The sequence below is a fragment of the Bacillus sp. F9_6S_D1_P_5 genome (assembly GCF_054823925.1).
In genome coordinates this window covers 1-115,343 of sequence record NZ_JBTREW010000004.1, presented here as the reverse complement: position 1 = coordinate 115,343, position 115,343 = coordinate 1, and the positions used below count along the sequence as shown (strand labels likewise).

Genomic DNA, 115,343 nt, shown 5'->3' with positions numbered 1-115,343 from the left:
GAAAGCTTAGTTTTATTCGATGAATTAGGTGCTGGAACAGACCCACAAGAAGGTGCTGCACTTGCAATTTCAATTTTAGATGAAGTATGTAATCGCGGTGCTCGCGTTGTTGCTACGACGCATTACCCAGAATTAAAAGCATACGGATATAACCGTGAACAAGTTATTAATGCGAGCGTTGAGTTCGACGTGAACACGTTAAGCCCAACGTATAAATTATTAATCGGTGTACCAGGACGTAGTAATGCCTTCGAAATTTCGAAACGCCTTGGGCTATCTGATCGCGTGATTGATCAAGCTCGTAATCACATTAGTACAGATACAAACAAAATTGAAAATATGATTGCGAAGTTAGAAGAAAGTCAAAAGAACGCAGAGCGTGACTGGAACGAAGCAGAAGCACTTCGCAAGCAATCTGAAAAACTTCATCGCGATTTACAACGTCAAATCATTGAATTTAACGAAGATCGTGATGAACGATTATTAAAAGCGCAAAAAGAAGGGGAAGAAAAAGTCGAAGCTGCAAAGAAAGAAGCAGAAGGCATTATTCAAGAACTTCGTCAATTGCGTAAAGCACAACTTGCAAACGTGAAAGATCACGAGCTAATTGAAGCGAAGAGCCGTCTAGAAGGCGCAGCGCCAGAGCTTGTGAAGAAACAAAAAGTAAACGTGAAAAACACTGCGCCAAAACAACAGTTACGCGCAGGTGATGAAGTAAAAGTATTAACATTCGGTCAAAAAGGTCAACTACTTGAAAAAGTAAGTGATACAGAGTGGAGCGTACAAATCGGTATTCTGAAGATGAAAGTAAAAGAGTCTAACATGGAATACATTAACACGCCGAAGCAAACAGAGAAAAAAGCAGTTGCAACAGTAAAAGGTAGGGACTATCACGTTTCATTAGAACTTGACCTTCGTGGTGAACGATTTGAAAATGCAATGGCGCGCGTCGAGAAATACTTAGACGATGCTCAGCTTGCAAGCTATCCTCGCGTATCAATCATTCACGGTAAAGGAACAGGAGCACTTCGCCAAGGTGTTCAAGATTACTTGAAGAAGCATCGCGGTGTGAAAACCTTCCGTTACGGTGACATGGGCGAGGGAGGCCTAGGCGTAACAGTTGTCGAATTAAAATAGAAAACAACGAAACAAAGGGGAAACCATTATATGTTTATGGACAAACTTGCAAAAGTATTGTTAGCTTGTTGCGGAATATTTTTGGTGATTGGGGTTATTTATTTAGTTGTTTTTGCAAAGTAAACGAGCGTCAATCGTGGCATAATGATATTGCCATAGATTGACGCTTTTAATATATATGAAAAGGAATAAAATATGAAAATCAACCAATACATAAGTGAAGCAAAATCCTGCTCAAGACGTGAAACAGACCGCACCATTAAAGCAGGGCGCGTCTGTATTAACGGTGAAATGTGTACGCACGGTGCACTTGTGAGCGATGGTGATGTTGTAACGATTGATGGACAGGTTATTGCAAAAGAAGAGAAAGAAAAGGTGTATATTGCCTTTCATAAACCAGTTGGCATTACTTGTACAGCAGCCGATCATATTGAAGACAATATTATTGATTATATCAATTACCCAGAGCGTATCTTTCCTGTTGGAAGATTAGATAAAGCGTCAGAAGGACTTATATTATTAACGAATGACGGCGCCATTGCGAATCAAATTTTACATGGAGATCATGAGCACGAGAAAGAATATATCGTTACGGTCGATAAGCCGTTTACAGATTGGTTTATTAATGAAATGTCCAGCGGTGTAAAGATTAAAGATGGAATGACGAAGCCATGTAAAGTGACGAGAGTGGATCAGTCTACATTTCGCATCGTTTTAACGCAAGGAATGAACAGACAAATTCGTAGGATGAGCCGTGCTTTCGGGTTCACTGTAAAAAAGTTAAAGCGAGTTCGTATTATGAATATAGAGCTAAATGGACTGGAATCTGGAAAGTGGCGGGATATTACAGCTGAAGAATTAGAAATATTAATAGGACAGTTATAGGGAGGAAAAATTTTCTCCCTATATTTTTTTGTCAGAAAAAATAAAACTATTGATTTTTTAAAAAATAGCCCATATAATAAAAAACAACAAGTTTCGACAAGATATTTTATAAAAGTAATGATGAGGACATGAGTTGTTTTTTACGATTCTCAGAGAGGGAAGCCTAGGCTGTGAGCTTCCTAATACGGACAGACAAACTTACCACCTCTAAACTTCAAGAGTGAACTGCATGATGCATTGTAATTCTTGGCGGATAAAACCGTTATCAATTTACACGAGCTATAAAATGAGCTTATTTTGTTATAAATTCATTTTATTAGAATAAGGGTGGAACCACGATTTCAACACTCGTCCCTTTGTTAGGGACGGGTGTTTTTTGCGTTCTTTTACGGGGAAGTATGCTTGAAAGAGGACATATGACGGATTTTAATTCAGAATATTTTGTCAATAAATCATTTAGGAGGTTAGTAGAAATGAAATCATCTTTAAAGTTTTCTGAGATGTTTGCAATAAGTTTAATGTTATTTGCACTATTTTTCGGTGCAGGTAATATGATTTTTCCACCAGCGTTAGGGCAAGGTGCTGGAACAGACGTATGGATTGCGTTATTTGGCTTTATCGTAACAGGTGTTGGGTTACCTTTATTAGGAGTTATCGTTATCGCTCTAAAGGGAGATATTAATGAGCTAGCAGGGCGTGTACACCCTATATTCGCACTAGTTTTTATCACTGCAATTTATTTATGTTTAGGCGTATTCGTAAGTGTGCCACGTACAGGAACTGTTGCTTATGAAATGAGTGTTGCACCGTTTTTACCAAGTGAGATAGCTGGTCAATCGTATCCACTTGTTATCTTTACATTCATTTTCTTTGCCGTAACTTTCTATTTAGCTTTAAACCCATCGAAATTAGTGGGCCGCATCGGTAAAGTATTAACTCCGATTTTATTAGCTGTTATTGCAATTATTGTAGTGAAAGCACTTATTACACCAATTGGAGAATTTGGTGCACCGACAGAAGCATATAGTGCTCCGCTCTTTAAAGGTTTTATTGATGGATATTTAACTTTAGATGGACTTGCAGCACTAGTATTCGGGAATGTTGTTATTAATGCTTTAAAAGCAAAAGGTGTTACAAATAAGAACAGCATTGCGAAAGTAACAATCTTTGCAGGATTTATTGCAGCGCTCGGTTTACTACTTGTATATTTAGCGCTTGCTTACCTGGGAGCTTCTAGTGTATCTCTTGGAATGGGAGCAAATGGAGGAATTATTTTAACAAACGTTGTAAATCATTTATTTGGTAGCTACGGCACTCTATTACTAGGAATCGCAATTTCAGCAGCATGTTTAACAACTTCTGTAGGTATTGTGGCAGCTTGTGGAGAATATTTCTCTTCCTTATTACCAAAGCTTTCTTATCAAAAAGTCGTTTTCATTTTCTGTGTATTAGCATTTATGGTAGCGAATCTTGGATTAACTCAGTTAAATGCATTAGCATTACCGATTTTAATTGCAATTTACCCAATTGGTATCGTGCTGATTGTATTATCACTTGTTGAAAACTATATTCGTCTTCCTTTAGTAATGTATGTATGTGGTATTATAGGAGCATTCATGATCAGCTTCTTTGATGGATTGCACAATGCGAATCTTCAAATTGCAGCATTAGCACCTATTTTAAATAAAGTTCCGTTATATAGTGTAGGGATTGGTTGGTTAGTTCCTGCTCTAGTAGGTATTGTAATTGGATATGTCATTTCTTTGTTTCAAAAGCAAGAAGTTGCTGTAGAAAAATAGTGAAAAGAGGCTTTCTATGAAAGAAAGCCTCTTTTTTTGTAGAAAAAATTGCATATAGGGAAATTTAGATATTAAAAATTTCATACGTAATATAGTTGACAAAAAAATTAGCATTAGGCTAAGATTGACTTAGTTGTGGAAATATTGGAAGGAAAGTGAGGAGTGAAAAGTATAAGGTTTTCTATAACGATATCATTTTGTAGATAGAGGTGATAGAGTAGAAGAATGATGAGTGTTATTTTTTTTGAGCTTCATTGAGAATGATAATCAACAAAAGAGATAGGGACTTATGTGAAAATATGAATCGCTCTTTATAAGGAATAGAGAGGGATATTATTTTTAACATGTAGTGAGAATGATAATCAATAATATCTACATTACATAAAAAAGTTACAATTAAATAGTGATAGAGGATTATTATTTTTTTTCTTATAAAATGAGAATAATTATCATTTTCAAAAATTATGTATGAAGGATAAACAAGGAGGAAGTAAGCCAAATGAGAAAGATTTCTGTATTACCCGCTTTTATTATAACGTTCGTATGTATGCTAGCTTTTCTTGTCATGCCATATGGGAAAGTTTCAGCACAACTAGCTGACGGTACGTATGATATTAACTATGTCATTCAAAAAGCGGAAAATGATTCAGCTTCAATGGCAAATGATTATTTTGAAAAACCAGCTAAGTTAGTTGTAAAAAATGGTGAAATGAGAGTACAAATTCCGATGAATCATAGTGCTTGGATTACAGAATTTAAAGCACCTGAGAATGGAAATTTCGTTGATGCAAAAGTTGTTAGTAAAGATGAATCAGCAGATAAAAGAACTGTAGAGTTTAAAATAGACGACTTATCTAAACCAGCAGCTGCAAAAATTCACGTTGTTGTACCTAACGTAAATTATGACCATAACTACACAATTCGCTTTGCATTTGATGCAAATGTAAAAGCGGTAGGTGGAGAAAATAAAGCAACTACTGTAACAAAGAATAATGATCAAACAAAAACAGATACGAAAGTAAAAGAAGAAGTGAAGAAAGAAGAGAGTAAAGAAGCAAAGAAAGAGGCGAACAAAGGAACAAATGAAAGTGGTAAAGCTGAAAAAACAGATAACCCAAAAACAGGCGATGAAGCACGCATCGGATTATTTGCAGCGTTAATTCTTATTTCAGGTGTTTTCTTAATTCGTAAAGTACGTCAAAACTAAATAAAGGAGCGTTATTCCATTGAATAGATATCTTAAAATTGTTGTTGCGATGTGTTTAATGATATTTACATTCGTATCAACATTACAACCTCTTGCAGTTCAAGCAGCAAGTCAACTAGCTGACGGTGAATATTCAATCGGTTTCAAAGTTCTTAAGGATACATCAGATGAAGAATCTATGATGAATCAATACTCTGTAAGTCCAGGAACTTTAAAAGTGAAGGATGGGAAGAAGAAGGTATCCTTTACCTTAGAACATAGTTCATGGATTACAAAGTTTGAAACAGAAAAAAGTGGCCAGTTTGTTGCGACAAATGTAATTAGTGAAGATAAAGAAAAAGATACAAGAGTAGTAGAATTTGAAGTGGACGATGTAGAGAAAGTATTAAATGCGAAAGTAAAAGTAGACATAGATTTTTTAAATTATCATCATGACTATGATGTGCGTATTGCATTTGATCAAAATAGCATTACACCAATTCATGTAGAAAAACCAGATGAAAAAGAGGACCCAGCTAATAAGCCAGATCCTAATGAAACTACGGATCCAAGTCAGAAGCCCGACCAAAAGCCTGACCCAGATCAACAACCAAATTCTAACACAATTAAAGATGGAGAGTACAGTATTCCATTTAAAGTGTTAAAAAATCAAACAGATGAAGAATCTAAGATGAATACTTACATGGTAAATCCAGGAGTATTAAAAGTAGAAAACGGTAAGAAAAAAGCAATTGTAACACTAACAAGTAGTTCATTAATTAAAAATTTCCAAACGGAAAAAGATGGCGCATTTGCTGATGCAAAAGTAGTGAGTGAAGATAAAGAAAAAGATACAAGAATAGTAGAATTTGAAGTAGATGATTTATCTAAGAAGTTAAATACAAAAGTATTTATCGAAATGGCATCAAGAAACTATAAGCAAACACATGAGGTACAACTTCAATTTAATCAAGAAAAACTTGAGCCAATTAAAAATGAAGAGAAACAACCGGAAGTAGAAAAAACAGAAGTTGAAACAATTAAAGATGGAGAGTACAGCATTCCATTTAAAGTATTAAAAGATAAGACAGATGAAGAATCTAGAATGAAAGACAAGCTAATAAGTCCAGCAGTATTAAAAGTAGAAAACGGTAAGAAAAAGGCAACTGTAACATTAACAGATAACGCATCAATTAAAAATTTCCAAACAGAAAAAGATGGTTCATTTGTTGATGCGAAAGTAGTAAGTGAAAATAAAGAGAAAAATACAAGAGTAGTAGAATTTGAAGTAGACAGTTTATCTAAAAAGTTGAATGCAAAAGTATTTATTGAAGTGGCATCACAAAATTATAAACAAACGCATGAATTACAACTTCAATTTAATCAAGAAAAACTTGAGCCAATTAAAAACGATGAGAAACAACCGGTTGAAGATAAAAAGCCGGAAGTAGAAAAACCAGATGCTGACACAATTAAAGATGGTGAATACAGCATTAGTTTCAAAGCTTTAAAAGATCAAACAGAAGAAATTTCAATGATGAACACGTATACAAAGAGTCCAGGCGTGTTAAAAGTGAAAGATGGTAAAAAATATGTATCATTCACATTAACGAACAGTGCGTGGATTACAAAGTTTGAATTTGAGAAAAATGGTTCGTTCGTTGATGCAAGTGTATTAAGTGAAGATAAAAAAGCTGATACACGTGTAGTGGAAGTAGCAGTAGACGATTTATCTAAAAAGTTAAATGCAAAAGTAAAAGTAGATATCGATTCAATGAATTATCACCATTTCTATGACATTCAATTTGCATTTGATAAAGGTAGTATTAAACCGTTAGACAACCAAGATGGAAACGACAACCAAGGTGAAAACGACAACCAAGGCGGAAACAATAACCAAGGTGGAAACAATAACCAAGGTGAAAACGACAACCAAGGCGGAAACAATAACCAAGGCGGAAACAATAACCAAGGCGGAAACAATAACCAAGGCGGAAACAATAACCAAGGTGGAAACAATAACCAAGGCGGAAACAACAACCAAGGTGGAAACAATAACCAAGGCGGAAACAACAACCAAGGTGGAAACAATAATCAAGGTGAAAACAACAACCAAGGTGGAAACAACAACCAAGGTAATAACACAACCATTGATCCAAAAGCTCTTAAAGATGGTGAATACAGTATTGGCTTTAAAGTTTTAAAAGATCAAACAGAAGAAATTTCAATGATGAACACATATACAAAGAGTCCAGCTGTACTAAAAGTGAAAGATGGCAAGAAGTATGTATCGTTTACATTAACGAATAGTGCATGGATTACAAAATTTGAGTTTGAGAAGAATGGTTCTTTTGTTAACGCAAAAGTGTTAAGTGAGAATAAAGAGCAAAATACAAAAGTAGTAGAGTTAGAAGTAGATGATTTATTTGCAAAATTAAATGCAAAAGTAAAAGTAGATATTGATGCAATGAATTATCACCATTTCTACGATGTTCAATTTGTATTTGATGAAAATAGTATTAAAGCTTTAGGTAACCAAGGCGGAACTGATAACCAAGGCGGAACTGATAACCAAGGCGGAACTGATAACCAAGGCGGAACTGATAACCAAGGCGGAAACGACAACCAAGGCGGAAATAATACACCAAAAGTAATAGTTGATCCAAAAAATTTAGTAGATGGTCAATATGATATTCCATTTAAAGTGTTAAAAGATAAAACAAATGAGCTTTCAAAGATGCATGATTATACTGTACATCCAGCAAAATTAATTGTTAAAGATGGTAAAAAGTACATTGAGATGACGCTGAAAAATAGTGCGTGGATTACGAAATTCCAAACAGAAAAAGATGGTTTATTTGCTGATGCAAAACTAGTGAGTGAAGATAAGAATGCAAATACAAGAGTAGTGCAATTTGAAGTAAGTGATTTATTTGCAAAATTAAATGCAAAAGTAAAAGTAGATATCAACGAAATGAACTACCACCATTTCTACGATGTCCAAATTCAATTTGATACAAACAATATTGGTGCATTAGGAACGATTAAAGAGGATCCAAAAAAAGATCCGAAAAATGATCCGAACAATCCAGTGATTACACCGAAAGTAGATAATGTGAAAAAAGTAGATACGCCTGATTTTAACCGAAATGCAGATGATAAGAAGAAAAAAGAAGGCCAAAAAAATGATCCGAAAAAAGAGAAAAACTCAAAAACGGCAGATACAGCACAACTAGGTTTATACATGGTGCTACTGCTAGGGTCACTTGCTTTACTAGTTCGTAAATATAGAGCACGTAGATTGTAATTTTTGGAGTCTTGATGCGTGTTTGCATGCATCAAGACTTGTTTCATATTGTTTGGAAAGGAGTGGTGATTGAGAGTGAAGAAAATTGCTAGTGTACTAATGGCTATCATTTTATTAGTGAGTATAGCTGGATGCTCGACGCCCAAAAAAGAAGCAGCAAAACAGGTGAAGAGTGAGAGCAAAGAGAGAGTTGTTGCCACGACAGTCGCTATTACTGAAATTATGGATGCGTTAGAAGTAGATTTAGTTGGTGTTCCAACGAGTACGAAAGATTTACCAAAGAGATATAAAGGGTTACCTGAAGTCGGGAATCCGATGAGTCCTGATATGGAAAAGGTAAAATCATTAAAGCCGTCAGAAGTATTATCTGTGACAACACTTGAATATGAATTAAAGCCAGTTTTTGATGGTGTAGGTATGAAAGCAAACTTTGTAGACTTAACTAGCTTAAAAAATATGCAGAATTCCATTAGTAATTTAGGTAAGCAATATGGGCGTGAAAAACAAGCTGAAGCAGTTGTAACGAAGTTAGATAATAAGATTGCAGATATAAAAAAAGCAGTAAAAGGAAAGAAAGAACCGACAGTACTTATTTTATTAGGTGTGCCGGGGAGTTATTTAGTAGCGACAGAGCATTCTTACATTGGAGATTTAGTGAAGCAATTAGGTGGTAAAAACATTGTACAAGGTGAGCAAGTAGAGTATTTAGCCTCTAATACAGAGTATTTAAAAAAAGCAGATCCAGACATTATTTTACGAGCAGCACATGGTATGCCTGATGAAGTTGTAAAAATGTTTGATAAAGAATTTAAAACAAATGATATTTGGAAACACTTCGCTGCAGTTAAAAATAATCGTGTTTACGATTTAGAAGAGCGTTTATTTGGAACGACAGGAAATTTAGAAGCAATTGAAGCGTTAGATGAATTGAAGAAAATGATGTATCCGTGATGCATTTTTATATAAAGGAAGAGTGGAATGAATAAAAAAACTTGGAGTTTCTTCATTGTTACTGTATTACTTATTGTTATGACATCATTGTCAGCAATGAAAGGGAGTTTAGAAATAGGAATAGTGGACCTTGTGCAAGGGATATTTATAGGGACCAATGAAGATGTTGAAGTAATTAAAGATTTACGTTTCCCGCGTATTATTATTGCGCTGTTCACTGGGGCGGCTCTTGCTGTTTCAGGTGTGCTTTTTCAAGCTGTTATGAAAAATCCACTTGCTGATGCTGGCGTAATCGGTATATCTTCAGGGGCAAGTTTTATGACACTTATTATTATTACGTTATTCCCGCAATTCTTTTTCTGGACACCAGTATTCGCCTTTTTAGGTGGTGCGTTCGCATGTTATCTCGTTTATGCATTTTCGTGGAAGTCAGGGTTAAGTCCACTTCGCATTATTTTAGTTGGTATAGCTATTAATGCGATGTTCACTGGATTAAATGAATCGTTCATTACGATTTGCGGATATTTCATTAAGAGTATTAAGCAAACGACGACTTCTAACATAACGATGAAGACGTGGGGCGATGTAGAAATAATGGTTACGTATGGAACAATTGGCCTTATTCTTGCTCTGTTTGTAGGAGCTTGGTGTAATCTATTATCGTTACAAGATAAGACTGCGAAAAACTTAGGTTTGCACGTGACGAGAGTTCGTCTTATTATCTCTGCTATTGCAGTACTTTTAGCGGCAGTATCAACAGCGATTGCAGGTGTTATTGCTTTCGTAGGATTGCTCGTTCCGCACATTTCAAGACAACTAGTCGGTTCAGATCATAAAGTATTAATTCCATTTTCTGCTCTTGCAGGAGCGTTATTAATTTTGACTGCGGATACAATTGGAAGGTTAATTGTGCCACCTAACGAAATTCCAGCGGCGACGATTATGGCAGTTATTGGTGGCCCATTCTTAATATTCTTGCTTAGAAAGAGTGATAAAGTTCATGGAAATTAAAAATGTAACCTTTTCGTATGATAATGTAACAGATCGATTAAAGTCGGTTAGTAGTGAAATAGAAATTGGTAAAATTACAACAATTATTGGTCCAAACGGTTGCGGGAAATCGACATTACTTGGCGTGATGTCAAGAAATCACGATCCTCGTAGCGGAGAGGTAATACTGGATGGAAAGGCGATTAGCCAATATAAACCGAAAGAGTTTGCTAGAAAATTGGCTGTTGTCCATCAACAAAATGAAGCACCGGCAGATATGACGGTAGAGAAATTAACAAGTTTTGGTCGTATGCCTCATAAAAATATTTTTTCCTCGCAAACTGATGAAGATAGAGACGCGATCGAAAGGGCTTTAGCATGTACGAATTTGCTAAGTAAACGTGATAAAGAGATTCATGCTTTATCCGGTGGAGAAAGACAACGTGTTTGGATTGCTATGACGTTAGCTCAGAAAACACCAATGCTCTTTTTAGATGAACCGACAACCTATTTAGATATTTATTATCAACTTGAAATATTAGAGCTAGTAAAAGAGTTAAATGAAGTACATGGATTGACGATTGTTATGGTATTACACGATATTAATCAGGCGATTCGCTATAGTGATCATATCATCGTTATGAAAGATGGCGAGATTGTTACGAAAGGTAAGCCGAATGATGTTGTGACAGAAAGTATGATAAAGACGATATATGGTGTAGATGTCGTTGTAAAGCAAGATGAAGATACAGGGTTGTATATGGTCCCAATGGGTATTTAAATATGTGAACAATCCGTTTTGAGGTGATAATTTGAGTAGTAAAAAAGAACGGAAGAAGAATTCTTTTTTTCAACGAATACTTACAGTTGTTTTTTTAGGTACCTTTTTCTATTCAGTATATGAATTAGGTGATATTTTCATGGATTACTATGAAAATCGTAAAGTAATGGCCGAAGCACAAAATATTTATGAAGAAAGTCCGATGGAAGAGCAATCACAAGACGGGGAAGTGCGTAAACAGTTCAAAGCTCTGCAACAAATTAACGAAGAAATAGTTGGATGGATTACGATGGACGATACACAAATTAATTATCCAATCGTTCAAGCGAAAGACAATGATTACTATTTATTTCGTAATTATAAAGGTGAAGATATGAGAGCAGGAAGCATCTTTATGGACTATCGTAATGATGTGAAATCTCAAAATCGCAATACGATTTTATATGGTCACCGTATGAAAGATGGTTCTATGTTTGGAAGTTTAAAGAAAATGTTAGATGAAGATTTCTTCATGTCACATCGTAAATTATATTACGATACATTATTTGAAGGATATGATCTTGAAGTGTTCTCGGTGTATACAACAACAACTGAATTTTATTACATTGAAACGGATTTTAGCAGTGAAACGGAATACACATCATTTTTGGAGAAAATTCAAGGAAAATCGCTGTACAAAACAGATACAAAATTGACAGCAAGCGATCAAATCGTAACACTTTCGACGTGTGACTATGCGCTTGATCCGGAAGCAGGAAGGTTAGTTGTGCATGCGAAACTAGTAAAAAGACAGTAAAAAAAGTATAGAATATGAGAAGTGGTAACGCTTCTCATATTCTATACTTTAAAAAAGAGATATGTTTACTGTGCTGCAGCCATTGGCATACGTACAACTTTCACATCATAGTAAGAGATTTTATTATCAAGAATATAATCTGGCATTCCACCTTGATGTGAGTGAGCAGCTTTAAATGCTGGGCTCTTCGTCCAACCTTGGAAATCTTCTTTTGCATTCCAGCGTGTGCTAATTGTTACTTCATCATAATCAGCTGTATTTTGTGTTAGAAGCACTTCTAATCCTAAAAAGCCTGGCATTGTTTCGACTTGACCTACTTTATTAAAACGATCAATTAATTTATGTCCATTACCCTTTGTAATTTTAGCTGTATTTGTAACAATAATCATGTTTATTCCTCCTATTAAATGTAGCCTTTATTTTCGAGAACTCATATACATTAAATGATAATGAAAATCATTATCATTGTCAATGATTATCTTAAATTATGATAATATTTTTTTATTACGATTGGTGTAGGCTAATAAACCCCTACGGATTAAAGTTTCACTTTATGTAAGTGCAGTATCCCTCTGTTGAAGGTGTTGACTGTATATTTAACTTGGTTATATATTATGTAAATAGAATCAATTGGAAATATGTAGAAGCAAAGTATGGTTTATACTTTGCTGTCGCAATACTATGAACAAGGAGGGTATTATGGTCGAATCACTTTTACTTAGTATCGTTATTATTATTACGTTAGGTATTGCTTCGCAATGGACTGCATGGCGCTTCCAGCTTCCAGCTATTGTTGTAATGGCAGTTGCTGGATTATTAATTGGTCCAGTTTTCGGTATTATTAATCCGAAAGAGGTGCTTGGAGATGTTTTTAGTCCACTCGTATCACTTTCTGTTGCGATTATATTGTTTGAGGGTAGTTTAAGTTTGGATATACGTGAACTGAGGGGACTATCAAAACCAGTATTTCGTATCGTTACGTTTGGTGCGTTTATTGCTTGGATTGCTGGCTCGCTTGCAGCTCATTACGTTGCTGGATTAGATTGGGCAGTTGCATTTATTATTGGAGGTCTTTTTATTGTGACAGGTCCAACGGTAATTATTCCGTTGTTACGCCAAGCGCGATTAAAGCCAAGGACAGCTGCAATTTTAAAATGGGAAGGTATTATTGTTGATCCATTTGGAGCTTTGCTTGCTGTATTTGCATTTCAAATTGTAAATTTCTTAACGAAAGAAAGTGTACAATTACATACGTTGCTGTATTTCTTTGCAGGTTCGTTATTTGCAATGGTGCTTGGGTATGTGTTTAGTATTTTTATGAGTTATATGATTTTAAAGGGAAAAGTACCAGAATATTTAAAGGCACCGATTTTGCTTGTTACGGTACTATTATGTTTCGGTATTGCAGATGAAGTGATGCATGAAACAGGTATGTTAGCTGTAACAGTAATGGGGATTACGCTTGCGAGGATGAAGAAATATATTTCTTCTATCGGCGATATTCGTCATTTTAACGAAAATATTTCAGTGCTATTAACGTCAACAGTTTTTATTATACTAACAGCATCGCTTCCAAGGACAACTATTATGGAGATTTTTAGCTGGCCTATTATAAGCTTTGTACTTATGATGCTATTTGTTGTACGTCCTTTATCAATCTGGATATCGACAATCGGAACAGAATTAACAAAATCAGAACGAGCGTTAGTTGGCTGGATTGCGCCGCGAGGTATTGTTGCATTAACTGTTTCTAGTTATTTTGCGACGGAGTTATTACAAGAAGGTTATAAAGATGCTTCTATATTAACAGCACTTACATTTGCACTCGTTATTACGACCGTTTGTGCTCACGGATTTTCAATTGGATTTTTAGCGAAGAAATTAGGATTGGCCAATACGGAGCCACCGGGAATTTTAATTTCAGGTGCGAGTACATTCTCATCTGCTTTTGCATTGCATTGTAAAGAGATGGGTGTTCCGAGCTTAATTGTAGATGTATCTGAAGAACATTTACAATGTGCAAAGGTAAAAGGGCTTAATACATATAATGGCCAAGTACTCTCAGAACAGCTGCAATTTGAAGTGGATATGAACCAGTATGAATACTTGATCGCTGTAACAGATACGGATTCATATAACGTCTTGGTTGCAAATACGTATGTTCCGCAGTTTGGACATCATAATACATTTTTACTTCCAATCCATGATGTGGGGAAAATTGAGCAAGAGCGTATTTCTCTTTCGAAAAAAGCGCATTTACTGTTTGGTCAAAATGAAATTTATGAAGAGTTAAATAAAAAGATTGAAGAAGGTTATACTTTTAAAACGATACAAGTTGTGGAAGAACAAAAAATTAATAAAGAAGAGAGCGATTCTGAGGAAGTAATATTATTTGTTCGTCATAGTGACGGTAGTCTTACCTTTTCAACATTGTATAAATATATAGCTGTCATGCCAGGTGATGAGCTAGTTGTACTAGCAAAGCAATAATATGGTATAGTGAAACGAGGCTGTTTTTTCAGTCTCGTTTTTTAAATGCTTCCTAAAGAGAAAGCATGCAAATGGAAAGGAAGTTATTATATGCGATCAGAAGTAACTGTAAAAATAAAACCGAAATTTATAAAAGAAATTAAAAGTGGATATCCGCTTATTTTAAAAGATGCGATTCAAAATCTAAATGATGTTCAGGAAGAAGGAACAATCATTAAAGTAGTAGATGAGAAGAACCAATTCATCGGAAAAGGCTATTATGGAAAACAAAATAAAGGATACGGCTGGATTTTAACGAGAAAAGAGAGTGAACAAATTAATCAATCTTTCTTTGAAAGTAAAATAAAATCTGCCTTACATAAACGAAAGCAATTTTACAAATCAAGTGATACGACAGCATTCCGCGCCCTAAACGGTGAAGGTGATGGTCTTGGTGGCTTAATCATCGATTATTATGATGGCTATTACGTAGTAAGTTGGTATAGTGAAGGAATTTATACTTTCAGAGATGAGATTATAGCAGCTCTTCAAAAAGTAGCAAATTTTAAAGGGATTTATGAAAAAAAGCGTTTTGATACGAAAGGGAAATACATTGAAGGCGATGATTTCGTAGTAGGAGAGCGTGGTGAGTTCCCGCTTATCGTAAAAGAGAATGGTGTGAACTTTGCTGTTTATTTAAATGACGGAGCGATGGTTGGTGTATTTTTAGATCAGCGTAACGTTCGAAAACAAATTCGTGATAAGTATGCAAAGGGAAGAACCGTGTTAAATATGTTCTCTTATACAGGTGCTTTCTCCGTATTTGCAGCGCTTGGCGGAGCGAGCAAAACGACGAGTGTGGATCTTGCAAATCGTAGTTTAAGTAAAACGATTGAGCAGTTTAGTGTAAATGAAGTTGATTATGAAGCGCAAGATATTATTGTAGAAGATGTCTTTCTGTACTTCAAATATGCAGCGAAGAAAAAGATGAAATTTGATATGGTCGTACTTGATCCTCCAAGCTTTGCACGCTCAAAGAAATATACATTTAGTGCAGCGAAAGATTATAAAAACTTATTAAAAGAAACGATTGCCATTACAGAAAATAACGGGATTATCGTTGCTTCTACAAATTGTAGCGCATTCGATATGAAAAAGTTTAAAGGCTTTATCGATACCGCATTTAAAGAAATGAATGGCAAATATAAAATATTAGAAGAACATTCATTACCAGAAGATTTCCGTACCATTGATCAATTTAAAGAAGGAGACTATTTAAAAGTAGTTTTCATCGAGAAAATTAAAGGGTAATAAAGAAAAAGGAGCTCGCTTTTACTTGAGCTCCTTTTCTTATTGAACGATATTTTGTACTCTACCTACTTGCCCGTCCTGCAATCGCACTTTAATGCCATGCGGATGGGAAGGGGAGTTTGTTAAAATATCTTTTACAATTCCACGTGTTAGTTTGCCCGTGCGTTGATCTTGTTTTAATACAATATCAACTTCAAGGCCGGGTGCGATATTAGAACGTTTTTGTCCGTTCATTTATACACCTGTACGTCTACGTTGGTTGTTTGTTTTCTTTGTTTGTTGGTTTTGTAATTTTTTTGTTTCTTGGCTTTGGTTTTTGGCATTTTGACCATTACCGTTACCTTGCTTTTTCTTTGCAAGTTGTTCGCGCATTAAATCAGCTAAGCTTACTTTTTTGTTTTCTGACATGATAAGTCTCCTTTATATAAAGTTAATTATGAACAATCGTAGTGAATTTCATCATATCATTGTTAAGGAAGGAAGGGAAGTTGGTTTGAAAATTCATATAATTGTTTTCAGCATTCATTCGTTGCGATACAATTGATATGTTAATGTTTGCAAAAAAGGGGATAGACATATGTCACATCATATTTTATTAGTTGAAGATGACATCTCAATTCAAGAGATGGTGGAAAAGTATTTAATAAAAGAAGGCTTTCAAGTAACAATCGCGTCTGATGGAGAAGAGGGCGTGAACACATATTTAAAAGGTTCATTTGATTTAATTATTCTCGATATTATGATGCCAAAGCTAGATGGCTTAGAGGTTGTGCGAATCATTCGAGAAAAAAGTGCTGTCCCGATTTTAATGATGTCGGCAAAAGATACAGATGTTGATAAAGCTGTTGGATTAGGACTTGGAGCAGATGATTACATTTGTAAGCCATTTTCTATGATTGAATTAGCTGCACGTGTAAAAGCGAGCATTCGGAGATCTACGAAATATTCGGCTACAGAAACAACAGAAAAGATGATTCAAATTGGTGATTTAACGATTGATCTAACTAATTTTACTGTGGAAAAAAACGGGAATCCTCTCAAACTTACTTTAAAAGAATTTGAGATTCTAAAACTGTTTGTAAAGAATCAAAATCGTGTATTTACAAAAGCGCAAATATATACGCTAATTTGGAACGAAGAGTATTACGGTGACGATAACGTTATTAATGTTCATATGAGAAGATTGCGTGAGAAAATCGAAAGTGATCCATCTAATCCAGAATACATTAAAACGTTATGGGGCATCGGCTATAAGTTGGAAGTGATGTAATATGGTCAATTTGTTAATAGGTATTGTTTTTATATTGTTATGTGTCATTTACATACAATATAAAATGAGGAAAAACAGTAGCAAAAATTTAAGATACACATATGAAAAGTTAGAAAGTATTGTAAATGAACAAACAGGCGAGAAGTTACTCGTTATGACAGATGATCTAGAATTGCAAAAATTATTAGTGGCAATTAATCAATTATTAGATGCAAAACAGAAAACGAATGCAGATCATGCGAAAGTAGAAATTTCGATGAGAAAAATGCTTTCAAATATTTCACATGATTTAAAGACGCCACTAACAGTTATTCTTGGATATACAGAAATGTTAAATAAGGATAAAACGATGAACAAAGAAGAACAGCAAATATTACTTGAAAAGGTACATGTGAAAACGCTAGAAGTCATGGAACTGATTCATAAGTTTTTTGATTTAGCAAAACTAGAATCTGGTGACAAGGCAATTCAGATGACAAAAGTAAATATGAATGAAGTTTGTCGTGAGAAAATTTTATCTTTTTATGATTTAGTGACGACGAAAGGGTTTCAAGTTCATATTAATATACCAGAAAAAAATATATATGCACTTGGAAATGTAGAAGTATTAGGTAGAGTATTGAATAATTTAATATCAAATGCAATTACATATGGAGACGATGGAAAGACACTCGGTGTGACGTTAAGAGATGATGAAGCGAGTGTGTATATAGATGTATGGGATACAGGGAAAGGAATTGATGAATCTCATATTGATAAAGTATTTGAGCGTATGTACACACTTGAAGATTCCAGAAATAGATTGTACCAAGGAAGCGGTCTAGGGTTAACGATTACGAAAAGGCTTGTGGAAGCGATGGATGGAAAAATACATCTTTCTAGTAAGCCATATGAAAAAACGATTTTTACAGTTGTATTAAAAAAGATGCTGTTTTAGCTTGTAGAGAATTAGATTCTACAAGCTTTTTTTCAGCGTAAGGAATTTGTAAGGAATGGGTAAGAAAAAAGAGATTTCCATTGTCTATTATAGAAATATAAAGTAGTGCGAGAGGAGAAAACGACATGACATATATATTAAAAACGAATCAGTTAACGAAAGTGTTTAAAGGGAAAGAAGTTATTTCTAGCGTTAACATGCATGTGAAAAAAGGAGAGATATACGGTTTCTTAGGACCGAATGGTGCTGGTAAAACAACGATTATGAAAATGATTACAAATTTAATAAAACCGACGAGCGGTGAGATTGAAATTTTCGGTGAGAAGTTAACAGATACATCTTATGAAGTATTAAAGAGAATGGGGACGATTATTGAATATCCAATCTTTTATGATAAATTAACGGCGAAAGAAAACTTAGAATTACATTGTGAATATATGGGCTATTACGATAAAAACGCAATTGACCATGCTTTACATTTAGTGAAGCTGCAAGGTATAGATAATAAAAAAGTAAAAGATTTTTCATTAGGAATGAAACAACGACTCGGTATTGCAAGGGCAATCGTAACAAAGCCAGAATTACTCATTTTAGATGAACCCATTAACGGTTTAGATCCAATTGGTATTAAAGAATTAAGAGACTTATTTAAAATGCTCTGCAAAGAATATAGCATTACATTATTAGTTTCTAGTCATATTTTAGGTGAGATGGAACTAATGGCGGATACAATTGGTGTAATTCAAAATGGAAAACTAATAAAAGAAGTTTCAATGAAGAGTATTAACGGAAAACAAACAGAGTACATTGAAATTACCGTTCCTGATGTGAAGCGTGCAGCTTATATTTTAGAAGATAAACTTGGCATAAAAAATTATAAAATAATGAGCGGAAATATGATTCGTGTGTATGATACGGCAGTTTCTCAGCAAGCCATTTCAAAAGCACTTATTATGAACGATGTAGAAATTGAAAGTATTAATAAAAAACATAGTTCCTTAGAAGAATATTTCTTAAATGTAATGGATGGAGAGGGCATTCATGCTTAATGGATTGTTAGTGAATCTAGTAAGTGGATTGATCGTAATGTTCATAAGTGGGATTTTATATTATAGAAAACCTGAGCGGAAATGGTTATTAATTCTAATAGTAATAGGAATGTTAAGCTTCGTTACTGCTGGAATTAGAATGTTAGCAGCGTAGAGGCAGTTATATAAAGCGTGGAGGAGTGGTTTGTATGCTTAGATTAATGAAGCTCGAGTGGAAAAAACATCAATTATCTAGTTACTTTAAAAGTGTAGCAATTTGTATTATAGCAATTTTCGCTGTAGTAAGCCTTATGGCATTGGGAATGAAAGCTGAGGGAGACATGCTTTTCTCTGACTTCACACAGAACATGGCTTTAGCAAATATTTTTATTAGGATAACATTCATTATTTTTAGTTCGATCATTTTATCGCGTTTAGTAATTGATGAGTATAAGAACAAAACGATCCAACTATCATTTATGTATCCGCTGCAAAGGAAAATGCTAATGAGGGCGAAATTAACAATTGTTTTTTGTTTTTGTTTTGTGAGCACGATTGTCGCTACTTTCATTATTAGTTTGCTCGTATATTTTGTGAGTCCAATGATGGGGTTGATTGAAACACCTGCTACGATAGGCGAAATAATAGCTATCGTTCCAGCTACTATTATAAGTGCATTTATGATATCTGGTATAAGTTTAATTCCTTTATTTTTTGGAATGAGAAAGAAATCGACACCGACAACGATTACTTCAGCAGTAATAATTGGCATGCTGATTAGTGGTAACGTTGGGCCTGAAAGCAATCAAGTAAGTATGTTTGATTTTATAGCTATCCCAATTGTGCTCTGTTTATTAGGGATTTTCATTAGTTATCTATCGTTTCGTAAAATCGACAAGATCGATGTGGCGTGAAGCAAGCCTAAAACAAAAACGAACTGGGGTATGAATGGTGAAAAAAATAATAGTAATTGCAATATTATTTTTGACAATTGCTAGTGTGGTCTTTGGTTTTAAGGTATTTCAGGGGAAAGATTTTAAGAAAGAAAAGTCTTTTGAGATAAATCATATAAAAGAAATAGAAGTGGATAATGAAAACTGGGATATTGAGTTGAAAAGTACAGACGCTAACAAAATAGTAATTTCGGCTCAAGGCCAACAATTAGATAAAGAGATAGATCCCGTCGAAATAGAACATGAAGGAAATAAAGTTGTGATTAAGCAAAAGCAAAAAATGAACAGATTCTTTAATGGTTTTACGTTTAGAAAGAAAAACAGTATATCTATAGCTATTCCGAAGAAAGAAATAGATAGAATTGTATTAAATAATAAATCGGGTGATGTGAAAATAAGGGATATAGAAGTGAAAAATATCGTGACAAAAAGTAAGTCTGGAGATGAAATGATTGTAGGACTATCGGCAGATAAGGGTGAATTCACATCCGAAAGTGGAGATTTAATGTTAAAAGATAGTTCGTTACAAGAAGTAAATATAACTTCTACTACTGGCGATAATTATGTGAAAAATATAAAAAACGAAAATATGAACATCACTTCAACATCCGGTGAAGTATTACTGAAAGATATGAAAGAAGGAAAATCGTTATTTGTAGAAACAAAATCAGGAGATATTGGCGTAAGATATAAAGGTGTTCCAGCTTCATTGAAACTTACGGCTAAAAGTAATTCGTCTGACGTAATGATAGATTTAAAAGGACTTAAGAAAGATAAAAATACAGAAAAGATAAAAGAAGGAACTATTGGTGATGCAAAAAACAAAGTGGAGATTTTAAGTAAAACAGGGGTAATTTATATCGATTAAATTTTAAATGGAAGGAGGACGATCATGCATGCTACGTCTTATGAAGCTAGAAATGAAGAAGTTTAAGCTTGGATGGTATGTAAGGGGAGTGATTATTGCAAATATCGCTATACTGGCATTATTGATCTCTATGAGCATTATTTCTCAAATAGAAGGAGATCCAGAAATAAGAGATCCGCAGATGATTTTGTTAGCGGCTAGTACATTAGTAAGAGCAACATTTCTTATTTTTGGTAGTGTGTTAATCTCAAGATTAATAATTAGTGAATATAAAAATAAAACAATACTACTTATGTTTTCTTATCCAATTAACCGAAAGAAAATGATGATTAGTAAGTTGGCTATTACAGCAATATTAACATTTATAACGGTCATTTTATCTAATCTTTTAGTAGTAGGAGTGTTTTTGGGGATAGATAACTATTTCTCAATTCTTCCTAATCCACTTACAGTAGATCAATTGATGCAAGAAGGAATAAAATTGGTTCCTTTAGCTATTGCAACTGCGGGAATGAGTTTAATCCCATTATATTTCGGAATGCGTAAACGTTCAGTGCCAACTACAATTGTTTCATCCCTTATCGTTGTAGCAATTGCAATTAATAACACTCCTATGTTTTCTACAGCAACTTTTCTTCCCCTTCAACTAGCACTTGCAGCAATTGGAGGTGTGATTGCATATTACGGAATTAAAAATATAGAGAAGGAAGATGTATTATAAAGTTTCACATGAAACAAGTTACAGAAAAAGACAAGATGTGTAAACACCTTGTCTTTTTTTTGTAGTTACATTTTAGGAGCTTCCATTCCAGCCGCAGCCCATTCTTCTTTTGCAGGACCATATATGCCAGGGACTGTTAAGCCAGCTTGTCGCATTAAAACTGTCATTTGTCCACGATGGTGATTTTGATGATTAATAAGTGTCATTAAAAATATAGAATTCGGCATAGGACGACCAAAGAAGTCGTTAATAGTAGCTAAGTCTTTATCAGTCCATTTATTTTGAAGTGTTTCAACGAAAGCCGCGTTCACTTTACGGTATTCATCTGCAATTGTTTTTGCAGAAGTTGGAACAGGATAATCTTTTGTTTCTCCTTCAAACTTTAGCCCTGTGCCAGATAGTATAACAGGAATTGCCGTCACGATATGCCAAGCAACCCTGCCTAACGTCCAGTGCCCAGGTGCGATTTCTTGTGACAAAGATTCATCTGTTAATGCATCGAGCATCTTTTGAGTAGACTCAGCCTCGTATGTCCATGATTGCAAGAAGCCTTTAAGTGTTTGATACATTGTTATCCCCCCTAGTTATGTTCATAGGTTAAATTCGTGAAAAAAAGATAGTTTCCTTTAGGCTTATGAGAATGAATTAAAAAAGAGGCTTCTCACATAAGAAGCCTCTTTTTTAATTAACCTTCTTCCCGCTCTTCCTCATCAACCATAAGAAATAAGGTGCTCCAAGTACAGCAACGACGAGACCAGAAGGGATTTCTTTCGGGTATGCAATTGTTCGTCCGAGTAAATCAGCAATGGAAAGAAGGATTGCTCCAAATAGTGCGGAGCAAACGAATAATCTTTGATGATTCATACCAACGACGATTCGGGCTAAGTGAGGTGCAACAAGACCTAGAAAGGCAATCGTACCGACAGCTGCGATATTTACAGATGCAAGTAGTGTTGCTAACAGAATTAGAGCTAGGCGTGTTTTATTTACTTGTTGCCCGAGCCCCGTTGCTAAATCGTCTCCAAGTACGAGAACATCAAGTTGTTTTATTAAGAAAAAGATAATGAGTACGAGAATAAGTGATGGATATAGAATGATATTTTCTAAGTGATTCCATCCTCTTGCATACGTACTACCAGATAGCCATGTTAAGGCAGCTGCGACGTTCAAATTTGCTCTAACAATAAAGATTTGAATAATCGCTGAGCCGAGAGCTGAAATACCGATTCCTATTAAAGCAAGGGCTGTTGGGCTAAATCCTGATTTCCATGAGAAAAAGAGGACAATTCCAACTGCAAGTAATCCGCCGATAAATGCACCAATTGGTAGGAAGAAACCAGGAAGTGCGGGAAAGACATACATAATAGTTAAAGCACCAACACCAGCTCCCGATGAAATACCAATGATAGAAGGGTCGGCGAGTGGGTTTCGTAATATGCCTTGGAAAACAAGCCCGCTTATTGCAAGGCATGCGCCAGCAATAGCAGCAACGAGCATTCTTGGTAAACGAAGGTTCATCATCATGTTTTTGTCAAATTGTGTTAATTGACTGGATATAACATTTGTAATGCTTTCGATATAAGCGTTACTACCAATAGTAACACCAAGAGCAATCGTCACAATACAAAGTGTGATAGATATAATGATTACCTTTTTATAAGAGTAATAGCGGGAGCTAGCTCCCGCTGCATTCGCTCCGTTATCATTCATATATTGTTTCGATTTCATCATTCGATACACTAAATAAATAAGCCAAGGTGATCCAATCATTGCCGTGACTGCTCCAACAGGAAGTTCTGCACCGGTTGGATCTATTAATCTACCAGCAACATCTGCTCCAAGTAATAATACTGCTCCCCATAAGAAAGAAGAGAGAAGAAGAGTAAAGTGTTGACGGTAGCCAATAAGGCGCATTAAATGTGGTGCAACTAAGCCGACAAATCCAATTGGTCCAACGACAGTAACAATTACTGCTGTTAAAAAGATTGCGGCAATGAAGGCGATAAGACGTGTTACTGCTGTTTTTTCACCAAGAGAAACAGCAACATCATCACCAAGTAAGAGAATGTTGAGTTTACGAGATATAACTAGTAAAACTAGGAAAGAAATAATGATAAATGGAAAAGCGAATTGAACGCCATCCCAGTTATTTTGAATAAGAGATCCAGCTCCCCATAAAAATAAACCTGCAGTTTCATTTTCATAGAAAAGCTGCATCGTTCCAGTAAAGGCAGAAAGCATTAATGTAACGACCATACCAGCTAGTGCCATTCTAAGTGGGGTTCCCTTTTTTCCACCAGAAATACGGTACACAAATAAAGCAGTAATAGCACCACCGATAAATGTGAAAAGAAGTGAATGAATTTGCAGACCTTTCGGTAAGAAAATTGTAGCCGCTACTAGAAAGAAATATGCGCCAGAGTGAATACCCATTGTACTGGATTCAGCAAGTGGGTTTTTCGTTAACGTTTGTAAAATAACCCCAGATGCAGCAAGGGCACCTCCAGCTAAAATGGCAATTACTGCTCTAGGTAATCGAAGCATAATTAAAGTTTGGTGCTCTAGCGATTGATTCGGTGAGATAAGAGCATCAATAATCATACTATAGGAAATGTTTGCTTGACCTTGTCCGATGTGAATAAAGAAAAGGAGGAGCAAGAGAGATGCTCCTCCTCCGAATACAAGACTTGCTCGAAGTGTATGTTGTAAGCTATTCATCGTGTAATCACTTCTTCGCTGTCATTACATCTGCTACTTGTGTTGCTAAAGATTTTGCAGACTCAGGACCACCGAAAATCCAAGTGTCGCCTTTTAATTTATACATTTTGTCTTCTTTTTTGAAATTTAATCCTTCCCAAGCAGGGTTCCCTTTTAGTTGCGTGTCAAAAATGTTATCATCATCCGCTACAATGTAAATGAAGTTTGAATCTTGTACACTTTGTAATGATTCTACAGTTGTTTGTTTGAAACCATCTGGCTCAGATTTTCCAGCTTCAAATGTATTTGTTAAACCTAATTTTTTTGTAACTTGTAAAGCTGTAGAATTGTCAGTTAAGATACGGAATGTTGGTACGTTTTTAGCTGTAAATGCTTGTACCATTGCGATGTTTTTATCTTTTAAGTTTGCTTTTTCAATTTTTGCTTTTGCATCAGCGAATGCTTTATCCATATCAGCTAATACTTTTTTACCTTCTTCTTCTTTTCCAACTGCTTTTGCGATTTGTTTAAATGTTTCTGTCATCTCAGCAAAGTGATCGTTATTGCTTGTTGATGGATCAAACATAACTGTTGGTGCAATTTGCTCTAATTCATTTTTAATAGCTTTACTACGGAATGAAGCTGTGATAATTAAATCGGGTTTTAGACGGCTAATTTCTTCTAAGTTTGGTTGTTGACGTGTCCCTACATCTACAACATCTTTACCTGGTTTTGTTGCTGTATTTACCCATTTATTATAATTCTTAATGTCTGCCATCCCTACTGGCTGAACACCAAGCGCTAATAAGTCTTCTGAATATACCCACTCAAGTACAACAACTTTTTTCGCTGGTTTATCTAACTTTGTTTCCCCTTCAGCGTGTTTAATTGTTATAGCTTGTTTCTTATCGTCTGTCTTTGTTTCTTTTTTCTCCTCTTTTTGCTGTCCGCATCCAACAGCGAATAGAAGAACTACCATGAAAATACTGAGAATTTTCTTCATCTTCTGCCCCCAAATAAGTTTTTGTTTACAACTGAAAATCATTATCATTTGCAACACCAAAATCATACTATGAGGGTATTTTTAATGTCAATATTTTTTTAAAATTTTGACGAAAAATAGCATATTATGCGAATTTATATATATCGTAGTTGTTAATTATGGAGAATTTAAATGGGAGCTTGGTTGTGTAAGAAAGCGTAATATGTATGGTTAATAATCAGTGGAGATGGGGCGAAAGTACAAGCAAAAGGAGAGTAAATTGCATGTAATAATTATTAGAATGTACGGAGTAAAGTTGTTCTGTGTTATTTGATAGATGTTTTTTTATTTGTTGCCTATATTTAAAAGATTGAATTTGAAGGAAGGGATCAACATGTATTCATGGAGCAATAATTTAAATGGATATTGTGGGTGTAATAATCAAAATGGTGTACATGTTGATTCATGCTGTTTTAGCTGCGATGGGACAGTTCCTAAGGTTGGCCCAACAGGGGCGACGGGAGCAACAGGTGACACAGGCCCAACAGGTCCAACGGGAGTAACAGGTGACACAGGCCCAACAGGGGCGACGGGAGCAACAGGTGACACAGGTCCAACAGGAGCGACGGGAATAACAGGAGCAACAGGTCCAACCGGTGCAACGGGAATAACAGGAACAACAGGTTCAACCGGTGCAACGGGAATAACAGGAGCAACAGGTTCAACCGGTGCAACGGGAATAACAGGAGCAACAGGTCCAACCGGTGAAACAGGAGCAACTGGCACAAGTATAACGGCAACATACGCGTTTGCAAATAATACGTCGGGTTCAGCGATATCGGTACTTCTCGGTGGAACAAATGTCCCACTTCCAAACAATCAGAATATCGGTCCAGGAATTACTGTATCTGGGGGAAACACGGTATTTACGGTTGCAAATGCAGGGAATTACTATATTTCATATACAATTAATATAACGGCTTCGTTATTAGTCAGTTCGAGAATTACAATTAATGGTGCACCGCTTGCTGGAACGATTAATTCTCCCGCATTAGCAACTACATCATTTAGTGCAACAATTATTACGACCCTTGCGGCTGGAAGCGCCATTAGTTTGCAACTATTCGGTTTGTTAGCTGTTGCAACATTATCAACGACTACACCAGGAGCTGTGTTAACGATAATAAGGTTAAGTTAAATAATAACTCTCTTATTCTTTTAAGATTAGGAGAGTTTGTACATATAATAAGAAGTTAATGGAGTGAAGCATAGTTATATAAAAGTCAGAATATTATGATTGTAACGTTATGGAGACTATAATATAATGAACACAACCATCATGAATGAACATTCATTTATTTTTTATGTATTTGAAGGGGGAATGAAGGTGGAAAAACCATGGTTGAAAAGTTATCCAGAGGAAATTCCAAGTACGATTTCTTATGATATTCAGCCGCTTCATAGATATGTAGAACAGATGGCTTATCGCTATCCAGAAAAGAAAGCGCTTCACTTTTTGGGGAAGGATATTACATTTTCGGACTTCCATGATAAGGTGAAGAGGTTTGCAAATTATCTTCAAAAGCTCGGTGTGGAAAAAGGTGATCGAGTTGCTATTATGTTGCCGAATTGTCCGCAGGCTGTAATTGGTTATTACGGTACATTACTTGCGGGAGGTATCGTAGTACAAACAAATCCATTGTATACAGAAAGAGAATTAGAATACCAGCTGCATGATTCGGGAGCAAAAGTAATTCTTTGTCTCGATTTAGTATTTCCAAGAGTAACGAATGTTCAATCTGCTACAAAAATTGAGCATATTATCGTAACTCGTATTGCTGACTTTTTACCATTCCCTAAAAATCTATTGTATCCATTCGTGCAGAAAAAACAGTCGAATTTAGTTGTGAAAGTATCAGAGAGTGAAACGATTCACCTTTGGAATTCAGTAGAAAAAGAAGTGAATACGGATGTTGAAGTGCCGTGTGATCCAGAAAATGATTTAGCTCTTTTACAGTATACAGGAGGAACAACTGGATTTCCGAAAGGCGTTATGTTAACGCATAAAAACCTCGTATCCAACACGTTGATGGGGATTCATTGGTTATATAATTGTAAAGAAGGAGAAGAAGTCGTTCTTGGGGTTCTTCCATTTTTCCACGTGTACGGTATGACGGCTGTTATGAATTTGAGTGTTATGCAAGGATACAAAATGGTTCTTATTCCAAAGTTTGATATGAAAATGGTTTTTGAAGCGATTAAGAAGCATAAAGTGACATTGTTTCCAGGGGCACCAACTATTTATATCGCTCTTTTAAATAGCCCGCTTTTAAAAGGATACGATATTTCGTCTATTCGTGCTTGTATTAGTGGCTCAGCACCACTGCCAGTAGAAGTACAGGAAAATTTTGAAACAGTTACAGGTGGTAAATTAGTAGAGGGATATGGTTTAACAGAATCATCTCCGGTTACACATAGTAATTTTTTATGGGAAAAGCGAGTGCCAGGTAGCATTGGGGTTCCATGGCCAGATACAGAAGCAATGATTATGTCGCTTGAAACTGGAGAGGCATTACCACCAGGAGAAATTGGTGAAATTGTAGTAAAAGGTCCTCAAATTATGAAGGGGTATTGGAATAAGCCAGAAGAAACAGCCGCTGTATTACAAGATGGATGGCTCCATACAGGGGATGTTGGTTACATGGATGAAGATGGCTTCTTCTATGTGAAAGATCGTAAGAAAGATATGATTGTTGCGAGTGGATTTAATGTATATCCTCGTGAAGTAGAAGAGGTATTATATGAGCATGAAAAAGTGCAAGAAGTAGTGACGATTGGTGTTCCCGATCCGTACCGGGGAGAGACAGTTAAAGCATTTGTTGTGTTAAAAGAAGGTGCGGAGTGCTCTGAGGAAGAATTAAATCAGTTTGCGCGTAAATATTTAGCTGCCTATAAAGTGCCGAAAGTATATGAGTTTAGAGATGAACTGCCGAAAACGACAGTCGGGAAAATTTTACGTCGTGTCTTAATAGATGAAGAGAAAAGAAAGAGTGAGGATGAGCAAACGGGCTAAGGCCCTTTCTTTTTGAAAAAATAGGATTGACACTTTTCTAAATAGTCAGTATTATAAGAATATGAATGACTATTCATTCAGTCATCTTCTTGAAGGGGACAGTAAAGTGAAGAAAAATAGACCGAAATACAATCAAATTATTGATGCGGCAGTCATTGTGATTGCGGAGAATGGGTACCACCAAGCGCAAGTTTCTAAAATAGCAAAGCAAGCTGGGGTAGCTGATGGCACGATTTATTTATATTTTAAAAATAAAGAAGATATATTAATATCCTTATTCCAAGAGAAGATGGGAGAATTTGTCGAAACAATTCGTCAAAAAACAGCAGGAATTGAAAGCGCTGTATCGAAGTTATTCATGTTGGTAGAAACGCACTTCTTACTGTTGTCGCAAAATGATCCTCTTGCTATCGTTACGCAATTAGAGCTAAGACAGTCCAATCAAGACTTACGCCTGAAAATAAATGAAGTATTAAAAGGCTACTTACAAGTTATGGATGAGATTTTAGAGACAGGTATAAAGCAAGGTGAATTCCAAGCGGATTTAAATGTTCGCGTGGCAAGACAAATGATCTTTGGAACAGTAGATGAAGTTGTGACCAATTGGGTAATGAGCGATCATAAGTATGATCTGGTCGCACTTTCAAAAACGGTACACGGGCTACTTATTGCAGCTTGTGGTTATCGTCAATAATGGGAGGGATCATGTTGAAATTCCTATCTGTAAGAGTTGAAGATCATATCGCGGTGGCGACGTTAAATCATGCGCCAGCCAACGCGATGTCTTCACAAGTTATGCATGACGTTACTGAATTAATTGATCAAGTGGAGAAGGATGATAACATTCGTGTTGTCGTTATTCACGGTGAAGGGCGCTTCTTCTCGGCGGGAGCAGATATTAAAGAATTTACATCTGTTACTGAAGCGAAGCAAGCGACTGAATTAGCGCAGCTTGGACAAGTTACGTTTGAGCACGTTGAAAAATGTTCAAAACCAGTTATCGCGGCAATTCATGGAGCGGCACTTGGCGGCGGCCTTGAGTTTGCTATGTCTTGCCACATGCGCTTTGCAACTGAAAGTGCAAAACTTGGTTTACCTGAATTAACACTTGGATTAATTCCTGGATTTGCAGGTACACAGCGATTACCGCGTTATGTTGGGAAAGCGAAAGCTTGTGAAATGATGTTAACAAGTACACCGATTACTGGTGCAGAAGCATTAAAATGGGGACTAGTTAACGGAGTTTTTGCTGAAGAAACATTTTTAGATGATACGCTTAAAGTTGCAAAACAGATTGCTGGAAAAAGCCCAGCGACGACTCGTGCTGTACTAGAGTTATTGCAAACGACGAAATCGTCTCATTATTATGAAGGTGTACAACGCGAAGCTCAAATTTTTGGTGAAGTATTTACGAGTGAAGATGGAAGAGAAGGTGTAGCAGCGTTTTTAGAAAAACGTAAGCCTTCATTTAGCGGCAGGTAGTTCAATTATTTTTTTAATATAAATTAACAGAAAATTAAAATTGATAGAATCTTTCTGAAAAACAAGGGGGTAAATGGAATGAACATCTACGTACTCATGAAACGAACATTTGATACAGAAGAAAAAATCGTAATTAAAAACGGTGCAATTTACGATGGCGAAGCGGAATTCATCATCAACCCTTACGATGAATATGCAATTGAAGAAGCAATTCAAGTAAGAGACGCACAAGGTGGAGAAGTTACTGTCGTAACAGTTGGTGGCGAAGATAGTGAGAAAGAACTTCGTACGGCGTTAGCGATGGGCTGCGATAAAGCGGTATTAATTAATATTGAAGATGATGTAGAAAATGGTGACCAGTTCACGACAGCAAAAGTGCTTGCTGAATATTTAAAAGATAAAGATGTAGATTTAATTTTAGGCGGAAACGTTGCAATTGATGGTGCATCTGGACAAGTAGGTCCACGTGTAGCTGAAGCGTTAAATATTCCGTACGTAACGACAATTACAAAACTTGAAATTGACGGTACAAACGTGAAGATTGAACGTGATGTTGAAGGTGATACAGAAGTGATTGAAACTTCATTACCAGTTTTAGTAACAGCACAGCAAGGTTTGAATGAACCGCGCTACCCATCGCTTCCAGGTATTATGAAGGCGAAGAAAAAGCCACTAGAAGAATTAGAATTAGATGATTTAGATTTAGAAGAAGATGATGTGGAAGCAAAGACAAAAACAATTGAAATCTATTTGCCTCCTAAGAAAGATGCAGGAAAAGTGTTACAAGGCGAGCTGCAAGATCAAGTAAAAGAACTTGTATCGTTGCTCCATACAGAAGCGAAAGTAATCTAATAAAATACGAAATTATATATGCAGGAGGGAAAATCTATGGCTCGTAAAGTATTAGTAATGGGTGAAGTTCGTGATGGATCGCTACGTAACGTTTCGTTTGAAGCGGTAGCAGCAGCAAAAACAATTGCAGAAGGCGGTGAAGTAGTAGGTCTTCTAGTTGGAGACAGCGTTGCCTCTTTTGCAAATGAATTGATTCATTACGGTGCAGATCGCGTTGTGACAGTTGAAAATGATAAATTAAAATCATATACATCTGACGGTTATGCACAAGCGTTTTTAGCTGTATATGCTGAAGAAAATCCAGAAGGTATTGTATTTGGACATACAGCACTTGGTAAAGATTTATCTCCAAAATTAGCAGCGAAGCTTGAAGCTGGTCTAGTTTCTGACGTAACTGCTTTAGAAGTTGAAGGTGGAAATGTTATCTTCACTCGTCCAATTTACTCTGGTAAAGCGTTTGAGAAGAAGATTGTAACAGACGGCATCTTATTTGCGACAGTGCGTCCAAATAACATTGCAACGCTTGAAAAAGATGAGTCTCGCAGTGGTGATGTGTCTTCTATTACAGTAGATGTGAAAGATCTACGTACAATCATTCAAGATGTCGTCCGTAAGACAGCAGAAGGTGTTGACCTTTCTGAAGCGAAAGTTATTATCGCTGGCGGACGCGGTGTGAAGAGTGAAGAAGGATTCAAGCCATTAAAAGAGTTAGCTGACGTATTAGGCGGCGCTGTTGGAGCATCTCGTGGTGCTTGTGACGCTGAGTATTGCGATTACTCATTACAAATTGGTCAAACTGGTAAAGTTGTTACGCCAGACTTATACATTGCATGCGGTATTTCTGGTGCAATTCAGCATTTAGCTGGTATGTCTAACTCAAAAATAATCGTTGCGATTAATAAAGACCCAGAAGCAAGTATCTTCAAAGTAGCTGACTATGGTATTGTTGGCGATCTATTTGAAGTCGTACCTCTTTTAACAGAAGAGTTTAAAAAGTTAAAAGTACATTCATGATTTGAGTACCCTTGAGTTCCAAGTGAAGTACCCCTATATATAGAAAAAGGTGAGAGATCCCCTGTCTCTCATCTTTTTAGTATTTTATCCGTATTTTTATATAGTATAAAGGAACACTTTTTTGTTACAATACATAACGATACATATTATTCGCCACGTATATAAGTTAATGATATACTCTTGGTAGAATATACTTGAAGGAGGAAATAAAATGGCAATTGTAAACGCAAATGACCAAAGCTTCGCAGCTGAAACTAGCGAAGGTGTTGTATTATTAGATTTCTGGGCACCTTGGTGTGGACCTTGTAAAATGATCGCTCCTGTATTAGAGGAAATTGATGCAGAACTAGGCGAAAAAGTAAAAGTAGTAAAAGTAGACGTGGATGAAAACCAAGAAACTGCTCGTCAATTCGAAGTAATGAGCATTCCAGCTCTTTTCGTATTAAAAGACGGTAAAGTAGTTGATCAAGCGTTAGGTTACAAACCGAAAGAAGCGTTAGTAGAATTAGTTTCTAAACACTTCTAAAATAAAGGGCTACCATTTGGTAGCTTTTTTTATTTTCCTTTTTTACACCTTTCCGTTACAATAAAAGAACGTATGTTGGGTGTTTTGGCATAGTATGTTTTCAAGTGAAAATAAAAATGCTAAGCATGTAGAAATGGAGGGTAACGAGTGCACGAACATTTAAAGGAAAAATTGGCTATTTTACCAGATCAACCTGGTTGTTATTTAATGAAAGATAAGCAAGGAACGGTTATATATGTCGGAAAGGCAAAAGTACTTAAAAATCGTGTGCGCTCGTACTTTACTGGTTCACATGATGGAAAAACACTTCGGCTTGTAGGAGAAATTGTAGATTTTGAATATATTGTAACCTCCTCAAATCTAGAGGCTCTTATTTTAGAGTTAAACTTAATAAAAAAACATGATCCAAAATATAATATTCAATTAAAAGATGATAAAACATATCCTTTTATTAAAATTACGGCTGAGAAACAGCCGCGATTACTCATTACGCGAAACGTAAAAAAGGATAAGGGAAAATATTTTGGTCCTTATCCGAATGCACAATCAGCTCATGAAACGAAAAAACTGCTAGATCGTATGTATCCGCTTCGTAAGTGCTCAAATATGCCCGATAAAGTTTGTTTATATTATCATATGGGGCAATGTTTAGCACCTTGTGTGAAAGAAGTGACGGAAGAACAAAACAAAGAAATTGTAGATGAAATTATTAAGTTTTTAAATGGTGGACATAAAGAAGTTCGTTCAGAATTAGAAACAAAGATGTATGAAGCTTCAGAGAAACTAGAATTTGAACGTGCAAAAGAGTTGCGCGATCAAATTGCGCATATCGATGCGATTATGGAAAAACAAAAGATGATTATGAGTGATTTAGTGGATCGTGATGTATTTGGCTATGCAGTTGATAAAGGTTGGATGTGTGTTCAAGTTTTCTTCGTTCGAAAAGGAAAGTTAATTGAACGTGATGTTTCTATGTTTCCAATCTACGATGAACCAGAAGAGGGATTTTTAACGTTTATCGGTCAATTTTATGAAAACAGTAGTCATTTTAAACCGAAGGAAATTGTCGTTCCAGGAAGTATCGATTCAGAATTAGTAGAGCGCTTTTTAGAAGTGGAAGCGACGCAGCCGAAACGTGGTAAGAAAAAAGATCTTGTAGAATTGGCAAATAAAAATGCGAAGATTGCTCTTGAGGAAAAATTCTATTTAATTGAACGTGATGAAGAGCGAACGATTAAAGCGGTAGAGAATTTAGGGAAGCAGCTTGGGATTGAAACACCTTATCGTATTGAAGCGTTTGATAACTCAAATATTCAAGGGACAAATCCTGTTTCGGCAATGATTGCTTTTATTGATGGGAAACCGGCTAAGAAAGAATATAGGAAATATAAAATTAAAACGGTGCAAGGACCAGATGATTATGAGTCTATGAGAGAAGTTGTGAGACGTCGTTATACAAGGGCGCTGAAAGAGAGTTTACCTTTACCAGACTTAATCATTATTGATGGCGGAAAAGGCCATTTGGCAGCTGTAAGTGATGTTCTAGAAAATGAACTCGGTTTATACATTCCGATGGCAGGGCTTGTAAAAGATGACAAACATAAAACATCCCATTTAATTATTGGAGATCCACCTGAACCTGTGATGCTGGAGAGAAATAGCCAAGAATTTTATTTATTGCAGCGTATTCAAGATGAAGTGCATCGATTTGCAATTACATTCCATCGTCAATTACACGGAAAATCTGTCATTCAATCGGCACTCGATGATATTCCTGGAATTGGAGATAAACGAAAAAAGATATTGCTGAAACATTTTGGGTCGCTAAAAAAGATGAAAGAAGCTTCTGTAACAGAATTTGTCGAAGCAGGTATGCCGAAAAATGTCGCAGAGACGATTTATACTTATTTAGCGGATAAGAAGACGTTGTAGTTTACAACGTCTTCTATTTTCTGGTATAATTTCTGAATATTTAAAATAAAGATAACTGAATGAAAATACAAAAAAGTCAACTAAACTTATATGTCTAGTTGACTGTAGGTCATGCTACACTTCAATGAGATCTTTTATATCCCATTTCACAAGAAATGTAATAGAGTCTGAACGTTTTTTCTTTTCTTCATAGGACTCTGCAACGACGTTTCGTTGCTTTTGAATTTGTTCAGCGATGAATCCAGCTTCTAATTGATAAGAAGAATGTCTTTTTTGTTTTTGACGTTCAACAATGAGTGTGCCTTTAAGTTGGAACTGCATTTCACGACGCTTATGTTCAATAATGCTTAAAGTGCCCCAGCCAGCTTTTTCAAAGAACTGAATGACTTCTTCAATTGTTTCTAGTGGATATTTTCTTGCAAGATTTCTACCGGACCAGTACAAAATCCCATCTAAATCGTTACCGATTAAATCAGGTAGTAATTCTTCACGTAGCAATTCATAAGCGAAGGCGTTCAATGAAACATCTTCTAAAGATGTTGTATCGATTGTATTTTTACTCACAATATTCCCCTCTTTCTATAGGGATTATTATATAACATTTCTCATTTATAAAAACAGATTTTTCTTTAGGAAAATCTGAATATATAAGAAGAAAAAAAGAATTGGCAAATTATATGCAAATTATGTATACGTTTTCTTGACGCTTCGACAAAAATAGGAGTAAAATGAACTTGGTATCAAATTATGCTGAAATATTTCGAATAATTTTTTCAGTTTTTCTTATGCCAATAGTGAAAAAACATTATTGCCATAAACTAATCTGAAAACAGCAGTCAATCACTCAAGGGGGGTAATGGGGACATGAAAGGCCGCGAGTATACGTTTCGTAAGTGGCACTCATTAATGGGGGTCATCCCGGTTGGTGTCTTTTTGACGCAACATTTAATTGTAAACAACTTTGCAACACGAGGAGCAGAGGCTTTTAACAAAGCTGCAGGCTTTATGGAGCTCCTTCCATTCCGGTATGCGCTAGAAATTTTCATTATCTTTTTACCAATACTGTACCATGCTATATATGGCTTATATATTGCATTTACAGCTAAGAACAATGCGGTTTCTTACGGTTATTTCCGTAACTGGATGTTCGTCTTCCAAAGAATTTCAGGTATCGTTACGCTGATTTTCATTTCTTGGCATGTCTGGGAAACTCGTATTCAAGCAATGTTAGGTAAAGAGGTAAACTATGATATGATGGCAGATATTTTAAACAATCCAGCTATGTTTGCATTCTACTTAGTTGGTGTTGTTTCAACAATTTTCCACTTTGCAAATGGACTATGGACATTCTGCATCAGCTGGGGAATTACAGTATCTCCACGTTCACAAAGAATCTCTACTTATGTAACATTAGCTATTTTCTTAGGTCTATCTTATGTAGGTGTGAGTGCATTATTAGCGTTCATCGATCCACAGCTAGCAAACCAGTAAGGAGTGGGAGAGCATGAAAGGGAAACTTATAGTAGTCGGCGGTGGCTTGGCTGGCTTAATGGCAACGATTAAAGCGGCGGAAGCAGGAGTAAATGTTGAACTGTTCTCTTTAGTACCAGTAAAACGTTCGCATTCTGTATGTGCCCAAGGTGGAATTAACGGTGCCGTAAATACGAAAGGTGAAGGGGATTCTCCATGGATCCACTTTGACGATACAATTTATGGTGGGGACTTCTTAGCGAACCAACCACCAGTTAAAGCAATGTGTGAAGCAGCACCTGGTATCATTCATTTAATGGACCGTATGGGTGTTATGTTCAACCGTACGGAAGAAGGACTTCTTGATTTCCGTCGTTTTGGTGGAACACAACATCACCGTACAGCATTTGCTGGTGCAACAACTGGACAGCAATTACTATACGCATTAGATGAGCAAGTACGTCGTCATGAAGTAGCAGGACTTGTAACGAAATATGAAGGTTGGGATTTCTTACGAGCTGTTGTTGATGATGAAGGTGTGTGCCGAGGAATCGTTGCACAAGACTTACAAACTATGGAGATTAAAAGTTTCCAAGCTGATGCCGTGATTATGGCAACAGGGGGCCCTGGTATCATCTTTGGAAAATCAACTAACTCTATTATTAATACAGGTACAGCAGCTTCTGCTGTATATCAACAAGGCGCATATTATGCAAACGGTGAGTTCATTCAAATTCACCCAACGGCAATTCCTGGAGACGATAAATTACGTCTTATGAGTGAATCAGCACGTGGTGAAGGTGGACGTGTTTGGACATATAAAGATGGTAAACCATGGTACTTCTTAGAAGAAAAATATCCGGCTTACGGAAACCTTGTACCTCGTGATATTGCAACGCGTGAAATCTTTGATGTTTGCGTAGAGCAAAAACTAGGTATTAACGGTGAAAACATGGTGTACTTAGATCTTTCTCATAAAGATCCGAAAGAACTAGATATTAAACTTGGTGGAATTATTGAAATCTATGAGAAGTTTACAGGAGATGATCCTCGTAAACTACCAATGAAAATCTTCCCAGCTGTTCACTATTCTATGGGTGGACTATGGGTTGATTATAAGCAGATGACAAGCATTCCAGGTTTATTTGCAGCAGGTGAGTGTGATTATTCTATGCACGGTGGTAACCGCCTTGGTGCGAACTCACTATTATCAGCAATTTACGGTGGTATGGTAGCAGGACCAAATGCAATTGAATATATGAAAGGTCTTACTAAATCATCAGATGCTGTTTCATCTACTGTGTATGAACAAAATGAATTGATCGAAACAGAGAAATTTAACAATATTTTAACGCTCGATGGTAACGAAAATGCGTATGTTCTTCATAAAGAGCTTGGAGAATGGATGACAGATAACGTTACAGTAGTTCGTGAAAATAAAAAGTTATTAGAAACAGATGCAAAAATTGAAGAGTTAATGGCTCGTTACAAACGTATTAACATTAACGATACAGCAAGATGGAGTAACCAAGGTGCTTCATTTACACGCCAACTTGCAAATATGTTTGAGTTAGCACGTGTTATTACAATTGGAGCGTATAACCGTAATGAGAGCCGCGGGGCACATTACAAACCTGAATTCCCAAATCGTGATGATGCAAACTTCTTAAAAACTACGATGGCGAAATTTGAAGGGGAAGGAAATGCACCAGCATTCCATTACGAAGACGTGGATGTTTCATTAATTAAACCACGTAAACGTGACTATTCTTCAAAACATGATGTAGCTGCTAAGGGTGAAGAGAAGGGGGATAAACAACATGTCTGAGAAAACAATCCGCCTCATCATTACGAGACAAGACGGGCCAGACGCACAAGCGTTTGATCAGGAGTTTGAAATTCCGTATCGTCCAAATATGAATATTATTTCGGCGCTTATGGAAATTCGTCGTAATCCTGTTGATTCAAAAGGAAACGACACGACTCCGATTGCATGGGATATGAACTGTTTAGAGGAAGTATGTGGCGCATGTTCGATGGTGATTAACGGAAAACCACGTCAATCATGTACAGCGCTTATCGATCAATTAGAACAACCAATTCGCTTAAAGCCGATGAAGACATTCCCAGTTGTTCGTGACTTACAAGTTGACCGTAGTCGCATGTTTAATGCTCTAAAACGCGTTAAAGCTTGGATTCCAATTGATGGTACGTATGACCTAGGACCAGGACCAAGAATGCCAGAGAAGAAACGTCAATGGGCTTATGAACTTTCAAAATGTATGACATGTGGTGTTTGCTTAGAATCATGTCCAAACGTAAATAGTAAATCTGACTTTATTGGACCAGCACCGTTATCACAAGCACGTTTGTTCAACTCACATCCAACGGGTGAAATGCATAAAGCAGATCGCTTACGTGCAATTATGGGTGATGGAGGACTTGCAAACTGTGGTAACTCTCAAAACTGTGTGCAATCATGTCCGAAGGGTATTCCATTAACAACTTCAATTGCGGCATTAAACCGTGATACAACAATTCAATCGTTCAAAGATTTCTTTGGTAGCGACAATAACTATTAATAAATATTGCCTCTTCATGTTGAAGAGGCAATATTTATAACTTTATTTTTCTGTTTATTCTGTTTATTATAAGGGTAAAAAGGAGATGGATTAATGAAGAGGATTTCTTATATTGAAGAATTTGAGCAATGGGAAAGTGGTTTTTCATTTTACAATCCTGTAAAAGTTCGTTTTGGTGAAGTAGATATGTTTGGGCATGTAAATAATGTCGTTGCCTTTACCTACTTTGAAGAAGCGCGTATCGCATTATTTAAAGAACTTGGATTTATGCAAGAATGGACGCATGAATCTTCAGAAACGATGATTGTTGTTGCGGATTTACAGTGTAATTTTATTAAGCAAATATATTTTGATGAACAGTTGAAGGTGTATGTAAAAGCGGGATCGGTTGGGAATTCTTCTTTAGATTTGCATTATATGGTGAAGAATGCAGAAGGAGAAGTTTGTTTAGTTGGCCGTGGAATGATGGTGCAAGCATCGAAAAGAACGGGAAAAGGCGAACCGTGGCCTGAAGAGTGGAAGAAAAAATTACTACAATAATAGAGTGAAAGAAAAATAAGAGAGCAATTCGCTCTCTTATTTTTTGTCTTCCATTGCTTCTTCTAATGTTAAATGATGTTTATATATGTATGTAGCGTATGGATTTCCCACGTAGCGCAAATGCCACGGTTCATATGAATATTCTGTTGTTTCTGTTTTATCTTCTAAATAACGAATGACAAAGCCAAATTCATGGGCGTGTTTTGCAACCCATTTTCCTTCGGCTGTCTCTCCAAAAAGAGGCTCTAATTGGAATTTAGCAGATTTTGAACTAATATCCATTGCTAAACCAGTTTGATGTTCACTTGTACCAGGAATGGCGCTTACTGAATCAGCTTCAGCTTTTCCTTGACGTCTAACGTATGTATCATGTAATGATTTTTGGCGCTTGTATGAACGATAACCAGATACAGCTGTAAGTTCCAGTCCTTCTTTCTTTGCCGCTTCAAACATATTTTCAAGCGCATCTGCAGCATCTTTACGCAGCAATGTTTTTTCTTTATCTTTTGGACTAGTAAATGGTACGTTTGGTCTCGTTAAGTCTTCAGGTATGTATCCGTCTGGTAGTTTTCGATGTTTATTAACTAATACAAGATTAGACTCTGGATTTGTTACAACGGAAAAATCATTGTCTAGCTTCTTTGCATTATGATCAGCTTTTGGAAAAGCAGGAATCTCTTCTTTTTGGTGATTACTATGCTGTTGACTTTCGATAGCTTTCGCCTCATTTTGTAGTGGTGATTTAGAACTAAAGTAAGCGAAAGAAGTGATACCGATTACAATAGTAGTGGCAGAAATAATGATTATCTTTTTCATGATACCTTGTAATCACAGTCCTTTCTTAATAAAATATGTATCGTTTTTTATTATAAGTCTAGTTTACTGAAAAAGAAATATAAGAGTCGTAACGTAATAGAAATGCAAAGAAAATGTCAGAAAATGTGTGAAATTGTAGTATTTTTTCATATAATTCATTTCTTATCTTTCATGAAATTCATTTTTTATGTAATATATATACATAAGAAGATGTAGCGATTATCGAGAATGAAGAACTTCTTGTATAGACTAGGAGTGAATGGGAATGGATTTTGCAACAATTATTGGACTCATTTTAGGATTTGTAGCAGTGGTAGTAGGGATGGTCGTCAAGGGCGCTGACGTAACAGCCTTATTGAATCCTGCCGCAGCATTAATTATTTTTATCGGTACATTAGCTGCAGTATGTATAGCATTTCCGATGAATCAACTAAAAAGGGTTCCGAAATTATTTAAAGTTCTTTTTGGTTCAAATAAAAAGGATTTAAGTTATGAACAGTTGCTAGAATTGTTTGTTCATTGGACATCAGAAAGTAGAAAATACGGTATTTTGTCTTTAGAGCAACAATTAGACAAAATTCAAGATGAATTTCTTTTGCGTGGTATGAAATTTGTGATTGATGGCGTATCCGCAGAAGATTTAGAGCAGATTTTAGAAGCTGAATTAGAAGCAATTGAAGAAAGGCATGCAAAAGGAGCGGCAATTTTTTCACAAGCTGGTACATATGCACCGACATTAGGGGTTTTAGGTGCTGTTATCGGTCTTGTAGCTGCACTTGGTAATTTAACTGATATTGAAAAGTTAGGACATGCTATTTCAGGTGCATTTATTGCAACGATTTTTGGTATTTTTTCAGGTTATGTATTATGGCATCCATTTGCAAATAAGTTAAAACAAAAATCTGCAGCTGAAATCGAGAAAAAACGTTTAATTATTGATTGTTTATTAATGTTACAAGAGGGTACATATCCGTTTATTATGAAGAACCGCATTTTAGGTGCACTTTCTGCAACTGAGCGTAAAAAGCTTGAAAAAGGGGCAGAAAAAAATGCGGAGTAAAAAAAATAGAAGAAGTAAGAAGAAAAAGCATGATGAACATATCGATGAAACTTGGTTAATCCCTTATTCTGATATGTTAACGTTGTTATTTGCATTGTTCATCGTTTTATTTGCGATGAGTAGTATAGATGCTGCGAAGTTCAAACAGATGGCAGTAGCGTTTCGAAGTGAACTAGCAGGTGGAACAGGAAATAAAGAGTTTTTAAGTGATCAAAAGCCGAATGAAGAGAAAGAGTTATCAGCAAGTAGTTTAGAGTCTGAGAAGATTAAAAAGAGTGCGGAAGCTGAAGTAAAGCAACAAGAAATGAACGAATTAAAAGCGGTACAAAAAGGTATCGATAAGTATATTGAGGAAAATAGATTATCTTCTTCTTTTAAAACGGATTTAACAGAAAAAGGATTAAAGGTAACGATATTAGAAAATGTACTATTTGATTCTGGGAAAGCGGACGTGAAATTAGAGTCGCTAAGTATTGCGAAAGAAATGTCTAATTTACTTGTTTCAGCATCACCTCGGGAAATTACGGTATCTGGACATACAGATAATGTTCCTATTGCAAATGCGCAATTTGCATCGAATTGGGAATTAAGTACGCAGCGGGCAGTTAATTTTATGCAAGTATTACTGCAAAATAAAGAATTACAGCCAGGGAAATTTAGTGCAGTAGGTTACGGAGAATACCGTTCAATTGCCCCAAATGATACGCAAGAAGGAAAGGCGAAAAATAGACGTGTTGAAGTGTTTATTTTACCTTTAACGAGAAATATGCAATAAAGAGGATGGCACATGCCATCCTCTTTATTTTGCATCAAATGAATTTAAGTTGTCATGGCGGATTTTATCTTTTTCAGCATCTGATTTTTTGAAATCATAATCATATAAAGCGCCTTCCCAATCACCATACATTGGATTCGGGAAAATAATAAATTTCTCACCAAATTGTGCTTTTGAATCTGCTACTGTTTGATTGCGATCTTTTACAGATTTCCCATCAAAACCAGTGAAATCAGATAAGTTATCACCGAAGAATAAGACGATATCATGTGTTTGAGAAACGAGTTCACGGCGTTTTTCTTTTCCTTTTTCTTTCGGATCTTGTAGTAATATATGTTCTTTCGTTGCTTGAGGAGCACCTACACGCTCAAGATTTTTAATTGTTGCATCTAGTTGGTTCGTTTTACGATTTGAGATGTAGTAAATATCTACACCTTTAGACTCGGTATATTTTAAGAAATCAATTGCGCCTGGAAGGGCCTCAGCTTCAGCCTTATTAATCCAGTCATCCCATTTATACGGATAACCTTTTCCAGTTTTTACGCTCATCGCTTGATGAGGACTGTTATCTAAAACAGTTTCATCTAAATCAAGTACGATAGCAGGTTTTTTCTCTGTCCCTTTTGCAAGAATTGCATCGAGCTTTAATTGACCGATATTGTACCCTTGGTAATAAAGTGCTTTCATTTCGCCAGCTGTTTGATACCATAAATCAGCCATTAATTGCTGGTCTGTTAATTTTACTTTCTCTTCTTTCGCCACAGTTTTCTCTTGTGTTCCTGAACATGCTACAAGCGATGTAGATAGAACTGCTACAGATAATAAAGTGGTAATGCCCCTCTTCATCTTCATATGTATCCTCCTTGATGTTAGAAAATCAGTTAATATTATATATCGAAAAATAATAATTTTTGTATGAACATTTGCATATTGTCTTTTGTATATATAGTAGTATGTCCTATATTAGAAAGATGAGAAAAATGATGGGAATCATTTTGACAACTTTTATTGTCGTAATGACAAATATAATTGACAAATGAAGTGATATTATTTACAATTTTAACTAAATAGAACAAATGATGGATTAAGGAGATGTTACATACTAAGAGGGTGAAGCGTAGTGCTATATTTTATCTTGAATAAACATAGTCTTTGAAAGAGAGTATGAATGATATTAAAGGGGAGGCTTTATACTTTGAGTTTACAAATTCAAAACTTAACGAAACTATTTGGGGAATCAAAAGCAGTGAACGGTTTGCAAATTTCGTTACCAAAAGGTGAAGTACTAGGATTACTTGGACGAAATGGTGCAGGGAAAACAACGACAATCAAAATGCTTCTCGGATTATTAACGCCTAATGAAGGCTCTATTACATGGGATGGAAAATCATTTGGGACTAGTGGGGTAACGATTGGATATTTACCAGAAGAAAGAGGTTTATATACAAAAAGTAGAGTAGTAGACCAGCTGCGATATTTTGGTAGATTAGAAGGAATGACGAAAAAAGAGGTAGATCTTGCTATTGATCACTGGTTAGAGCGATTAGCAATACCAGAATATAAATTTAAAACGGCAGGAGAGCTTTCAAAAGGGAACCAGCAAAAAATCCAATTAATTGCTGCCCTTCTTCATAATCCTGAACTTCTCATTTTAGATGAACCATTTAGCGGACTGGATCCAGTTAATGCTGGGATGTTAGCTGGCATTATAGAAGAACAAGTACAGAGCGGAAAGACGATTATTTTATCCAGTCATCGTATGGAACAAGTAGAGGCTTTTTGCCAACATGTATGTATTTTGAAAAAAGGCGAAGCAGTCGTAAAAGGTCAGTTAAGTGATATTAAAAAAGAATATGGTTTCCGTAATTTAACGATTGAAGATACAGATGAGAATGAGAAGGGATTAGAAGCTATTCATGTATCATATGAAAAACAACAAGGCTTTCTTTATGTGCAAGTACAAGATGATGCAGAAGCTCTAAAGATTTTACAACAGTTGCAAGAACAAGGTGTTACTTTACGACAATTTAAAATGTTAGAGCCGACGTTAAACGAAATCTTTGTAGAGAGGGCGAAATAACGATGCGTAAATTTTCTCACGTATTTTCATTTTATTTTAGAGAAGCGTTTTTATCTAAAAAATCATTAATTACGAGTGCGATTTTATTTTTAGTTGTGTTTGGGATTTTTGCATTTAATCATTTTACTTCAGGTGATGATAAAAATAAGGATAAAGATAAAATTGCAGTTGTATTAGAGAGTGCCACATATAAAGTACAAAAAGAAGAGTTAAATAAGCTATTGCCATCAGCAAAAATAACAGTTGGTTCAAAGGATAATTTTGATAAATTGCATAAGCAAGTAGAAGAAGGCGATTTAGATGGTCTATTCCATGTGACGGAAAAGAATGGGGCTCCATCGATTACATATGTGTATAATGGATTTCCAAGCCAAGCAACTTCTACAATTATGGCAGGCTATTTAAAGCAACAATATACGATGGTGACGATTGCCCAAAATAATGTTTCACCAGAAATTGCACAGCAATTGCAAACCGAAATTTCTGTGAAACAAGAAGCGATAAAAGATCGTTCTGCTTCCGCAGGAATTGCATATTTCTTTACATTTGCTTTGTATATGTTTATTGTCATGTTCGGAAGTACAATTGCGATGAATATTGCTTCTGAAAAAGCTTCTCGCGTTATGGAAGTTATGATTCCGAAAGTAAAACCACTTACGATGATGTATGCAAAAATTTTAGCGGTTGTTTCAACGGCGTTATTACAACTTGCTATATTGGCATGTGGTTACTTGGTTCCTTGGTTACTAGGATGGGTAGATTTAGAAAATGGTTCATTATTTGGAGCGCCAATTGATTTTACAAAGATAGATGCACAAGTTATCGGTATGTTCCTTATTTATTTTGTTACAGGATATTTCCTTTATGCGATGATGTATGCGGCTGCTGGAGCGGTTGTTTCTAGGACTGAGGATTTACAAGGTGTTATATTGCCAGTATCGATTTTAATAATGGCAGCGTTCTTTATAAGTATTAAATCGCTAGGTGATCCAAACAGTACTGTTGTTGTAGTAAGTTCTTATGTTCCATTCTTCAGCCCGATGATTACATTCTCACGTTTTGTAGCTGGTGAAGCTGGTATGTTAGAAATTACGATAACAATGGTGATTCTTTTAGTGACAATCGGCATATTAAGTGCTATTACAAGCCGCATTTACGTAAACGGCGTAATGAATTACTCAGATAAAGTGAAATTTAAAGACTTAGCGAAATTTATAAAGCGTCAATAATGAGAGAAAAGTATGATTTCCTATTGAAATCATGCTTTTTCTTTATGTATAAATTAAAAATAGTATATAATAATAAGAGTCGTCTTTTAATAGAATGAATACAAAGGAGGGTGTGCAGATGGGGATTAGTAGTCGTTTTACAGTAGGTGTTCATATGTTGACGTTACTTGCGATAGATCGAAACTCTCGCTGTACCTCTGAATGGATTGCTGGTAGTGTGAATACAAATCCAGTCGTGATTCGTCGCATTACAGGAATGTTGAAGAGAGCAGGACTTGTTGATGTACAAGCTGGTAAAGGTGGTACGACACTTGCTCGTGATTTAGAAGAAATTACATTACTTGATGTATATAAAGCAGTGGAAGTTGTAGAAGAAGGACAGCTATTTTCCTTCCATGAAAATCCCAACATTGAATGTCCAGTAGGAGCTAATATTCAATCAGTATTAGAAATCATTTTAATGCAAGCGCAAGAAGCGATGGAAAACGTACTTGCAAATGTAACGGTAGATCAATTAGTTACAAATTTAAAGTCTAAAATGAAAGAGTAAAAAAGCGAGCATCCTCATAATGAGGGCTCGCCTTTTTATATTCAGAAATATTGAAAATTCTATTTTTCAGTATTTAAAATGAATTTACCTACGATAGCTGCTACGATACCACCAAGAATTGGTGCAACGATGAATACCCATAGTTGAGAAAGTGCTTCTCCGCCAGCGAATAAAGCTGGTGCGATACTACGAGCTGGGTTAACAGAAGTTCCAGTTAACGAAATACCTAATAAGTGAACTAAAACTAATGTGAAACCAATTACTAATCCTGCTAGAGAAGAACTTCCTTTTTTACCTGTTACAGCAACGATAACTAATACGAATACGAAAGTTAAAATAAATTCAACTAGAAATGCTCCAGATAAACCAAGAGTTCCAAAACCATTTTGTCCTAAATTATCTAAAGGTGTTTTAGCAGATTGTAAAATTGTCACCAATGTTGCAGTTCCTAATAAACCACCTAAAACTTGAGCTAATACATAATAACAAAGTTCCATAGCGTTCATTCTTTTGTTGATGAACATAGCTACTGATACTGCTGGGTTAATGTGACATCCAGAAATTGTTCCGATGCTATATGCCATAGCTACAATAGATAGACCGAAAGCCATAGCGATTCCTAATATTCCAATTCCTTCAATTCCGCCGCCAATGACAGCTACTCCAGTTCCGAATAATACAAGTACAAATGTACCAATAAATTCAGCGATTGCTTTTTTTAACATAATTTACCTCCTATTATTGCGCATGAAACGTATTATAACATAGGTTTTAGTATAAACAGCTAATGAAATACTATTCTGATAAGACGAAATAGGGGGACAATAAAAAAGAGTATGGTTCTTTGTTATAGAACCATACTCTTTTTTTATGCTGTTTTTTTCTGTTTAACGGCTGGAACAGATCGGTTTAATACGCTATTGGCAACCATTCCTAACATAATAATAATCATTCCAAATAGGGAAAGACCACCAGGGAATGAACCATTCAAGAAAACAATTTCGCCAAGCACGGTAAAGACCATCGTTCCAGCTTGCGTTGCTTCAACAGCTCCAAGTAGAGCGAAGTTATCTTTGGCTAAGTCAGTAGCGAAGAAAAATGTCATCGTTGCAATTACGCCGGAACATAATGCTAATAAAAATCCTTGTAGCATTTGGCTGGACGTTGGAATACCGGTAGTAGAAAATCCGTATATGCCAAGTAAAATAGTAATAGGGAGACTTCCAATTGCCATTCCTAATACGCGTTGGAACGTATCGAGACGTCCACCAACAAGCTCCATCATTTTTCGGTTGCCGAACGGATATAAGAAAGCAGCTAACACGACAGGTAAAAAACCTGAAATGAACTGAGTCATCGTAATGTGGCCTGCTTCAGTTGCCTGCATACAAATTACACCAAGTAAAATAAATAATGCAACGTATAAGCTGCGAAGTGGAATTTTTCCGCGTACAAGTTTTGTTCCTGATTTCGTCTCTATTTTAATGAAAAATAGTGGTGATAGTAGTAAACCTGCTAATATAGTAACTTGCCAAGTTCCAGCAACGAGCCACGCTGGAGAAAAGACAGCCGCGAAACTTAATAAAGAATAGAAGCCAATACCAGCAACAGAACCCCATCCGATCCATGCTAATGGATGCTTCTTTAATTCTTCCCATAAACCCCTTAAGTTTTTGCGAAATAAAACGATAAGGAATAAAATAGGGAGAGCAAATAAAAAGCGGAAGGAAGCTGTCCAAGCCCAGCTCGTTCCAGACACATTCATCGCTCTGTTAATAATAAAGGTTGCGGAAAAAAAGGCTGATGATAAAAGGCCTAATAAAATTGCGCGCATGAAGTATAGCACTCCTTTCGGGATTTGATGATTATGTATAGTATAATATACATAAAATTAATAAAAGTAAACTATTTTATACTTTAAGGTGGTTTTATAGATGAAAGAACATGAAGATATGCAAACGAAAGAAGTCATTCAGCAAGTAGGTCAGTTATTAAGACAAATTCGAAATGAACAAAAATTAAGTTTAGAAGAATTAGCTCAAAAAACAGGGGTTAGTAAATTAACATTAGGAAAGATTGAAAGAGGAGAAACGAATCCGACGTTAGCTGTCATTTGGAAAATAACGAAAGGGTTATCGATTCCTTTATCGAGATTGATGGTTGTTGGAGAACCGGTAGCTGTTGCGCGCTGCGGGGAAGGATTTGCAGTAGATGCAGGACAAGCATGGCATTTAGAAACGATGTTCCGTTATACGAAAGAAACAGGGATGGAGATGCACCGTGCTTGTTTAAGATCGAATAGTATATATGAACCAGAAGCCCATCATGAAGGTGCGATTGAGCTTGTAACGGTAATGAAAGGGAAAGTATCGATTCAAGTAGAAAGCGATGTATACGAATTAAATGAGTTTGACTCTATTCAATTTGAAGCGAACAAGAAACATAGTTATAAGAATGAAGAAGATGAAGTAACAGTATTACATTTAACGATGAAATATTCTTCATGAAAAAATCTCCTATAGATTTTCTATAGGAGATTTTTTGTGCGCTATGCTCAAATAAATGAAAGAATGTTATTAGTAAGAGCGTGGCATAAGTAATAAACAAATGAAATAAACTAAAAACCCCGTCCCAAAACATAAAATAGCAATGATCCAAAGTATGCGAATGAGAGTAGAGCTAATATCAAAATATTCTCCTAAACCACCGCATATACCAAATAGCATTTTATCAGTTTCGGATTTACATAATCTTTTTGACATCTTCCAATCCACTCCTTTTTATGACAAGCTATATACTTCTATTCTATATGGAAATTTATGAGAAGACTATGTGGTTGTATTACATTTTTTTTAAAGAGAACAGTCGTATTAATTGTCTTAATTTTCAGTGGATATTAAACTTATAGTAAGAGGTAACTTTTAATAAAGGGTGGGGGAATAGAGATGACAGCATATTGGTTGACTAATGTAGCGCTTGAATCAGGCTATACGTATGAAGAGGGAAGGATTTCCCAAACGGAAACAGAGTTATGTAGTTTACTCATTGAAGATGGAAAAATTAAAAAAATGATAGCAGGGGCTGTTCAAGAGGAAGGGGTACTAATTCTTGATGCTAATCGTTTATTGATTTTGCCTGCTTTCGAAGAGATGCATATTCACATTGATAAGACGTATTATAGTGGTCCTTGGAAAGCTTGTATGCCAGCAGAAAGTATTTTTACACGTTTTAATGAAGAAGAGGAAATTTTGCCGAAGCAATTAGCGACTGCTCAAGATAGGGCGGAAAATATGCTAACGTTATTGCTTCGAAATGGTGCAACGAATATAAGGACGCATTGTAATGTTGATCCAATTATTGGACTTGGTAATTTGGAGGCGACGTTAGCAGCGTTGGAAACATATAAAAATCAGGTTTCTGGTAGAATCGTTGCTTTTCCGCAACATGGATTATTGCGCAGTAATTCTGTGCAACTTGTGAAAGATGCGATGCGTATGGGAGCGCATCTAGTCGGTGGTGTGGATCCAGCTACAGTGGATAATGATATTGAAAGATCATTACATACTATTATGGATATTGCAGTAGAATTTAATGCAGATGTTGATATTCACCTGCATGATGCGAATAATCTTGGAACGTTTACAATGAAGAGATTGGCAAGTCTAACAGAAGAAGCGGGATGGCAAGGTCGCGTAACGATTAGTCATGCGCTTGGACTCGGTGGTGTTACGGATAAAGAAGCTGAAGAAGTGGCGGAAAGACTAGCTGCTTTAAACATTGATATTACTTCAACCGTTCCAATTGGGAAACAAATAATCCCAATTCCGTTATTAGATAAGAAAGGTGTGAAAGTCTCGTTAGGAAATGATAGTATTACTGATCATTGGTCACCGTTTGGAACGGGGGATATGCTGCAAAAGGCAAATCGATTAGCGGAACGTTTTGGATGGAGTGACGAAAGGTCTTTAGGAAAAGCTCTTCGCTTTATTACGGGAGGAAAAGAAACGTTAAACAATGAAGGGAAGCGAACATGGCCGAATGTAGGAGATGAAGCGAGTTTTGTTTTGACGAATGCAACATGCGCTGCGGAAGCGGTAGCGCGTCAAACAGAGAAGCGTTTAGTCGTGCATAAAGGAAATATTGTTGTTGGCAGTTTAAATGAGGTGGAATTAAATAATCTTGTGTAAAAGAATCGTTTAAATGTTTTGAGGAGGGTTCTAATTGTGAGTGTAGAACCTTTCTTTTTTATGCTTACAACATATTTTTTATAGGAAAGCTAGAAGGGATGAAAAGTTTGGACAATCAACATAACCAAAATCATATTATGGGAACTTTGCAATGGTTTATATTTTTATTAGCCAATTCAATCGCACTACCAATTGTCGTTGGCGGATTATTTCATCTTACGACGGAAGAAATATTTTATTTAATGCAGCGTACATTTTTTGTAGTTGGTATATCTTCTTTTTTACAAGGGTGGCTTGGACATAGACTACCAATTGCGGATGGGCCAGCTGGATCTTGGGTTGGAGTATTTACCGTACTTGCATACGCAACTGCCGGGCAAGATCAATTACATAGTACGTTGCAAATTTTAGGATTAGGAATGATAATTTCCGGTGTTATTTTAATAGGATTAGGAGTAACTGGTTTTATCGGACGTATTTTATTTTTATTTACGCCGCTTGTGACAGGGACGTTTTTACTTTTATTATGTTTACAATTAAGCGGTGTATTCCTAAAAGGAATGCTAGGGATTACTGCTACTGCTTCCCAAATCGATGGATTTACAGCGATAATCGCGTTTAGTATATTTTTGTTCGTTATTTTACTATCTAATTTTGGAAAAGGTTTTGTCAAAAGTTATGCGGTTTTAATAGGATTAATTAGTGGATGGATTCTTTTTCTAATGGCAGGAAAAGTTACGATTCCATCTCAAGTAACTCAGTTTGTGCAACTTCCGCAAATATTTGCTTGGGGACTTCCAAAGTGGAATACAGGTATGGCAGTATCAAGTTTCGTTATGGTATGTATTTTAGTTTCAAATACAGTAGCAGCTATTATAGCAATTAATCAAGCTACCATTCAAAAAGCGACTATTGAACAGAAACAGTTGAAGGATGGTACGTGGGTTGGAGGGATTTCGCACATCATTTCTTCCGTATTTTCAACTGTAGGTGTCGTTCCGTTACCAGCAACGGCAGGATTTATTCGCTTAACAAAACAAAAATATATACGATCGTTCTTACTAGCATGTATGTTACTAGTCATAATGTCGATGTTTCCGAGTGTTATTCGTTACTTAGCATCGTTACCATCCGCTGTTGCATCTGCAGTTTTAATGGCTTCATTCGTACAGCTAATTGGAATTGGGTTAAATAATATAAAACAAGTGGAGCTTAATGAAAGGAATGTAACGATTTTAGGCGTTGCAGTATTATTTGGCAGCGGTGTTATGTTTTTACCGTCTGGAGCGCTCCAATCCTTACCATCTGTTATGCAATATATATTCGGAAATGGTTTGTTTGTAGGTACAGTTGTCAGCATATTACTAGAACAAATATGGCGTACCGAAAAGTAAGTGGATACAAAGAGTGAATGCAATGTATAAAAGTCTAAAATAACATGAGAAATAAAGCCCATTTTTATTCACCACCCGCACATTTCATTCATACAATATCTTGACTAAATAAACACCCAACTTACACATACACAGCTCTGGCTTAAGCAAGGAGGGTTATACCAGTTGAAGGAAAAAGCGTATCAATCTAAACCGTTACTCACAAAGAGAGAGAGAGAAGTATTTGAATTGCTGGTTCAAGATAAAACAACGAAGGAAATTGCGGGTGAACTTTTTATCAGTGAAAAAACAGTACGCAACCACATCTCAAACGCAATGCAAAAGCTAGGAGTTAAAGGACGTTCACAAGCAGTTGTTGAGCTTCTTCGCATGGGAGAGCTCGAACTATAAGAAAGCAGCCGACTTTTATGTAAAGAGTCGGCTATTTTTCTGTCTAAATTTTGAACTTAAAAAAGGTATCTCAGACTTTGAGAGAGAAGGTATGTTTAAGAAAAAAACGTTAAAAATAACTATTTTAAACATGATGAGGTATTTAGGATAGGTATCTTTGTCATTTATGAATAAGAAGGTGCAAATGTGAAGTTGTATTTTAAGGATATGGAGATAGGTAAAATTAAAGATGTTTTTGGAGACATGCCATGGATGTATGGAACAATTCGTCTATACGAGAATAGTAAACCGGTCCAAAAATATTTTCGTGAGATGGTAGACGAAGATAGTGTATTTGATTTTGAAAGCATAGACCCTGAATTTTTATATGAAGAAAATTGGTCTATTTTTGATGAGGATGATCAGCGGTATTTAGGGATTAATATACCTGCTATTCATATGGAGGATAACACGATTGCGTGGCGCTGGAGATAAAGTTATCAGGTTGTGAATATCTTTGTACGAAAGAATTCAAACGAGAACAATAAGCAGACTTTTATAAAAAAGGTCAGCTAGTTGTTCTCGTTTTTTCCGCTTGCTGTATGAATGATAAGAACACTCCATACATAAATAGGTAGTAAGGAGGGGATATGTTGAAAAGGATATTGTTAGTTTCAACAAGCGCTCATGATATGAATGGACACCCGACTGGTTTGTGGCTGGAAGAGCTCGCAGCTCCTTATCATGTATTTAAAAAGGCTAAGTTCGATGTTGATATTGTGTCGATACAGGGCGGTAAAGTACCTATTGATAGAGTGTCTATTCCGAATGGTATACCACGTGAATTTAAGCATGTCGCTTCTTTATTGCAAAATACGAAGCCGATCTCAAATGTTCATTTTTCGGATTATGATGCAGTTTTATTTGGTGGTGGGCACGGGGCGATTGTAGATTTTCCAGGTAATCCATATGTTGCAAATTTAATTGAGAATATGTACAACAATAACAGGATTGTAGCGGCTGTTTGTCACGGAGTAAGTTCTTTAGTCGGTGTGAAAAATAAAGATGGCCCGTTTTTTGTTGCCGGTAAGCGTATAACAGGTTATACAAATGATGAGGAAAAAGCTGTGCATTTAGAAAAGCGAGTGCCGTTTTTATTAGAAAGTAAATTGAAAGAAGAAGGAGCTTTGTTTTATGTTGCTCCAAATTTCACGCCCCATGTTGTAGTAGATGGGCGTTTAATTACAAGGCAAAATCCGCAGTCTAGTATGGAAATAGGGAAAGCTATAAGAAGAGCTGTCAATAAATTATAGAAAAAGTGCTCGTTACTCATAAAGGTAGCGGGCATTTTTTCTATAGTATAAATGACTCATTAAACTAAAAAGATGTATTGAGTATAGTGACTTCATTTATAATTAATCGTGAATTTGCTATACTATTTTGTATGGACAAAAGAGGAGGCTCTTTTAATGAGAAAAGTTGCGTGTGCAAATACTTATATTAATAAAATAAAGCCCGTTATTAGAAAAACGAGTTTTAGCCAATTGAAAATAGATGAAATTGCGAAATATATGGATATTAGTAAAGCTACTTTATATAAACGTTTTTCTTCAAAAGATGAGATTATTGAAGCAGTGGTAGAAGATTTTATGAACTACCTTCTTGAAGGAGATGCGGATAATCAAGATGAAAGTATGTCTTTTGCAGAACGTTTCCAAAAGACGTTTATCCACTCTTTGAAATGTGTGACATATATTTCTGATGTCTTTTTACAAGATTTAAAAGAGGCATATCCACATTTATCTGATCAGCTAATCGCTGCACAACAAAATCGTAATCATAATTTGCAAATGTTTTTTGAATCCGGTATGGAAAAAGGCTACTTTAATAAAATGAACGCACAATTATTTATGGTGCAAGATGATGTGATGTTAAGACGTATTATAGATCATTCTTTTTGTATTCAGTATGATATTACATTAAAGAAAGCGATACTGGATTTTTATCAATTAAAGAAGTATCAACTTTTTAAACCAGAGTATATAGAAGCAATTGATGATTCGGAAATTGAAAAAGAAGTTATTGCTATTTTGCAAATGATTTCGTAAAAAAGCAGGTTTTCCTATAGTAATGGAAAACCTGCTTTTTTTATTACATGTTATTTGTTTACGTGTTGTAATACTAATTCAGCTACTGGACCACCTGAAGCTGGGTTTTGACCAGTGATAACACGATTATCTTCTACAGCGTAAGCTTCCCAAGGTTGCGCAGCTTTTTCATAAAGCCCTCCATTTCTAATGAGTTCATCTTCAGTTAAAAATGGAACAAATTGATCTAATTCCGCTAGTTTTTCTTCTTCGTTTGAAAATCCAGTTACTTTTTTACCGCTAATTAAACGTTCCCCATTACTTAATGTGATATGAAATAAACCAGCAGCTCCGTGACACACAGAGGAAACAATTCCGCCATTTTCATAAATGTTGCGGCTAATCATTTGAAGTTCTTTATTTTCTGGGAAGTCCCAAATAACGCCGTGACCACCAGCATAATAAATCGCAGCGTAGTTTTCTGGATTCACTTCACTCGGTTTCATTGTAGCACCGAGACGATTCATAAATTCTTTCTTTTGATACCATTCCCAATCGATGCTCTCCGCCATTGTTAAACTATGCGGATCAATCGGTGTATAGCCGCCTTGTGGGCTGACATAATCTACTTCGTAACCAGCCTCTTCTACTTTTTTGACGAAATGGACAGCTTCGCCAAGCCAAAGTCCAGTCGCTCTATTTAAATTTGGATATTTTTCTATGCTCGTTAATACGACTAACATTTTTTTCTTCATCATAATCCTCCTGTAATGTTTCTTCTATATAAAAGTTCTTTACTTACTTGATTTTATTAAGTTAAAAATTGCAAATTTGAATAACCATGTCAGTCCTCCTTATATCGGATTCGAAATTAGTGTATAACAATTTTTGAACAAAGTAAACTAAAAACACTAAATTAGTTTACTTTGTATATTTTTCGTTGACAAACTGTAATGCATGAAACTATGATAGTTCCATGAATATCGAACAACGTACATGTTTCGTTTTGAATTCAGTTTGTCGCGCGATAAATGCATAGATTTGATGAAGTTGTTTAGTGGTAATAGAGGAGCTAAACAACTTTATTTTTCATTTTTATTTTCGTTTACAGTTACTACAATCAGGAGAGGTGTTACACATGGGGAAAGATATAAGTAACCATTCAAAATGGTTTGTTTTCACATTATGTTTTATCGTTTTATTAGGACCGATGAATGCGGTTTTATTTAATGTAGCGTTAGAGGATATTGTTCATGATTTATCCATTAGCCAGTCAAAAGTAAGTTGGGTTGTAGTAGGTTATTCCTTAGTTGTCGGTATCGGTTCGATGATCTATGGGAAGTTGGCTGATCGTTATAGTGTAAAAAAACTATTAATTATTTCAATTATCATATTTGTAGCAGGTTCTATTATTGGATTTATGAATCAATCTTATGCGATTACCATTCTCGCAAGATTAGTGCAGGCGAGTGGGGGCGCGGCGTTTATTGCGCTTAGTATGATTGCAGTGGCAAAATTAGTTGCTCCTGCTAAGAAGCCTGGTGCGTTAGCGATGATTAGTTCTTCTATTGCATTAGCGATAGGCATTGGCCCTTTAGTTGGCGGAGCAATTACAAATACATTAGGGTGGCCATATTTATTTTTATTTATGATTATTTCAGTAGTTGGGATTTTTCTACTTATGAAATTTATGCTAGAAGAAGCGCAACATACGGCTGGAGCGTTTCATTTTGATTACATCGGAGCGGCGTTATTATTTGCATTCATTACGACGGTTTTATTAGGTGTAAATATTAATAGTTGGCTATTTGTGTTATCGGTTGTTTTCTTATTTTTATTCACAGTTCGTATGAAGAACGCGGAACATCCATTTATTGATATTGAGTTGTTTACAAATAAACCATTTCTTCGTTTAATAGCGGTCGGATTTATAATGAATGTGGCGTTATGTGCTAGTTTATTATTATTACCATTACTGTTAGGAAGAGAACACGGATTGTCTCCATTCGTTATTGGGATTGCATTGTTTGTTGCATCACTCTTTGGTATTGTATCTAGTTTTATTACTGGGAAGATTGTCCCTTCGTTTGGAAATGTGAACATGATTTATGTAGCGTCTGTCATTATGATCGTTGGCTTTTTAATCTTAGGGCTTATTCCGAATGGGAACTTAATGGTTATTTTAGTGGCGATTATTTTAACGTTTATAAGTTATTCAGCTATTCAAGTATCAGTAAATACATTTATGCCGAAAACATTACATCCAGCTAAAGTTGGAGTCGGTCTTGGCTTATATAATTTAATTAACTTTTTCGGTATGGCATTTGGACCAGCTGTTGCGAGCAAAATTATGGAATCTACAAATAGTTATCGTTTGAATTTTATTTTAATCGTCATGTTAATTTCTGCTCATTTCTTCTTATTAATAGGAATGTCTTCTTTCCAAAAAAAGATGGAGCGGTAAATACGTACTTTATTATAGAAGAAACCGACTTTCATATAGAAGGTCGGTTTTTTTTCTGTCTTGCAAATTATGAAAAAAAGGAGCAAAATAAAAAAGGTCCTAGTCTATACAGGTACAAATGAAAATTTTCATACAGAAGCAGTTTAAGTGAGCGAACTTAAAGTGTGTAAAATATAATGATAAAATAAGATGATGAATGAGAAAACGGGTGATGAAGTTGAATAGAGCAATCGGTGTTATCGATTCAGGAGTTGGCGGTTTAACAGTAGCGAAGGAATTAATTCGTCAGTTGCCGAAAGAGCGTATTATATATTTAGGGGATACAGCACGTTGCCCTTATGGTCCACGTTCTCGAGAAGAAGTGCGTCAATTTACGTGGGAAATGACGGAGCATTTACTAGATTTAAATATCAAAATGTTAGTTATTGCGTGTAATACAGCAACTGCGGTTGTATTAGAAGAGATGCAGAAACAATTACCAATTCCAGTGGTAGGAGTTATTCACCCAGGATCACGTACAGCTTTAAAAGTGACAAACACGTATCATGTTGGGATTATTGGAACGATCGGAACGGTGAAAAGTGGTGCGTATGAAGAAGCGTTAAAGTCTATTAATAATCGTGTTATGGTCGAAAGCTTAGCGTGTCCGCCTTTCGTTGAGCTTGTAGAGAGTGGCAATTTTGAAAGTGAAATGGCGTATGAAGTTGTAAGAGAAACGTTGCAACCACTGAAAAATACCGATATTGATACGCTTATTTTAGGTTGCACACATTATCCAATTTTAGGACCTGTTATAAAAAAAGTAATGGGAGATAAAGTGCAACTCATTAGTTCAGGTGATGAAACAGCGCGCGAAGTAAGTACAATTTTATACCATAGTAAAATGTTGAATGAGGGAGAGGAACAAAGTGATCATCTCTTCTTAACAACAGGAAAAATAGGTCTATTTAAAGAAATTGCATCAAAATGGTTTGGCCAACCGATTGAAAATGTGAAACATATTTATTTAGAAAAAGAATAATAGTAGAATTCATATAAGTGAACTCCTGAGAAATCAGGAGTTTTTTGTTTGTAAGAAGCATAGCTTGTTCTAAAACATGAAACAGCTCGTATACATAATAGTACAAACTTAGATTTTAGGGGGGAATGGCATGCCTAAATCCACTTTTAAATGGGTTGTTGGTGCTACTGTGAGTGCTGTTTTACTAACAGGGTGTGGCTTTATAAATCAGGAGAAAGCAACGGAACAAATTGATCCGCCAAAACAAGTTACGTATACAGAGGGTGGAAAGAAAGAAGTAGCTAAGAAAGATAAGCAAGGACAAATGGTGAATAGAGAACTATACCTTGTTGATAAAAATGGCTATGTTGTACCGCAAACGTTAGCTATACCTACTCCGAAAGCAAATGAGGTTATTCAGCAAACGTTAGAGTACCTTGTGAAAGATGGGCCGGTAACGAATTTATTACCGAATGGGTTCCGTGCAGTCATTCCAGCGAATACGTCGATGACCCTAAATTTGAAAAAAGATGGGACGGCAGTCATTGATTTCTCACAAGAAATGAAAAACTATGCAAAAGAAGAAGAGCGTCAAATCGTTGAGTCGATAGCGTGGACGTTGACACAATTTAAAGAAGTAAAACAAGTGCAGTTCCAAATAAATGGTGAGAAATTGGCGAAGATGCCTGTTGGTGGTACACCACTTGGTGAAGGGGTGAGCCGTGCTAACGGTATCAACTTCGATGATGAGCAAGTAGCGGATGTAACAAATACAAAACCGGTAACACTTTATTTTATGGCACAAAATAATAATAAACAGCAATACTACGTACCAGTAACGCGTCGCGTTGTAGAAGGAAAAGAAAATGATTATGCAGCAATTATAGATGAACTTGTAAAAGGACCGATTCATCAATCGCTCCTGAATGATTTTAATCCAGGAGTTAAGCTTATTACGAATCCGAAATTACAAGATGGAAATCTTACATTAAACTTTAACGAAAATATATTTATAAACCCAGATAAAAATATGGTTTCAAATTACGTATTGAAGTCGTTAGTTTTATCTTTAACTGAAAAGAAAGGCGTGAAAAGCGTTTCTATTGAAGTAAATGGTAAAGCAAATCTTATAGATGAAAAGGGCGGAAAGTTAATAAAACCAGTAGATCGTCCAGAAAACGTGAATACAGGTAGTTTTTAATCGCCAATAATTTGATATACTTAAGTAAGAAAGGGGAATTGCTTTTTGGGTTCCCCTTCTTTTATTGTATACATATCATACATTTAAATTTGGCTATACTAACAAGTAGTTATGAGGAGGTTATTTTTATGCGAGTAGATGGTAGAGAGAAAACGGAATTACGCCATATACATATTCATACGAATTATTTAAAACATCCAGAAGGATCAGTATTAATTGAGGTTGGGGATACAAAGGTAATTTGCTCAGCGACAATTGAAGAGCGTGTCCCGCCGTTTATGCGTGGAGAAGGAAAGGGCTGGGTAACAGCTGAATACGCGATGATTCCACGTGCGACAGAACAACGTACAATTAGGGAGTCAAGTAAAGGGAAAGTAACAGGACGTACAATGGAAATCCAACGTTTAATTGGACGAGCATTACGTGCGGTAGTTGACTTAGAAGCACTTGGTGAAAGAACGGTTTGGATTGATTGTGATGTTATTCAAGCGGATGGTGGAACGAGAACTGCTTCTATTACAGGTGCATATGTAGCAATGGTATTAGCGTTTGACAAGCTATTACAAGCAGAAAAAGTATCTAAAATTCCAGTGAAAGATTATTTAGCAGCAACATCAGTAGGGATTGTTGAAGAACAAGGTGTTGTTTTAGATTTAAACTACGCAGAAGATTCTAAAGCAGACGTTGATATGAACGTAATTATGACTGGAAAAGGTCAGTTTGTTGAAGTGCAAGGAACTGGAGAAGAAGCGACGTTTAGCAGAGCACAGTTAAATGAATTACTTGATGCTGCGGAACAAGGCATTTTCCAACTGATTGACATGCAAAAAGAAGCGTTAGGCGACATCGTATCTCATATAGAGTAGAGGTGGAAAGTATGAAACAAGTTGTTGTAGCGACAAAAAATATGGGGAAAGTACGTGAATTCGCTGATTTATTTGAGCGATTTGATTTAGAAGTAAAATCATTACACGATTTTCCTCATATTGAAGAAGTCGAAGAAACTGGTGAAACATTTGAAGAAAATGCAATTTTAAAAGCGGATAGTTTAAGCAAACAGTTGAATGCAATCGTAATTGCAGATGATTCAGGTCTTATTGTAGATGCTTTAAATGGAAAACCAGGCGTGTATTCAGCTCGTTTTGCTGGAGAGCGGAAAGATGATCAAGCGAATATTGATAAAGTGTTACAAGAATTAAATGACGTAGCGTTTGACAAGCGTAAAGCTCGCTTCTACTGTGCATTAGCAGTAGCTTTCCCTGAAGGTGATAAAAAGCCTGTCATTGTAAACGGGACGTGCGAAGGATATATTTTAGAACAGCGCCGCGGGGAAAATGGTTTTGGCTATGATCCGATTTTTTATGTGGAAGAATATAAAAAAGCGATGGCGGAACTAAGTTCAGATGAGAAAAATGCCATTAGCCACCGCGGACGTGCTCTGCGTAAGCTAGAAGAAAAAATCCCTGAATGGTTTTTAGGAGAATAAGGGAGAGAGATTGATGAAAGCTTTAATCGTAAGCGATAGTCATAGCTCTGTGAAGGAATTACAGCAGTTAAAAGAGAAATATGAAGGGAAAGTAGATATCATGATTCATTGCGGTGATTCGGAGCTAACGCCTGCTCATGAAGAGCTGCAAGGTTTCCACGTTGTAAAAGGGAATTGTGATTATGCTAACTTTCAAGATGAAATTGTAACTGATGTAGATGGCATTCGTTTCGTCGTTGTGCACGGACATCGTCATAACGTGAAAATGACATTACAAACATTAGCGTATCATGCAGAAGAGGTAGGAGCGCAAGTTGCATGCTTCGGACACTCTCACGTATTAGGTGCAGAATTAATCGATGGCGTTTTATTTATTAATCCAGGTAGTATTCTATTACCACGTCAACGTGTAGAAAAGACATTTGCTTTATTAGAAATGGATGAAAATCAAATGGAAGTTCGTTTTGAAACAGTAGACGGGCAGCTAGTTGAACAAGCAGTTTTTAAAAGAGGATAAGAAAAATTATCCTCTTTTAAAAAAGGTGTTGACTTTATGTATGGTTATACATATAATAAATATTGTCGATAGGGCAACAGCGCTAACGAATAAAAATAAAATAACATATGCGGGTGTAGTTTAGTGGTAAAACAAGAGCCTTCCAAGCTCTGGTCGAGAGTTCGATTCTCTTCACCCGCTCCATGTCCCAGTAGCTCAGCCGGATAGAGCATACGCCTTCTAAGCGTACGGTCGGGAGTTCGAATCTCTCCTGGGACGCTAAAAAAACCTTGTTATCTTTTGGTAACAAGGTTTTTTGTTTGTCTACAAATTGATGTATGTGCAAGAGGTGTAAAAAAATTATAACGGGATATATGATAATGAGTATATGTAACAGATTAAAGTGCATTAAAAAGAGAGCATAAAAACGCTCTTTGCTAGTCAATTATATTATTTGTTTGTTCAGTCTCATCAAATGGTTTATGCACGTACTGAAACCCGTATCCCGCTTCTACAAGGACTTCGTCAACCTTTTCTAAAAACTCTTTGCCCCATTTAGTGCAACGATATTTACCGTAGATTTTAATAACAAAATTATACCCTTTTACTTCGGAATATCTTTCGTAAACTTCTTCACTTTCTATAAAGCCTAAATACAAATTAATCTTTTCTTCTAGTAAATCAATGTGTTTTTCTTCATCTTTCCAGTCTTCTTCGTCAACAATAATAAGATACGCTACTTTTTTATCTTCATCATACCCCATAAAGTCGACTGTATCTAAATCTCGTAAACTCATGCATACACCTACCTTTACTTGTTGTTTGGGGTCCTGTGATTAAATTGTAATCCATAACCTGCGCCGTGTAATTGATCTCTTACTAAATCGTAAAATTGTGTACCATATTCATTGAGTTCATGTTTAGCAATTACTCTTACTACAAATTTGTTTTTTTTTAGTTAATTCGGGAACGGTGTCATATATTTCACCATTCTCAATAAACGTTAAATAAGTATTAATTTTGTCTTGTAAAAGTAGGGCGTGTTCTTCTTCATCTTCCCAATCTAATGCGTCAAAAATAGTTAGATATACAATATCTTCATTGTTGTTATCCATTGAAACTAAATCGATTTTATCTGTATCATGTAAAGCCACGTAAACAGCCCCCTATTCTTTTCTTATTACTTTGCCCTTTGTTGGTGGTATTACTTCTAAATAATCAAACGGCGGTTTGTTTCTACTCTTAATTATTGCACCGTGCTTTTCAATTTCAGGGAATGCAAGTTTTTGATTCTTTGTTAATGGTGCGGTTAAAGATGATTTCAACTCCGTTAGATGAACTTCACTTGTTTCTAAATTCTTAGAAGCTATATCTACGCGGGTACGAACACCAGAAGGAGTTTGTAATGTTACCTGTTTAGTGTAGACCTTTTCTGTACTGCCTTCATTTTTGAAAGTCTGTAACATTTCTCTTTCAAAGTCATCCCCTACTTTTTTATTAATCTCAATTTGTTTTTGTCTTTTAGCTTTTAATAATGCTTTTGCTTCTTTTACCTTATCGATATTTTTTACGGCATCAGCTACCTTTTTGGCGCCTTTAACTACTTTTATTCCTTTTCCTAGCGGAGTAAGACCCGCAAAAACCATGACACCAGCACCAGTGCGTTCCCACCACGAAAGTTTTCGGGATCAACACCTTCTATAACACGTCGTACATCGTATTCTCCCGATAACTCGCCCGCTAGGTCTCTAGTAACTTTCTCTAAACTTTCACCATCTTTTTTCGAAGAAGATGCACCAGGTGATGTGTTGTTATTTTCTGAAGAAGGGGTATTAGCTATAATCTCACTTTCAACTAGATTGCCGTCGTACTCAGCATCTGCCGTGCGGAATTTTTCCGCAACTCTTTCTAATTCGTCAGCTGTTTTATCGAATTCCGTTAAAACTGTGGACATTTTCGGTTTAGCTTCGTTAAACATTTGATAGAAATGTTGGCTAGTTGCTCCTGCCCAGTTTGCGGCAATATGTTATGTTTGATTGTATAAACCATTATGTATTTGTTCTAAGGTGTACCGTACGTTCTTTACCGTCTTGGCTACTTGCTCTAGACGTTCAGGTGTTACTTTTATTTGTACCATACCATCCCTGCTTCTCCTATAATATTTTCACAAGAAAATGATACCATATCTATACATTAGCCAGTGTATGTTAAACAAGCGATGAAAGAATCGCTTATATATTGTAGGTAATAGGTGGGCCGGGAGTTCGGATCTCTCCTGGGACGCTAAAAATTGATGTTTTGGTGTAAGAGATGGGGGTAGGAATGAAATAGCATAATTAATACGAGTGAAAGATTATCACAAGAAGTGATTACTTATAAGTTTCGCGTCTAGTTTGGGTTATAATTGTAGCTCATTCTTAATATCTGTAACCTTTCCTTCGATATTAAGCAGTTGTATATGTAATTCTTTTTCTTAAATAAAAGGAGCGCCGTTTATGCGCCCTGTTCCTCATAGTATTTAATTTAAAGAATCAATAGGCTTATGAGGGATCTTAAATCCATATCTGTATTATCCTAATTGTTCACTTAGAATGTTATAAAACTTTTTACCATTCTAGTACGATTGAGCAGCGGTTATCGGAACTTATCCCCGGCAGTGTGTTACAATTAATAGAAGCGGAAAACGAGAATCTCCAATTGACTGGACCTGTGATTGGTTAGATGGTTTAAGAAGGTCGTATAAAAAAGGGAGATGGCGCAAAGATGGCGAGATCAAATGAGAATGAGTTAACGGAGAAATTGGCAGAAGGTCACCGGAAATATGGTGATGGCAATTTTACAGTACAGAACATCGGTGATGAAACTAACCCGAATTGGACTGTCGTAAAAAATGTGAGGAAGGGATCAGCAGGCATTCGCGAAGGAGAAGATATATTAAGACTGCGATCAAAATATATAAAATAGTACGGAAATGGGCGGAGTGCGAGTTCAAATCTCTCCTGGGACGTTAAGAAACCCTTGTTATCTTTTGATAACAAGGGTTTCTTATTTAGTTATTAATAAACTTCTCAAACACAAAACCATAATCTTTCACATTATATTGTTTCTTCGTATCAACGAGCCAGTTAAAGGCGATTTCGTTCATTTCTTTAAATTGTTCTGCTAAGTTTACTTGTGCGTTTGAAATACGGCTGAAAGCGTTAGAGGCCATATCTAGACTTTTATGTGCATACTGCAATGTAATATCGTTGTCGTATGAGATTTCTTCTATTTTAAGTAAAGCCTTATATAAATCTTTTAATTCTTCAATATGTTTTTTATGAACATCAATTGAATAATGCTCATCGCCCATTTGGAACTTAATTTCTACATCTAAATCAATCGTTCCGGCAGTTTCAAGTGCTACGTTTTTAATTTGATATTTACTATAGCTAAAGCGGCGTAGTGTGCGTTTTTTACTTGTCGCGCTTGTGCCATCTAGGTGAATTAATCCTTTGTTTGTGAAACAATATTCATCTGATTTTGATTTAATTAGAAAATAAATTTTCTCCCCGTCTTCATGCATCACATAATCATCAGCATCAACTTTATCGTAATCTTTCGGTGTGATGACAGATCCTACATCACTTAGTCCTAATACATCTGCAGCCATTTTTTTAAACATATATAATCCCCCTTTTAAATTCTTAATTGTATAAAAATATATTAACACGATTTTAATAAAGTGTTTTCTTATAATTAAAAACATTTGAAGGTAAGTTGAGAAAAGTAACGAATGTTATTTAAAAATATGTAAAAAGGTGCTGAGAAAAAAGCTGATTTTGCAAGTGATTATAGAGAAATTCCATGAAGTCCCCTCAAGTGATATAAGTTATTTTTTATCCCTTTTTTGAAATCTTACAATTCTGTAAGGTAACTGTAAGGAAGTTCGATGGTAACAAATTGCTAATCCCCTATAATGAAGGTAACAACGATAAAACGAGGAGGAAGAAATGATGAAAGGATTAATCGTAACGGGTTTAACAGTTGCATTTGGATTTGTAGCGTATGAGAAATTAACGTATGTAGTTGATGTTGTAAAACATTTAATCGCTTAGTAAAAAACTGCCATGAGAGGGAAAGGGAATGAGTGAATGAATGGAATGGTTATTTGGAATTATAGGTACTTGTAGTGTAGTGTTATTGTTCTTTGTCCCAAGTGGTATACTTAGTTCGACAACGAGTTTGTTCTTCTTAAGTTTGTTTGCTTGTACGATGCTTATTATTATGTTTTTAATGAAGCGAAGTAAACCGATCTTCTATTTTAGCATGATTGTTATGGCAATTATTGTTCTCCAAATTATTACCCTTGTTATATACCCCACTATTATAAAAGCTTTCCATTAATGATAAATCCTCTGCTTTCATTGCTGAGGGTTTTTTATTTGCATATTTTAATTTTGAGTAGGGATTTGTTTATATTGAAATGTAAAAATTAAATATTTTCATATTTAAAACAAAGGGTTTTGGGATGTTGTGTTCTCATTACTCATTTGATATATTTACTTTAAAGATAATTAAAATCTAGAAAAAGAGGCGGACGTATGGATAAAAAAGAAAATACGGTCGTATTGTTTCCGCAGCTATCAGAGCGATATATTGATGAAGGTTTTTTAGCGCTGAAAGAGCGGAAATTCGAAGATGCATTGCGCTGCTTTGAAATATTACGTCAGTATAATGCAGAAACGGAACAAACGGAACTCGCTTCGGTTATTTGTTTGTTAGAGTTAAAGCATATGGAAGAAGCGAAAGACAAATGTGAACAGTTACTTGAAACGGGAGCTGTATTATTTGGTGATATTCTGGAAACATATGTGACGATTTTAGTTCAAACGAATGATTATGAAGGTGTCATTGAAACCGTTGAAAAAGTGTTGCAAACGAAAGATGTAATGCCTGAGCAAAAGGAAAAATTAGCACAGCTCGCTTTATTTGCAGAAGGTATGTTAAATGAAGTAGATACGTCACTAGTCGATTCGAATTTTGAATTAGATGAGTTTACTAATGAAATGTTTGGAGAAAACTTTGGACAAAAGCTAAGAGCGATTCAGCAACTTTCGTTAAAAGACTTGGATCTTGCATTACCTGTTTTAAAGAAATTTTTAATAGACGAAAAACAGCACCCTTATTTGAAAACTTCTATTTTGTATAAAATGATAGAAAATCAAATAGAAGAAGAGATAGAGGTAGAAAAGTTTGGGAATACGATCAAGGTAATTCCAGCATTTACAGGTCATAATGAGGAGCAATCCGATAACATTATACATACATTATCAAGTCGATTAGAGCAAAATTATCCCGATATATTTGAAGCGATGGTTACATATTGGAAAGAATTGCAAATTAGCGTTTTCCCATTCGCTCTATTAATGGATAAAGTGGAGATTTGGGCTGCTGTTTTAGAGAGAATTGGAAGAAAGCGTTTCGGATTGACTATTGATGAAGAAGAGCTTATGACAGCGTATAATATTGAATTAGAAGAGTTTCATATTGCCTATCAATGGTTATTACGTGTTGAAAGAGAAGGATATTTGCCCGTATAATTATGAAAAAGAATCGTTCGGTTCTTGAAACGAGCATATTCTATGTTATAATGTAAGGGTTGCAAAAGGCAGAAATCTGCCTGTTTGTAAGAGAAGAGAAGTGTAATTCTCTTACTTAATATGTTTCATATTATTCTCGAACAAAATATACCGTAGTTGTCTTTTAGGCAATTAGTAGATTGGAACATTATATCTGAAAGCTTTTGCTAGAGGATTATTTGTACTTTTGTTATTTCAAAAAAGAGATAATGAAGATCTTAATCTATAGAGGTATGTGCATACATTATTATAGTTGGAGGGAAAGAATAAATGGCTGCAAAATGGGAAAAATTAGAAGGTAACGTAGGCGTTTTAACAATCGAAGTTGATGCTAAAGAAGTAAACAACTCTATCGACGCTGCGTTCAAAAAAGTAGTAAAAACAATCAACGTACCAGGTTTCCGTAAAGGGAAAATGCCTCGTCCGTTATTCGAACAACGCTTTGGTATCGAATCTTTATACCAAGATGCTTTAGATATCATCTTACCAAAAGCATACGGTGAAGCGATCGATGAAGCTGGTATCTTCCCAGTCGCTCATCCTGAAATCGACATCGAGAAGTTCGAAAAAAATGCTAACCTTATCTTCACTGCAAAAGTTACAGTGAAACCTGAAGTTAAATTAGGTGATTACAAAGGTTTAGCAGTAGAAAAAGTTGAAACAACTGTAACTGACGAAGATGTAGAGAACGAATTAAAATCTTTACAAGAGCGTCAAGCTGAACTAGTTGTTAAAGAAGAAGGAACTGTTGAAAACGGTGATACAGCTGTAATCGACTTCGAAGGTTTCGTTGATGGCGAAGCATTTGAAGGCGGAAAAGGCGAAAACTACTCTCTAGCAATCGGTTCTGGCACTTTCATCCCAGGTTTCGAAGAGCAAGTAATTGGTCTTAAATCTGGTGATTCTAAAGACGTTGAAGTATCATTCCCAGAAGAGTACCACGCTGCTGAATTAGCTGGCAAACCAGCAACATTCAAAGTAACAATTCACGAAATCAAAACAAAAGAACTTCCTGAGTTAAACGACGAGTTCGCTAAAGAAGCAGACGAAGCGGTTGCAACTCTTGATGAATTAAAAGCAAAACTTCGTACAAACTTAGAAGAAGGCAAAAAGCACGAAGCTGAGCACAAAGTACGTGACGAAGTAGTAGAATTAGCTGCTGCTAACGCTGAAATCGACATTCCAGAAGCTATGATCGACACTGAGTTAGATCGTATGGTTCGTGAATTCGAGCAACGTTTAAGCCAACAAGGTATGAACCTTGAGCTTTACTACCAATTCACAGGTACTGACGCTGACAAGTTAAAAGAGCAAATGAAAGAAGACGCTCAAAAACGCGTACGAATCAACCTTGTTCTTGAAGCTATCATTGAAGCTGAAAACATCGAAGTTACTGAAGAAGAAGTAACTGCAGAAGTTGAAAAAATGGCTGAAATGTACGGTATGCCAGTAGACGCTATCAAGCAAGCTCTTGGAAGCGTAGACGCTTTAGCTGAAGATCTTAAAGTGCGTAAAGCTGTAGATTTCTTAGTAGAAAACGCTGCATAATAAAATAACAAGGCGCGATTTTAATCGTGCCTTGTTTTATAAATATAGAAATATATTTATAAAACTTTTCGATGAAGAAGGAAAACTTCCTTAATGAGTCGAATATACATATTTCAAAAGTTTTAAAAATTTTTTATTTGTACATAACTAGTCATATTATTTGTATTTCTCGCCACGTAGTGACATAATATGTATTTACATACGATACATTTATCGTGTACATACGAAGGCAAGAGGTTAGCACTTTGTAAGGGGTGTGAAAATATGTTTAAATTTAATGATGAAAAAGGGCAATTAAAATGTTCTTTCTGTGGTAAAACACAAACACAAGTTCGAAAGTTAGTTGCAGGTCCAGGTGTTTACATTTGTGACGAGTGTATCGAACTTTGTACTGAAATTGTACAAGAGGAGCTTGCAAAAGACGAAGAAGTAGAATTCAAAGATGTACCGAAACCGGTAGAAATTCGTGAAATCTTAGATGAGTATGTCATCGGACAAGATAACGCGAAAAAAGCACTAGCGGTAGCGGTATATAACCATTACAAACGCATTAATTCTAACAGCAAAATTGATGATGTAGAATTAGCGAAGAGTAATATCGCACTTATCGGGCCAACAGGTAGTGGTAAAACATTACTGGCACAAACGTTAGCGCGTATTTTAAATGTTCCATTTGCAATCGCGGACGCAACATCTTTAACTGAAGCTGGATATGTTGGGGAAGATGTAGAAAACATCTTACTAAAATTAATCCAAGCAGCTGATTATGATGTAGAGAAAGCGGAAAAAGGAATCATTTATATTGATGAGATTGATAAAGTGGCACGTAAGTCCGAAAATCCATCAATTACACGTGATGTATCTGGTGAAGGTGTGCAGCAGGCACTTCTGAAAATTTTAGAAGGTACTGTAGCAAGCGTTCCACCTCAAGGTGGTCGTAAGCATCCGCACCAAGAGTTTATTCAAATTGATACAACGAATATCTTATTCATCTGTGGTGGAGCGTTTGATGGCATCGAGCCAATTATTAAACGTCGTCTTGGTGAAAAAGTAATTGGATTTGGTTCTGAGAAGAAAAATGCTGATGTAAATGAGAAGCATGTTTTATCTCACGTATTACCAGAGGACCTTTTAAGATTTGGTTTAATTCCAGAGTTTATCGGTCGTCTTCCAGTTATTGCGAACCTAGAGCCGCTTGATGAAGATGCTCTTGTTGATATTTTAACGAAACCGAAAAATGCACTTGTTAAGCAATTCCAAAAACTATTGGAGCTTGACGATGTTGAGTTAGAGTTTGAAGAAGGCGCACTAATTGAAATTGCGAAAAAAGCAATTGAACGTAAAACAGGTGCTCGTGGACTTCGTTCTATTATTGAAGGCTTAATGCTTGAGGTAATGTTCGAACTTCCATCTCGTAAAGATATCGAGAAGTGTGTTCTTACAAAAGAAACAGTAGCGGATAATGCAGCGCCAAAATTGGTGTTACAAGACGGTACTGTACTTGATACAAAAACATCTGCATAATGCGAAGGAGAAACAGCAATTTTTATAATTGCTGTTTTTCTTTATGTTTAGCTATGTTCCTCCGCGGAAATACTAAGAGATAAAACATTGCGGGAGGAAATAAATGATGAGCTGGACAAATATATTTTTACTTGTTCAACTTGTTTTTGGTGTAATTGTCGGATTGTATTTTTGGCATTTACTTCGAAATCAGCGAACACAAAAAGTTTCAATCGATCGAGAATCGAAAAAAGAATTAGAACAGCTTCGTAAAATGCGCGAGATTTCTTTAACAGAGCCGCTTGCGGAAAAGGTGCGTCCTACATCCTTTTTAGATATTGTAGGGCAAGAGGACGGGATTAAGTCGTTAAAAGCGGCTCTTTGTGGCCCGAACCCGCAACATGTAATTATATATGGTCCACCAGGTGTCGGAAAGACAGCGGCAGCACGTCTCGTATTAGAAGAAGCGAAGCGAAATCCAAAATCTCCATTTCGCACAAATGCAACATTTATTGAACTGGATGCGACGACAGCAAGGTTTGATGAACGTGGTATTGCAGACCCTTTAATCGGTTCGGTGCATGATCCAATTTATCAAGGTGCTGGTGCGATGGGGCAAGCAGGTATTCCACAACCGAAAAAAGGTGCGGTAACAGATGCACACGGTGGTATTTTGTTTATTGATGAGATTGGTGAATTACATCCGATTCAAATGAACAAAATGTTAAAGGTGTTAGAAGATCGAAAAGTGTTTTTGGAAAGTGCATACTACAGTGAAGAGAATACGATGATTCCAACGTATATACATGACATTTTTCAGAAAGGTTTACCAGCTGATTTTCGCTTAGTTGGAGCGACGACACGTTCACCAGAGGAGATTCCTCCTGCTATTCGGTCGCGCTGTTTAGAAGTGTTCTTCCGTGAGTTAGATACAGAAGAAATTCAAAAAGTAGCGAAGAATGCAGCTGACAAAGTGGAAATGCAAATCGGTGAAAATGGTATTGAAATGATTGGGATGTATGCGAGAAATGGACGAGAAGCGATTAATCTTGTACAAATTTCTGCTGGTATGGCAATAAATGAAGAACGCCCATTCATTAAAGATGAAGATATAGAGTGGGTTGTTCACTCTAGTCAGCTTACGCCGAAGTATGAAAAACGTATTTATCCTATTCCGAGAATTGGTCTTGTAAATGGACTTGCTGTATACGGACCGAATACAGGTGCGTTATTAGAAATTGAAGTAACAGCAATCAAGGCGAAAGATAAAGGATCGGTAAATGTTACCGGAATTGTTGAAGAGGAAAGTATTGGTAGTCAAACGAAATCAATTCGCCGTAAAAGTATGGCAAAAGGTTCTGTAGATAATGTATTAACAGTACTTCGTTCTCTAGATGTGTTGCCAGAAGGGTACGATATACATATTAATTTTCCGGGTGGTATTCCAATTGATGGGCCTTCGGCAGGTATTGCTATGGCAACAGGTGTATATTCAGCAGTGCATCGTACGTATGTGAATAATGAAGTAGCGATGACTGGTGAGATAAGTATACACGGGGAAGTGAAACCTATCGGTGGTGTGTACGCAAAAATAAAAGCCGCGAAAAAAGCAGGTGCTAAGAAAGTCATCATTCCTGCTGAAAACATGCAACCGTTTTTATACACAATAAAAGGAATTGAAATCATTCCTGTTCGTAAGTTAAAAGAAGTATTTGAGCTAACATTTATGCAAGAAAATATGCATCGAGAGCTTGATATACATACTGCTGTGGACGAGACAGATGCACAATCAATGTAAGAATGAACGATAATAAAATTTGCCAGACTTCGTTTAAGTTTGTATGCTTAAGCGGAGTCTTTTTTTCCTTTTTATAAGGGAGAAAAAACGTGGGATTTACAATTGCGGAAAATCTCTGCAATTGCATCTAGATGTATTGTAATATAAAATAGTTGAACAGGAGTTTAATTTATTATGGAGGTGCTATGTCTAGTATGAATACGAATGAAAGAATCGTACCCCTCCTACCATTAAGAGGCGTTCTCGTATATCCAACGATGGTTCTGCATCTTGATGTAGGACGTGATAAATCGATACAAGCACTAGAGCAGGCGGCAATGGATGAAAATATCATCTTTTTAGCGATGCAAAAAGAAATGAATATCGATGATCCGAAAGAAGATGACATATATAGTGTAGGTACAGTGGCGAAAGTGAAGCAAATGTTAAAATTGCCGAACGGTACGCTTCGTGTCCTTGTAGAAGGTTTACATAGAGCAGAAGTAGTAGAGTTTATCGAAGAAGAAAATGTAGTGCAAGTATCTATTAAAACGGTAACGGAAGAAGTGGAAGCTGATTTAGAAGAGAAAGCTCTTATGCGTACATTACTAGAGCATTTCGAACAATATATTAAAGTTTCGAAAAAAGTTTCAAATGAAACATTTGCAACGGTAGCTGATGTAGAAGAGCCAGGAAGATTAGCTGATTTAATTGCTTCTCACTTGCCAATTAAAACGAAGCAGAAACAAGAGATTTTAGAGATTATATCTGTGAAAGAACGATTACATACACTTATTTCAATTATTCAAGATGAACAAGAATTACTTAGTTTAGAAAAGAAAATTGGACAAAAAGTGAAACGTTCAATGGAGCGCACGCAAAAAGAATATTTCTTACGTGAGCAAATGAAGGCGATTCAAACTGAACTTGGCGATAAAGAAGGTAAGGGCGGGGAAGTTGAAGAGCTTCGTGAGAAAATTGAACAGTCGGGAATGCCTGAAGAAACAATGAAGGCTGCACTGAAAGAATTAGATCGTTATGAAAAATTACCAGCAAGTTCTGCGGAGAGCGGTGTCATTCGCAATTATATGGACTGGTTATTAGCACTTCCGTGGACAGAAGCAACAGAAGATATGATTGATCTTGCTCATTCGGAAGAGATTTTAAACAAAGATCATTACGGTCTTGAGAAAGTGAAAGAGCGCGTACTTGAATATTTAGCGGTACAGAAGTTAACGAATTCATTAAAAGGACCTATTCTTTGCTTAGTAGGACCTCCTGGAGTCGGGAAAACTTCTTTAGCGCGTTCAATTGCAACATCATTAAATCGTAATTTTGTCCGTGTATCCCTTGGTGGTGTACGTGATGAATCTGAAATTCGTGGTCACCGCCGTACGTATGTTGGAGCAATGCCAGGACGCATTATTCAAGGTATGAAAAAGGCGAAATCAGTTAATCCAGTCTTCTTATTAGATGAGATTGATAAAATGTCTAACGATTTCCGTGGAGATCCATCAGCAGCATTACTTGAAGTGTTAGACCCAGAACAAAACCATAACTTCAGTGATCATTACATTGAAGAACCATATGATTTATCAAAAGTTATGTTTGTAGCAACTGCAAATACACTTTCAAGTATTCCAGGCCCATTACTTGACCGTATGGAAATTATTTCGATTGCTGGCTATACAGAACTTGAAAAAGTTCACATTGCTCGTGAACATTTATTGCCGAAACAATTAAAAGAGCATGGCTTACGAAAAGGTAATTTACAAGTACGTGATGAAGCGCTTCTTGAAATTATTCGTTATTATACACGTGAGGCTGGTGTTCGTACACTAGAGCGCCAAATTGCAAAAGTTTGTCGTAAAGCAGCAAAAATAATCGTTACAGCAGAACGCAAGCGTATTGTAGTAACAGAGAAAAATGTTGTTGATTTACTTGGTAAGCACATATTCCGTTACGGGCAAGCTGAGAAAACAGACCAAGTTGGTATGGCGACAGGTTTAGCGTATACAGCAGCGGGCGGCGATACACTTGCGATTGAAGTGTCTGTAGCGCCAGGTAAAGGGAAATTAATTTTAACAGGGAAACTTGGGGATGTTATGAAAGAATCCGCACAAGCGGCGTTTAGCTATATTCGTTCTCGTGCAGAAGAGCTTCAGATTGATCCGAATTTCCATGAGAAAAATGATATTCATATTCATGTTCCAGAAGGAGCAGTTCCAAAAGATGGACCATCAGCAGGTATTACGATGGCAACGGCACTTATTTCTGCATTAACAGGTATTCCTGTAAGTAAAGAAGTAGGGATGACAGGTGAAATTACACTTCGTGGTCGTGTATTACCAATTGGTGGTTTAAAAGAAAAAACATTAAGTGCTCACCGCGCAGGCTTAACAAAAATTATTTTGCCAGCAGAAAACGAGAAAGATTTAGATGATATTCCAGAAAGCGTAAAAGAAAACCTTACGTTTGTGCTTGCATCTCATTTAGATGAAGTATTGGAGCACGCATTAGTAGGAGTGAAACAATGAAAGTAACAAAAGCAGATATTGTAATTAGTGCTGTTAAACCAGAACAATATCCAGACAGTGATTTACCAGAAATTGCATTAGCAGGTCGTTCAAATGTCGGGAAGTCTTCCTTTATTAATAAAATTTTAAATCGTAAAAAGTTAGTTCGTATTTCTTCTAAACCAGGGAAAACGCAAACGTTGAACTTTTTCTTAATCAATGAGATGATGCATTTTGTTGACGTTCCAGGTTATGGATATGCGAAAGTATCTAAATCAGAACGCGCAGCATGGGGCAAGATGATTGAAACTTACTTTACAACGCGTGAGCAATTAGACGCAGCTGTATTAGTAGTTGATTTACGTCACAAACCAACAAGCGATGACGTGATGATGTATGATTTCTTAAAGCACTATGAAATCCCAACAATTATTATTGCGACGAAAGCCGATAAAATTCCGAAAGGGAAATGGCAAAAGCATTTAAAAGTTGTAAAAGAAACGCTTGCTGTTGAAATTGGAGATGAAATTGTTCTATTCTCTTCTGAAACAGGACTTGGAAAAGAAGAAGCGTGGAAGGCAATTCATAAAATGACAAAAACAAAAAACGCGTGACGAATGTCGCGCGTTTTTTTATTTACTACATTTTTTATTTTACGTTTAATGTAACCTCGATATTTCCTCTCGTTGCTTTCGAATACGGACATACACCGTGAGCTGCTTCTACAAGTTCTTGTGCTTCGGCATGAGAGACACCGGCAACATGTACATTAAGTACAGCAGATAGGCCGAAACCACCATCAGTATCTTTTCCGATAGAAACGTGAGCAGTTACTTCTGTACTTTCTACTTTCATACGTTTTGTACGAATGACAAGTTGTAATGCGCTATCAAAACAAGCGGCATAACCAGCAGCAAATAGTTGTTCTGGATTTGTTGCCTCTCCGCCTGCACCACCTAATGCTTTCGGCATTTTTACATCAAGATTTAATATGCCATCATCTGAAACTACTTTCCCGTTTCTTCCACCTGTAGCAGTTACTGAAGCAGTATATAATTTATCCATGTTTATTCCCCTTTTCTATCATTAATTGTTTTCATTGTTTCAATTAGTTTATTTAATTGAATTAATAAAGAGCGATATTCTTGTTCTGTAATTCCTAAATTTGTAGCCATCGTTGTCGGTAATGAACAAGCCTTTTCTTTTAAATCTTTACCTTGTTCTGTTAATTCAATACAAACTTTGCGCTCGTCTTCTTTGGAACGAACACGTTTTACAAGGTTTAATGATTCCATTCGTTTTAACATAGGTGTTAACGTACCGGAATCTAAAAATAGACGCTCTCCAATTTCTTTTACTGTTAGTCCATCTTGCTCCCATAGTACGAGTAAAGTAATGTACTGCGGATACGTAATACCCATCTCTTCTAAATATGGTCGATAAAAGCGGGTGACTTCTTTAGAACAGGCGTAAATAGAAAAACAAAGTTGGTTATCTAGATGTAAAGAATCCTCTGTCATACATAACTCCTCTCTAATTAAGTTGTGCACAATTTAATTTTGTAAAATCAATATAACGAAAAATAAATAAAATGTCAAATACATTGTATTGAGAAAGTTTGTGCTACAAATTGGAACAATCATACATATTTTCCTTCATGATGAAAGAAGATAGGAAAGATGATGTTATAATTCATATGGAATAGTTTCCATCACTTGATTATGAGGACTTTTTTTGGTAACGTACAAATAGAGTTATTAATTTATAATCATTATAAAGTAGGAAGTTTTTATTAGTTTTACTGAATCTCCTTTATTACATACGGAGAATAAATAAAAAAATAATCGGTTGTTCACACGATTGTCAGATTCATAAGAGGAAAGTTGTATTATGATAGTAGATAAAGTGATAAAACGGGTGAAGGGGGACATGCTGCGTGCATATTCTTGTTGTTAGTGTAAATTATCGAACAGCCCCTGTAGAATTTCGTGAGAAACTCACATTTCAGGCAGCAGAGCTAGAGCGAGCAATGACTACATTACAAAATCAAAAGAGCGTGTTAGAGAATGTCATTGTATCAACTTGTAATCGCACTGAGATTTATGCTGTTGTCGATCAATTACACACGGGACGGTATTATATTAAGAAATTTTTAGCTGATTGGTTTCAGCTTGAAATAGAAGAAGTCGCACCATATTTAACTATTTTTGAACAAGATGGTGCAATAGATCATTTATTCCGCGTAACGTGCGGTTTAGATTCTATGGTAGTTGGAGAGACGCAAATTTTAGGTCAAATAAAAGATAGCTTTTTAGAGGCGCAACAAGTAAAAGCAACAGGCACAATTTTTAATGAATTGTTTAAGCAAGTGGTTACGTTAGCGAAACGTGCTCACTCAGAAACGACAATTGGTGAAAGTGCGATGTCTGTTAGTTATGCTGCTGTTGAGCTTGGGAAGAAAATAATCGGTGAGTTAACAGATTGTCACGTACTTATTCTTGGTGCTGGTAAAATGGGTGAACTTGCACTGCAAAACTTATATGGAAGCGGTGCTCGTAAAGTAACAGTTATGAACAGGACGCTTTCAAAAGCTGAAGTAATGGCTGAGAAATATATGGGACATGCAAAACCTTTAAGTGAATTACAATGTGCATTATTAGAAGCTGATATTTTAATTAGTTCAACTGGTGCATCGGATTATGTCATTACGAAAGAGATGATGACAAAGGTAGAGAGAATGCGCTCTGGTCGTCCATTATTTATGGTTGATATTGCAGTGCCACGCGATATCGATCCAGCGATTGATGAATTAGAAGGTTCTTTCTTATATGACATTGATGATTTACAAGGAGTAGTGGAAGCGAACCGTGCAGAACGTTTGAAAGAAGCAGAGAAAATTCAATTTATGATTGAAGAGGAAATTGTTTTGTTTAAAACGTGGTTAAGTACACTTGGTGTCGTTCCATTAATATCAGCTCTTCGTGATAAGGCGCTGGCTATTCAAAGTGAAACGATGGAAAGTCTGGAACGAAAAATACCGAATCTTAGTGATCGTGAGAGAAAAGTAATTAGTAAGCATACGAAAAGTATTATTAATCAATTATTAAAAGACCCAATATTAGTAGCGAAAGAAATAGCTGCTGAAGAGGGAGCAGACGAAAAATTAGCGTTATTTGCAAAGATTTTTGATTTAGAAATGGAAGACGTAGAGAGTCGTGCGGAAGAAGTAGAACATAAAAGAGCGTGGACACCATCCGTTCCATCTTTATAATTTGGAAGGATGATCGGATGAGTTTTTTAAATAACAGTATTATTTATCATATTGCAATTATTTTATATGCTTGTAGCATTAGTTTATATTTTATAGATTATTTCCAAAGTAACCGAAAGGCGAATCGATTTGCTTTTTGGTTACTTTCGATTGTATGGGTTCTGCAGTCTATTTTCATGTTACTTCGGGCTACAGATTCAGAAACGAATCCTATATTAACATTATTATCAGGGATTTATTTTTATGTTTGGCTGTTGATTACGATGTCTTTAGTCATTAATCGATTTATGAGGATTGACTTTTTAGTCTTTTTTACAAATGTTGTTGCGTTTGGCGTAAGCGCTTTTTCTATTTTTACACCGCTCGGAAAGATGTCGCCAGTACTTGCAGATCAATTAGTTTCGGAGCTTGTATACGTACATGTCGGTATGGCTATTATTTCTTATGCAACGTTCACTGTATCGTTTATTTTTTCTATTATGTATTTATTGCAATATCGCCTATTAAAAAAGAAAAAATGGAATGCGAGATTAAGAAGGTTAGGAAATTTACCGAAGCTAGAATCGATGTCTTACGGGTTAAATTTATTTTCTGTTCCATTTTTCTTACTAGCTATTTTATTAGGGTGCATATGGGGATATACGAAATTGGACAATTTCCATTGGTATGATACGAAAGTAATCGGGTCTTTTGTCGTTCTATTTGTATATTGTGTGGGTCTTTATCTACGAGCGGCAGATGTGTTGCAAGGGAAGAAAATAGTGCAGTGGAACATCGGAGCATTTCTCGTAATGCTAATTAATATTTTTCTATTAAGCAGTTTATCCAACTTCCACTTTTGGTATTTATAATGAGGAGAGAAAATTATGCGCAAAATTATTGTAGGGTCACGAAAGAGTAAATTAGCATTAACGCAAACAAACTGGTTTATTGATCAGTTAAAAGCGCTAGGTTTACCATATGAATTTGAAGTGAAAGAAATCGTCACAAAAGGTGATGTTATTTTAGATGTTACTCTTTCAAAAGTAGGCGGAAAAGGCTTATTTGTGAAAGAGATTGAACATGCGTTACTTACGAAAGAAATTGATATGGCTGTACATAGTATGAAAGATATGCCGGCTGTACTTCCAGAAGGATTAATGATTGGTTGCACACCAAAGCGTGTTGACCCTCGTGATGCTTTTATCTCAAAAAGCGGAGCCTCGTTTAAAGAGTTAGCAGAAGGTGCCATTTTAGGTACGAGTAGTTTAAGACGTAGTGCACAATTGTTAGCTGCGAGACCAGATTTACAAGTGAAGTGGATTCGCGGAAATATCGATACGCGTTTACGTAAATTACAAGAAGAAGATTACGATGCTATTATTTTAGCGACAGCTGGATTACAAAGAATGGGCTGGGATAATGAAGTTATTACAGAACATTTAGATGAGACGTTATGTGTACCTGCTGTAGGGCAAGGTGCATTAGCGATTGAGTGTCGTGAAGATGATAAGGATTTACTACAGTTGTTAGCGCATATGAATGATGCAGTAACAGAAAGAACAGTGTCGGCAGAACGAGTATTTCTTCATAAACTTGAAGGTGGATGCCAAGTTCCAATCGCTGGATATGCAACTCTTACAGAAAACGATGCAATCGAATTAACAGCTCTTGTCGGTTCTATGGACGGTTCTGTTTTATTGAAAGAGACAGTAATAGGAACTGATCCAGAACAAGTAGGATTAGAGGCTGCGGACCGTTTAATTAAACAAGGCGCAAAAGAACTCATTCTTGCTGCAAATAAGGGGCAACAATAAATATGAACGCTCTCGCTGGCAAAACGGTATTGATTACACGTGCCCAGCATCAAGCAAAGCAAATGAGTGTAGCGGTGAAAGAAAAGAGCGGAATTCCATTGGAAATTCCGCTTTTGCGTATGGAAGGTATGTCTCATAGGCAAATTCAACATATAGCAGGGCAGCTGCATTCATATGACTGGGTTATTTTTACGAGTAAAAATGGGGTAGCTTTTTTTCTAGATTGTTTGAGAAAGAAGCTACCTGTAACGACTAAAATTGCTGCAGTAGGCGTGAAAACAAAGTTAGAATTAGAAAAGCGAGGCTATGAAGTGGACTTTGTTCCAACTTCATTTGTTGCAGAAGTATTTGCAGAAGAGTTTGTAAAAAAATTAAGTGGAAATGAATGCATTTTATTTCCGAAAGGGAATTTAGCAAGAGATGTAATTCCGGTTGCACTTCGCGAAATCGGTGTTTCTCTAGATGAGCTCGTCGTATATGGTACGAAAGAAAATGTAGAGAAAAAGCAGGAGCTTATAGAAGCATTAGAAGTAGGGAAAGTAGACATTATTACATTTACAAGTCCTTCAACTGTTACTAGTTTTGTTCGTTTACTTGAGGGTGCAAACTGGAGAGAATGGACAAAAAAATGTACAATTGCTTGTATAGGGCCTATTACGGAAAAAGAAGCGAGCCTTTATTTTCCGCATATTATTATGCCGAAAGAGTACACTGTAGAAGCATTACTACAATGCATTTGCGAATCTATAAAGTGAAACTTTAATTAGTGGGGTCTTACTGCCCGTAAATAGCGGGATAAAATAAAAGAATGGGGATAGAAATCTATGAACTCTTTACAATTTAATCGTCATCGTCGCTTAAGACAAAGTGGTAATATGCGTGCGCTTGTGCGTGAAACGTTTTTACATACGGAAGATTTTATTTACCCTATTTTTGTATTAGAAGGAGAAAATGTTCGTAATGAAGTGCCTTCTATGCCAGGCGTATATCAAATGTCTTTAGATTTATTGCAAGCTGAAATGCAAGAAGTTGTTGATTTAGGTATTCGTTCTGTTATTGTATTCGGTTTACCTGCTGAAAAAGATGAAGTTGGATCATCAGCATATTGTGATCATGGAATTGTGCAACGTGCGATTCAGCAAATTAAAGGTGAATTCCCTGATTTAGTAGTAGTTGCGGATACATGTTTATGTCAATTCACAAGCCATGGTCATTGCGGTGTAATTGAAGATGGTATTATTTTAAATGACGAGTCTCTTGCAGTTCTGGCAAAAACAGCTGTAAGCCAAGCGCAAGCAGGAGCAGATATTATTGCACCATCAAACATGATGGACGGATTCGTAACAGCAATTCGCCATGCATTAGATGAAAATGGTTTTGGACATGTACCAGTTATGTCGTACGCTGTGAAATATTCATCAGCATTTTACGGACCATTCCGTGATGCAGCGCACGGTGCACCGCAATTTGGTGATCGCAAAACATATCAAATGGACCCAGCGAACCGTATGGAAGCATTCCGTGAAGCAGAATCAGATGTAATGGAAGGGGCAGATTTCTTAATCGTAAAGCCAGCTCTTTCTTACTTAGATATCGTTCGTGATGTGAAAAATAACTTTAATTTACCAGTCGTTGCTTATAACGTAAGTGGTGAGTATTCGATGATTAAAGCGGCAGCGCAAAATGGTTGGATTAATGAAAAAGAAGTTGTACTTGAAAAATTAATTAGTATGAAACGTGCAGGAGCAGATTTAATTATTACGTATCATGCAAAAGATGCAGCAAGATGGTTACAAGAAGGAGGCGCTAAATAATGAAAAAGTTTGATAAGTCGATTGCGGCGTTTGAAGAGGCGCAAGATTTAATGCCTGGTGGTGTAAATAGTCCGGTTCGTGCCTTTAAGTCTGTCGGTATGAATCCGTTGTTTATGGAGCGCGGAAAAGGCTCTAAAGTATATGATATCGATGGAAATGAATACATCGATTACGTATTATCATGGGGTCCTTTAATTCATGGTCATGCAAACGACCGTGTTGTAGAAGCTTTAAAAGCTGTTGCTGAAAGAGGTACAAGCTTCGGTGCCCCAACGGAAATTGAAAATAAATTAGCGAAACTTGTTATTGAGCGCGTACCATCAATTGAAATTGTACGTATGGTTAACTCTGGAACAGAAGCGACAATGAGTGCGCTACGTTTAGCTCGTGGTTATACAGGCCGCAATAAAATTTTGAAATTCATTGGTTGTTACCACGGCCATGGTGACTCGTTATTAATTAAAGCAGGTTCTGGTGTGGCAACGCTAGGTTTACCAGATAGCCCTGGTGTACCAGAAGGTGTAGCGAAAAATACGATTACAGTAGCGTATAACGATTTAGAAAGTGTAAAATACGCTTTTGAGCAATTCGGTGATGATATTGCTTGTGTCATTGTAGAACCAGTAGCAGGGAATATGGGTGTTGTTCCTCCGCAGCCAGGATTTTTAGAAGGGCTTCGTGAAGTAACAGAGCAAAATGGTGCATTGCTTATTTTTGATGAAGTAATGACAGGGTTCCGAGTTGCTTATAATTGCGGACAAGGTTATTACGGTGTAACACCTGATTTAACTTGTTTAGGTAAAGTAATCGGTGGTGGCTTACCGGTAGGAGCATACGGTGGTAAAGCAGAAATTATGCGCCAAGTTGCACCGAGCGGACCGATTTACCAAGCAGGTACTTTATCAGGTAACCCACTTGCAATGGCAGCAGGTTATGAAACGTTAGTACAGTTAACGCCAGAATCATATGTAGAATTTGAGCGTAAAGCTGAGATGTTAGAAGCTGGCTTACGTAAAGCGGCTGAAAAACATGGCATTCCGCATCATATTAACCGTGCGGGTTCTATGATTGGTATCTTCTTTACAGATGAAGAAGTTATTAATTACGATGCAGCAAAATCTTCAAACTTAGAATTCTTTGCAGCTTACTATCGTGAAATGGTAGAACAAGGTGTATTCTTACCGCCATCTCAATTCGAAGGCTTATTCTTATCGACAGCACATAGTGATGCAGATATTGAGGCGACAATTGCAGCGGCTGAGATTGCTATGTCAAAATTAAAAGCTTAGTTGAATAAAGAAAATCGCTCTCCATAAGGGGGCGATTTTTTTTATTCATAAAGTCAGCATTCCGCACATAAATCTGTAATGACATATAGTTTGGGAGGGGGAAAAGAAGTGGCAACAGATCATTCATTACGTTTTTCATTAAAAGAATCTGTTTGGTTCCAAAAAGGACAGGAAGTCGAAGAACTTTTGTCAATTTCGTTAGATCCAGACGTTGAGATAGAAGAGCTTGATCATGAAGTTATCGTGAGAGGGCAATTAGATTTAACGGGAGAGTATGTTGCGCGGCAAGATGATTCGGCTTATTCATTAAGAGATCTATCACCAGCGAAGTCAATTGATTATGTAGAAACAAGAGAAGATGGGGTTAATGAACTTGTTCATTCCTTTCCGCTTGAAATATCAATTCCGAGAAACCGTGTGAAAGTAATTGAAGAACTATATGTATCTATCGAGGAATTTGATTATGAATTAAAGGAAAATGGTTGCTTACAATTATTAGCGGATATATCTATTACAGGTTTATGTGATGAAGAAAGAATTGAGGATGAAGAGGAAGAAACGGCGTATGCTGAGTTAGAGGATGATTCAGCACAAGAGTATGAAACTAGACCGACGCTGCAAGTTGAAGAGCCAGCTTATAAGGAATCAGATGAGTGGGAAGATTACGCATTTGAACCGTTCCAACTAGAAGAAAGAAAAGAGCAGGAAGTAGAGGAAGAGGAAATAGAAGAACATGAATTTGTAGAGCGTGAAGAAGAGCAAGAAACAACACCGCAATTTGAATTGTTCGGACGAAAAGATTTCAAGAAAGAGAAAGCGAAAAAACAAGAAGAGCAAGAAGAAACGTATTCACAGCGAGATGAAAATGCGCTTTATTTAACGAAATTATTTACGAAGGAACCGGAAGAAGAATTTACAAAGTTAAGAATGTATTTCGTGCAAGAAGGAGATACGATCGAATCTGTTGCAGATCGTTATGAAACGTCTGTACAAAACTTATACCGTGTTAATCAAACAGAAGATATATATTTAACTGCAGGACAAATTATTTATATTCCTGTTTCAAGAGCAAAAGCGAAATAAGTGGGTGAGTGTTTTCACCCACTTTTTTTCTAAAGGCTATGTTTTGAATAGAAAGGGTTATTCGTATGGATATGGAATTACGAAATCGCTATGAACCCATTGTAAGCCAATATAGATTGGATACGCAGCATATGGAAGAGCACGGAAGCGTAACGAAAATTTATACGAATCAAGGTCCATATGCGCTCAAGAGAATAGAAGGCAGGAAGTTAGAGCGGAATAACTTTTTGCACCATATTCAATATTTGAAGGAGAAAGGTTTTTCAAATTATGTACCGATATACCATACGACGGATGGCAATTATATTTTAAGTGACGGTACGTATAATTATTATTTAATGCCGTGGTTAGAACGTGCGGAAGGGAACGGCGAGGATAATGATCAATACCATAAAATGTTTCAAACTCTCGGGACGTTGCATCAAAAAACGGTGAAAGAAGAAACGTATACAGAAGAAGATTTAGAAAAGCATTATACGAATATATCTGATCGCTGGGAGAATGATGGTGAAATGTTAGAAGAGTTCCTCGTAGAATCTGAAGCAAAGTGGTATATGTCTCCGTTTGAATTACAATATTGTACGTACTATCATCATGTAATGAGGGCGCGTGAGTTTGCAACGAAGCAATTAAATGAGTGGAACGATGCGATGAAAGAAAAAGAAAAAACACGCATTACTTTTGTGCATGGTAACGTATCACTTAATCACTTTTTATTTGATTATGAACGGAACGGCTATTTTATTAGTTTAGAAAAATCGAAGTTTGCAACACCTGTGCAAGATATAGTAGGTTTTTATTCTCGTTCTTTAAACACGTATCCAATTGCGCGGAGTGATCGGTTTGAATGGTATCAAATGTACCAAAAAAATTTCCCTTTTACGAAAGAAGAGCAACTACTTATGTTTGCATATATGACGTATCCATCGCAATTTATTCGGCAAATCCAGTCTTATAAGAAAAGAAGAGAGAGTCGTAATGAGGAAAATGAACTTCTCGGAGTAAAGAGCTTGCAACAAGCGCATTGGCTCGTTAGTAATATAGAGTATTTCCTATCGCAATTACAAGCTGCCCAGCAGGGGAACGGATAAAGTGAAACTTTAATTAGTACGGGTATGATTGCCTGCAAATAGCGGGATCAAAAGATAAGTAGAGGATGCTACTTATCTTTTTTGTGTGCCCGAAAATTCATAGACTTAAATTTATCTTGACGAATAAGGTTTCGTTTTTTACACTATTGTATATAATAATTAACAATCATATAAATGCCTTGAAGGGGAAGAGTATAACAAGAAACGTCTTCAGAGAGGAGAATCATTAGCTGGGAGATTCTCTAGATAGTTATGTTAGAAGGTAGCCCTGGAGCATCTTTTCTGAACGGAATAGTTCTCATTAGGAAAAGACGGATTTGTCCGTTATCAAATTAAGAGTATAAGCAAATTCTGAATTTGTTTGTAAATAAAGGTGGTACCGCGATGTCCCTCGTCCTTTTTTGGATGAGGGGCATTTTTTATTTTAAGGAGGGAAAATAATGTCAAACACGGAAAAGAATTTACCAACTAAATATGATCATATGTCCGTTGAAGAAGGCCTTTATCAGTGGTGGCTAGAAGGCAAATATTTTGAAGCAACAGGAGACGAGAAGAAACAACCTTATACAATTGTAATTCCACCTCCGAACGTAACTGGTAAGTTACACTTAGGTCACGCTTGGGATACAACTCTTCAAGATATTTTAACTCGTACGAAGCGTATGCAAGGCTACGATGTATTATGGCTTCCAGGGATGGACCATGCGGGTATCGCAACACAAGCGAAAGTAGAAGGGAAACTTCGTGAAGAAGGTATTTCACGTTACGATCTTGGCCGTGAGAAATTCCTTGAAAAAGCTTGGGAGTGGAAAGAAGAATACGCTTCTCACATTCGTCAACAATGGGGGAAAGTTGGTTTAGGACTAGACTATTCTCGTGAACGTTTCACATTAGACGAAGGTTTATCTGATGCGGTTAATAAAGTATTCGTTCAATTATACGAAAAAGGCTTAATTTACCGTGGTGAATATATCATTAACTGGGACCCAGCAACACGCACAGCTCTTTCTGATATTGAAGTAATTCATAAAGAAGTTCAAGGTGCATTCTACCATATGAACTATCCGTTAACAGATGGTTCTGGTCATATTCGTCTTGCAACAACTCGTCCAGAAACGATGCTTGGTGATACAGCAGTAGCGGTTCATCCAGAAGACGATCGTTACAAGCATTTAATCGGAAAAACAGTTACACTTCCAATCGTAGGCCGTGAGATTCCGATTATTGCTGATGAGTATGTAGAAAAAGATTTCGGAACAGGCGTTGTAAAAATTACACCAGCTCATGACCCAAATGACTTTGAAGTAGGTAACCGTCATGACTTACCACGTATCTTAGTAATGAACGAAGATGGATCGATGAACGAAAAAGCTGGTAAGTATAACGGCATGGATCGTTTCGAATGCCGTAAAGCGTTAGTAAAAGATTTACAAGAAGCGGGCGTATTAGTAGAAATCGAGCCTCATATGCATTCAGTAGGTCATAGTGAGCGTAGTGGTGCAGTTGTTGAGCCTTACTTATCAACACAATGGTTCGTAAAAATGGCTCCACTTGCTGAGAAGGCAGTAGCGCTTCAACAAAAAGAAGAAGAGAAAGTAACGTTCGTACCAGAGCGTTTCGAAAACACATATTTACGTTGGATGGAAAACATTCACGACTGGTGTATTTCTCGTCAATTATGGTGGGGACACCGCATTCCAGCTTGGTATCATAAAGAAACTGGTGAAGTATACGTAGGTACAGAAGCACCAGCAGATATTGAAAACTGGAATCAAGATAACGACGTACTTGATACATGGTTCAGTTCAGCGTTATGGCCATTCTCAACACTTGGTTGGCCAAATGAAGATTCAGCAGACTTCAAACGTTACTATTCAACTGATGCACTAGTAACGGGTTATGACATCATCTTCTTCTGGGTATCTCGTATGATTTTCCAAGGTTTAGAGTTTACAGGCGAGCGTCCATTTAAAGATGTATTAATTCACGGTTTAGTTCGTGATGAGCAAGGACGTAAAATGAGTAAATCTCTTGGTAACGGTATTGATCCAATGGAAGTTATCGAGAAGTACGGTGCAGATGCAATGCGTTTCTTCTTATCAACGGGAAGTGCACCAGGTCAAGACTTACGTTTCAGCATGGAAAAAGTAGAATCTACTTGGAACTTCATTAATAAAATTTGGAATGCATCACGTTTCGTATTAATGAACATGGATGATATGAAGTATGAAGAAATCGATTTAACTGGTGAAAAATCAGTTGCAGATAAGTGGATTTTAACTCGTTTAAATGAAACAATCGAAAGCGTAACACGTAACATGGATAAATATGAGTTCGGTGAAGCTGGTCGTTCATTATACAACTTCATTTGGGACGATTTCTGTGACTGGTACATTGAAATGGCGAAACTTCCACTATACGGTGAAGATGAAGCAGCTAAGAAAACAACTCGTTCTATTTTAGCTTACGTATTAGACCAAACAATGCGTCTATTACACCCATTCATGCCATTCGTAACAGAGAAGATTTGGCAACATTTACCGCATGAAGGCGAGTCTATTACAGTAGCAGCATGGCCAACAGTTCGCGAAGATTTACAAGATACAGAAGCAGCGGCAGAAATGCACCTTCTAGTTGATATCATTCGCTCTGTTCGTAACATCCGTGCAGAAGTTAATACGCCAATGAGCAAAAAAGTTCAAATGCAAATTAAAGCAAAAGACGAGGCTGTACTTGCTCAACTTACGAAAAACAGCTCTTACATTGAGCGTTTCTGTAACCCAAGCGAATTAACAATTCAAACGGATTTACAAGCGCCAGAAAAAGCGATGACTGCAATCGTAACAGGTGTAGAGTTATTCTTACCTTTAGCTGATCTTATCAATCTTGATGAAGAGAGAGCGCGTCTTGAGAAAGAACTTGAGAAGTTCGACAAAGAAGTAGAACGTGTACAGAAGAAACTTTCAAACCAAGGTTTCGTAGCGAAAGCTCCTGCAGCAGTTATTGAAGGAGAGCGTGCGAAAGAGCAAGATTACCTAGAAAAACGCGAAGCAGTTCGCCAACGTCTAGTAGATCTTGAGAAATAAAAAATATTTTTTAGAGACTCACTATATTGGTGAGTCTCTTTTCTTTGCGTATAATAGAATGATGAAGGTTGTCTTTTGAAAGGGGAAAGCATACGTGATACATACATACGAAGAAGCAATAGGATGGATTCATAGCCGATTGAAGTTTGGTATTAAACCAGGGTTAGAAAGAATGAGATGGATGTTAGAAGAGCTAGGAAATCCAGAGCGTCATATAAAATGTGTTCATCTTGCTGGTACAAATGGAAAAGGTTCAACGTTAACATATATGCGCTACATGTTAGAAGACGCAAAGTATAAGGTAGGGACATTTACCTCTCCTTATATTGAAATATTTAACGAACGTATTAGTGTGAACGGCACACCAATTGCAGATGAAGAGATTACTGAACTTGTAAAGATGGTAAAGCCAATTGTTGAAAAACTAGATGAGACGGATTTAGGGGAAGCGACTGAGTTTGAAATTATTACTGTTATGGCAATTTGTTATTTCGGTAAAGTTAATTTCTGTGATGTTGTTTTATTTGAAACAGGGCTTGGAGGGCGCTTTGATTCTACGAATGTGATTCACCCTGTTCTCACGATTATTACAAATATCGGCCACGATCATATGCATATTTTAGGTAATACACTAGGAGAAATTGCATATGAAAAGGCGGGAATTATTAAGTCTGGTGTTCCGGTTATTACTGGTGTACGAGATGAGGAAGCGTTGCAAGTCATTCAAAAGGTTGCAAAGGAAAATCATGCAAACTTATACGAGATGGGCAACCATTTTACAGCGTTACATAAACAGTCTAGCGAAGATGGAGAACAGTTCGATTTCACTTGTCCTTTCGCCTCTTTTGAAGATGTGCGAATCTCAATGAAAGGTAGTCATCAAGTAGGAAACGCAGCACTTGCACTTATGGCAGTCATGTATGTCAAAACATACTTATCATTTTTAATTGAGGAAGAAGAAATAAGAACTGGATTACAGGAAGCGTATTGGATTGGGCGATTTGAAAAACTGCAAAGTAATCCAGATATTATTATAGATGGTGCCCATAACCCAGAAGGTATCGAAAGTCTTGTGAAAACAGTAGAATCACATTACAAAGATAAAAATGTAATAGTTTTATTTACTGCCCTTGGTGATAAACAGTTGCATAATATGGTAGGTCAATTAGAAACAATTGCCGATGAAATTATTTTTACAACATTCGCCTTTGATCGTGCTATTTCAGCAGGCGAGCTTGCATCGTATGGAAAGAAAGAATCAAAATTAGTTTTTGAAAATTGGAAAGAGGCAATTGATACGAAAGTTGAAATGATTGGGGAAAATGATGTTTTTATCATAACAGGTTCTCTTTATTTCATTTCGGAAGTTCGAAAATATATTCGCGAGAAAAACTAGATAGTCTTTGCTATCTAGTTTTTTTGTTCTACAAATGAAGTCAAATGCATACATATAAGATAAATATATAGGGTTATTTGGCGAATTCCTCTGACAAATATCTCGTTTTTTTGTGAAATGAATATGATATGATGCGGACAACGATAAGAGGTGAGGTGTGAGTGTATGGACAAGCAATCACGAACGATCTCAGTGAAAGTGAATGGAATAGAAGCGAAGTATGAGGAGAAGAAGAAAGATGAATTTGAATGGATGGTAGTAGAAAGTGAAAGGCCGAAAAACGTTGTTCCGTTTCAAAAAGCGAAATTAGCGTCTACGGAAAAAACACGGAAGAAGTGGAGCAATACGTTAATTGTAATCGTTGCAACGGCGATTATTATTGGTACGGCGTTTGGGATGGGCATGCTACAGTTACTGAAAGGACAAGGTGCGACAGGGGGAAGCGAAGTAACGGCTTCGAAGCAGACGCGAAATGAAGAATCAAAGGTGGGGGGAACAGCAGAACAAACACCAGCACAAAAAGAGGAAAAACCAAAAACGCAGACAGGAACGTCATTAAATCCAATGAAATTATTTTTTGTTCAAGGAGGAATTTATTCTTCTGAAGAAAAAGGACAGGCTGCTCTTGAAGAGTGGAAAGATAATGGAGGCGTTGCAGCTTTAAAACCGAGCGGTGATAAGTATGCATTAGTTGTTGGTATTGCTAGCGATGAACAAGGCGTAAACCAATTAATGACGCAGTATAAAAATGATAATGTCTCCGTATTGAAAAAGGACTGGGATATAACAGATAAAGCGTTATTGAAAGATGATAAAGAAGTTGGATCGTTTTTAACAAAAGTACAGCCATTATATACTCATTTAGCAAAATATACTTCTAGCGTACAAGGTAGTGGAAAAAGTAATGCGAAAGACATAGGTGCGATTGAAAAAGAGTGGAAAGCGATTGAAAAAGAAGGGAAAAGTATGAAGCAAGAAGAAGCAAAGAAATTGTATATGTATACGTCAGTAGCTGTGCAAACAGTGAAGGATGGAAAAGGTGATAAGGAATCTTTGGCGAAATTAAATCAAGTTATTATTGATGGTATGCTTTCGTATGAAAAAATTGTTTCACAAAAGGCGAAATAATAGGATAATGAAATGACGAGGGAAGAAGTGTAGGTACTTCTTTCTTTTCTTTTGAATTTATAGCAAAGTGCTTTCTCTATGGCAGAGATATAATCGTATGTTAGTAAAGAAGTATTATTTTATATAGAGGAAATAATATTTCTTTCATTTGTGGACAAACTATTCCTTTGATACGATTGTTGTAAATGATTCTGCTTCATGTGAGAAAGGAAGGAGAAAATATGAGAAAAATTATTTTAGCTTCAGGATCACCACGCAGGAAGGAACTACTTGAGTTAGCTGGTGTACCATTTGAAATCATTGTAAGTGAAGTAGAAGAAACGATTGGTGCGTATTCATCGCCTTCTGATATTGTTATGTCACTCGCCTTGCAAAAAGCATCTGCGGTAGCAGAAACGAATAGTGATCAAATTGTGTTAGGTGCAGACACAATTGTTACATATGAGTCGCGTATTCTTGGAAAGCCTTCTAATGAGGCTGAGGCGAAAGAAATGTTGCAATTATTATCAGGGAAAACACATGAAGTGTATACAGGCGTTGCAATTATAGCGAAAGACAAAACAGTCACTTTTTACGAGCGTACAGAAGTTACGTTTTGGGAATTAACAGAAGAGGAAATTGACGCATACGTTGCATCAAAAGAGCCTCTTGATAAAGCAGGAAGTTATGGAATTCAAGGTAAAGGGTCTATTTTTGTTCAACATATTCAAGGGGACTACTATAGTGTAGTCGGGTTACCAATTGCACGTCTTGTTCGAGAATTAAAACAATTTAATGTTGATGTAACCCATGCGTAAAATTGCATGGGATTTTCTTTGAGAGAACAAATAAAAGGGGTGGAGAAATGAACGGTATTCGTGATGTTGTTAAAGAAGAACAGCCACGGGAGCGTTTATTGTTAGAAGGAGCTGGAAGTTTATCGAATCGGGAGCTTCTTGCAGTGTTACTCAGAACAGGTTCTAAAGAAGAAACAGTTTTAAAGTTATCAGATAAAATTTTACATCACTTTGACGGTTTACGTATGTTGAAAGATGCAACGTTAGAAGAGCTTGTCAGTATACATGGTGTTGGGGTTGCGAAGGCAACGCAGCTTATAGCTGCTTTTGAACTCGGTAGAAGAATGGTGCGTTTAGAGTATCAAAATAGATATAGCATTCGAAGCCCAGAAGATTGCGCGAGATATATGATGGAAGAAATGCGTTTCCTGCAGCAGGAGCATTTTGTATGTTTATATTTAAACACAAAAAATCAAGTTATACATAGGCAAACAATTTTCATTGGAAGCTTAAACACATCAATTGTACATCCAAGGGAAGTTTTTAAAGAAGCGTTCCGCCGTGCAGCAGCCTCTATCATATGTCTTCATAACCATCCCTCAGGAGACCCCGCGCCGAGCCGAGAAGATATTGAAGTAACAAAACGGTTAGTAGAATGCGGCCGAATTATCGGAATTGAAGTGCTTGACCATATTATAATAGGCGACCATAAATTCGTGAGTTTAAAGGAAAAAGGTCATATTTAAGACTATGCTTTTTACTTATTTTGTTTTATAATGTGATTTATGAGTTTTTTGTAGAAATTTATCTACAAAAAGGATAAAGATATAAAAAACGTACTGTTTTTATAATATAAAGTAAGAAAAAATGAGTCCGTGAAAACAAGAAAGGAAGATAAATAATATGTTTGGATTTGGTGGATTTACTCGCGATCTTGGAATAGATTTAGGAACTGCGAACACGCTTGTATATGTAAAAGGAAAAGGTGTAGTTTTACGTGAACCTTCAGTAGTAGCGTTACAAACTGATACGAAACAAATCGTTGCTGTAGGTAGCGATGCAAAACAAATGATTGGTCGTACACCAGGAAACGTTGTGGCACTTCGCCCGATGAAAGACGGTGTAATTGCTGATTACGAAACGACAGCAACAATGATGAAATATTACATTCAACAAGCTCAAAAATCAAATGGATTCTTCTCACGTAAGCCTTACGTAATGGTATGTGTACCGTCTGGTATTACAGCTGTAGAAAGACGTGCAGTAATCGATGCGACTCGTCAAGCGGGTGCTCGTGACGCTTATCCAATTGAAGAACCATTTGCAGCAGCAATTGGTGCGAACTTACCTGTTTGGGAGCCAACTGGTAGTATGGTTGTTGATATCGGTGGCGGTACAACAGAAGTTGCAATCATTTCTTTAGGCGGTATTGTAACAAGTCAATCAGTTCGTGTTGCTGGTGATGATATGGATGATTCAATCATTCAGTACATTAAGAAAAGCTACAACTTAATGATCGGTGAAAGAACAGCTGAAGCATTAAAATTAGAAATCGGTTCTGCAGGCGAGCCAGAAGGTATCGAGCCTATGGAAATTCGCGGTCGTGATTTAGTAAGTGGTTTACCAAAAACAGTACTAATTCAACCAGAAGAAATTGCAGATGCATTAAAAGATACAGTAGATGCAATTGTAGAGTCTGTTAAAAATACGTTAGAGAAAACTCCACCTGAATTAGCGGCAGACATCATGGACCGTGGTATCGTATTAACAGGTGGCGGAGCATTACTGCGTAACTTAGATAAAGTGATTAGTGAAGAAACAAATATGCCAGTTCTTGTTGCAGAAGATCCATTAGATTGCGTAGCAATTGGAACAGGTAAAGCATTAGACAATATCGATCTTTTCAAAACTGCTGCTCGATAATATTGCAAAATAAAAATCAATGAAATTAAGAGGGTGTGAACGTGCCACAGTTTTTCTTAAACAAAAGATTAATTGTTTTGTTAGTTAGTATTATTCTTCTCGTGGCATTGATTGGAATCTCATTGAAAGAACGGAACAGTTTAACATGGCCAGAGCAGTTTGTTAAAGACACTGTCGGTGTTGTAGAACGTGTATTCCAAAAGCCAGCGAAATACGTAGCTGGATTCTTCGAAAATGTAGAGGATGTAAAGCGCACGTATGAAGAGAATAAAGAATTAAAAGCAAAATTAGATAATTACGGAAAGTTATCAGGGAAAGTAAAGCAATTAGAAGATGATAAAAAGAAGTTACAAGAGTTAACTGGTAAAAAAGAGTTGCCTAGTGATTATACTGAAATTCCAGCTACTGTTGTTTCTCGTAATCCAGATAAATGGTACGATCTAGTTGGAATTGATAAAGGGGCACAGCAAGGAATTAAAAAAGATATGGCTGTAGTAACTTCACAAGGTCTAGTTGGACGAGTGAAAAGCGTATCTCAGTTTACATCATCAGTAGAATTGCTAAGCTCTATGAGCCGAACAAATCGTGTCTCTGCTATCGTACAAGGTGATGAAAAAATCTTTGGATTGATTGAAGGTTACGACAAAGAAAAGCACTTACTTCTGTTCACAAAGATTGGCTCTGATGCAAATGTAAAAACCGACCAACTAGTAGTAACATCTGGACTCGGTGATATTTTCCCGAAAGGTCTTGTAATTGGAACAATCGTTGATGTTCAGCCGGATCCATACGGCTTAACAAAAACAGCTTATGTAAAACCTGCCGCTGATTTGAATGACGTAGAGCATGTTATAGTTGCGAAACGTGCAATGCCTTCAGCGCCATTAGAATAGGAGGGGGAGAAGAGATGATGAAGATTTTAAAAAGAGCAGCTCTTCCTCTTTTGCTCCTTTTTGTTTTTCTATTTGAAAATATGTTTGCTACTATTGTTCCAACAGAGGTTTTTTGGAAAGACAGTATAGCAGCACCTCATTTCTTTATCATTGTTTTATGTTTTGTTACTGTGTACTATAGTCCGGTCCAAGGGATTTATTACGGACTTTTATTTGGTTTCTTATTTGATACCGTATACACAGAACTTGTTGGTATATATATATTTGCGTATCCGATTTTAGCTTATTTAGTTTATAGTGTGATGAAGATATTACAATTGAATTTATTTATTGTTGCTTCTATCGTACTAGCTAGCATAGTAGCATTAGAGTATTATGTGTATGGATTTTTAACTTTGTTAGGACGTACTCATATGTCAGCGTATGTCTTTTTCACAGATCGTCTCCTGTCTACTTTATTGCTAAATGCAATTTTCTTATTAATAGTTTGTTTCCCACTGAGACGATATTTAGTGCGTCTTTCAAAAGCGATGGAAGAAAAAGAAAAAAGGATTTTCTAATTTTATGTCGAATTGAATCGGTGGGGTGAACTTTAGTGGAAGAAAAAAAGCAACAAAATGTAACAATAAAAGGGACAAAAGACGGAATAACGCTTCATTTAGATGATTGTTGTTCATTCTCTGAATTGCTAGAGGAATTGGATGAAAAGCTTTCTACACATTACTATGATGGTGATGGGCGCTCTTTAATTGAAGTGCATGTGAAAGTGGGAAATCGTTATTTAACAGAAGTCCAACAAGAAGAGATTCGTACGTTAATTCGTAATAAAAAGAATCTTGTTGTGGATTCAATTGAAAGTGATGTTATAACTAAAGCGGAAGCAATAGCTTGGAAAGAAGAAACAGAAATTGTCCCTATTTCCAAAATTGTTCGCTCTGGACAAGTTTTACATGTAAAAGGAAATTTATTGTTAATTGGAGATGTTAATCCAGGCGGAACGGTTATCGCTGGGGGGAATATTTTTGTCGTAGGATCATTAAGAGGAATTGCGCATGCTGGGTACGATGGGGATTCGGATGCTGTAATCGCTGCATCTGTTATGAACCCGATGCAACTTCGAATTAGTGATGTGGCAATGCGGGCTCCGGAAGAGAAAGAAGACGGAGCGGAGGCGGCAGAATGTGCGTATATTAATGAGAACAATCACATTGTTGTCGATCGACTGCAACTTCTCACTCATCTTAGACCTAATTTAACAAAGTTAGAAAGGGGAATTGTATAGCTGTGGGAGAGGCAATAGTAATTACATCTGGAAAAGGCGGTGTAGGTAAAACTACAACGTCTGCGAACATTGGTACAGCCCTAGCGTTATCTGGAAAGAAAGTGTGCTTAATTGACACAGATATCGGTCTTAGAAACTTAGACGTAGTAATGGGGCTGGAAAATCGTATTGTATTTGATCTTGTTGATGTCGTTGAAGGGCGTTGCCGTTTACCTCAGGCTCTTATTAAAGATAAACGTTTTGATGATCTTTATTTATTACCTGCAGCACAAACGAGTGATAAATCAGCGGTAACACCTGAACAAATGGATGAATTAATACAAGTATTACGTCAAGATTATGATTACATATTAATTGATTGTCCTGCGGGGATTGAGCAGGGATTTAAAAACGCGGTAGCTGGTGCGGATAAAGCAATTGTTGTTACGACGCCAGAAGTATCCTCAATGCGCGATGCAGATCGTATTATCGGGCTTTTAGAAAAAGAGGATATTGAACCACCGAAACTTGTTATTAATCGTGTGCGTAGTCATATGCTTCATGAACAGGATATGTTAGATGTTGATGAAATCGTACGTACATTGTCAATCGAGCTTCTTGGTGTTGTCGAAGATGATGACGAAGTTATTCGTGCTACAAACACAGGTGAACCTGTAGCGTTGCAACCGAGCGGAAAAGCAGCGTTAGCTTATCGTAATATTGCAAGACGTTTGTTGGGTGAGAATGTCCCATTACAAGCATTTGAACAAGAAAAGGTATCGGTATTTACAAAGATGAAAAACTTCTTTGGAATCCGTTAAAAGCACTTCGCATATTTGCGGAGTGCTTTCTTTTTTCTTCACACGAATATCTTCCTTTCCTAGCTCATACATATGTACAAACTGTATACAACTGTTTCTATTTAAATTAGCTTAATGAAAGAAAGGAGACAGTATGAAGAATAGACGTGTAGAAGAAATTAAAAAACGGATTGCGAAGAGGAAGGCAGAGCAAGAAAGGATGGAGGAAGAGCAGTATTTCGCTGGAGGGAATTTTGATAATGAAACAGTATTTATTGAGGGTGGAGAAAAGGAAATTCATCCTTTATTTAGAAAAGAAGTGTTTTTCTTCAAAGTTTTATTATCAGCAATATTAGTTCTTTCTATCGCTATTTTATATAAGAATGCACCCTCTTCTTTCGATGGTGCGAAAGCTGTTACAGAAAAAGTGATGAAAGAAGAGTTTCAGTTTGCTACTGTAGCGAAATGGTACGAAAAGCAGTTTGGAAAACCTCTCGTATTTTATTCGCCAAATGAGAAAAAAGAAGGAACTATTCAGCAAAAAGATTATGCAATTCCTGCTTCCGGAAAGGTAATGCAAGGATTTCAAAAAAATGGCCAAGGTGTATTTGTCCAAACAGCTACAAATGCAACTGTTGAGTCAGTGAATGAAGGGCTTGTTGTTTTTGCAGGTAAGAAAGAGGAACTCGGTAATACAGTTCAAATTCAGCATGCAGATGGCACGGAGTCATGGTATGCGAATTTAAATGACATGTCAGTGAAATTATATGATTACGTTTCAAAGAAACAAAAAATTGGAACAGTGAATAATGATGCAAATAATAAAAATGGTAAGTTTTATTTTGCAATAAAAAAGAATGAAAAATTTATTGACCCGATTCAGGTGATTTCGTTTGATTAAATATAGAGATGTTTTAACGAAAATTTCAGTGCATCCGTTGTTTTGGGTTATTATAGTCATTGGTATTTTTACGGCGCGTTTTAAAGAGTTGCTGCTTTTATTTTGTATCGTCCTTATCCATGAACTTGGGCATGCTTTCGCAGCGGCACATTATAATTGGCGTATTAAAAAGATTCAACTTTTACCGTTTGGTGGTGTAGCTGAGCTTGAGGAACATGGGAATAAGTCATTGAAAGAGGAGCTTGTTGTCGTAATTGCAGGACCTATTCAACATATTTGGATGATGGCGGTAGGTTATATATTGTTTGAAACTGGTTGGTTAAGTGCGGAATTATATTATTTCTTTATGTGGAATAATATAATTATTTTAGCATTTAATTTACTTCCTATTTGGCCGCTTGATGGCGGGAAAGTATTGTTTAACGTATTATCATATCGTTTTCCTTATTTACAAGCACATGAAAAGATGATGAAATTATCATGTGTTTTTTTTAGTGTAATACTAGTGTGGCAGTTACTTTGGAATAGTAACAATATTATGATGTGGGTACTTCTCATATTTTTAGCGGTATCGTTATATCAAGAATGGAAACAAAGACGGTACGCCTTTATGCGTTTTTTGTTAGAACGATACTACGGGAACAAAAGAGGAATTGAAAAGATTGCACCCATTGAAGTGCAATCAGAAGATCATTTATATAAGATCTTCACAAAATTTCGTAGAGGGTATAAGCACTCTATTATCGTCCATGGAAAATATAAAGAACATTACACATTGGATGAAAATGAATTGCTCTATGCGTATTTTACTGAAAAACGAACAACTTCATCTGTCGAAGAATTAATCGGTTAGTGTTGACGATAGCACTAACCTTTTATTATTGTAAAAGCAAAGAAGATTATAAAGTGAGGAAAGAATTTTGAAAACGTTATATATAAACTACGCTGGATCGGAAAAACGCGTTGCGATTGAAGAGAAGAAAAAAATGGTTGAGTTTTTATGGAAGCGAAATGAAGAACAAGAGATTGTTCGGCATATTTATGTTGGACGTATCGTAAGAACGATTGCTGGAATGAACGCAGCATTTGTAAACATCGGTTTAGAAAAACATGCGTATCTTTCATACGATGATGTGCCGTCTTCTTATCGTATACATGAAGGGCAGGCGGTACTCGTACAAGTTGTGAAAGAGGCAATTGATACGAAAGGGCCGAAATTGACAGCGAACATAGAATTTACCGGGAAATATGTCGTTTATATGCCATATGATGAAATGCGTGCCGTTTCTCGGAAAATAAAAAACAATAAAAGAAGGCAGCAACTACTCCAAATTGAAGTAGAAGGGACAGGTGGGTACATTTTCCGTTCTGCTTCTGAAAAAGGAGAAATTGAAGAAATACAAGCTGAAATGCAAAGATTACAGCAGCTATATGAAGAGTTAAAAAGAAAAGAGGGCCAAGGAAAGGCACCGTTACTACTTCATCGACCGGCCACCTTTTTAGATCGTGTATTTCAAGAGAATCCAATTGAAACGATTGAAAAAGTAGTTGTAGATACAAGAAGTATAGTAAAAGAATTAGAAGAAAAAGTCGGAAAAGAAAAAGTATCTTTGTATAATGAAAAATCTTCAATGTTTAGCCATTTTGGAATAGAGCGTGAGATCGAGAAAGCACTTCAAAAAATTGTGTGGCTCCCGAACGGTGCGTATTTAATTGTGGAACAAATGGAGACGATGACTGTAATTGACGTGAATACGGGCAAGTTTACTGGAAAACAGAATTTACAAGATACAGTCCTTCGTACAAATGAATTGGCTGCTGAAGAGATAGCACGTCAATTAAGATTGCGTGATATTGGCGGTATGATATTAATTGATTTCATTAATATGAAAAGAAGAGAAGATAAAGAAAAGGTAAGAGAATGTCTCATCGCTGCTATGCAAAGTGATCGCACATATACGAGAGTACTTGGGTTTACAGAGTTAGGGATTTTGGAGATGACACGTAAACGTAAAAAACATTCTTTACGCGACGTGTTACTAGGAGAGTGTGTACCGTGCAAAGCGACGGGGTATGTGATGTCATATGAAACAATTGCGTATGAGTTAGAGAGAGAGCTAATCACATATGGAAATATAGAATACGAGGCAGTATTAATTGCTGCACCTAAAGAATTACAAAAACAATTTTTGCAAAAAGAATTACAAAAAAATATTCCATTTGAAATTTATTTCAAAGATGATATGATCGAAAAGTACGCCATTATCCGTTTTGGAAGTAAAAAAGAAATTGTAGAACGGAAAAAATAGTTAGTAGAACTTTCATTGACAACCGTCTATGATTCATGATAACATCTTTATGTTATAGTTTATAGCACCTAAACGGCTATATGCTACAACCGCACAAGACAGGTTCCCTAAAGGCATTTATGTCTACCTCGTTTTTGGCGAGTCTTAGTAATTAAGAGGAGGTGCAAGTATGTACGCAATTATCGAAACAGGTGGAAAACAAATTAAAGTTGAAGCTGGTCAAGCAATCTATATTGAAAAATTAGATGTTGAAGCTGGTGAAACTGTTACTTTTGACAAAGTTCTTTTCGTTGGTGGCGAAAACGTTAAAGTTGGTAGCCCAGTTGTAGAAGGTGCAACAGTTACTGCGAAAGTTGAAAAACAAGGTCGCGCTAAGAAAATTATCGTTTTCAAATACAAAGCGAAAAAGAACAATCGTAAGAAACAAGGTCATCGTCAACCTTACACTAAGCTAGTTGTTGAAGCTATCAACGCTTAATTCAGGTTAACATGATTAAAATTACGATAAGTCGTACGAAATTAGGAAGTATCCAATCATTTAAAATGACTGGACATGCCGATTATGCGCCACATGGACAAGATCTTGTCTGTGCTGCAACTACAGCGGTTGTGTTTGGTTCTATAAATGCAGTGGAAGAACTTTGTAATGTGCAGGCAACTATTGAACTCGGAAGCGATGGCGGATTCTTAACGTATGAATTGCCTAATGATTTAGACGTTCATGCAGCAGAAAAAGCACAAACGCTTTTAGAAGGATTGGTTGTTTCGCTTAAGACGATCGAACTTGATTACGGAAAGTATATCCGTTTAATAGAAAAAGTGCAGGAGGTGTAACGTATGTTAAGATTAGATCTTCAGTTTTTCGCATCTAAGAAAGGTGTAGGTAGTACAAAGAACGGTCGTGACTCTCAGTCAAAACGTCTTGGTGCTAAACGCGCAGATGGTCAAACGGTTTCAGGTGGTTCAATTCTTTACCGTCAACGCGGTACAAAAATTTATCCAGGTGTTAACGTTGGTCGTGGTGGCGATGACACTTTATACGCGAAAGTTGACGGCGTAGTACGCTTCGAGCGTCTTGGCCGTGACCGCAAACAAGTGAGCGTATATCCTGTTGCTCAAGAAGCATAAGAACTCACGGAAAACTCTAACCTGAGTGCAGGTTAGAGTTTTTCTATATTAAGGGGTATCTAAATGAATGAAAAATGGACAATTATAGATGCATTGCGCCATTCAAGGCATGATTGGCTCAATCGTATGCAGATGGTGAAAGGAAACCTTTCCCTTGGAAAAGTGGAAGAAATTCATAGTCTCATCGATCGTTTTGTCCAAGAAGCGAGACAAGAATCCAATCTGATGGGGCTATCAATGCCTTTATTTTCAGAGTGGATTTTAACATATAATTGGAAACAGCAGCCGTGCTTATTGGAGTACGAAGTATTAGGGAAATTACATAACTTATCTCACTTAGATGAGACTGTATGTACATGGACGAATCAATTTTTCTCAATGCTTCAGCATAGTTTAGACGTATATGTTGAAAATTATGTTTGTATCACAATTGAATGTGACGCGGAGAATGCTCGTTTCTTTTTTGATTTTCGTGGTAAGCTAACGAGTGTAGAAGAACTACAGAATTGGCTTGCGACCCAAAACAATAAATGGTTTTCCATTTCTTATACAGTACGAGACGAAGAAGTCTCAGTTATATTACAACCAATTGAAAAAAGTGTGGTGAAATAATGTTTGTAGATCAGGTCAAGATATATGTAAAAGGCGGCGACGGTGGTAACGGAATGGTTGCGTATCGTCGTGAGAAGTATGTTCCAAAAGGTGGCCCAGCAGGTGGCGACGGTGGTAAAGGTGCAGATGTTGTTTTCGTTGTTGAGGAAGGCTTACGTACATTAATGGACTTCCGCTACCAACGTCATTTCAAAGCTGATCGCGGTCAGCACGGAATGAGTAAAGGTCAGCACGGACGTAAATCTGAAGATTTACTTGTAAAGGTTCCACCAGGAACAGTAGTAAAAGATGAAAAAACTGGTCAAATTCTTGCCGATTTAGTAACGCATGGACAAACGGCTGTAATTGCAAAAGGTGGCCGCGGTGGCCGTGGTAACTCACGTTTTGCAACAGCTACGAATCCAGCGCCAGAAATCGCTGAGAACGGGGAACCAGGTCAAGAGCGTGATGTCATCCTAGAACTTAAAGTACTAGCAGACGTTGGACTTGTCGGATTCCCAAGTGTAGGTAAATCTACATTATTATCTGTCGTATCATCAGCACGTCCGAAAATTGCAGAGTATCACTTCACAACAATCGTTCCAAATCTTGGTGTTGTTGAAACTGGTGATAACCGCAGCTTCGTTATGGCTGACCTTCCTGGACTAATTGAAGGGGCACATGCTGGCGTTGGACTTGGACATCAATTCTTACGTCATATCGAGCGTACACGTGTAATCGTGCATGTTATTGATATGTCTGGTTTAGAAGGCCGTGATCCATTTGAAGATTACGTAACGATTAATAATGAATTAAAAGAATACAATCTTCGCTTAACGGAGCGTCCACAAGTTGTTGTTGCAAACAAAATGGATATGCCAGATGCAGAAGAAAACTTACAAGCATTTAAAGAGAAAGTGGGAGACGAAGTAAAAATCTTCCCAATCTCAGCTGTAACGAAACAAGGTGTTCGTGACTTACTGTTTGAAGTAGCGAACTTAATAGAAACAACACCAGAATTCCCGATACATCAAGTTGCGGATGAGTCTGACACAAGTGTAATGTACAAATTTGATACTGAAGGTGTTAAATTTGAAATTACACGTGAAAGTGATGGCACGTTTGTTATCTCTGGTTACGATATCGAGAAAACATTCAAGATGACAGACTTCTCACGTGATGAATCTATACGTCGTTTCGCTCGTCAAATGCGTGGAATGGGTATTGATGAAGCTCTTCGTGCACGTGGTGCGAAAGATGGAGATATTGTAAAAATTCTTGAATATGAATTTGAATTTATCGACTAAGACTGCCGAAATATGGCAGTCTTTTTTTTATATCGTAAAAGTCTGATTTGAACAGGAAAAAATCCCCACTAATTAAATTTTCAATTTATAATAAAAAGAGGAGTGGTTTTAGAAGAATTTTTTATAGGGAGAAAGTGAACATGTATAAAATATTAATTGTAGAAGACGATGAAAAAATCGCGGGGATATTAGAAGAGCATTTAGAAAGGTATGGCTATCAGTCATTTAGAGCAAGTGATTTACGACATATAAAAGATGAGTTCGTAAAAGTAAATCCACATCTCGTGTTACTGGATATTAATTTACCGTATTTTGATGGTTTTTATTGGTGTCGTCAAATCCGCAGTGTATCGAATGCACCAATTATTTTTGTTTCTGCAAGAACAGGGGAAATGGATCAAGTAATGGCAATTGAAAATGGCGGTGATGATTACATTACGAAGCCATTCCATTTAGATATTGTAAAGGCAAAGGTGAAGAGTGCACTTCGGCGTGGGTATGGTGAGTATGCTTCTGCAGCAGAAAGTGATTGTTTAGGTGTAAATGGACTGTTGTTATTCCCTTCTCAGCATGTTGTTGAGTGGCAAGGGCAACAAACGGAGCTGACCAAAAATGAATTTTACTTATTAGAATGTTTAATGAAACAAGCAAATCAATATGTAACACGCGAAGAACTGTTAGAAGCCCTATGGGATGAGGTAGCTTTTGTGGATGATAATACATTAACCGTAAATGTAAAACGCGTAAGGAAGAAACTAGAGGAGCTAGGCATTAAAAATGCAATTGTAACGAAACGCGGATATGGTTATGCGCTTCTTACAGAGTGGGGCGAGGGGCATGAAGGTTAAAAATTACCTTATGGATCGCTTTTCTTTAATTCTTTCTTATATTGTTAGCCTTTGTTTATTTGGGCTTGTACTGCAGTTGCAAAGTCTTTTAGAAAAGCGATCTATTGATTGGAGTACGTGGTTATATGGACTTTTATTAGGAACAGTTGTATTTATCGTATACCTCATTTACGATTATCGAAAACGAAGTGTGTTTTTAAAAAGAATTGAAAAATATGTTGCCAGCGGAAATACATTACACGATTCTTTACTTATTGATACTTCTTATACATCAGAGCAAGAGATGGTCGTTGAATCGTTTACGTTATTAAGACAGCAATATATGAATGAAGTTCATAAACAACATGCGAAAGAACAGCAGCAAATGATATTTATGAATCAATGGATTCATCAAATGAAAACACCAGTATCGGTTATAGAATTGCTATTACAGAAGTTTGGTAAGGAGCATCGTGAAGCAAGAGCAACAGTTGAAAGTATTCGTGAAGAAAATAACCGCATACTAAATGGTTTAGATTTAGCGTTACATATGGCAAGGTTAGAGCAGTTTGCGAAAGATTATAAAGTGGAAGTAGTAAATGTGATAGATATCATTCGAGGTATTATTAATGAAAATCGAAAGTCTTTCATTCAATCGTCTGTATTTCCGAAAGTAATGTTTGAGGAAGATACTTGTATGGTTGCATCTGATAGAAAATGGCTGAGCATTGCTATAGGTCAAATTGTTGTAAATGCAATTAAGTATACGAAAATTTCAGAAGCAGAGAGAAAGGAAATTCAATTTCAAATTGAAGAGAAAGATCAAAAAGTGTTATTACATATTAAGGACAATGGAATCGGTATTCCAGAGCAAGATGTAAAGCGTATATTTGACCCATTCTTTACGGGAATAAATGGCCGGAAAACGAGAGAAGCGACTGGAATGGGCTTATATATTACGAAGGAAATTTGCGATAATTTACACCACGGTATTTATGTACAATCGGCTGAAGGAGAAGGGACAACATTCACGTTCCAATTTGCAAAAGATGAAGAATATCATACATTAATGAGAAAAATGACAAAACTGTAAGATAACAAAACGTTTTGTAAGGGAAATCACTCGTTTCTTTTTCTTATTTTTCTTATAGTAAATGTAAGAAGAAAACACATAGGGGGATTAGAAATGAGTGTTCTTGAAGTAAAAGGATTAACGAAGGTGTATCAATCAAAAGGTTCAGTAGCGACGACTGCTTTAAACGATATAAATTTTAAAATAGAAGAAGGCGAATTTGTAGGGATTATGGGTCCTTCAGGAAGCGGAAAAACAACGCTTTTAAATTTATTAGCAACAATTGATAAGCAAACTTCAGGTCATGTGCTTGTAAATGGCGAAGAAATTAATCAAATGCGTGCTGCAAAATTAGCGGAGTTTCGCCGTACACATTTAGGATTCATTTTCCAAGATTTTAACTTACTTGATACGTTATCGATTAAAGAAAATATCATTTTACCACTTGTAATGGCGAAGAAATCTGTAAATGAAATCGATGCAAAAGTACTTGAGATTGCAAAGTTTTTAAATATCGAAGAAATTTTAAATAAAAAAGTATATGAAGTATCAGGCGGACAACAACAACGTGCAGCAGCTGCGAGAGCGATTATTCATGAGCCTACGTTAATTTTAGCGGATGAGCCAACTGGAAACTTAGATTCGAAGTCAGCAAAATCATTAATGAGCGCGTTGCAAGACTTACATGAACAAAAGAAAGTGACAATTGCAATGGTAACGCATGATCCAGTAGCAGCGAGTTATTGCGAACGTATTCTATTCATTCGCGACGGAGAAATTTTCTCAGAAATACATAAAGGAAGAACGAAACAAGCCTTTTTCCAAGAAATTCTGGACGTACTTGCGATGCTAGGAGGAGAATATCATGAACTTTCGCCAGCTCGCGCTTAGTAATGTAAAAGGAAATTGGCGTAATTATAAAGCGTTTCTTATAAGTAGTTGTTTATCGATAGTCGTATTTTTCATGTATGCTTCCTTCATTTATCATCCAGATGTCGTAAGCGGTAATATTAGTATGAGGGATATGATTTCAAAAGGGTTAGAATCGATGAATTATATTGTAGTCATTTTCTCAGCACTCTTTATTTTATATGCAAATTCAACATTTTTACGAGCAAGGAAAAAAGAATTTGGTCTATTAACATTAATAGGTGGAACGAAATCTCAACTTGGCCGAATGATTATATTAGAGCAGCTTATGTTAGGTAGCATTGCCATTGTAGTAGGTATTGGGCTTGGCATGCTTTGTTCAAAATTATTTTTCCAAGCATTAAGTGTAATATTGAAAATAGATAAAACACTACCACTCGTATGGAATAGTAAAGCAGTTTTCATTACAGCAGGTGTATACTTTATTCTATTTTTAATCTTATCATTGTTTAGCGTTTGGACAGTAGGACGCTTGCAAATTATTGATTTATTAAGAGAAGCAAGAAAACAAAAAGTAGAACCTTTTGCATTTACATGGTTATGTATAGTTGGTATAGGATGTATTATTGTTGCATATGTACTTAGCTTCCAAGTAACATTTATGAATTTTATCATTCTGTTTTTACCGATTGTAGGGCTGACGATAGGCGGAACTTATTTGCTATTTACACAAGGTAGTACAGTCGTATTAAAGGCGTTACAAAAACGAAAAAAATCTTTTTATACATATCCAAATATGTTCGTACTTAGCAATCTTATTTATAAAATGAAAGATAATGCTCGTTTTTTATTTGTAATTTCTATCATTACGGCCGTTGTATCGTCAGCAGTTGGTACACTGTACGTATTTTTTGAGGATATGAGTTATAAGGCAGTAACTAGTACCCCGCATGCTATTTCGTATGAGGAAAAAGGCATTCATACGCATAATGTCATCAAAGAAGGAAAAACAAAAGAATTAATAAAAAAACACGGGTTTGAAGATGCGCGAGAAGTAACGTACGTAAAACTTCCTGGAACTCAAAAAATCACAATGTTTAACAGTGAACATGAGATGCCAATGGCGATTGTTTCAGAAAAAGAATATAACGCTGAAGTACGTAAACAAAAGAGAGAGCAAGTTAGAGAAGTTCATAATGCCCCAGGTAGTGCAACGATGGTCATAACGGATATGGCGAACGATATGATGAAGATAGGTCGTACGAAATCGCATGAAATTAAAATTAACGGACAAACGCAGTCTGTTCAACTGAATAAGCCAACTCCATTTTCTGTTTTTAATGATAGTGAATATCTCATTGTGAATGATCAAGATTTTGAGAAATACGCAAAACTCGTACCAGATGAAGAAAAGACGAAATATTACGGTTATTATATAGAAGATTGGAAAAGTACAGAAGACCTTGTGTTAGATTTAAAAAAGGAAGTTGCACCAGATAAGCAAGCGGAATTAAATAACTCGGTGCTCGCTTATAAAAATATAAGGGAATCAGGAGCAATTACAATGTTTATCGGTTTCTTCGTAGCGGTACTATTCTTCTTCTTCGCTTGTAGTATGACATACTTTAAATGGTTTAACGATAAAGAGCAAGATCGTATTCAATTTAAATCGTTAAAGAGAATCGGTATGACAGATAAAGAAATTCGTAAAATTGCAATTCGACAAATGGGCGTTATCTTCTTTATCCCAATTTTAATTGGTGCCATTCATAGTGGATTTGCTCTTCATACGTTAGGAAAAATGCTTTATCTCGATTTATGGAAATCAGGTGCGATAGTAATTGGAGCATACATTGTAGCTTCTGCGATTTACTTTATAATCGCGCAAAGAGGATATTTGAAACATGTGAAAAGCTAGAGAAATCTCTAGCTTTTTGCCTATGTAGTAAGTTATAGGAGGACGATAGATGAACATTCGGCAACTAGCGCTGCAAAATATAAAAGGAAATTGGCGTAATTATAAAGTGTTTTTCTTAAGTAGTTGCTTTGCAATATTCGCGTCTTTTGCATACATGTCTGTCATTGTACATCCGTATATGCAGGAGACGATGTGGTATCAAAACGTACGCTGGGGACTTATCATATGTAATGTTATAATCATTTCTTTTTTCGTCATATTTATTTTGTACTCTACTTCTATTTTCATAGAGGCACGTAAGAAAGAATTAGGGTTATATATGTTAATGGGAGCAACGAAGTCTAACGTAATAGGAGTGATTATGACCGAGCAAATATTAATCGGGGTATTTGCTAATATTTTCGGTATTGGGCTTGGTATGATCTTTTTAAAGCTCTTCTTCATGGTGTTTAGTATGTTACTGGGGCTTCCGAAAGAACTCCCTGTCATATTTGACGTGGGAGCAATTGGGGGAACGTTTATTACATATATGGTTGTTTTTATTCTATTATCTTTTATAAGTGCTTTACGTATATGGAACATAAAAATCATTCGGTTATTGAAAGAATTTCGAACGGATAAAAAAGAGAAGAAAACATCAATGTGGCTTTGTATATTCGGATTTATTTGTTTAGGCATAGGATACACGTTAGCGTTACAAGCGACGATGCCAACGATAGCATTCTATTTTTTTCCTGTGTCTATACTTGTCTTTTTCGGAACGTATTTTTCTTTTACACACGGCACTGCTCAAATATTAGAAATGATAAAACGAAATAAAAAGATTATGTATACATATCCGTATTTATTTATAGTGAATCAATTGTCACATCGCATGAAGGAAAATGGTCGCTTTTTCTTTATGCTTTCTATGGCAACGACGTTTGTAGTTACGGCAACAGGTACGGTGTTCTTATATTTTTCTAGCATGCAAGATATGTGGCGGGATGGGGGCGCACACTCATTTTCATACATAGAAAAAGGTGTTTCTACCCATGAAGTCTTTGAGGAAGGTACCGTTGAACAATTACTGCATCAATATGGATATGATGATTTTCAATATATGAGTTTTGTTGGAGTGTATGCATCCTTTCAGTCTAATAAAGGAGAGACAGAAGAAGCGCCGCTCATTAAAGAAAGTGAATACAATCAAGAGGCAAGAAAACAAAAACAGAAAACGTATCATCCTAAAAAAGGTACAGTGACACTCGTTTATTATAATAAATACAATAATTCGAATGTATATAATCAAAAAGAGATTCAATTGCAAGTAATGAATCAAACATATTCATTCGTATTTAATGGTCAAAAGGAAGGAGTACAATTTAACCATCACCCTTCGCACATTAATGGTCTGTTCTTCGTCATGAATGATGAAGACTTTGACAGTATAGCAAATAAGGTTCCTGATTCTGAAAAAATGATATATAGAGGCTATACATTACCCAATATCGAAAATACGAAAAAATTAAATGAAGATTTACGGAAACATATGAAACAAGATGATGATAACGCATTTCGAAGTAATATGGAGTTATATGTGAATATGAAAGAGTTCGGCAATATTACTCTATTTATAGGTTCATTCATTAGTATATTATTTTTCCTTACATCATGTAGTATCGTATATTTTAAATGGTTTCATAATATTTCATCGGATCGAAAGCAGTACGGGGCACTCTCTAAACTGGGAATGACGAAGGAAGAAGTATGGAAGATTTCTCGCTGGCAATTGTGTATGCTATTTTTTGTGCCAATTATAGTGGGGAGTATGCATAGTGCGGTTGCGTTATATACGTTTCATAATACGATCTTTATGGACGGTTCATTAAGAAAAGTAGGCTTATTTATTCTGTTTTATATCGCTGCATGCACCGTGTATTTCTTCTTCGCTCAAAGAGAATATAGGAAACATTTAGACTAGCGAACGCTAGTCTTTTTTTAATATTCGAAATTTACATAGAAGAATATAAAAAAGTATGGTATAACAGTAAGAAAACGAAAAAGAGGGGAAAAGACGATGATTCGAGTAGGATATTTAGGACCAGAAGCAACATTTACAAATATGGCGGTGAGTCGTTTTTTTCCGGAAGCAGAGCATGTACCGTATCGAACGATTCCAGACTGCATTGATGCAGCTGCAAATGGAAATGTAGATTATGCAGTGGTACCATTAGAAAACGCCATAGAAGGCTCAGTGAATATAACAGTTGATTACCTCGTACATGAGCAGCCGCTTTCTATTGTAGGAGAAATTACAGTACCCATTCAGCAGCACCTACTTGTACATCCGCAGTATGCAGAAGTGTGGGAAGAAGTATATGCAGTGCACTCTCATCCGCATGCTATTGCACAATGTCATAAGTTTTTAAATGAAGAATTAAAAGGGGTAACTGTCCGAGATATGACATCAACAAGTGCAGCTGCGCAATATGTGAAAGAACATCCAGAAGAAAAAATTGCTGCCATTGCAAATGAAGCAGCTGCAGAAAAATATGGATTAACGATCGTAAGACGTAGCATTCATACGTATAAAAATAATCATACACGCTTCCTCGTGCTCCATAAGAAAAAGAAAGCAATACTCTCAAATAACGGAGAAAACCGAGGAGAGAAAACGACGCTTATGATAACGTTACCCGCTGATTATGCAGGAGCGCTATATCAAGTGTTATCAGCTTTTGCATGGAGAAAATTAAACTTATCAAAAATTGAATCGCGTCCGATGAAAACAGGTCTTGGAAATTACTTTTTCTTGATTGATGTTGATAAAGCATATGATGATGTATTATTGCCAGGTGTAACGATGGAACTTGAAGCACTTGGTTTTTCGGTTACTGTGCTTGGGAGTTATTCTTCTTATTGGTTGTAAGAGGAGCTAGGTTATACCGCGTGATAGATAAATAAAATCCCACCTATAAATGGTGGGATTCTTTATTTTAACTTTGCAAGACGCTCTTCTAACTGACCACGCCAAATATCGGCTAGTTCTGGAACAGCAAGAATCTTTTCAATGCCATCTTTATCTTTTCTATTATGAAAATAAATTTCGTTAGAGAACAAAACAGAAACATTGTTCGGTTGACGTTCTAGTAATGTAATTTTTGAATCTTTACGTACAGTACCTTCTTGAAGAACGCGGCATAGGTAGCCAGTAAATCCGGTTGCTACAATGCGCGGCAGTATGCCAGGAATACCGAGGCGTTTTGAAATCGTGCTACAAGGTACGCGCGCTTGTGTCACTTGAATAATCGCTTCACCTAATTTGTATGTATCTCCAATGCAAACATCATGCTCTAACATATTTGTTACGGTAATGTTTTCCCCAAATGCGGAAGCTGGGAGTGTTGTTTGGAATTCTTTTTCCCATAGTGCGTAATGCTCGTGTGGGTACACACAAACTGCGCGATCAGGTCCTCCGTGGTGTTTTAAATCCGCTACATCATCGCCAAGGAAGCCATCTTTTGATAGGAAAGCTTCTTCGGTAAGTTCTTTACATATACCAGTAAGCATTTCTTTATTTTCGCTATATTTCATTTGTTTCGGCTTGCCAATGCTAAAGTGAACGAGTTCAATTCCCATATTTGATCTCCTTTACGATTTATTTCAATATTATAGCATTAAAAAAGCACAGAGAATGATAAAAACTCTGTGCTTTACATTAATAAACGAGAAATCCTGCTTTATCTAGTGCCTTGCAAGCTGCATCTAACTTTTCTTTTGAATCTGCCTCAATTGTATGTAAGTGAATACCATCCGTTAGTTGCGAAAGATAGGAAGCATTTGTGTTTTCGATTTTTTGTAAATATTGCTCTACATCAAAGCGATTGCTTACCATGATGGATGCTGTTAAGTCACCGTATACAGGATGCTCAACTTTTACATCTTTAATTGTAACGCCGTGGTCAACAAGCATTGTAAGTTCTTGACGTACTTCCGCTGGTTTATGTTGGCATACAATTACGCGTTCGAAAGCTTGTTGTTTCTCTTGTGGTTTTAAATATAAATAGCCTTGAGCAGTTGCAATAATTGGTTCGTTTCTTGCTTTAAGTAAGGAAATATCTTGCACGATAACTTGCCTACTTACGTTTGTTTTCTTTGATAGTTCATTCCCAGATAACGGCTCATTTGCAGCGAGAAGCCACTGAAGGATAAGCTGTCGTCTTTCTTCACCTAAAATCTTTTTTTGGTCGTTTTGTTTCATTATGATTTAACACCTCTATAAAATTGATTTCCAATTGTGTGTAGTGCATGAATAGTAGTATCAATTTGATCTTTCGTTGTTTGTTGCCCGAAAGAGAAGCGGACATATTGTTTTGCCTCTTCATACGTTTTTCCAATTGCAAGCATTGTTTTCGAAGGTTCTTGTTTACCAACTTGGCAAGCACTTCCGGTGGAAATAGCAATACCATGACGATTACATTCTAGCATTGTATATTGACCTTCTATTCCTTTTATTGTAACCCCAATAATATGTGGTAAACAAGAAGTAGAATGACCTTCTACTTCAATTTCTAGAGGAAGTGTTTGTAATCGCTCTAAAAAGTAGGATCGTAACTCTTTAAAACGTAAGCTTTCTTCCTGTTGATTTTTTAATATATTCTCAGCAGCTGTTAAAAAAGATGCGATGCCTGGAACGTTTACTGTACCTGGGCGAAACCCTTTTTCGTGAGAAGTTCCCGGAAATACTTGTGTCCAGCGAACTTGCGGATTTATATAGCAAGCACCAACACCCTTTGGTCCGTATATTTTATGTGCTGAAACAGAAAGACTATCAATCCCCATTTCAAAAACATTGATAGGAAGTTTACCAAATGTTTGCACACAATCTGAATGAAATAAAACGTTATATTTTTTTAAAAGTGCCCCGATTTCTGCGATGTTTTGAACGGTTCCAATTTCAGAGTTTCCGTGCTGTATGCTTGCTAGAACAGTATTTTCTGTAATAGCTGTTTCTAAATCATCTAAATGAATTACCCCGCTTTCATCAACAGGAATTTCAGTAATTGTATACCCTTCTGATTGTAAGGATTGAAAATAACTTCGAATGGATGCATGCTCCATAGGTATTGTAATAATATGTTTCCCGCTTCTAGCCTTTAAAAGGGATTGAATCGCAAGGTAGTTGGATTCCGAGCCGCCGCTCGTGAAAAATACCCCTTGTTCCTTTCCACCAATCATGTCAGCAAAGGTTTTTCTGCAAACTTGTAGTAAAGAAGAAGCTGTTCCTCCAATATCATGTAAACTTTGTTCATTTCCGAAGTATTGCGATGCTGCTTTCATATATGTTTGTAACGCCTCTTCACTCATAGGTGTAGTAGCTGCATAGTCAAGATATATCATCATGTAAGTTCCTCTCCCTAGTAAGAGTTACATTTCTTGTATTTTTAAATGGTAGTGAAAATAAGAATTATAAAAAAACTCTTGTCATTATTTTAAAACTATGTAAATATAGGTGTCAAGACAGTTGAAAAGTGTAAAGTAGGAGGCAACAATTATGCCAAGTGCAGATGTCTTAATTATTGGAAGTGGCGTTGCGGCGCTTCGTGTTGCGAAAGAGATTTGTCACGAAAAGAATGTGATTATTATCACAAAGGAAACGAATCGTAATAATAATACATATTTAGCACAAGGTGGAATTGCAGCGGCGGTTGCTACATATGACAATCCCAATGATCACTTTGAAGATACGTTAGTAGCAGGATGTCATTATAACAATGAAGATGTGGTCCGTTATTTAGTCGAGGAAGGGCCGAAAGAAATGAATACTCTCATTAAAAATGGAATGAAATTTGATGGAGATGAAACGGGTCCTCATCTTGGAAAAGAAGGCGCACATCGAAAGCGTCGTATTTTACATGCAGGTGGCGATGCAACAGGAAAGAATGTATTAGAGCATTTCATTCAAGAAGTAGCTCCGCACGTTACGGTAGTGGAACAGGAAATGGTGCTCGATTTTATTATAGAAAATGAGAAATGTGTTGGAGTTTTAACAAGAACTAGTGAAGGGAAGTTGAAGCGTTACGTTGCAGATTGTACGGTGTTAGCAACAGGTGGGATTGGTGGTTTATACGCCTTTACTTCTAACGATAAGACAATTACGGGTGATGGACTTGCGATGGTGTACCGCGCAGGCGGGGAGCTCGTAGATTTAGAGTTTGTACAATTTCATCCAACAATGTTATACGCGAACGGGCGGTGCTGCGGCCTCGTCTCTGAAGCTGTCCGTGGTGAAGGAGCTGTCCTTATAAATGGAAAAGGGCAGCGTTTTATGATGGATATACACCCAGATCACGATCTCGCGCCGCGCGATGTAGTAGCAAGAGCGATTCATGAACAGCTTTTGTCGGGTGAACAAGTGTATGTAAATATCGAGTCTATCCGAAATTTCGAAGAACGTTTTCCGACTGTATCATCATTGTGTGAAAAGAATGGTGTCGACATAAATGAAAAACGTATTCCGGTCGTACCCGGTGCTCATTTTCATATGGGTGGCGTGAAAACAAACTGTGATGGAGAGACGTCCATTCCAAATTTATATGCGGTCGGTGAAGTAGCTTGTAACGGTGTTCATGGAGCAAATAGGCTAGCAAGTAATTCGTTATTAGAAGGTCTTGTGTTTGGAAAAAGAATAGGACAACATATTTTAACGAAAGTGGCAAAAGACAGATTGAACACACTAGCTGAGAAGGAAAAGAAGTTTATCGTTTTGAATCATTTGCCGGCGAAAGAAGAAATACAAGAATGCATGATGAAATATGTTGGGATTGTACGAACAGAGAAAAGTTTATCTTATGCAAAGAGATGGCTTAGTAAGTACGGTGTTCGAAATATGATATTACAACATGACGCTCTTACAAATGAAGAGATAACGCTTATTAATATGTTAACAGTCTGTGAGCTTATAGTCGTATCAGCTTTGCAAAGAGAAGAAAGCATTGGTGGTCATTATCGAAGTGATTATCCAGATAGAAATAGCGAAAAAAAAGAGATCGTTCGAGTGAAAAGAAAACTACAGCTTGTGTGATGAAGGGAAGAGGGGCTTTATGAACACGATAAAAGTTAAAGAAGCATTAAATCGATTTTTTCTAGAAGATATAGGGGAAAGAGACGTAACATCTCAGCTTATTTTTCCAGACAATTTACTTTCAAAAGGAACGTTTCTTGCAAAGGATACAGGTGTCTTTGCGGGACGTTTAGTAATTGAAGAAGGCTTTAAATTAATTGATGAGAGAATTGAAGTGGAGCTTCATAAAAAAGATGGAGATCTTGTAGAAAAGGGCGAAATAATAGCAACTGCGCAAGGGCCAATTGCTTCGTTATTAATGGCAGAGCGCGTTATATTAAACGTTATTCAGCGTATGAGTGGGATAGCTACAATGACACATGAAGCTGTTCGTACTTTAGATAGTAGCCATACACGTATTTGCGATACGCGAAAAACGATGCCAGGGCTACGTATGTTTGATAAGTATGCAGTCATGTGCGGAGGCGGATTTAATCACCGTTTCGGTTTATATGACGGTGTCATGATTAAAGACAATCATATCGCTTTTGCTGGTTCTATTACGAAAGCTGTTACATCGGTGAAAGAAAAATTAGGACATATGGTGAAAGTAGAAGTGGAAACAGAAACAGAGGAACAAGTGAGAGAAGCAGTAGCTGCTGGTGCGGATATTATTATGTTTGATAACCGTACGCCAGATGAGATTCGGGAGTTTTCAAAGATTGTACCAAGTGCCATCGTTACGGAAGCATCAGGAGGTATTACAATTGAAGAATTATCGAAATACGGAAAAACAGGGGTAGATTATATTTCGCTTGGAGCGTTAACACATTCAGTGAAAGCACTTGATATTAGTTTCAATATTGAGGCGTAAGGAAAGCGGCTTAGAGGGGGAGAAAGGAATATGAGTATTTTAGAAAAAGTGCAACCGATTGAAACGATGTTACCAGAGCGTTATTACACGATGTCAACAGAAGATATGGAAAAGCGTGTTCGTGAAATTAAAGAAAAAATGGGGAAAACACTATTTATTCCAGGACATCATTACCAAAAAGATGAAGTGGTACAATTTTCTGATGCAGCAGGAGATTCACTTCAGCTTGCACAAGTTGCAGCGAGCAATAAAGAAGCAAAATATATTGTATTTTGTGGTGTACACTTTATGGCAGAAACAGCAGATATGTTAACGACAGGCGAACAAGTTGTTATTTTACCAGATATGCGTGCAGGTTGTTCGATGGCAGATATGGCAGATATTGAACAAACAGAAAGAGCGTGGAAAGAGCTCACGAAATTATTTGGAGATACGATGATTCCGTTAACGTATGTAAACTCTACAGCTGCCATTAAAGCGTTTTGCGGTCGTAATGGCGGAGCGACAGTAACTTCCTCTAATGCAAAACAAATGGTATCTTGGGCGTTTACACAAAAAGAGCGCCTTGTCTTTTTACCGGACCAACATTTAGGAAGAAATACAGCGTACGATTTAGGTATCCCGTTAGATAAAATGGCAGTATGGGACCCGCATACAGATTCATTAGAGTACGATGGAGATATAGAAGAAATTCAAGTGATTTTATGGAAAGGGCATTGTTCGGTTCATCAAAACTTTACAGTGAAAAATATTGAGAATGTACGGAAAAATCATCCGGATATGAATATTATTGTACATCCAGAATGTTGTTATGAAGTTGTAGCTGCTTCGGATTATGCAGGATCAACGAAATATATTATTGATATGATTGAATCAGCACCATCTGGTAGTAAATGGGCGATTGGTACAGAAATGAATTTAGTGAACCGAATTATTCAGCAACATCCAGATAAAGAAATTGTTTCACTTAATCCATTCATGTGTCCGTGTTTAACGATGAACCGAATTGATCTGCCGCACTTATTATGGGCACTTGAAACGATAGAAAGAGGAGAAGAAATTAACGTTATTAGCGTAGACAAACAAGTGACCGAAGAAGCGGTTCTTGCATTAAATCGTATGTTAGAGCGTGTGTAAAGTAGCGGGATTCCCGTTGCTTTTTTTCATACATATAATCATAACGAGAACGAAATAGGCATACATTGTTTTGAAGAAATCATTACGATTTTTTTGTGCTTATTCCACTTCTAATGATATTGAAAATCGAAGAAGTGATACAAGTGAAAAGAGGTTAACGTTATTTAGAAAGGGTTACTTCATGAGATTTGTTACTTATAGATAAGTTATACAGGAGGGGGAAAATTTGAAAATTCATATCGTGCAAAAAGGGGATACCCTTTGGAAAATTGCGAAAAAGTACGGAGTGGATTTTGATACGTTGAAACAAACAAATACACAACTTAGCAATCCAGATTTAATTATGCCAGGTATGAAAATTAAAGTGCCATCAAGCAGCGTTCATGTAAAACAACATGCTGGAGCAGGTTCAGCACCTCCAAAACAATACGTAAAAGAGGTGCAACAAAAAGAATTTGCAGCAACGCCAACTCCGCTCGGAATAGAAGATGAGGAAGAAGTTACGTATCAATCAGCGCCAATTACACAGCAACCTGCTATGCAACAAACACAAAAAGAAGTGCAAGTAAAACCACAAAAAGAAGTACAGGTAAAACCACAGAAGGAAATGCAAGTAAAACCACAAAAAGAAGTACAGGTAAAACCACAAAAAGAAGTGCAAAAAGAAAAGCCAATTCAAATAGAAAAACCAGTTGAAAAACCGTCTGTTATTCAAAAACCACCGGTTATAGAAAAACAAAAACCAGCAGAAAAAGAAAACACAAAGTTCTCGGTAAATGTATTACCACAACCACCGCAACCACCAATAAAAGCGAAAAAAGAATATAAAATTTCAGATGTAATTAAAAAAGGAAGCGAGTTAATTGCTCCTCAAATTACTAAAATGAAACCTAATAACATCATTTCTCCGCAAACGAAAAAAGATAATATCGTGTCACCGCAAGTAAAGAAAGAAAATGTAGGAAATATCGTGTCACCGCAAGTAAAGAAAGAAAATGTAGGAAATATCGTGTCACCGCAAGTAAAGAAAGAAAATGTAGGAAATATCGTGTCACCGCA

General features: G+C 36.5%; 112 protein-coding genes, 2 tRNA genes, 2 pseudogenes and 3 other annotated features (1 of these 119 running past the window's edge). Of the genes and pseudogenes, 94 read left to right on the top strand and 22 right to left on the bottom strand.

Going from position 1 to position 115,343, the window contains the following annotated elements; all coding sequences use genetic code 11:
• The 9 genes from ACUXEY_RS07020 to srtB form a co-directional block, all read left to right on the top strand.
• Positions 1-1,137, top strand: partial view of an endonuclease MutS2 gene (locus ACUXEY_RS07020; RefSeq protein ID WP_461300364.1) — the final stretch only. It extends 1,224 nt beyond the left edge of the window; 1,137 of the gene's 2,361 nt are visible here — the last part of the coding sequence; its start codon lies beyond the left edge, outside the window; its stop codon occupies positions 1,135-1,137.
• 195 nt (positions 1,138-1,332) lie between these two features.
• A complete protein-coding gene (locus tag ACUXEY_RS07015) occupies positions 1,333-2,022 on the top strand; it encodes a 23S rRNA pseudouridine(2604) synthase RluF (RefSeq protein ID WP_461300363.1) in 690 nt (229 codons plus the stop codon).
• Positions 2,023-2,130: 108 nt separating this feature from the next.
• Positions 2,131-2,381: a binding site (T-box leader), on the top strand.
• A gap of 114 nt (positions 2,382-2,495) precedes the next feature.
• The gene (gene brnQ6, locus ACUXEY_RS07010) at positions 2,496-3,821 is read left to right on the top strand and encodes a branched-chain amino acid transport system II carrier protein BrnQ6 (RefSeq protein WP_166702963.1); all 1,326 of its coding nucleotides are present in this window, start codon (positions 2,496-2,498) and stop codon (positions 3,819-3,821) included.
• A 499-nt stretch (positions 3,822-4,320) separates the two neighbouring features.
• Positions 4,321-5,028, top strand: coding sequence for a heme uptake protein IsdC (gene isdC, locus ACUXEY_RS07005; RefSeq protein ID WP_166702962.1), 708 nt, complete (start codon positions 4,321-4,323; stop codon positions 5,026-5,028).
• Positions 5,029-5,077: 49 nt separating this feature from the next.
• Positions 5,078-8,314 carry an NEAT domain-containing protein gene (locus ACUXEY_RS07000; protein ID WP_461300420.1) on the top strand — a complete coding sequence of 1,079 codons (3,237 nt, stop codon included), beginning with the start codon at positions 5,078-5,080 and terminating at the stop codon, positions 8,312-8,314.
• Between the two features lie 69 nt (positions 8,315-8,383).
• Positions 8,384-9,265 carry a heme ABC transporter substrate-binding protein IsdE gene (gene isdE, locus ACUXEY_RS06995; protein ID WP_166702960.1) on the top strand — a complete coding sequence of 294 codons (882 nt, stop codon included), beginning with the start codon at positions 8,384-8,386 and terminating at the stop codon, positions 9,263-9,265.
• Between the two features lie 27 nt (positions 9,266-9,292).
• Complete coding sequence (locus ACUXEY_RS06990; RefSeq protein ID WP_461300362.1) at positions 9,293-10,276, top strand: FecCD family ABC transporter permease; 984 nt, start codon at positions 9,293-9,295, stop codon at positions 10,274-10,276.
• Positions 10,266-11,036, top strand: coding sequence for an ABC transporter ATP-binding protein (locus ACUXEY_RS06985; protein WP_166702958.1), 771 nt, complete (start codon positions 10,266-10,268; stop codon positions 11,034-11,036). Before ACUXEY_RS06990 ends, ACUXEY_RS06985 begins: the two co-directional genes overlap by 11 nt.
• A 31-nt stretch (positions 11,037-11,067) precedes the next feature.
• The gene (srtB, locus tag ACUXEY_RS06980; RefSeq protein WP_166702957.1) at positions 11,068-11,832 is read left to right on the top strand and encodes a class B sortase; all 765 of its coding nucleotides are present in this window, start codon (positions 11,068-11,070) and stop codon (positions 11,830-11,832) included.
• A 65-nt stretch (positions 11,833-11,897) separates the two neighbouring features.
• On the opposite strand, the gene isdG is transcribed toward srtB, so the two are convergent.
• Positions 11,898-12,221 (bottom strand): heme oxygenase, encoded by a 324-nt coding sequence (gene isdG, locus ACUXEY_RS06975; protein WP_461300361.1) that lies wholly within the window; start codon positions 12,219-12,221, stop codon positions 11,898-11,900.
• Between the two features lie 310 nt (positions 12,222-12,531).
• Here isdG and ACUXEY_RS06970 point away from each other — a divergent pair, with 310 nt between their 5' ends.
• Both ACUXEY_RS06970 and ACUXEY_RS06965 read left to right on the top strand, forming a co-directional pair.
• Positions 12,532-14,322, top strand: coding sequence for a cation:proton antiporter (locus ACUXEY_RS06970; RefSeq protein WP_461300360.1), 1,791 nt, complete (start codon positions 12,532-12,534; stop codon positions 14,320-14,322).
• Between the two features lie 90 nt (positions 14,323-14,412).
• Complete coding sequence (locus ACUXEY_RS06965; protein WP_074593618.1) at positions 14,413-15,612, top strand: class I SAM-dependent rRNA methyltransferase; 1,200 nt, start codon at positions 14,413-14,415, stop codon at positions 15,610-15,612.
• Positions 15,613-15,651: 39 nt separating this feature from the next.
• On the opposite strand, the gene ACUXEY_RS06960 is transcribed toward ACUXEY_RS06965, so the two are convergent.
• Both ACUXEY_RS06960 and ACUXEY_RS06955 read right to left on the bottom strand, forming a co-directional pair.
• Positions 15,652-15,846, bottom strand: coding sequence for a YwbE family protein (locus tag ACUXEY_RS06960; RefSeq protein WP_001014310.1), 195 nt, complete (start codon positions 15,844-15,846; stop codon positions 15,652-15,654).
• Positions 15,847-16,020, bottom strand: coding sequence for a hypothetical protein (locus ACUXEY_RS06955; RefSeq protein WP_001293578.1), 174 nt, complete (start codon positions 16,018-16,020; stop codon positions 15,847-15,849).
• 169 nt (positions 16,021-16,189) lie between these two features.
• On the opposite strand from ACUXEY_RS06955, the gene ACUXEY_RS06950 reads away from it, so the two are divergent.
• The 7 genes from ACUXEY_RS06950 to ACUXEY_RS06920 all read left to right on the top strand — a co-directional run bounded on the left by ACUXEY_RS06950 (position 16,190) and on the right by ACUXEY_RS06920 (position 21,389).
• Positions 16,190-16,882, top strand: a complete 693-nt coding sequence (locus ACUXEY_RS06950) for a response regulator transcription factor (RefSeq protein ID WP_461300359.1) — start codon at positions 16,190-16,192, stop codon at positions 16,880-16,882.
• Position 16,883: 1 nt separating this feature from the next.
• The gene (locus ACUXEY_RS06945) at positions 16,884-17,819 is read left to right on the top strand and encodes a HAMP domain-containing histidine kinase (RefSeq protein ID WP_461300358.1); all 936 of its coding nucleotides are present in this window, start codon (positions 16,884-16,886) and stop codon (positions 17,817-17,819) included.
• Between the two features lie 125 nt (positions 17,820-17,944).
• The gene (locus ACUXEY_RS06940; RefSeq protein WP_461300357.1) at positions 17,945-18,868 is read left to right on the top strand and encodes an ABC transporter ATP-binding protein; all 924 of its coding nucleotides are present in this window, start codon (positions 17,945-17,947) and stop codon (positions 18,866-18,868) included.
• Positions 18,861-19,022 carry a hypothetical protein gene (locus tag ACUXEY_RS06935; protein ID WP_074593614.1) on the top strand — a complete coding sequence of 54 codons (162 nt, stop codon included), beginning with the start codon at positions 18,861-18,863 and terminating at the stop codon, positions 19,020-19,022. Before ACUXEY_RS06940 ends, ACUXEY_RS06935 begins: the two co-directional genes overlap by 8 nt.
• A 34-nt stretch (positions 19,023-19,056) precedes the next feature.
• Complete coding sequence (locus tag ACUXEY_RS06930; protein ID WP_461300356.1) at positions 19,057-19,761, top strand: ABC transporter permease; 705 nt, start codon at positions 19,057-19,059, stop codon at positions 19,759-19,761.
• 34 nt (positions 19,762-19,795) lie between these two features.
• Positions 19,796-20,668: a DUF4097 family beta strand repeat-containing protein gene (locus ACUXEY_RS06925; protein WP_461300355.1), complete on the top strand. Its 873-nt coding sequence runs from the start codon at positions 19,796-19,798 to the stop codon at positions 20,666-20,668.
• Between the two features lie 28 nt (positions 20,669-20,696).
• Entirely contained in the window at positions 20,697-21,389 is a 693-nt protein-coding gene (locus ACUXEY_RS06920) for an ABC transporter permease (protein ID WP_166702950.1), read from the top strand.
• A gap of 65 nt (positions 21,390-21,454) precedes the next feature.
• Here ACUXEY_RS06920 and ACUXEY_RS06915 read toward each other — a convergent pair whose 3' ends face one another.
• From ACUXEY_RS06915 to ACUXEY_RS06905, 3 genes are all read right to left on the bottom strand, one after another.
• Positions 21,455-21,958 (bottom strand): DinB family protein, encoded by a 504-nt coding sequence (locus ACUXEY_RS06915; protein WP_144650119.1) that lies wholly within the window; start codon positions 21,956-21,958, stop codon positions 21,455-21,457.
• A 112-nt stretch (positions 21,959-22,070) separates the two neighbouring features.
• Positions 22,071-24,107: a Fe(3+)-hydroxamate ABC transporter permease FhuB gene (fhuB, locus tag ACUXEY_RS06910; protein ID WP_461300354.1), complete on the bottom strand. Its 2,037-nt coding sequence runs from the start codon at positions 24,105-24,107 to the stop codon at positions 22,071-22,073.
• 7 nt (positions 24,108-24,114) lie between these two features.
• Complete coding sequence (locus ACUXEY_RS06905) at positions 24,115-25,089, bottom strand: ABC transporter substrate-binding protein (protein ID WP_429600495.1); 975 nt, start codon at positions 25,087-25,089, stop codon at positions 24,115-24,117.
• A gap of 373 nt (positions 25,090-25,462) precedes the next feature.
• On the opposite strand from ACUXEY_RS06905, the gene ACUXEY_RS06900 reads away from it, so the two are divergent.
• From ACUXEY_RS06900 to uvrC, 8 genes are all read left to right on the top strand, one after another.
• A complete protein-coding gene (locus tag ACUXEY_RS06900; protein WP_461300353.1) occupies positions 25,463-26,266 on the top strand; it encodes a BclA C-terminal domain-containing protein in 804 nt (267 codons plus the stop codon).
• 189 nt (positions 26,267-26,455) lie between these two features.
• On the top strand, positions 26,456-28,141 hold the full coding sequence (locus ACUXEY_RS06895; RefSeq protein WP_461300352.1) for a long-chain-fatty-acid--CoA ligase: 1,686 nt from the start codon (positions 26,456-26,458) through the stop codon (positions 28,139-28,141).
• Positions 28,142-28,247: 106 nt separating this feature from the next.
• Positions 28,248-28,835 (top strand): TetR/AcrR family transcriptional regulator, encoded by a 588-nt coding sequence (locus ACUXEY_RS06890; protein WP_000742223.1) that lies wholly within the window; start codon positions 28,248-28,250, stop codon positions 28,833-28,835.
• Between the two features lie 11 nt (positions 28,836-28,846).
• Positions 28,847-29,623, top strand: a complete 777-nt coding sequence (locus tag ACUXEY_RS06885; protein WP_461300351.1) for an enoyl-CoA hydratase — start codon at positions 28,847-28,849, stop codon at positions 29,621-29,623.
• Between the two features lie 78 nt (positions 29,624-29,701).
• A complete protein-coding gene (gene etfB, locus ACUXEY_RS06880; protein ID WP_048531528.1) occupies positions 29,702-30,475 on the top strand; it encodes an electron transfer flavoprotein subunit beta in 774 nt (257 codons plus the stop codon).
• Positions 30,476-30,511: 36 nt separating this feature from the next.
• Positions 30,512-31,489, top strand: a complete 978-nt coding sequence (etfA, locus tag ACUXEY_RS06875; protein WP_000101965.1) for an electron transfer flavoprotein subunit alpha — start codon at positions 30,512-30,514, stop codon at positions 31,487-31,489.
• Positions 31,490-31,700: 211 nt separating this feature from the next.
• Entirely contained in the window at positions 31,701-32,015 is a 315-nt protein-coding gene (gene trxA / locus ACUXEY_RS06870) for a thioredoxin (RefSeq protein ID WP_001018943.1), read from the top strand.
• 147 nt (positions 32,016-32,162) lie between these two features.
• Positions 32,163-33,947, top strand: coding sequence for an excinuclease ABC subunit C (gene uvrC / locus ACUXEY_RS06865; RefSeq protein WP_098344603.1), 1,785 nt, complete (start codon positions 32,163-32,165; stop codon positions 33,945-33,947).
• Between the two features lie 114 nt (positions 33,948-34,061).
• On the opposite strand, the gene ACUXEY_RS06860 is transcribed toward uvrC, so the two are convergent.
• Complete coding sequence (locus ACUXEY_RS06860) at positions 34,062-34,511, bottom strand: YslB family protein (RefSeq protein WP_048531521.1); 450 nt, start codon at positions 34,509-34,511, stop codon at positions 34,062-34,064.
• Positions 34,512-34,811: 300 nt separating this feature from the next.
• On the opposite strand from ACUXEY_RS06860, the gene sdhC reads away from it, so the two are divergent.
• The 4 genes from sdhC to ACUXEY_RS06840 all read left to right on the top strand — a co-directional run bounded on the left by sdhC (position 34,812) and on the right by ACUXEY_RS06840 (position 38,539).
• A complete protein-coding gene (sdhC, locus tag ACUXEY_RS06855) occupies positions 34,812-35,438 on the top strand; it encodes a succinate dehydrogenase cytochrome B558 (RefSeq protein WP_000678354.1) in 627 nt (208 codons plus the stop codon).
• Between the two features lie 13 nt (positions 35,439-35,451).
• Positions 35,452-37,245 (top strand): succinate dehydrogenase flavoprotein subunit, encoded by a 1,794-nt coding sequence (gene sdhA / locus ACUXEY_RS06850; RefSeq protein WP_048531519.1) that lies wholly within the window; start codon positions 35,452-35,454, stop codon positions 37,243-37,245.
• On the top strand, positions 37,238-37,999 hold the full coding sequence (gene sdhB, locus ACUXEY_RS06845) for a succinate dehydrogenase iron-sulfur subunit (protein ID WP_048531517.1): 762 nt from the start codon (positions 37,238-37,240) through the stop codon (positions 37,997-37,999). The genes sdhA and sdhB overlap by 8 nt, the downstream gene beginning before the upstream one ends.
• A 93-nt stretch (positions 38,000-38,092) precedes the next feature.
• Entirely contained in the window at positions 38,093-38,539 is a 447-nt protein-coding gene (locus tag ACUXEY_RS06840) for an acyl-CoA thioesterase (RefSeq protein ID WP_461300350.1), read from the top strand.
• Between the two features lie 36 nt (positions 38,540-38,575).
• On the opposite strand, the gene ACUXEY_RS06835 is transcribed toward ACUXEY_RS06840, so the two are convergent.
• On the bottom strand, positions 38,576-39,355 hold the full coding sequence (locus ACUXEY_RS06835) for a M15 family metallopeptidase (protein WP_166702940.1): 780 nt from the start codon (positions 39,353-39,355) through the stop codon (positions 38,576-38,578).
• Positions 39,356-39,620: 265 nt separating this feature from the next.
• Between ACUXEY_RS06835 and motA the strand changes: the two genes are divergently transcribed.
• Positions 39,621-40,415, top strand: a complete 795-nt coding sequence (gene motA / locus ACUXEY_RS06830; RefSeq protein ID WP_087957104.1) for a flagellar motor stator protein MotA — start codon at positions 39,621-39,623, stop codon at positions 40,413-40,415.
• Positions 40,405-41,190, top strand: coding sequence for a flagellar motor protein MotB (motB, locus tag ACUXEY_RS06825; RefSeq protein WP_429600476.1), 786 nt, complete (start codon positions 40,405-40,407; stop codon positions 41,188-41,190). The genes motA and motB overlap by 11 nt, the downstream gene beginning before the upstream one ends.
• Positions 41,191-41,214: 24 nt before the next feature.
• On the opposite strand, the gene ACUXEY_RS06820 is transcribed toward motB, so the two are convergent.
• Positions 41,215-42,042 carry a 5'-nucleotidase, lipoprotein e(P4) family gene (locus ACUXEY_RS06820; RefSeq protein ID WP_429600474.1) on the bottom strand — a complete coding sequence of 276 codons (828 nt, stop codon included), beginning with the start codon at positions 42,040-42,042 and terminating at the stop codon, positions 41,215-41,217.
• Positions 42,043-42,385: 343 nt separating this feature from the next.
• Here ACUXEY_RS06820 and ACUXEY_RS06815 point away from each other — a divergent pair, with 343 nt between their 5' ends.
• From ACUXEY_RS06815 to ACUXEY_RS06805, 3 genes are all read left to right on the top strand, one after another.
• Positions 42,386-43,270, top strand: coding sequence for an ABC transporter ATP-binding protein (locus ACUXEY_RS06815; RefSeq protein ID WP_461300349.1), 885 nt, complete (start codon positions 42,386-42,388; stop codon positions 43,268-43,270).
• Positions 43,271-43,272: 2 nt separating this feature from the next.
• Positions 43,273-44,499: an ABC transporter permease gene (locus ACUXEY_RS06810; RefSeq protein WP_461300348.1), complete on the top strand. Its 1,227-nt coding sequence runs from the start codon at positions 43,273-43,275 to the stop codon at positions 44,497-44,499.
• Between the two features lie 118 nt (positions 44,500-44,617).
• Positions 44,618-45,049: an Rrf2 family transcriptional regulator gene (locus tag ACUXEY_RS06805; RefSeq protein WP_000512998.1), complete on the top strand. Its 432-nt coding sequence runs from the start codon at positions 44,618-44,620 to the stop codon at positions 45,047-45,049.
• Positions 45,050-45,108: 59 nt separating this feature from the next.
• Here ACUXEY_RS06805 and ACUXEY_RS06800 read toward each other — a convergent pair whose 3' ends face one another.
• Entirely contained in the window at positions 45,109-45,774 is a 666-nt protein-coding gene (locus tag ACUXEY_RS06800; protein ID WP_461300347.1) for an MIP/aquaporin family protein, read from the bottom strand.
• A 143-nt stretch (positions 45,775-45,917) separates the two neighbouring features.
• Positions 45,918-46,883 carry a DMT family transporter gene (locus ACUXEY_RS06795; RefSeq protein WP_461300346.1) on the bottom strand — a complete coding sequence of 322 codons (966 nt, stop codon included), beginning with the start codon at positions 46,881-46,883 and terminating at the stop codon, positions 45,918-45,920.
• Positions 46,884-46,983: 100 nt separating this feature from the next.
• Between ACUXEY_RS06795 and ACUXEY_RS06790 the strand changes: the two genes are divergently transcribed.
• Positions 46,984-47,556 carry a helix-turn-helix domain-containing protein gene (locus ACUXEY_RS06790; RefSeq protein ID WP_461300345.1) on the top strand — a complete coding sequence of 191 codons (573 nt, stop codon included), beginning with the start codon at positions 46,984-46,986 and terminating at the stop codon, positions 47,554-47,556.
• A 69-nt stretch (positions 47,557-47,625) separates the two neighbouring features.
• On the opposite strand, the gene ACUXEY_RS06785 is transcribed toward ACUXEY_RS06790, so the two are convergent.
• A complete protein-coding gene (locus ACUXEY_RS06785; RefSeq protein ID WP_461300344.1) occupies positions 47,626-47,811 on the bottom strand; it encodes a PspC domain-containing protein in 186 nt (61 codons plus the stop codon).
• 183 nt (positions 47,812-47,994) lie between these two features.
• Between ACUXEY_RS06785 and ACUXEY_RS06780 the strand changes: the two genes are divergently transcribed.
• The 6 genes from ACUXEY_RS06780 (at position 47,995) to ACUXEY_RS06755 (ending at position 53,107) form a co-directional block, all read left to right on the top strand.
• Positions 47,995-49,236, top strand: a complete 1,242-nt coding sequence (locus tag ACUXEY_RS06780; protein ID WP_461300343.1) for an amidohydrolase family protein — start codon at positions 47,995-47,997, stop codon at positions 49,234-49,236.
• 98 nt (positions 49,237-49,334) lie between these two features.
• Positions 49,335-50,630, top strand: coding sequence for a purine/pyrimidine permease (locus ACUXEY_RS06775; protein WP_461300342.1), 1,296 nt, complete (start codon positions 49,335-49,337; stop codon positions 50,628-50,630).
• A gap of 165 nt (positions 50,631-50,795) precedes the next feature.
• The gene (gene gerE, locus ACUXEY_RS06770; protein ID WP_000659484.1) at positions 50,796-51,020 is read left to right on the top strand and encodes a spore germination transcription factor GerE; all 225 of its coding nucleotides are present in this window, start codon (positions 50,796-50,798) and stop codon (positions 51,018-51,020) included.
• Between the two features lie 186 nt (positions 51,021-51,206).
• The gene (locus ACUXEY_RS06765; RefSeq protein ID WP_461300341.1) at positions 51,207-51,494 is read left to right on the top strand and encodes a hypothetical protein; all 288 of its coding nucleotides are present in this window, start codon (positions 51,207-51,209) and stop codon (positions 51,492-51,494) included.
• Positions 51,495-51,649: 155 nt separating this feature from the next.
• Positions 51,650-52,312: a type 1 glutamine amidotransferase domain-containing protein gene (locus ACUXEY_RS06760; RefSeq protein ID WP_461300340.1), complete on the top strand. Its 663-nt coding sequence runs from the start codon at positions 51,650-51,652 to the stop codon at positions 52,310-52,312.
• 156 nt (positions 52,313-52,468) lie between these two features.
• A complete protein-coding gene (locus tag ACUXEY_RS06755) occupies positions 52,469-53,107 on the top strand; it encodes a TetR/AcrR family transcriptional regulator (RefSeq protein WP_429600456.1) in 639 nt (212 codons plus the stop codon).
• A 50-nt stretch (positions 53,108-53,157) separates the two neighbouring features.
• On the opposite strand, the gene ACUXEY_RS06750 is transcribed toward ACUXEY_RS06755, so the two are convergent.
• The gene (locus ACUXEY_RS06750; RefSeq protein ID WP_429600454.1) at positions 53,158-53,841 is read right to left on the bottom strand and encodes a type 1 glutamine amidotransferase domain-containing protein; all 684 of its coding nucleotides are present in this window, start codon (positions 53,839-53,841) and stop codon (positions 53,158-53,160) included.
• A gap of 383 nt (positions 53,842-54,224) precedes the next feature.
• On the opposite strand from ACUXEY_RS06750, the gene ACUXEY_RS06745 reads away from it, so the two are divergent.
• From ACUXEY_RS06745 to ACUXEY_RS06710, 8 genes are all read left to right on the top strand, one after another.
• Positions 54,225-55,550 carry an MFS transporter gene (locus ACUXEY_RS06745; protein WP_461300339.1) on the top strand — a complete coding sequence of 442 codons (1,326 nt, stop codon included), beginning with the start codon at positions 54,225-54,227 and terminating at the stop codon, positions 55,548-55,550.
• Between the two features lie 211 nt (positions 55,551-55,761).
• Positions 55,762-56,571, top strand: a complete 810-nt coding sequence (racE, locus tag ACUXEY_RS06740; protein WP_000774001.1) for a glutamate racemase — start codon at positions 55,762-55,764, stop codon at positions 56,569-56,571.
• 130 nt (positions 56,572-56,701) lie between these two features.
• Positions 56,702-57,751: a spore germination protein GerM gene (gerM, locus tag ACUXEY_RS06735; protein ID WP_166702927.1), complete on the top strand. Its 1,050-nt coding sequence runs from the start codon at positions 56,702-56,704 to the stop codon at positions 57,749-57,751.
• Between the two features lie 128 nt (positions 57,752-57,879).
• Complete coding sequence (gene rph / locus ACUXEY_RS06730; RefSeq protein ID WP_098313486.1) at positions 57,880-58,617, top strand: ribonuclease PH; 738 nt, start codon at positions 57,880-57,882, stop codon at positions 58,615-58,617.
• 11 nt (positions 58,618-58,628) lie between these two features.
• Complete coding sequence (locus tag ACUXEY_RS06725) at positions 58,629-59,237, top strand: XTP/dITP diphosphatase (protein WP_461300338.1); 609 nt, start codon at positions 58,629-58,631, stop codon at positions 59,235-59,237.
• 13 nt (positions 59,238-59,250) lie between these two features.
• Positions 59,251-59,754, top strand: a complete 504-nt coding sequence (locus tag ACUXEY_RS06720; protein ID WP_144612362.1) for a metallophosphoesterase — start codon at positions 59,251-59,253, stop codon at positions 59,752-59,754.
• A gap of 109 nt (positions 59,755-59,863) precedes the next feature.
• Positions 59,864-59,937, top strand: a tRNA-Gly gene (locus ACUXEY_RS06715).
• A gap of 1 nt (position 59,938) precedes the next feature.
• Positions 59,939-60,012 (top strand) — tRNA-Arg (locus ACUXEY_RS06710).
• Positions 60,013-60,170: 158 nt separating this feature from the next.
• Here the strand turns inward: ACUXEY_RS06710 and ACUXEY_RS06705 are convergent.
• The 3 genes and pseudogenes from ACUXEY_RS06705 to ACUXEY_RS06695 all read right to left on the bottom strand — a co-directional run bounded on the left by ACUXEY_RS06705 (position 60,171) and on the right by ACUXEY_RS06695 (position 61,870).
• Positions 60,171-60,530: a DUF6572 domain-containing protein gene (locus tag ACUXEY_RS06705; RefSeq protein WP_461300337.1), complete on the bottom strand. Its 360-nt coding sequence runs from the start codon at positions 60,528-60,530 to the stop codon at positions 60,171-60,173.
• A gap of 123 nt (positions 60,531-60,653) precedes the next feature.
• A complete protein-coding gene (locus ACUXEY_RS06700) occupies positions 60,654-60,887 on the bottom strand; it encodes a DUF6572 domain-containing protein (RefSeq protein ID WP_461300336.1) in 234 nt (77 codons plus the stop codon).
• A 12-nt stretch (positions 60,888-60,899) separates the two neighbouring features.
• A pseudogene (locus ACUXEY_RS06695) lies at positions 60,900-61,870 on the bottom strand (WXG100 family type VII secretion target).
• A 626-nt stretch (positions 61,871-62,496) separates the two neighbouring features.
• Here ACUXEY_RS06695 and ACUXEY_RS06690 point away from each other — a divergent pair.
• Positions 62,497-62,697 (top strand): cytoplasmic protein, encoded by a 201-nt coding sequence (locus tag ACUXEY_RS06690; RefSeq protein ID WP_087957084.1) that lies wholly within the window; start codon positions 62,497-62,499, stop codon positions 62,695-62,697.
• Positions 62,698-62,782: 85 nt separating this feature from the next.
• Here the strand turns inward: ACUXEY_RS06690 and ACUXEY_RS06685 are convergent, their stop codons facing one another.
• Positions 62,783-63,397, bottom strand: a complete 615-nt coding sequence (locus ACUXEY_RS06685; protein WP_000473869.1) for a PH domain-containing protein — start codon at positions 63,395-63,397, stop codon at positions 62,783-62,785.
• A 473-nt stretch (positions 63,398-63,870) separates the two neighbouring features.
• Here ACUXEY_RS06685 and ACUXEY_RS06680 point away from each other — a divergent pair, with 473 nt between their 5' ends.
• From ACUXEY_RS06680 to ysxC, 7 genes are all read left to right on the top strand, one after another.
• Positions 63,871-64,119: a hypothetical protein gene (locus tag ACUXEY_RS06680; protein WP_001983650.1), complete on the top strand. Its 249-nt coding sequence runs from the start codon at positions 63,871-63,873 to the stop codon at positions 64,117-64,119.
• Positions 64,120-64,316: 197 nt separating this feature from the next.
• The gene (locus tag ACUXEY_RS06675) at positions 64,317-65,315 is read left to right on the top strand and encodes a hypothetical protein (RefSeq protein ID WP_461300335.1); all 999 of its coding nucleotides are present in this window, start codon (positions 64,317-64,319) and stop codon (positions 65,313-65,315) included.
• Positions 65,316-65,624: 309 nt separating this feature from the next.
• Positions 65,625-66,902, top strand: a complete 1,278-nt coding sequence (tig, locus tag ACUXEY_RS06670) for a trigger factor (protein WP_429600440.1) — start codon at positions 65,625-65,627, stop codon at positions 66,900-66,902.
• A 264-nt stretch (positions 66,903-67,166) separates the two neighbouring features.
• Entirely contained in the window at positions 67,167-68,426 is a 1,260-nt protein-coding gene (clpX, locus tag ACUXEY_RS06665) for an ATP-dependent protease ATP-binding subunit ClpX (RefSeq protein ID WP_048531476.1), read from the top strand.
• A 106-nt stretch (positions 68,427-68,532) separates the two neighbouring features.
• Entirely contained in the window at positions 68,533-70,203 is a 1,671-nt protein-coding gene (gene lonB / locus ACUXEY_RS06660; protein WP_048531883.1) for an ATP-dependent protease LonB, read from the top strand.
• Positions 70,204-70,388: 185 nt separating this feature from the next.
• Entirely contained in the window at positions 70,389-72,719 is a 2,331-nt protein-coding gene (gene lon / locus ACUXEY_RS06655; RefSeq protein ID WP_429600438.1) for an endopeptidase La, read from the top strand.
• Complete coding sequence (gene ysxC, locus ACUXEY_RS06650; protein WP_048531469.1) at positions 72,716-73,312, top strand: ribosome biogenesis GTP-binding protein YsxC; 597 nt, start codon at positions 72,716-72,718, stop codon at positions 73,310-73,312. The genes lon and ysxC overlap by 4 nt, the downstream gene beginning before the upstream one ends.
• Before the next feature lie 34 nt (positions 73,313-73,346).
• Here ysxC and ACUXEY_RS06645 read toward each other — a convergent pair whose 3' ends face one another.
• Together ACUXEY_RS06645 and ACUXEY_RS06640 are read right to left on the bottom strand one after the other, a co-directional pair.
• Positions 73,347-73,763: an organic hydroperoxide resistance protein gene (locus tag ACUXEY_RS06645; protein ID WP_461300334.1), complete on the bottom strand. Its 417-nt coding sequence runs from the start codon at positions 73,761-73,763 to the stop codon at positions 73,347-73,349.
• Positions 73,764-73,765: 2 nt separating this feature from the next.
• Positions 73,766-74,218 (bottom strand): MarR family winged helix-turn-helix transcriptional regulator, encoded by a 453-nt coding sequence (locus ACUXEY_RS06640; protein ID WP_429605845.1) that lies wholly within the window; start codon positions 74,216-74,218, stop codon positions 73,766-73,768.
• Positions 74,219-74,634: 416 nt separating this feature from the next.
• Between ACUXEY_RS06640 and hemA the strand changes: the two genes are divergently transcribed.
• The 32 genes from hemA (at position 74,635) to pheA (ending at position 108,139) form a co-directional block, all read left to right on the top strand.
• Complete coding sequence (gene hemA / locus ACUXEY_RS06635) at positions 74,635-75,969, top strand: glutamyl-tRNA reductase (protein ID WP_461300333.1); 1,335 nt, start codon at positions 74,635-74,637, stop codon at positions 75,967-75,969.
• Positions 75,970-75,986: 17 nt separating this feature from the next.
• Positions 75,987-76,820, top strand: a complete 834-nt coding sequence (locus tag ACUXEY_RS06630) for a cytochrome c biogenesis protein (protein WP_429600433.1) — start codon at positions 75,987-75,989, stop codon at positions 76,818-76,820.
• A 15-nt stretch (positions 76,821-76,835) separates the two neighbouring features.
• Positions 76,836-77,765: a hydroxymethylbilane synthase gene (gene hemC, locus ACUXEY_RS06625; protein WP_461300332.1), complete on the top strand. Its 930-nt coding sequence runs from the start codon at positions 76,836-76,838 to the stop codon at positions 77,763-77,765.
• A gap of 2 nt (positions 77,766-77,767) precedes the next feature.
• A complete protein-coding gene (gene hemD / locus ACUXEY_RS06620; protein ID WP_429600429.1) occupies positions 77,768-78,520 on the top strand; it encodes a uroporphyrinogen-III synthase in 753 nt (250 codons plus the stop codon).
• Between the two features lie 69 nt (positions 78,521-78,589).
• A complete protein-coding gene (hemB, locus tag ACUXEY_RS06615) occupies positions 78,590-79,579 on the top strand; it encodes a porphobilinogen synthase (RefSeq protein ID WP_144612384.1) in 990 nt (329 codons plus the stop codon).
• Positions 79,579-80,868 carry a glutamate-1-semialdehyde 2,1-aminomutase gene (gene hemL, locus ACUXEY_RS06610; RefSeq protein WP_087957072.1) on the top strand — a complete coding sequence of 430 codons (1,290 nt, stop codon included), beginning with the start codon at positions 79,579-79,581 and terminating at the stop codon, positions 80,866-80,868. Before hemB ends, hemL begins: the two co-directional genes overlap by 1 nt.
• A gap of 78 nt (positions 80,869-80,946) precedes the next feature.
• Positions 80,947-81,951 (top strand): stage VI sporulation protein D, encoded by a 1,005-nt coding sequence (gene spoVID / locus ACUXEY_RS06605; protein ID WP_461300331.1) that lies wholly within the window; start codon positions 80,947-80,949, stop codon positions 81,949-81,951.
• A gap of 65 nt (positions 81,952-82,016) precedes the next feature.
• Positions 82,017-83,042, top strand: coding sequence for a spore coat protein YsxE (ysxE, locus tag ACUXEY_RS06600; protein WP_166702915.1), 1,026 nt, complete (start codon positions 82,017-82,019; stop codon positions 83,040-83,042).
• Positions 83,043-83,212: 170 nt separating this feature from the next.
• Positions 83,213-83,444 (top strand) — a binding site (T-box leader).
• A 38-nt stretch (positions 83,445-83,482) separates the two neighbouring features.
• Positions 83,483-86,128, top strand: a complete 2,646-nt coding sequence (locus ACUXEY_RS06595; protein WP_461300330.1) for a valine--tRNA ligase — start codon at positions 83,483-83,485, stop codon at positions 86,126-86,128.
• Between the two features lie 94 nt (positions 86,129-86,222).
• Positions 86,223-87,524 carry a bifunctional folylpolyglutamate synthase/dihydrofolate synthase gene (locus ACUXEY_RS06590; protein WP_461300329.1) on the top strand — a complete coding sequence of 434 codons (1,302 nt, stop codon included), beginning with the start codon at positions 86,223-86,225 and terminating at the stop codon, positions 87,522-87,524.
• A gap of 165 nt (positions 87,525-87,689) precedes the next feature.
• Positions 87,690-88,652, top strand: a complete 963-nt coding sequence (locus ACUXEY_RS06585) for a stage II sporulation protein B (protein ID WP_461300328.1) — start codon at positions 87,690-87,692, stop codon at positions 88,650-88,652.
• Positions 88,653-88,873: 221 nt separating this feature from the next.
• Entirely contained in the window at positions 88,874-89,449 is a 576-nt protein-coding gene (locus ACUXEY_RS06580; RefSeq protein ID WP_461300327.1) for a Maf family protein, read from the top strand.
• Positions 89,450-89,496: 47 nt separating this feature from the next.
• Entirely contained in the window at positions 89,497-90,174 is a 678-nt protein-coding gene (gene radC / locus ACUXEY_RS06575) for a DNA repair protein RadC (protein WP_461300326.1), read from the top strand.
• A 157-nt stretch (positions 90,175-90,331) separates the two neighbouring features.
• Positions 90,332-91,351 (top strand): cell shape-determining protein MreB, encoded by a 1,020-nt coding sequence (gene mreB, locus ACUXEY_RS06570; RefSeq protein ID WP_000466737.1) that lies wholly within the window; start codon positions 90,332-90,334, stop codon positions 91,349-91,351.
• A 41-nt stretch (positions 91,352-91,392) separates the two neighbouring features.
• Positions 91,393-92,244: a rod shape-determining protein MreC gene (mreC, locus tag ACUXEY_RS06565; RefSeq protein WP_461300325.1), complete on the top strand. Its 852-nt coding sequence runs from the start codon at positions 91,393-91,395 to the stop codon at positions 92,242-92,244.
• A gap of 14 nt (positions 92,245-92,258) precedes the next feature.
• A complete protein-coding gene (mreD, locus tag ACUXEY_RS06560; RefSeq protein WP_461300324.1) occupies positions 92,259-92,804 on the top strand; it encodes a rod shape-determining protein MreD in 546 nt (181 codons plus the stop codon).
• A 35-nt stretch (positions 92,805-92,839) separates the two neighbouring features.
• Positions 92,840-93,526 carry a septum site-determining protein MinC gene (gene minC, locus ACUXEY_RS06555; protein ID WP_048531432.1) on the top strand — a complete coding sequence of 229 codons (687 nt, stop codon included), beginning with the start codon at positions 92,840-92,842 and terminating at the stop codon, positions 93,524-93,526.
• Positions 93,527-93,528: 2 nt separating this feature from the next.
• Complete coding sequence (minD, locus tag ACUXEY_RS06550) at positions 93,529-94,326, top strand: septum site-determining protein MinD (RefSeq protein ID WP_000503310.1); 798 nt, start codon at positions 93,529-93,531, stop codon at positions 94,324-94,326.
• Between the two features lie 133 nt (positions 94,327-94,459).
• Positions 94,460-95,206 carry a stage IV sporulation protein SpoIVFA gene (gene spoIVFA, locus ACUXEY_RS06545; protein ID WP_461300323.1) on the top strand — a complete coding sequence of 249 codons (747 nt, stop codon included), beginning with the start codon at positions 94,460-94,462 and terminating at the stop codon, positions 95,204-95,206.
• Complete coding sequence (spoIVFB, locus tag ACUXEY_RS06540; protein WP_166702907.1) at positions 95,199-96,059, top strand: stage IV sporulation intramembrane metalloprotease SpoIVFB; 861 nt, start codon at positions 95,199-95,201, stop codon at positions 96,057-96,059. Before spoIVFA ends, spoIVFB begins: the two co-directional genes overlap by 8 nt.
• Positions 96,060-96,126: 67 nt before the next feature.
• Positions 96,127-97,515 carry an Rne/Rng family ribonuclease gene (locus tag ACUXEY_RS06535; RefSeq protein WP_461300322.1) on the top strand — a complete coding sequence of 463 codons (1,389 nt, stop codon included), beginning with the start codon at positions 96,127-96,129 and terminating at the stop codon, positions 97,513-97,515.
• A 77-nt stretch (positions 97,516-97,592) separates the two neighbouring features.
• Positions 97,593-97,670 (top strand) — a sequence feature (ribosomal protein L21 leader region).
• 14 nt (positions 97,671-97,684) lie between these two features.
• Positions 97,685-97,993 (top strand): 50S ribosomal protein L21, encoded by a 309-nt coding sequence (gene rplU / locus ACUXEY_RS06530; RefSeq protein ID WP_000270907.1) that lies wholly within the window; start codon positions 97,685-97,687, stop codon positions 97,991-97,993.
• An 11-nt stretch (positions 97,994-98,004) separates the two neighbouring features.
• The gene (locus ACUXEY_RS06525) at positions 98,005-98,349 is read left to right on the top strand and encodes a ribosomal-processing cysteine protease Prp (RefSeq protein ID WP_461300321.1); all 345 of its coding nucleotides are present in this window, start codon (positions 98,005-98,007) and stop codon (positions 98,347-98,349) included.
• Positions 98,350-98,352: 3 nt separating this feature from the next.
• On the top strand, positions 98,353-98,643 hold the full coding sequence (gene rpmA, locus ACUXEY_RS06520) for a 50S ribosomal protein L27 (protein ID WP_000944957.1): 291 nt from the start codon (positions 98,353-98,355) through the stop codon (positions 98,641-98,643).
• Between the two features lie 63 nt (positions 98,644-98,706).
• A complete protein-coding gene (locus ACUXEY_RS06515) occupies positions 98,707-99,255 on the top strand; it encodes a Spo0B C-terminal domain-containing protein (protein ID WP_461300320.1) in 549 nt (182 codons plus the stop codon).
• Positions 99,255-100,541, top strand: coding sequence for a GTPase ObgE (gene obgE, locus ACUXEY_RS06510; protein ID WP_048531424.1), 1,287 nt, complete (start codon positions 99,255-99,257; stop codon positions 100,539-100,541). The genes ACUXEY_RS06515 and obgE overlap by 1 nt, the downstream gene beginning before the upstream one ends.
• A gap of 140 nt (positions 100,542-100,681) precedes the next feature.
• The gene (locus tag ACUXEY_RS06505) at positions 100,682-101,389 is read left to right on the top strand and encodes a response regulator transcription factor (RefSeq protein ID WP_429600384.1); all 708 of its coding nucleotides are present in this window, start codon (positions 100,682-100,684) and stop codon (positions 101,387-101,389) included.
• Positions 101,379-102,461: a HAMP domain-containing histidine kinase gene (locus tag ACUXEY_RS06500; RefSeq protein WP_461300319.1), complete on the top strand. Its 1,083-nt coding sequence runs from the start codon at positions 101,379-101,381 to the stop codon at positions 102,459-102,461. The genes ACUXEY_RS06505 and ACUXEY_RS06500 overlap by 11 nt, the downstream gene beginning before the upstream one ends.
• Before the next feature lie 93 nt (positions 102,462-102,554).
• Positions 102,555-103,331, top strand: a complete 777-nt coding sequence (locus ACUXEY_RS06495; protein ID WP_000114530.1) for an ABC transporter ATP-binding protein — start codon at positions 102,555-102,557, stop codon at positions 103,329-103,331.
• The gene (locus tag ACUXEY_RS06490; RefSeq protein ID WP_461300318.1) at positions 103,306-105,228 is read left to right on the top strand and encodes an FtsX-like permease family protein; all 1,923 of its coding nucleotides are present in this window, start codon (positions 103,306-103,308) and stop codon (positions 105,226-105,228) included. Before ACUXEY_RS06495 ends, ACUXEY_RS06490 begins: the two co-directional genes overlap by 26 nt.
• Positions 105,229-105,277: 49 nt before the next feature.
• Positions 105,278-107,191 carry an ABC transporter permease gene (locus tag ACUXEY_RS06485; RefSeq protein WP_461300317.1) on the top strand — a complete coding sequence of 638 codons (1,914 nt, stop codon included), beginning with the start codon at positions 105,278-105,280 and terminating at the stop codon, positions 107,189-107,191.
• A gap of 96 nt (positions 107,192-107,287) precedes the next feature.
• Positions 107,288-108,139: a prephenate dehydratase gene (gene pheA / locus ACUXEY_RS06480; RefSeq protein ID WP_461300316.1), complete on the top strand. Its 852-nt coding sequence runs from the start codon at positions 107,288-107,290 to the stop codon at positions 108,137-108,139.
• Between the two features lie 62 nt (positions 108,140-108,201).
• On the opposite strand, the gene ACUXEY_RS06475 is transcribed toward pheA, so the two are convergent.
• The 3 genes from ACUXEY_RS06475 to ACUXEY_RS06465 all read right to left on the bottom strand — a co-directional run bounded on the left by ACUXEY_RS06475 (position 108,202) and on the right by ACUXEY_RS06465 (position 110,613).
• Positions 108,202-108,849, bottom strand: coding sequence for an MOSC domain-containing protein (locus tag ACUXEY_RS06475; RefSeq protein WP_461300315.1), 648 nt, complete (start codon positions 108,847-108,849; stop codon positions 108,202-108,204).
• 79 nt (positions 108,850-108,928) lie between these two features.
• Positions 108,929-109,471 carry a transcription repressor NadR gene (locus ACUXEY_RS06470; RefSeq protein ID WP_087957051.1) on the bottom strand — a complete coding sequence of 181 codons (543 nt, stop codon included), beginning with the start codon at positions 109,469-109,471 and terminating at the stop codon, positions 108,929-108,931.
• On the bottom strand, positions 109,471-110,613 hold the full coding sequence (locus ACUXEY_RS06465) for an IscS subfamily cysteine desulfurase (RefSeq protein WP_461300314.1): 1,143 nt from the start codon (positions 110,611-110,613) through the stop codon (positions 109,471-109,473). The genes ACUXEY_RS06470 and ACUXEY_RS06465 overlap by 1 nt, the downstream gene beginning before the upstream one ends.
• Before the next feature lie 151 nt (positions 110,614-110,764).
• Here ACUXEY_RS06465 and nadB point away from each other — a divergent pair, with 151 nt between their 5' ends.
• From nadB to exsA, 4 genes and pseudogenes are all read left to right on the top strand, one after another.
• On the top strand, positions 110,765-112,294 hold the full coding sequence (gene nadB, locus ACUXEY_RS06460) for an L-aspartate oxidase (RefSeq protein WP_461300313.1): 1,530 nt from the start codon (positions 110,765-110,767) through the stop codon (positions 112,292-112,294).
• Positions 112,295-112,313: 19 nt separating this feature from the next.
• Positions 112,314-113,147, top strand: coding sequence for a carboxylating nicotinate-nucleotide diphosphorylase (gene nadC / locus ACUXEY_RS06455; protein ID WP_461300312.1), 834 nt, complete (start codon positions 112,314-112,316; stop codon positions 113,145-113,147).
• Between the two features lie 30 nt (positions 113,148-113,177).
• On the top strand, positions 113,178-114,284 hold the full coding sequence (nadA, locus tag ACUXEY_RS06450; protein ID WP_461300311.1) for a quinolinate synthase NadA: 1,107 nt from the start codon (positions 113,178-113,180) through the stop codon (positions 114,282-114,284).
• A gap of 226 nt (positions 114,285-114,510) precedes the next feature.
• Positions 114,511-115,343: pseudogene (exsA, locus tag ACUXEY_RS06445) on the top strand (spore coat assembly protein ExsA); the annotation flags it as partial.

Excerpts from the sequence above, each read along its gene's own strand:
- ACUXEY_RS06495 (WP_000114530.1), top strand. The coding sequence starts at position 102,555 with ATGAGTGTTCTTGAAGTAAAAGGATTAACGAAGGTGTATCAATCAAAA.
- ACUXEY_RS06685 (WP_000473869.1), bottom strand. The coding sequence starts at position 63,397 with ATGTTTAAAAAAATGGCTGCAGATGTATTAGGACTAAGTGATGTAGGA.
- ACUXEY_RS06805 (WP_000512998.1), top strand. The coding sequence starts at position 44,618 with ATGGGGATTAGTAGTCGTTTTACAGTAGGTGTTCATATGTTGACGTTA.
- ACUXEY_RS06965 (WP_074593618.1), top strand. The coding sequence starts at position 14,413 with ATGCGATCAGAAGTAACTGTAAAAATAAAACCGAAATTTATAAAAGAA.
- ACUXEY_RS06970 (WP_461300360.1), top strand. The coding sequence starts at position 12,532 with ATGGTCGAATCACTTTTACTTAGTATCGTTATTATTATTACGTTAGGT.
- ACUXEY_RS06780 (WP_461300343.1), top strand. The coding sequence starts at position 47,995 with ATGACAGCATATTGGTTGACTAATGTAGCGCTTGAATCAGGCTATACG.
- ACUXEY_RS06500 (WP_461300319.1), top strand. The coding sequence starts at position 101,379 with ATGAAGGTTAAAAATTACCTTATGGATCGCTTTTCTTTAATTCTTTCT.
- ACUXEY_RS06885 (WP_461300351.1), top strand. The coding sequence starts at position 28,847 with ATGTTGAAATTCCTATCTGTAAGAGTTGAAGATCATATCGCGGTGGCG.
- spoVID (WP_461300331.1), top strand. The coding sequence starts at position 80,947 with ATGACATATAGTTTGGGAGGGGGAAAAGAAGTGGCAACAGATCATTCA.
- spoIVFA (WP_461300323.1), top strand. The coding sequence starts at position 94,460 with ATGAAGAATAGACGTGTAGAAGAAATTAAAAAACGGATTGCGAAGAGG.
- sdhC (WP_000678354.1), top strand. The coding sequence starts at position 34,812 with ATGAAAGGCCGCGAGTATACGTTTCGTAAGTGGCACTCATTAATGGGG.
- ACUXEY_RS06750 (WP_429600454.1), bottom strand. The coding sequence starts at position 53,841 with ATGAAGAAAAAAATGTTAGTCGTATTAACGAGCATAGAAAAATATCCA.
- ACUXEY_RS06490 (WP_461300318.1), top strand. The coding sequence starts at position 103,306 with ATGAACTTTCGCCAGCTCGCGCTTAGTAATGTAAAAGGAAATTGGCGT.
- mreD (WP_461300324.1), top strand. The coding sequence starts at position 92,259 with ATGATGAAGATTTTAAAAAGAGCAGCTCTTCCTCTTTTGCTCCTTTTT.
- hemB (WP_144612384.1), top strand. The coding sequence starts at position 78,590 with ATGAACTCTTTACAATTTAATCGTCATCGTCGCTTAAGACAAAGTGGT.
- ACUXEY_RS06985 (WP_166702958.1), top strand. The coding sequence starts at position 10,266 with ATGGAAATTAAAAATGTAACCTTTTCGTATGATAATGTAACAGATCGA.
- ACUXEY_RS07015 (WP_461300363.1), top strand. The coding sequence starts at position 1,333 with ATGAAAATCAACCAATACATAAGTGAAGCAAAATCCTGCTCAAGACGT.
- sdhB (WP_048531517.1), top strand. The coding sequence starts at position 37,238 with ATGTCTGAGAAAACAATCCGCCTCATCATTACGAGACAAGACGGGCCA.
- ACUXEY_RS06680 (WP_001983650.1), top strand. The coding sequence starts at position 63,871 with ATGGAATGGTTATTTGGAATTATAGGTACTTGTAGTGTAGTGTTATTG.
- ysxC (WP_048531469.1), top strand. The coding sequence starts at position 72,716 with ATGAAAGTAACAAAAGCAGATATTGTAATTAGTGCTGTTAAACCAGAA.
- ACUXEY_RS06485 (WP_461300317.1), top strand. The coding sequence starts at position 105,278 with ATGAACATTCGGCAACTAGCGCTGCAAAATATAAAAGGAAATTGGCGT.
- lonB (WP_048531883.1), top strand. The coding sequence starts at position 68,533 with ATGAGCTGGACAAATATATTTTTACTTGTTCAACTTGTTTTTGGTGTA.
- isdC (WP_166702962.1), top strand. The coding sequence starts at position 4,321 with ATGAGAAAGATTTCTGTATTACCCGCTTTTATTATAACGTTCGTATGT.
- tig (WP_429600440.1), top strand. The coding sequence starts at position 65,625 with ATGGCTGCAAAATGGGAAAAATTAGAAGGTAACGTAGGCGTTTTAACA.
- ACUXEY_RS06745 (WP_461300339.1), top strand. The coding sequence starts at position 54,225 with ATGGGGAAAGATATAAGTAACCATTCAAAATGGTTTGTTTTCACATTA.
- ACUXEY_RS06525 (WP_461300321.1), top strand. The coding sequence starts at position 98,005 with ATGATTAAAATTACGATAAGTCGTACGAAATTAGGAAGTATCCAATCA.
- ACUXEY_RS06720 (WP_144612362.1), top strand. The coding sequence starts at position 59,251 with ATGAAAGCTTTAATCGTAAGCGATAGTCATAGCTCTGTGAAGGAATTA.
- brnQ6 (WP_166702963.1), top strand. The coding sequence starts at position 2,496 with ATGAAATCATCTTTAAAGTTTTCTGAGATGTTTGCAATAAGTTTAATG.
- ACUXEY_RS06785 (WP_461300344.1), bottom strand. The coding sequence starts at position 47,811 with ATGTCAAAAAGATTATGTAAATCCGAAACTGATAAAATGCTATTTGGT.
- ACUXEY_RS06515 (WP_461300320.1), top strand. The coding sequence starts at position 98,707 with ATGAATGAAAAATGGACAATTATAGATGCATTGCGCCATTCAAGGCAT.
- ACUXEY_RS06505 (WP_429600384.1), top strand. The coding sequence starts at position 100,682 with ATGTATAAAATATTAATTGTAGAAGACGATGAAAAAATCGCGGGGATA.
- ACUXEY_RS06820 (WP_429600474.1), bottom strand. The coding sequence starts at position 42,042 with ATGAAGATGAAGAGGGGCATTACCACTTTATTATCTGTAGCAGTTCTA.
- ACUXEY_RS06790 (WP_461300345.1), top strand. The coding sequence starts at position 46,984 with ATGAAAGAACATGAAGATATGCAAACGAAAGAAGTCATTCAGCAAGTA.
- mreB (WP_000466737.1), top strand. The coding sequence starts at position 90,332 with ATGTTTGGATTTGGTGGATTTACTCGCGATCTTGGAATAGATTTAGGA.
- ACUXEY_RS06930 (WP_461300356.1), top strand. The coding sequence starts at position 19,057 with ATGCTTAGATTAATGAAGCTCGAGTGGAAAAAACATCAATTATCTAGT.
- racE (WP_000774001.1), top strand. The coding sequence starts at position 55,762 with ATGAAGTTGAATAGAGCAATCGGTGTTATCGATTCAGGAGTTGGCGGT.
- ACUXEY_RS06690 (WP_087957084.1), top strand. The coding sequence starts at position 62,497 with ATGGCGAGATCAAATGAGAATGAGTTAACGGAGAAATTGGCAGAAGGT.
- ACUXEY_RS06835 (WP_166702940.1), bottom strand. The coding sequence starts at position 39,355 with ATGAAAAAGATAATCATTATTTCTGCCACTACTATTGTAATCGGTATC.
- ACUXEY_RS06760 (WP_461300340.1), top strand. The coding sequence starts at position 51,650 with ATGTTGAAAAGGATATTGTTAGTTTCAACAAGCGCTCATGATATGAAT.
- ACUXEY_RS06945 (WP_461300358.1), top strand. The coding sequence starts at position 16,884 with ATGGTCAATTTGTTAATAGGTATTGTTTTTATATTGTTATGTGTCATT.
- motA (WP_087957104.1), top strand. The coding sequence starts at position 39,621 with ATGGATTTTGCAACAATTATTGGACTCATTTTAGGATTTGTAGCAGTG.
- obgE (WP_048531424.1), top strand. The coding sequence starts at position 99,255 with ATGTTTGTAGATCAGGTCAAGATATATGTAAAAGGCGGCGACGGTGGT.
- sdhA (WP_048531519.1), top strand. The coding sequence starts at position 35,452 with ATGAAAGGGAAACTTATAGTAGTCGGCGGTGGCTTGGCTGGCTTAATG.
- hemC (WP_461300332.1), top strand. The coding sequence starts at position 76,836 with ATGCGCAAAATTATTGTAGGGTCACGAAAGAGTAAATTAGCATTAACG.
- rplU (WP_000270907.1), top strand. The coding sequence starts at position 97,685 with ATGTACGCAATTATCGAAACAGGTGGAAAACAAATTAAAGTTGAAGCT.
- ACUXEY_RS06955 (WP_001293578.1), bottom strand. The coding sequence starts at position 16,020 with ATGTCAGAAAACAAAAAAGTAAGCTTAGCTGATTTAATGCGCGAACAA.
- radC (WP_461300326.1), top strand. The coding sequence starts at position 89,497 with ATGAACGGTATTCGTGATGTTGTTAAAGAAGAACAGCCACGGGAGCGT.
- ACUXEY_RS06795 (WP_461300346.1), bottom strand. The coding sequence starts at position 46,883 with ATGCGCGCAATTTTATTAGGCCTTTTATCATCAGCCTTTTTTTCCGCA.
- etfB (WP_048531528.1), top strand. The coding sequence starts at position 29,702 with ATGAACATCTACGTACTCATGAAACGAACATTTGATACAGAAGAAAAA.
- ACUXEY_RS06675 (WP_461300335.1), top strand. The coding sequence starts at position 64,317 with ATGGATAAAAAAGAAAATACGGTCGTATTGTTTCCGCAGCTATCAGAG.
- nadC (WP_461300312.1), top strand. The coding sequence starts at position 112,314 with ATGAACACGATAAAAGTTAAAGAAGCATTAAATCGATTTTTTCTAGAA.
- ACUXEY_RS06990 (WP_461300362.1), top strand. The coding sequence starts at position 9,293 with ATGAATAAAAAAACTTGGAGTTTCTTCATTGTTACTGTATTACTTATT.
- ACUXEY_RS06475 (WP_461300315.1), bottom strand. The coding sequence starts at position 108,849 with ATGGGAATTGAACTCGTTCACTTTAGCATTGGCAAGCCGAAACAAATG.
- trxA (WP_001018943.1), top strand. The coding sequence starts at position 31,701 with ATGGCAATTGTAAACGCAAATGACCAAAGCTTCGCAGCTGAAACTAGC.
- ACUXEY_RS06775 (WP_461300342.1), top strand. The coding sequence starts at position 49,335 with ATGAAAAGTTTGGACAATCAACATAACCAAAATCATATTATGGGAACT.
- etfA (WP_000101965.1), top strand. The coding sequence starts at position 30,512 with ATGGCTCGTAAAGTATTAGTAATGGGTGAAGTTCGTGATGGATCGCTA.
- hemD (WP_429600429.1), top strand. The coding sequence starts at position 77,768 with ATGAACGCTCTCGCTGGCAAAACGGTATTGATTACACGTGCCCAGCAT.
- ACUXEY_RS07000 (WP_461300420.1), top strand. The coding sequence starts at position 5,078 with ATGTGTTTAATGATATTTACATTCGTATCAACATTACAACCTCTTGCA.
- ACUXEY_RS06725 (WP_461300338.1), top strand. The coding sequence starts at position 58,629 with ATGAAACAAGTTGTTGTAGCGACAAAAAATATGGGGAAAGTACGTGAA.
- nadB (WP_461300313.1), top strand. The coding sequence starts at position 110,765 with ATGCCAAGTGCAGATGTCTTAATTATTGGAAGTGGCGTTGCGGCGCTT.
- motB (WP_429600476.1), top strand. The coding sequence starts at position 40,405 with ATGCGGAGTAAAAAAAATAGAAGAAGTAAGAAGAAAAAGCATGATGAA.
- ACUXEY_RS06905 (WP_429600495.1), bottom strand. The coding sequence starts at position 25,089 with ATGAAGAAAATTCTCAGTATTTTCATGGTAGTTCTTCTATTCGCTGTT.
- ACUXEY_RS06585 (WP_461300328.1), top strand. The coding sequence starts at position 87,690 with ATGGACAAGCAATCACGAACGATCTCAGTGAAAGTGAATGGAATAGAA.
- clpX (WP_048531476.1), top strand. The coding sequence starts at position 67,167 with ATGTTTAAATTTAATGATGAAAAAGGGCAATTAAAATGTTCTTTCTGT.
- ACUXEY_RS06915 (WP_144650119.1), bottom strand. The coding sequence starts at position 21,958 with ATGTATCAAACACTTAAAGGCTTCTTGCAATCATGGACATACGAGGCT.
- ACUXEY_RS06900 (WP_461300353.1), top strand. The coding sequence starts at position 25,463 with ATGTATTCATGGAGCAATAATTTAAATGGATATTGTGGGTGTAATAAT.
- ACUXEY_RS06645 (WP_461300334.1), bottom strand. The coding sequence starts at position 73,763 with ATGGATAAATTATATACTGCTTCAGTAACTGCTACAGGTGGAAGAAAC.
- ACUXEY_RS06755 (WP_429600456.1), top strand. The coding sequence starts at position 52,469 with ATGAGAAAAGTTGCGTGTGCAAATACTTATATTAATAAAATAAAGCCC.
- ACUXEY_RS06960 (WP_001014310.1), bottom strand. The coding sequence starts at position 15,846 with ATGAACGGACAAAAACGTTCTAATATCGCACCCGGCCTTGAAGTTGAT.
- ACUXEY_RS06465 (WP_461300314.1), bottom strand. The coding sequence starts at position 110,613 with ATGATGATATATCTTGACTATGCAGCTACTACACCTATGAGTGAAGAG.
- ACUXEY_RS06810 (WP_461300348.1), top strand. The coding sequence starts at position 43,273 with ATGCGTAAATTTTCTCACGTATTTTCATTTTATTTTAGAGAAGCGTTT.
- rpmA (WP_000944957.1), top strand. The coding sequence starts at position 98,353 with ATGTTAAGATTAGATCTTCAGTTTTTCGCATCTAAGAAAGGTGTAGGT.
- rph (WP_098313486.1), top strand. The coding sequence starts at position 57,880 with ATGCGAGTAGATGGTAGAGAGAAAACGGAATTACGCCATATACATATT.
- ACUXEY_RS06935 (WP_074593614.1), top strand. The coding sequence starts at position 18,861 with ATGCTTAATGGATTGTTAGTGAATCTAGTAAGTGGATTGATCGTAATG.
- ACUXEY_RS06840 (WP_461300350.1), top strand. The coding sequence starts at position 38,093 with ATGAAGAGGATTTCTTATATTGAAGAATTTGAGCAATGGGAAAGTGGT.
- ACUXEY_RS06640 (WP_429605845.1), bottom strand. The coding sequence starts at position 74,218 with ATGACAGAGGATTCTTTACATCTAGATAACCAACTTTGTTTTTCTATT.
- ACUXEY_RS06800 (WP_461300347.1), bottom strand. The coding sequence starts at position 45,774 with ATGTTAAAAAAAGCAATCGCTGAATTTATTGGTACATTTGTACTTGTA.
- nadA (WP_461300311.1), top strand. The coding sequence starts at position 113,178 with ATGAGTATTTTAGAAAAAGTGCAACCGATTGAAACGATGTTACCAGAG.
- gerM (WP_166702927.1), top strand. The coding sequence starts at position 56,702 with ATGCCTAAATCCACTTTTAAATGGGTTGTTGGTGCTACTGTGAGTGCT.
- ACUXEY_RS06940 (WP_461300357.1), top strand. The coding sequence starts at position 17,945 with ATGACATATATATTAAAAACGAATCAGTTAACGAAAGTGTTTAAAGGG.
- ACUXEY_RS06925 (WP_461300355.1), top strand. The coding sequence starts at position 19,796 with ATGGTGAAAAAAATAATAGTAATTGCAATATTATTTTTGACAATTGCT.
- ACUXEY_RS06705 (WP_461300337.1), bottom strand. The coding sequence starts at position 60,530 with ATGAGTTTACGAGATTTAGATACAGTCGACTTTATGGGGTATGATGAA.
- ACUXEY_RS06950 (WP_461300359.1), top strand. The coding sequence starts at position 16,190 with ATGTCACATCATATTTTATTAGTTGAAGATGACATCTCAATTCAAGAG.
- ACUXEY_RS06630 (WP_429600433.1), top strand. The coding sequence starts at position 75,987 with ATGAGTTTTTTAAATAACAGTATTATTTATCATATTGCAATTATTTTA.
- ACUXEY_RS06595 (WP_461300330.1), top strand. The coding sequence starts at position 83,483 with ATGTCAAACACGGAAAAGAATTTACCAACTAAATATGATCATATGTCC.
- ysxE (WP_166702915.1), top strand. The coding sequence starts at position 82,017 with ATGGATATGGAATTACGAAATCGCTATGAACCCATTGTAAGCCAATAT.
- ACUXEY_RS06580 (WP_461300327.1), top strand. The coding sequence starts at position 88,874 with ATGAGAAAAATTATTTTAGCTTCAGGATCACCACGCAGGAAGGAACTA.
- lon (WP_429600438.1), top strand. The coding sequence starts at position 70,389 with ATGTCTAGTATGAATACGAATGAAAGAATCGTACCCCTCCTACCATTA.
- ACUXEY_RS06470 (WP_087957051.1), bottom strand. The coding sequence starts at position 109,471 with ATGAAACAAAACGACCAAAAAAAGATTTTAGGTGAAGAAAGACGACAG.
- fhuB (WP_461300354.1), bottom strand. The coding sequence starts at position 24,107 with ATGAATAGCTTACAACATACACTTCGAGCAAGTCTTGTATTCGGAGGA.
- isdG (WP_461300361.1), bottom strand. The coding sequence starts at position 12,221 with ATGATTATTGTTACAAATACAGCTAAAATTACAAAGGGTAATGGACAT.
- ACUXEY_RS06920 (WP_166702950.1), top strand. The coding sequence starts at position 20,697 with ATGCTACGTCTTATGAAGCTAGAAATGAAGAAGTTTAAGCTTGGATGG.
- hemL (WP_087957072.1), top strand. The coding sequence starts at position 79,579 with ATGAAAAAGTTTGATAAGTCGATTGCGGCGTTTGAAGAGGCGCAAGAT.
- pheA (WP_461300316.1), top strand. The coding sequence starts at position 107,288 with ATGATTCGAGTAGGATATTTAGGACCAGAAGCAACATTTACAAATATG.